This window comes from Thalassospira sp. B30-1 (assembly GCF_015767575.1).
GTDB lineage: Bacteria > Pseudomonadota > Alphaproteobacteria > Rhodospirillales > Thalassospiraceae > Thalassospira > Thalassospira xiamenensis.
Map to the genome: position 1 here is coordinate 1354657 of NZ_CP065232.1, position 115343 is coordinate 1469999.

Below are 115343 nucleotides of genomic sequence, written 5' to 3' on the forward strand. Positions count from 1 at the left end.
ACCCATCCCGATCCGCGTGTCTGCACCGATCTTGTCCGCGCCCTTGCCCGTGCGGCCGGGCCTTACGGCATGGTCGGCGGTCAGATGATCGATCTGGCGGGCGAGGGGCAAAGCCTTGATCAGGCACAGGTCACCCATTTGCATCTGCTGAAAACCGGCCGGATGTTTGCCTTTGCCTGCGAAGCCGGGGCGATTCTGGGCAAGGCCCCCAAAAGCATGCGCATGGCCTTGCGATCCTACGCCCATGACATGGGGCTGGCCTTCCAGATCAAGGACGACCTTCTCGATGTGGAATCCAGCAGTGCGGAACTGGGCAAAACGGCCGGCAAGGATATCGATCAGGATAAATCGACCTATGTGAAGCTGCTGGGCCTTGAACAGGCCCGCGAGCAGGCAACCATGCTGTGCAATCAGGCGATCAATCACCTGAACTGCTTTGACGGCGAAGCCGAACCGCTGCGCGAAATGGCGCGTTTCGTGATCGAACGCGGGCGTTAAGGCCGGTCCCCCTGACATGAGCCAGCAAACCAGATACACAGCCGGTTTTCGTGACCGGCTGTTTGACAAGGACCCGTTCCCGCTGGCGATCTGGTATCCGTCGCATGCTGCCGAAGGCCCGGTGCGTCATATGGGTGTCACGTCAACCGCGGCCCGCGATGCGGATTTCGCCGATGGCGGACCCTATCCGCTGGTGCTGTTTTCGCACGGCTCGGAAGGGCACCGCTTCAATCAGTTCTGGCTGGCGGAATATCTTGCACGGCGCGGTTATATCGTTGCCGCCCCGCAGCATCATGGCGACAATTATCTTGATCCGTCCGATGCGCGGCAATTGACGATCATCGAACGCCGTCCGCGCGAAATGCGTTTGGCTCTTGATCTGTTGCTGGATCATGACAGCATTGCTGCTCACATTGATACGGATCGTATTTATGCGCTCGGCCATTCGGCGGGCGGGGCGACGGTGCTTAAAATGGCGGGATGGCGGTTTGATGCCTCCGCCTGGCAAAGCTATTGCGCGCTCAACGCCGATCAGGACCGCGTGATTTGCCAGCATGTACCGGGTGATGACATTGTCGATGAGTTGCATGATCGTTATGGCGGCCCGGTTGTTTCCGCACGCGATGACCGGATTGCAGGCGTGATTGCCGTGACCCCGGCCTTTGGCGTTGCGGCGACCGATGCGGGCTTTGCCGATGTCACGGTGCCGATGCTGTTTATCGAGGCCGATACCGATGAAATCCTGCCCGAAACCGCCAATGCCGCGCATTTTCGCACCCTTTTGCGCGGGCGGGCGAAGTTTGTTAAGGTCAAGGGGGCCGGGCATTATTCATTTCTGCCGCCCTGCACGCCCTATATCGCGGAAAATTTCGGCTATTTATGCCGGGATTTCGGGCGCGAACGTGTTGATATTCACCGCACTGTTGAACAGGTGGTGCTGAAGTTCCTAAGTGACATCAAATCAGGTGATTTTCAGGGTCGCTAATTACAGCGAAGCTGTTTATTTTACGCTGCTTGCAATAGGGCTTAGGAAACGTCACCCTGTTGGTTTGACGACTATATAAAAAACGCCACACAAAACTGAAAATCGAGATCGGTATGAGCACGACCTCCAAGACCCCGCTTCTGGACACGATTAAAATCCCGGCTGACTTGCGTAGCCTTCAGCCCGCACAGATGAAGCAGGTCGCAGATGAATTGCGCGCCGAGGTGATTGATGCCGTGTCGGTCACCGGCGGGCATCTGGGGGCCGGGCTTGGCGTGGTCGAGTTGACCGTGGCGATCCATTACCTGTTTGATACCCCCGATGACCGGCTGATCTGGGATGTCGGGCATCAATGCTATCCGCATAAAATTCTGACCGGGCGGCGTGATCGTATCCGCACGCTTCGTCAGGGCGGCGGGCTTTCGGGCTTTACCAAGCGGTCCGAGTCCGAATATGACCCGTTCGGTGCCGGGCACAGCTCGACCTCGATCTCGGCCGGGCTTGGCATGGCGGTTGCCAATCAGCTTTCCGATGATAAACGCAAAAACGTCATTGCCGTGATCGGCGATGGCTCCATGAGTGCCGGCATGGCCTACGAGGCGATGAACAATGCCGCCGCCGCCGATCAGCGCATGATCGTGATCTTGAATGATAACGACATGTCGATTGCCCCGCCGGTGGGCTCCATGTCGGGCTATCTGTCGCGCCTGATTTCGGGCAAGGGCTATCAGGGCCTTCGCAATGCGGCCAAGGGCCTGACCAAACACCTGCCGCGCCAGATCGAAGAAGCCGCCCGCAAGATCGAAGAATATACCCGCGGTATGGTGACCGGCGGGACCCTGTTTGAAGAAATGGGTTTCTTCTATGTCGGGCCGATTGATGGTCATAATCTGGATCATCTTCTGCCGGTGCTTAAAAACGTCCGCGATGCGGATGTCGATGGCCCGATCCTTGTTCATGTCGTGACCCAGAAGGGCAAGGGCTATGGCCCGGCCGAAAATGCCGCCGACAAATATCACGGTGTCGCCAAATTCGATGTCGTCACCGGCAAGCAGGCCAAGGCCACACCCAATGCACCATCCTACACCAAGGTTTACGGCGAAACGCTGACCAAGCTTGCCGAAACCGATGACAGGATCACTGCGATCACGGCCGCCATGCCATCGGGCACCGGGGTTAATATCTTTGCCAAACGGTTCCCCGATCGTGCCTTTGACGTCGGCATCGCCGAACAGCATGCCGTGACCTTTGCCGCCGGGATGGCGTGCGAGGGATACAAACCTTTTTGCACGCTCTATTCGACCTTCCTGCAACGCGCCTATGATCAGGTGGTGCATGATGTCGTGATCCAGAACCTGCCGGTCCGTTTCGCCATGGATCGTGCCGGGCTTGTCGGGGCGGATGGCGCAACCCATGCCGGGGCCTATGACATTGCCTATCTTGGCTGTTTGCCCAATATCGTTCTGATGGCGGCGGCGGACGAGGCCGAACTGGTCCATATGACCACAACCGCATGGGCGATTGATGACCGCCCCAGTGCCTTCCGCTATCCGAGGGGCGAGGGTGTCGGCGTTGAAATGCCGGCCGAGGGCAAGGTTCTTGAAATCGGTAAGGGCCGCATCCTGCGCGAAGGCGGCAAAATCGCCATCCTGTCCTACGGCACCCGTTTGGCAGAGGCGATGCTGGCCGCCGAAGACCTTGCCGCACGCGGCCTTCCGGCAACGGTTGCCGATGCCCGCTTTGCCAAGCCGCTTGATCATGCCCTGATCGCCGATCTGGCCCGCAACCACGAAGTCCTGATCACGATTGAAGAAGGCTCCATCGGCGGCTTTGGCGCAATGGTGTTGCAGCATATGGCAGGGCAGGGATTGCTCGATCACGGGCTCAAAGTCCGCACCATGGCCTTGCCCGACGCCCTGATCGATCACGACAAGCCCGACATTCAATATGCCAAGGCGGGATTGGATGCGCAAAGCATCGTCAAAACCGCCCTTGGCGCGCTGGGTCTTTCCGAGGCCAAAGTACGCGCCTGATAGGTCAGGCAAGACCGGTTAACGTAAAAACGCCGCCCTGAAAAAGGCGGCGTTTTCTTTGGTCCATCCATCTGCCGGGATCAGAAATCCGCGGTCAGAGACAGCTTTGCCGTCAACGGTGCCCCCATCGTCAGGTAACCGCCATTCGCCGACGCCCAGTAATCGCTATCCGTGACGTTTTCGATATTGGCACGGATGGTGACGGGATATTCGTGCACCTCGGTCGTGTACCGCGCACCAAGGTCAAGGCGTGTCCATGACGGGATCGAAAGGGTATTGGTCGCATTGACATATTGCGATGCCGTGTGAACCGCACGCGCATTGACCGTCGCACCTTTAAGGAACGGCAGGTCATATTCGATGCCAAGCTTGGCAACGTAATCGGGAATGCCAATCGGCGTGTTGCCGTCATTGGTGCCGTTCTGGGTATCGGTTAGTTCCGCGTCATAAACCGTGATACCGCCCAGAATGCGGGTGCCGGTCACAGGCTCGCCAAAGATCTGGAATTCAACGCCGCGGTTCTGCTGCTCGCCGTCTGCGGCAAAGGTGTTGCTGGCATTTTTATAAGAAAACGGCTTGGAAATCTGAAACAGGGCGACACTACCGCCAAAGCTGCCGAAATCCGCCTTTGCCCCGATTTCATATTGCTCGGACGTGTATGGGGCCAACTGTTCGCTCGGGTTGGTCAGGGTGGCGTCACTTGCCGCACTGGCGGCTGTTTCGCCGGGCGACAGGGATTCCATATAGTTGGCATAAACCGACACCTGATCGGTCACATTGCCGACGATGCCGACCATCGGCGTATATTCGTCCGCGTCATAGTTGCTTGATTGTGCACCGCTGGTCAGATCGAACTGCTTGGTATTGACCGACTGACGGCGAATGCCAGCCGTGACGCTGACGCGGTCATCAAGGAAGCTGACGGTATCAGCCAGAAAATAGCTGGTCAGTTCGTTGATATTACGAAGCCCCGGATCGCTCAGATTGCCTGATGGCGCTGCCAGCGCCGGATAGCCCGTGGGGGTTGGCCCGTAAATATTGCCGGTAAACGCCGACGCACCGGGCGAAAACGCCCATGCCTGATGGCTTTTGTTCTGAAGGTAGGAAACCCCGGCATTCAGTTCATGCTTTACCACGCCGGTTTCAAATTTAACGCGCGCACCGGTCAGCGCACTATTGGTCGTATCTTCGCGAATGATGGTCGAACCGCCATAGGTCATGGTGCCATCAGTACCGGTAATGCGCGGGGTTGAATAAATCCCGGATTCTTCCATGTGGCGGGTGCCTGCGGCGGCATAGGCCATAAGATAGTCGTTCACATCATGCTCGATCCGTCCCTGGACAAAGCTGTCCTCAAGGTCGGCCCATGTCCCATCCGCATTGTAATTGTGGCTGGCATCCGGGGCATCGGGGATGTTCGTAAGCGTGCCGAGCAGATTTACCGATGTCCGCCCATGATCAATATTCTTTTCATTATGCCCGGCATCGACCGTGATGCGGGTATCATCGCCGCGATAATCGAATGACAGCGACCCGATCTGGCTGTTGCGGTCTTCGTCATCGATGGCGGTTTCACCGTCGGCATATTTCAGATTGGCACGAATGCCGAACTGGTTATCTTTGCCAAAACGCCGTCCGAAATCGACATGCCCGCCGGTCTGGCTGTTCATTTCATAGAATGTCGTGACACTGGTGATCGGATCATCTGTCGCGCGTTTGGGGATAAGGTTAATGCCGCCGCCAATGCCGCTGCCGCCCGGTGACATGCCGTTGATGAATGCCGATGCGCCTTTGACAACTTCGACCCGCTCATACATCGACATGTCGATCAACTGGCGCGGTGCCGTGCCATAAAGGCCATCCAGCATCACATCATCACCGTCAAGAACGAAGCCGCGGATCATGAAGCGGTCACCCGATCCGCCATAGCTGTAGGATGTCAGAACGCCCGGATCGTTATCAACCACATCGGCAAGTGTATCGGCCTGCTGGTTTTTGATCACTTCGCTGGTATAGCTGGTGATGCTGACCGGGATATCCAGATTGTCCTTGTTGCCCAATATACCGGCCCGGCCACCGGTCGCGACCTGGCCACCGGCATAGACCGGCGGGGTGGGATCGCCTGCCTGTGATGTGGCGTTGTCCTCGACCCGGATCGGGTCGAGCTTGATGGTATCGTCGGTTTCGGTCTGTGTGCTGTTTGTGCTGCTCTCCGTCGCGTCCTGCGCATGGGCGGGAAGGGCAACAACAGCAGACATACTGACAGACGCCAGCAATAGCGTACTGAATGTATGACGTTTGAAAATTGGTGTGATCGGCATGAAAAACCCCAAGGTCGAATTTCCCCGCCCCCCGGCGGGATCGATATGGGGTGCTGATTATCACTATTGATAATCAATCTCAATATAAATGATTATTATTATCAATATCGATGTAATTGTTCAGTTATTCAATCGCGGGGTGGATTGGCGCTGTTTGGCAAGCCGGGCATGGCCCGCTTAATCGGCATAAATCATTTTATGCGTCATGCCGCCGTCAATGCGGGTGGTTTCGCCGGTCATGAAACCGGATTGTTCATGATCAAGCAGGAAGGCGACCATCTTTGCGATATCATCCGGCGTACCGATGCGGCCCGCCGGGTGTTGCTGGCGGTCGATGTCACGGTGTTGCGGTTCTTCACGGGCGGATGATTTCTGCCAGTCACCAACTTCGATCCAGCCCGGCGCAATGCCATTGACCCGCACCGCCCCCGAAAGGCTGACCGCCATGGCATGGGTCAAGGCAACCATGCCGCCCTTTGACGCGGCATAGGCTTCGGTATTGGGTTCGGACTGAAACGCACGGGTCGATGCGATATTGACAATCGCCCCACGGGTTTTGCGCAAATGCTGTGTCGCATGTTTGGCTGCCAGAAACGCCCCACCCAGATTGACATTGATCACCCGTTGCCAGCTTTCCCAATCCAGATGTTCGAACGATCCCGAATGCGGGTCGGCAATCCCGGCATTGTTAACCAGTCCGTCAATACGCCCGAACCGGTCGACGGTCTGCTGAACCGCAATGGCAACATCGCGTTCATCGGAAACATCGCCCTTGAAAAACAGGGCGCGTTCGCGCTGTTCTTCGGAAAGGGCGGTGATGGCTTCATCCCCGGCATCCGCATCCAGATCAAACAGCATGACCTTCCATCCCGTCGACAGAAGATGCTGCGTAATCCCCAGCCCCAAACCCTGCGCAGCACCGGTGACGAAGGCGACCTTGGGATCAGGGAAGTTGTTCATGTGCTGCTTTGCCCGTATCAAGATGGAAGGAATTGGTGAATTTTATCAACGCATTGAAAATGGACCTGTTCCGGCCCGATGCAACGCATCAGCCGAAATTTAACCTTGTATCTCGTCTTCCGCCGTTTCCAGTTGATCAAGCAGCGCATGAACGAACCCCATTTGCCGCCCGTCAAGCCCGCGGGCTTTGGCGGCATCCTGAAGGGCTTCGGTCGCTTCAAGATGCAGGCGGTAATGCCCGGAATTCTGATCAATCCGATCCATGCGTTGCCGTTCATCACCAAAAACCATGCTTTGGCAACGCGGCGCACTCGATGATGTAAAGGCCCGGCAGGTCAGGGGGCGAACGTCATAGATCGTGCATCTTTCATCTGCGCCTAGAAGCGGGCAGCGTGCGCGCACTTCGGATGTGGTCTTTGCCTGTTCAATGATCCGTGCTGCCTGGGTCAGACGTTCACGCAATGCCTGCTGTTCGTCTGGCGTAAACGCCTTGCGGATATGCTCGGCAATCAGGCTGGTGACACCGGGCGGCACCGCAACAAACAGGTGGCAGCACGCACTGCATCCATCCCGGCAGTCGCAATGGGGCTGATGCGGAAAACTATCCCGAAGGCTTCGCGACGCCGCATCGACCAGTATCATGGCCGCTTTCGCGGCGTCAGTGATGGTCGGGGCCTGTTCAAGCACACGGGCCAGTTCGGCGCGAAAGCCCGGAAACATCTCCTCGTATCGGCGCGATGCTTCCGCGGTCAGGGCACCGGTTCGGGAAATATCCCCCGTGATCCGGTCGATTGCGTCGTCAAGTTTTACCATGACCATGCGATTGCCTTTATCCCGATCCCTGTCCGCACACCGGACAGGCTGATACGAAACAGCCTGCTAGCCTTGTCCCATCATGATGGCTTTAGCACCATTTTCCAAGTACGCGGTTACAACCGGCGGTTCCCAAAAAAACTCTGCCAGAATTCCCAACCGGCAGGGTAGTCTGGTGATCCGTAAACCCGCCAAAAGATACGCTCCATCGGAACCGGTTCCGGGCCTTGGGCGGGTTTCGGTTCTCCGAACGGTGCGATTGGCTCCTCGCCATAGGTTCCTCGCCGAACTGCTTCTCACCCCTCTGGTCGTTCTGCCACTTCCCGCCACCCGATGAAACTCAACCTGCCGTGATCCTCCCATGCTGCCTCCGACGCGTGGTTCCGCCAAACTTTGCCGCGCTGGCTCCCTCGGCGGATGTCCCCCGTTTGACGAACACGGAAATCCAAACAGCCGACGGACTCCGGCCCGTCGCACCAGCCGCACCGGACCATTTGCTCCAACAGACCCACCTCCCGCCGCTGTTTGCCACCTGCTGCCCAATTCTGCCAGTCGCGGCAAGCGCTGCCGATCACAATTTCGCCGACTGCCTCACCAACAAGGCGCACCTCTCCCGTTCTGACCTATCACCAGCGGACCCATCACCAGCCGCTGCTTGCCAAATGCTGCCCGACGCAGCCTAGCCGCTACCAGATCGCAATCTCGCCATTACTTTGCTAACAAGACGCACCTCTCCCGTCATGACTCATCTCAGCCACCGCTTGCCAGATGCTACCCGGCGCAGCCCAGCCGCTGCCGATCACAATTTTACCGGTTGCCTTGCCAACAAGGCGCACTTCTCCCGTCTTGACCTTTGGGTGACCTTGGGGTGGGTTAGGACACGGGCGCAAAACCGCCGTAATGGCTTTTCCACCCGCCGGTCATCATCCGGCGATGTTGCCACCGGATCGGTCTGTCTTTGTGCTGCTGCATCATCATCACTTTCATCTGGCCCCAAACGAAAAAACCCGCAAAGCGAATCACGCTTTGCGGGTTTTGGTCCGGGCGCTTTTATCCCGTTGACTTTTCTTTTCTACCACAACAAAAAGAACAAATCAAGAACTTTCTTTGGGCTGCTCAAAAAAACACCGGCCAGAATTTCCGACCGGTGAGAGAGTTTGGCTGTCTGCAAGACAGCAGGGAGACACGGGAAAACGAAACAGAGTACGCAGTTACCCGTTGGCGGATTTGCCGGACGGGGTGGCAAAGGTATCGGCATAATCCTTGCGCAGCTGCGCCTTTTGAATTTTACCCATCGTGTTGCGCGGCAATTCGTCAAGCATCCAGATGCGTTTGGGCACCTTGAATTTTGCAAGCTTGTCCTGGGTGCGTTTGATGATCGCGTCTGCATCGGGCTTGGTGCCCTTGGCCGGGACGATCACCCCGGCAACCGCTTCGCCGAAGTCGGGATGCGGGAGGCCAAAGATCGCGACTTCCTCGACCTCGTCATATTCGGCGATGATTTCCTCGACCTCCTTGGGATAGACGTTGAAACCACCCGAAATGATCAGGTCCTTGTCGCGCCCGACGATGGTGACATAACCGTCTGCGCCGATGGTCGCGAGATCGCCGGTGATAAAGAACCCGTCCGTGCGGAATTCGGATGCGGTTTTTTCCGGCATCTGCCAGTAACCCTTGAAAACGTTGGGTCCGCGAACTTCAAGCACACCGATTTCACCGACCGGCAAAACATTGCCATCCTTGTCGCAAACCCGCGCCTCGATCCCCGGAAGGGTCGGGCCAACCGCCCCCGGACGGCGTTCGCCATCCAGCGGGTTTGACGTGTTCATGCAGGTTTCCGTCATGCCATAACGTTCAAGGATCTTGTGCCCGGTCCGCTCAAAGAACGCATCGTGGGTTTCCGCCAGAAGCGGTGCCGAACCCGACACGAACAGGCGCATATTGGCCACCAGATCCTTGTCAAACTTCGGGTGGGCCAGAAGGCGGGTATAGAAGGTCGGAACCCCCATCATAACGGTCGCATTCGGCAGGCGTTCCACCACATCATCGGCATCGAATTTCGGAAGCAGGATCACCTTGCCGCCATTGACCAGCATGATGTTGATCGCAACAAACAGGCCATGCGTATGGAACAGCGGCAGGGCATGCAAAAGCGTATCACCCGGCCTGAAACCCCATGCCTTGTGCAGGGTCAGCGCGTTGGAGCCGAGGTTGCCATGCGTCAGCATCGCGCCTTTGGAACGGCCGGTGGTGCCCGATGTATACAGAATGGCGGCAATGTCATCCTTGGTCACATCTGCGACGTCGCCATGCGGTTTGGCATTGGCGGCCAGATCATTAAGGCTGCCATCGCCCTTGTCGCCAAGCGACAGGACCGCACCGACATTGTTCTGTGCGCCAAGGGTTTTGGCGGCATCAATATGGGCCGGGCGGCAGACAAAAACGCGCGGGGCGGCATCGCCAAGGAAATAGGCGATTTCATCGCCGGTATAGGCGGTATTGAGCGGCAGGTGAATGGCACCAAGCTGAAGGCAGGCCAGATAAAGCGCGATCACATCCGATGATTTATCGATCTGGGCGGCAACACGGTCGCCCTTGACCACCCCATGATCGGCAAGAACCGTGGCATAACGCCCGGTGCGATCCAGCAACCAGGCAAAGCTGCGTTCAGTGCCGTCGCGTTCGATCAGAAAGGTGCGCGAACGGTCCGCCGGGAAACGTTTGGTAAATTCGTTGAAAAGATTATCCGACATGGTTCTGTCCTAGTTTCCCGTAAGCTGCATGACCGATTTCGAAACGGCGATTTTGCCGTCATTCATCAGCGCTTCGTGGTTTCGTTCAATATCATCAAGGTGATAGGCGTAATTGACCATCATCCCGCCTGCCTGACGCAAGCCTTTGGACGACGTATCGCCCAGCCAGTTGAGGCGTTCAAGCTGTGCCCCATTGCCAAGATGGAAGCGCGCGGTGGGATCAAGCGGCGATTTGCCGCGCTTGCAGGTCGCAAGATAGCGCGCACACAGCATCATCGCCGGTTTTTTCAGTTCGGCGGTTTTTTCCGCATCCTCGATCCAGCTGTCGTCTTCCATCGCGGCAAGGACGATGGCGGCGATATCGGCGTCGTCAGACTTGCTTTTCTGGCGGGTGCGCAGCCATCCCATGAAGCCCGGAATCGGCGACAGGGTGGCGAATTGTCTGAGTTTCGGGAACTCGCGTTTAAGCTCCTCGACCACCTGTTTAATCAGGAAATTGCCAAACGAAATGCCCTTAAGGCCCGATTGGCAGTTGCTGATTGAATAGAAAATCGCGGTATTGGCCTTTTGCGGGGCTGTTTCATCGATTTCCGGTGCCAGAAGCGCCTGAACGCTGTCAGCAAGGCCATGCACAAGGGCAACTTCGACGAAAATCAGCGGATCATCGGGGATCGCCGGATGGAAAAAGGCAAAGCACTTGCGATCCGTTGCCAGACGACGGCGCAGATCATCCCAGCCCTGGATTTCATGAACCGCTTCGTAGCGGATCAGTTTTTCAAGGATGGAGGCCGACGTATCCCAATCGATATGACGCAGTTCAAGGAAGCCCCGGTTAAACCAGCTTGTCAGCAGGTGCTGCATATCGGCATCAAGCGGTTCAAGATGGCGGTTTTCCTTGATCAGGCCCAGAAGCGTTTCACGCATGTCGACAATCGCGCGCGTGCCGCCCGGTGCCATGTTGATCCGGCGCAGAAGCTCCTGCCGGGCGGGTTCCGACGCATGGGTCAGAACCGCCAGATTGGCTTCGGACGGATCCTTGGCAAAGGCTTCGGCGGCCTTTCTGACTTCGGTGCGGTTGGCGCTGAAATCGTTCTGCATCATTTCAAAAAAGCGCAGATGATCCTCTTCGGGCAGGGTTTCCCAAAGGCGCACCACTTCGCGCGCAACGGCGGTGCCGCGGGCTTCGCCCTTTTGCGACACAAGGTCCTTGCACATTGCCTTTAGCTGGGCAAACGGGTCCTGCGGTGTCGAAAGCGGCAGGTCGAGAAGCTCCCGGCCGCGATCGGCAATACTGGAAATCCAGCTTCTGACGGAAATTCCGGACATTTTAACTTCCTCCTATGACCGTTTCGGGAAGCCATGTGGCAATTTGCGGGAAGAAGCACAGGATCACGATGGCAACCACCATGCACAGCACATAGGGCATCGCACCTTTCAGGATGGTTTGCAGGCGGATGTCAGGTGCAATCCCGTTAATGACATAAAGGTTCAGGCCAACCGGCGGCGTGATCAGGCCGATTTCCATGTTGATCGTCAGGATTACCGCAAACCAGTAGGGATCAAAACCGGCATTGACGATCACCGGCAAAAGGATCGGGGCCGACATCAGGATCACGGCAACCGGCGGCAGGAAGAAACCGCTGATCAGCAGGAACACGTTGATGAATCCCATCAGAACCCAGCGGTTGACGTCAAGGGCGGAAATCCACTGTGCGATGGATTGAGTGATGAACAGCGACGACAGCATGTAACTGAACAGACCGGCAGCTCCGATGATCAGAAGGATCATCACCGATTCACGGGTCGTGTCGCGCATGATGTTCCAAAGCTTGCCCGGCTGCCACATGCGATAGATGATCATCGCGACAATCAGGCAGAACAGCGCGCCAACACCTGCCGTTTCGGACGGCGTTGCCACCCCGCCATACAGCGCGAACAGAACCGCACAGATGATGACGATGAACGGCAGAACACGCGGAAGGATTTCAAACTTTTCCTTCCAGCTATAGGTCACCGATGCCAGTGCAACCGATGCATTGCCCTGACGCCAGGTCGAATAAAGCGACCAGGCCATGAACAGCGCGGTCAGCATTAGACCCGGCAGAAGACCGGCAAGGAACAGGCGCCCGATCGATGTGTCGGTCGAAATGCCGTAAACAATCATGGTGACGCTGGGCGGGATCAGAATGCCAAGTGTACCACCGGCCGCGATTGACCCGGCGGCAACCGAACTCGGGAAACCGCGTTCACGCATGGCGGGAATGCCCATCTTGCCAATCGCGGCACAGGTCGCCGGTGACGACCCCGACAGGGCGGAAAAGATCGCGCATGCCCCCAGGTTGGAAATGACCAATCCCCCCGGCACACGCGTTAACCAGCGATCCAGCACAGAATACAGATCACCACCCGCACGGGATGATGCGACAACCGCCCCCATCAGGATGAACATGGGGATGGCGAGAACTTCGAAACTTTCGAGTTTGGAAAACAGGATTTCAGGCAGCAGCGGCAGCGCGCTTGCGCCATCGAAAATCCAGATAAACCCGACACCGACCATCAAAAGACCGATACCGACCGGAATACCGGAAAACAGGATCAGGGTGGTGACAATGCCAACGAGCGCGGCAAGAGAAAGCGGATCCATTGCACCGGCTCCTTAAAACGGGTTGTCTTCGATATGGAAGGCTTTCGACCGGTTGGTCAGAAGGCACATCAGATCGGCGAGGAATTGCAGGAACAGCAGGCCAAAACCGACCGGCAGCATCAGATAGGGCTTCCACAATGCAGGGGCCCAGATCGACGGTGATTTCCACCCGCCCTGATAGGCTTCGATCACCAGTTCGATGCCGTAAAAGGCAAACATCGCACTGATGGCAAGGCCGCACAGCAGGGTCGCAACCGCAAGCAGTTTGCGCGCCCCGCGTTTCAGATACATCGGCAGAAGATCGACATTCACATGCCCGCGCAGCAGCTGCACATAAGGCAGACCGATCAGGGTGCCGCCGATCATCAGGTAAATCACGGCTTCTGTCTGCCAGACGGTCGAGGAATTCAGGATATAGCGGATGAAGACCAACTGGCAGATTAGCAGCATGGCAATGAAGAACATCGATGCCGCGACAACACCACAGGTCTTTGACAGGAAGTGAACGACATTGACTGCGTGATCAAGCGGGCCACGCGGCTTCATCGGATCAGGGCGCGTCCCTGTGCCGGTGCTGCCGGTTTTTTCAGGCAGCGGTTCGACATCGGGTGGCGGCGGGAAACTGTTATGGTTCGACCGCGCGCGCGGTGCGGCATCGCCTTCGTCAGGCAGGTCGACCGGAAGGGAATTGGGAAAAACTGCGTTCGCCACGCTGGGACTCCTGAAGATCAAGCTCGTCGCAAAAAAGCGGAAAAGAAGTGGCGCCGGCATGCATCCGGCGCCACGAGACCATTATTCTACGGCAAGAGCCATATCGAGCAGTTCCTGACCGCCCGGGGTTTCTTCAACAAACTTCGCATAGGACGTCTGTTTGGCAAGTTCCTGCCATGCCTTGAAGTCGGCGTCGGTCAGATCAGCGATTTCAACACCGGCATCCTTGAAAACCTTGACGCTGTTGGCATCTTCGTTACGGGCTTCTTCGGAATAGAACGCCTCGGCCTTTTTGGCCGCCGCGGCAAGGGCATCTTTCTGGGCGTCGTTCAGACCGTCATAGGTTTTCTTCGACATCAGAACCGGCTGATACATGAACCACAGCGCGTTGGCAGCCGCCGGGGTGTAGCATTTGACCTGTTCATAAATGCGGTATGAAACGAAGCTGGCAGAACTGGTGTTGGTGGCATCAAGAACGCCGGTCTGCATGGCCGGATATATTTCCGAGCTCGGCATTGCGGCGATGGATGCACCGGCACCCTGAAGCATCTGTTCGAACGATTTGCCAGCGGCACGGATCTGCAGGCCTTTGACGTCATCCGGAACCCGGATGCAGCCCTTGGTCGAGGCAAAGCCACCGGCCAGCCAACCCTTGGCAATGGTAACAACCCCGTTTTCATTCAGGAGTTCTTCCATTTTTGCCATGAAAGGCGAGTTGTTCAGGCGTTCGGCGTGGTCATGGTTTTTAACCAGTGCCGGCATCAGCGTCAGGTTGGTTGCCGGAATACGGCCACCGGCATATGCCAGCGGATAGACGATCATGTCAAGCTGACCGCGTTCCATCGGCGTCCACTGTTCGTTCGCCTTGAACAGCGAGCCGGACGGGAAAATCTGGATTTCGAGATCGACATTGGCCGCTTTGACTTCGTCGGCAATGATCTGGGCGACTTTATGGCGAACATCGCCGGTCGACCACTGGTGCGACAGCTTGAGCGTTTCCGCATCAGCGTTCGAGGACATGCCAAAAGCAGCGATGGACAGGGTAATAGCGGCGACGGACGCCGTAAGAGTACGTTTGAAAATCTTCATCTTTTCCTCCCGGATGAAGCATGCGTTTCTGGATGCATTTGTGACGTGTTGACACGTCTTTTTATTGGTGCGGATTTCGCAATATCAAAAAGCGTTACAGATTTCTGGCATCCTGTCTATGGATTTTTGTATACCAGAAATGTGTATTGCAGTGCCACAGATGTGCGCTCAAGGATTGCAGCCATTTTAGCCGTTTTTTGCCAGGTAACTTTTGCGATGCAGCAGAGTTTCGGTGCAAAGCAGCACGTAAAAGGCTTTGCGCGGTACCATTTTCTATGTTCTGGTATACCACGATTGCAGCGCAAGGATGAGGCTTCTCATGTCACGGAACGGCAAGCTCGCCACCGATCTGGTTCAGAAACTTGAACGCGATATTGTCACCGGTGTTCTTAAACCCGGCGACAAGCTGGACGAGCGCAGCCTGTCGGAACGGTTTGGTGTTTCACGTACTCCGGTCCGCGAAGCGTTACAAACGCTGGCGGGGTCGGGACTGGTGGCGACCATGCCTCGGCGCGGCACCATCGTTGCCTCGATCACCGTGGCCGATCTGATTGAAATGTTCGAAGTCATGGCCGAACTGGAAGCCATGTGCGCTCGCCTTGCCGCGCGCCGGATGGCGCGCGCCGACATTGAAAAGCTGATCGCACTTGGGAATGAATGCGGCACGCTTCAGGAACATGCAGACGCCGATGCCTATTACGAGGCCAACGTCAATTTCCACGAAGTGATTTACGCCGGATGCCGCAACAGCTTCCTTGAACGTCAGACCAAGAATGTGCGCAACCGGCTCGCACCCTATCGCCGTTTGCAGTTGCACCGGCCTGGGCGGGTGAAAAAATCCAATGCCGAACATTCCGAAATCCTTGATGCGATTTCGAACGGCGATGCCGAACGGGCGGGCCGGCTGATGCATCAGCATGTCGCGGTTCAGGGCGAGGCGTTAAACGATCTTCTAGCCATTGTGCCGCGTGGTTACCTTGAGCCGCTGGCAAGCTAGATTTCTTCGGAACTTTGAGCTAAAACCCGCGCATGGCAAAGAAACGTTTGGATCAGTTGCTTGTTGAACGCGGATTGGTGGAAACCCGGTCCAAGGCACAGGCTTTCATCATGGCAGGCAATGTCTTTAGTGGCGAGCAACGACTCGATAAGCCGGGGCTGCAATGCAAGGAAGACATTTCGCTGACCCTGCGCGGGCAACCCCATCCATGGGTGTCGCGCGGCGGGCTCAAGCTTGAAAAGGGTCTGGCCGAGTTTGGCGTCGATGTCACCGGTTTTACCGGCATTGATGTCGGATCCTCGACCGGCGGTTTTACCGATGTGCTTTTGCAAAACGGTGCGGCCAAGGTCTTTGCCGTTGATGTCGGGCAGGGGCAGCTTGACTGGAAACTGCGCAATGACGACCGGGTTGTCGTGATGGAAAAGACCAATGCGCGTCACATCACGTCCGAACAAATTCCCGACCCCATTGATATCGTCGTCTGCGACGCCAGCTTTATCGGCCTTCGCACCGTGTTGCCCGCAAGCCTCGATCTGGTCAAACCGGGCGGTTGGCTGATTGCATTGATCAAGCCGCAATTTGAAGTCGGCAAGGAACGCGTCGGGAAAAAGGGCGTGGTCCGTGAACCGGAACTGCATCAGGAAGTCTGCGACACCATTTCCGACTGGCTGGCAAATCTGCCGGGCTGGGAGGTGCTTGGCATCGCGACAAGCCCGATCACCGGGCCCGAAGGCAATGTCGAATTTCTGATCGGCGGGCGGAAATCGGCGTAATCATTACCGATTCCCGCCAATAGTGATGGGCTTATTTACCGATCACTTTCATGAAATGATCAATCCCGGCCTGGGCGCAGTCCTGATCCTGCGGCGGAGTGCCTGAACTGACGCCGATTCCGCCGACAACATCGCCATCAACCGATACCGGCAATCCACCGGCGACAATCGAAAGACGACCGCCGACTTCGGAATCGATACCGAATGCTGGCATGCCCGGCTGGGCTGCAGCGGCATATTCATGGGTCGCCTTGCGCGCACCCGCGGCGGTGAATGCCTTATCCTGGGCAATCGTGGTGCTGGTGACCTTGCCGCCATCCATGCGTTCAAAGGCAATCAAAACACCGGATTCATCGGTGATGGCAATGCACATCGGAACGCCGATTTCAGTTGCACGGTTGCGTGCACCTTCGATCAGGATTTCGGCATCATCGATCGACAGGCGTTTGATGGTCAGCATCGGGCTTCTCCGGCAGGTTTATCGTTAAAATCACGCATTATGCCGGGGCATCTTATTGTTTGCCGTCTTCTTCGATCAACCCGATAAAACGTCTTTTCACATGGTGGAAGCATGCGCAATCACGGGGTCGGTTTAGACCCGCTCGCTGGTGGTGCTTCGGGCTGGCGCAAGGGCGGCAATTGCGCCAAGTGCCAGTTCCCGAACCGCCGGATTGGCCTGTTCGCGGACCAGAAGGGCGATATCGACCTTGGGCAAGCCGGGCAATGATGGATCATCGATAATCTGCATTCCGGCATATTCCGCGGTGCATCTGGGCATTGCGCCGATGGCGTGGCCGCCGTCAACTGCGGTGATGATCATGGAATTGGAGTCGCTGCTGTGGCTGATCCGAAACGCGATATCCTGGCGCGACAGGGCATCGGTCACGTAATGGCGAATGACGCAGCCATCGTGGAACAGCGACAGCCGTAACGGCCGCGCCTGATGATCAAAACCGGCATCGGCCACCCAGACCAAGGGTTCGGATGTGACATGCAGGCTAGGCGTGTCGGGATCGGCGGTCAGAATGGCCAGATCCAGATCGCCATTGGCAACCCGTTTGCCAAGATTTCGGCTGATATCGGCGTGGCAGCTGATTTCCGTGTCCGGCAGGCGGATCGCCGCAATCCGCAAGATTTCCGGCAGGTAAATCGCGGCATAATCATCCGGAAGGCCGATGCGCAAAATCGAGGGGGCAGCATCCAGAAGATCGGCCAGCATCTTGTCATTCAGGCCGATGATCCCTTCGGCATAGGATTTGACGACAAGGCCGGTCGTGGTCGGGGTAATGGCATTGCGATCACGCGTGATCAGCGGCGCACCAACGGTATCTTCAAGCTTTTTGATCTGCTGGCTGATGGCTGGTTGCGTGCGGAAAAGTCGTTCGGCTGTGCGTGTGAAACTTTGGGTATCCAGCACGGTCAGAAACGTTCTGAGCAGATCAATATCGACATTGAGAAGGGCCATAAGCGCAATTTATCCCGACGATAAGGCGAAGCAATTTCACATCGATATAGCACCGCTGCAAGATAAGCGCTATCAGCCAAGGCGCATTTTGCACAACCTGCACATCGCCCCCGTTCCGAAAGACCAGACCATGCCCCATGTCTTGCCCGACATCCTGCGCAATACCGGAAACGCATCTGCTATTCCCTCCGCCACCACGGAAATTGCACCGGGAACCGAAAGGGTCACGCCGATGGTCCAGTCATCACTCTGGGCCATTTTAACCCTCGTAGTTGCGGCAATCCTTATGGGGCTGGGGCCGATTTTTGTGCGGTTCAGCGGTGTGTCACCCGATGCCTCGGCTTTCTGGCGTGTTGCGCTTGCTGCTCCTTTGCTGGGCGCGACCGTCTTCTTTATGCCGGCAGGATCATCAAAACCAGCGGTCGGAAATGGTGTTTCCGTGCGCAAGCGTGATACGGGTTTGATGATCCTTGCCGGTCTTTTATTTGCCGCCGATCTGGTCGCCTGTCATATGGCGATCGAAATGACGACGGTCGGTAATGCGATTTTGCTTAACAACCTTGCACCGGTGATTATCGGGTTTCTTGGTCTGTTTGGCATCGCGCGCAAACCCGGCGTGATGTTCTGGTGCGGGGTGCCGTTTGCGATTATCGGCGGTTATTTCCTGTTTCGGGCCAGTGAAACCGGCGCAGGATCGATGCAGGGTGATGCCTTTGCCGTTCTGGCGGCCTTTTTCTATGCCGGATATCTGATTGTCATCAGCCGGTTGCGCCGCAATCACAGTGCTGCATCAATCATGTTTTGGAGCACCCTGACCACCATGATTGCCTTGGGCGTGATGATGGTGATCAAAGGCAATTTCGTCCTGCCGCCGCATATGACAGGCTGGCTGGCGCTGATCGGTCTTGCGATGCTGGTGCATGTTTTGGGGCAGGGGATGGTGTCGGTCGGGCTGAAGCGCGTGGACGAGGCGACCGGATCAATGATCCTGCTGTTGCAGCCCTTTGTCGCCTCGATCCTTGGGGCTGTCATCCTGGGCGAGCTGCTCAATCAGTGGCACATCATGGGCAGTGCGGCGGTGGTTGTGGCCCTTCTGATCGCGACGCGTCGCCGCCGTACGCTCTGAGGACTATCTGGCAATCATGAACCAAAGGGTGCCAACCGGCATCAGGGTTGCTGCAATGCCGAGCATCGTCCAAAGCCTTACACATTTATCATAGGCATCTGGCATGATGGTTTCACCCGCCGCCACCGTCTTGGCGGCAATCCGCGACATATATAGTTGCAAGGGCAAAAGCCCGACCAGCCAAAGGGTTGCCGCCATGGCAAACAGACTGATGCCAATCGTCAGATGCGGGCTATCGGAAAGCGAAATGCCCCCGGCATGAAAAAGACCAACCCCACCAATCACGACCAGAGCCGCGCCAAAGGCGGTAAAGGCCAGATCGGTAACATTCACCAACCGGCAGGCAAAGGCGATGATCACCGGGTTTCTGGTGCGGTCGGCCAGGCTTTTCCATACCGCCGTAACGATGATATTGCCCAGAAACAGTACGGCACCCAGAAGGTGAATGAATTTAACGGTGGTATATTCCATCGCGGACAGCCTTCGAATTTTGGGATATCGGAATCGGAAATTTCAGATCAGGTATTGTCCGGTGCGGTCAGGTCCTCGGCAAGCAGGCCCAGAACAAAATCGTCCAGTTCCTGATCGGCAGGCGGGACAATCATGCCGTCAATCACCAGCATGGCGATACCGTGTGCGCGGCTCCATGCGGCCAGCGCGCGGTTATAGGCGGTGGCCGCCTCGTTCAGGGTCATGTCGGCACGGCGATCAACCGATGTAACGGCGCGCTGCAACACATCAAACGCATTATCGGCTGCTTCGCGAAGTTCGGGATATTGATCCAATGGCGGGCGTTCCCGGCCAAAGATCAGGCGGAAATGTTGCGGGAAATCGACTGCGAAATGCACATAGGCCGCACCAAGCGCCATGATGCGCTCTTCGTGTTTTTTGATATTTGCAGCAACATTTTCAAGCCGTTCGGCAAAGCGTTCAAATGCATCAATCGCTACTGCCGCCAAAATGCCATCCTTACCGTCAAAATGGCGATAGGGCGCTGCTTCCGAAACACCGGTAAGCCGCGCCAGACGTCGCAACGACAGGCCACTTGGGCCTTCTTCGGTCAGGATGTTTTCAGCTTGCTGTAGAAGGACATTACGGACGTCGCCGTGGTGGTATTTCCCCATAAACTCGTATCTCGATTTTCTTATGTTAACTTTGTTAACTTTAACAATCGATAGGCCATGACACAAGCAAAAAAGGACCGTCAATGTGACGGTCCAGTTTGGCGCTGTCGGGGATTGTGGAATCGTCGAGCCGGGCTTAAAGCACCGGTAAAATCCTGAACGCTAGGTTGCCGGAGGCGGCGATGATGTGGATTCATCATCTTCATTCTGGGCCCCAGATATTGAGGATGCGTCATCGTTAACGGTTGCCGTTGAAGTTGTGGCAGGGTCCTGGCTGTTATCGTCGGCTTTGCTGTCATCGGTTGCAGCGTCATTTTTGGGCGCAGTTATCGCTGTGGCTGCGGCTTCTGTTCCGTTTTCGGTTGGCGCTGGCGCATTACTGCCCGTTGGAGACTCTGCCGCCGTGGTATCGGCAAGTGTGCCAGTGGTGGCGTCGGGCTTAGAAGATGCCGTTGTGTCATCTGTTGGTATCGAACCTGCTGCAGATGAGACGGACGTGCTTCCTGCGTCCGCACCGGTTTGACCGGCAGGCTGTGTGGCCGAACTGTTGGTGCCGCTATCCGTTACCGTATTGGTGCTGTCGCCTGTTGCAGAAGGTGCAGGGGCTTTTGGGCGGGCATCGGCTGCGGTTGGTGTCGCATTGCCAGTATCGGTCGTGCTCGACGGCATGTCTGGCGTGGTTGCAGCGGATTGTTGGTTGCTGGTGCCTGTATCTGATGCCAATGGCGCAGAAGACGCCGTTTCGGCAGGTTTGTCCTCGGGCGTCGGGGCAAGCGTTGCCGAGGGTGAGGGTGGGTTTGATGATGTCTTATCGTGATCCGGGCGGATCAGGAAGCGATTGGACAGAATATCGCGTCCGACCAGAAGCGGCTGGGTGATGCCCGCCATTTCAAGCAGGCCAAGCTCGACATCACAGACGACGTCGCGCAGGACCAGTTTCGTTCTGATTACAGGCGCACGCACCGGTGTGCTGTTGGCGTTGGTGGTAACCTGTCGGAAGGCGGTCACCGGCATCGCCAATCGCCAGGTGATCTGGCGTTGAGTGATTTTGGCGGTTGGATCAGGGGCACTGTCGACCGTGAGCGAGAAGGAAACGCTGCCCACGCTTTCGTCTTTTTCGTCATCAGAGGAACCGGCGTTGCTATCGCCGTCGCCTTCGGGTTGCTCGATGGTCAGATCGCTGACGAAAAGGCAGCTTTGCGGCGCCGCGCCAAGGATCATGGCGGGCAGGGCCGCAATGCCCCAATCGGGCAGATCGACCGGCTCATCAGGATAAAGAACTGTTCTATTGCCCAAGCCAGCATCCCGACCGGCTGCCTTGGAGGCCGGGGCCGGTTTGTTCGCGGATGCAAGCAGAATCAGGGCTTTGTACAATGTCGGGTTCATACACCGATGACGGTGCAACAGGCTGCTTGTGACAGACTATTTGTGCGATTTCACGCAGGAATTAGTTGTTGATTACTTGTTGCTGTTCCAGCCATCACACTGGCCGCGATGGCGCAACAGATGATCAGCCAGAACGATGGCTGCCATGGCCTCGCCAACCGGAACGGCACGAATGCCAACACACGGATCATGGCGGCCCTTGGTGACGACATCGACATCCTTGCCGTAAATATCAACACTTTTGCGCGGTGTCAGGATCGAGCTGGTCGGTTTGACGGCAAAGCGCAAAACAACATCCTGCCCGGATGAAATCCCGCCCAGAATGCCGCCTGCATGGTTGGAGCCAAAGACCGGCTTGCCATCTTCGCCCATGCGCATTTCATCGGCATTTTCGATGCCGGTCAGTTCGGCGGCCTCAAACCCGTTGCCAATTTCAACACCCTTGACTGCGTTGATTGTCATCATCGCTTTGGCCAGATCAGCATCAAGTTTGTCATAGACCGGGTCACCCAGCCCGACCGGAACGCCCGAACAGACAACTTCTATTACTGCACCGACCGATGATCCGTCCTTGCGCAGACCATCAAGATATTCCTCGAACACCGGAACAGCGGCTGCATCGGGGCAGAAGAACGGATTGTTATCAACCTCGTCCCAGTTCCAGTTGTCGCGATTGATTTCCTTGGTGCCCATCTTGATCAGGGCCCCACGGATTTTGATATCATCGCCAAGGACTTTGCGCGCAATCGCCCCGGCGGCAACCCGCATCGCGGTTTCGCGCGCCGATGATCGTCCGCCACCGCGGTAATCACGGATACCGTATTTTTCCCAATAGGTGTAATCGGCATGGCCCGGGCGGAACTGGTTTTTAATCTCGCCGTAATCCTTGGAGCGCTGATCAACGTTTTCGATCAGAAGGCCAATCGGGGTGCCGGTGGTTTTGCCGTCGAAAACGCCGGACAGGATTTTGACCTGATCGGGTTCGCGGCGCTGGGTGGTAAAGCGTGACTGGCCCGGTTTGCGTTTTTCAAGAAACTGCTGGATGTCTTCTTCGGTCAGGTCAAGAAGCGGCGGCACACCGTCAACGACGCAGCCAATCGCCGGGCCGTGGCTTTCGCCAAAGGTGGTGAAGCGAAACAGGGAGCCAAAACTGTTGCCAGCCATTTCCGATATCCAGAATTCAGGTGTTTGAAGACAATACGGGCTGCCAGTAAGGCAGCCCGCAAGATCATATCATGTTCGGATCAGGATTTCTGAACATTGATATCCGGTGCGTCTGCCTGCTTCATGCCGACGGTATGATATCCGCAATCGACATGATGGGTTTCGCCGGTAACACCGGTCGAAAGGTCCGACAGGAAGTAAAGGCCCGATCCGCCAACATCATCAAGGGTGACGTTGCGGCGCATCGGCGAATTATATTCATTCCATTTCAGGATATAGCGGAAATCGCCAATCCCTGACGCGGCAAGGGTCTTCATCGGACCGGCCGATATGGCGTTGACACGAATACGATCTGGGCCAAGGTCATTGGCAAGGTATTTCACGCTGGCCTCCAGTGCTGCCTTGGCAACGCCCATGACGTTGTAATGCGGCATCACCTTTTCCGCCCCGTAATAGGACAGGGTCAGAAGCGAACCACCATCGGTCATCAGTTTTTCCGCGCGCTGTGCAATCGCGGTAAAGGAGTAGACCGAAATGTTCATCGACATCGCAAAATTTTCCGGCGAGGTATCGACATAGCGCCCGCGCAGTTCGTTTTTGTCAGAAAAACCGATGGCATGCACGACGAAGTCCAGCTTGCCCCATTTTTCTTTCAATGTTTCAAAAACGGCGTCCATACTGGCCGCGTCGGTCACGTCGCAGGGCAGAACGGTGTCGCTGCCAACAGACTCCGCCAATGGGCGGACGCGCTTTTCAAGGGCTTCACCCTGATAGGTAAAAGCAACCTCGGCGCCAGCGGCGGCCACGGTACGCGCAATCCCCCAGGCAATCGATTTATCGTTCGCGACGCCCATGATCAGGCCACGCTTGCCAGCCATCAGGCCAGAAATGTTTTCGGCGGAAAAGCTCATTTTCCCTCTCGTTCCCACGATCTCTCTCTGGTGCGGGGCAGCGCGGAACAAAGCTGTGGCCCACACAGGAGGCATTTGACATTGGGCGCATCCTACACAAAGCGAAGCCAAGGTCAATCTGGCCTGTTTTATCTTGTGCGGTCACGTTATCCTGTTGATCAGTTACACTATAACCAGAAATCGTGCAGGGATAAGTGTTTAATGGTTCCAATCGGCCAATTACTTAAGGACCGCACTGGATTTTGGCGCTACGCCATTATGCGATTTGTGCATGACAAATCCGTCGAACGCGCAGCGGGGCTTTCTTATACAACCCTTCTTGCCATGGTTCCGTTCCTTGCTGTTGCGCTTACGGTATTGTCGGCCTTCCCGGTTTTTGAACAGTGGAAGGACCAGATCATGGGCGTGGTCCTGAACAATTTTCTGCCCGAAACTGGCGAACAGGTGACAGGTTACCTCAGCAATTTCCTTCAGAATACCGGCCAGATGACAGCGGTGGGCACGATTGTGCTGGCCTTGACCGCGGTCATGCTGCTTGCTGCGATCGAAGGTGCGATGAACGATGTGTTTCGCGTTACCACTCCGCGCAAACTTTTGGCGAAACTCGTCGTTTTCTGGACCTTGCTGACGGTCGGGCCGATGTTGCTGGGGCTGAGCCTTTCGGTGGCATCCTATATTTTTGCCATGCGCTATATGGTCGGGGGCGACGGGCTGGGTGAACATATCGGGCAATTGACGTTTTTGGCCCCTTTCCTGCTATCCTCGATTGCCTTCTCGCTTTTGTTTATCGGCATGCCGAACCGTTCTGTCGTGATCATTGACGGTATTTTGGGCGGCTTGGTGGCGGCTGGATTGTTCGAGGCGCTTAAAAAAGGGTTCGGGTATTACGTTATTAATTTCCCGACCTATCAGACGATCTATGGCGCCGTGGCGATTGTACCGATCTTCCTGTTATGGATGTATCTGACCTGGATTGTTGTGCTGCTGGGCGCACAGGTTGCTGCCGCGCGATCCGAATGGCGTGCGGCACGTGCCGCTGGGCTGATCCCCGATCCGCGGGGTGCCGTGCCCGGCCATATGGAACGCATTATCGCGGTGTTACGCGTTCTGGAATATTTGCAACATGGTTTCCGCGAAGCAACCAAACCGCCGACCTATCGCCGCATGTTGCGCGAAACCAAGCTGGGCGGGCGGGATCTTAACTGGGCCTTGGCGGCCCTTCGGCGTGAAAAGCTGATTGAACGGTCCGAAAGCCACCGCTGGCTTTTATCAGGCGATCTGTCGCGGATCACGCTGGTGGATCTGATGTCCAGACTGGGGCTGTTTCTGGATTATGACCGGTTGCTTCTGGTTAATGCCGATGGCGGTTGGCCAGGAGCCATGCGCGAACGTCTGGTGGAACTGGAAAAAACGCGAAAATCCGTTCTGGATGTTGAAATTGCTGCCCTGCTTGATTTGCCAAAACCCGATGATACAGCCCCCAAGCAGGTTGAAACCAAGCCCGAAGACGGAAAGAAAGACGAAATCGGCCCAAAAGACATGACCGAAATCGTCGATTAAAGTGTTCCGAAGGCATCAAAATACAAGGCTGGGTTTGTGTTCCCCGGCCTTGTTTCGTTTGGGGAATTGTGCTGTTCGTCAAGGTTAGTTTTTGGAAACTTCCTGCGCGATTTCATTTAGTGCCTTGGCTATTTCCGCCCGACGTCCGGCATCCGCCGATGCGCGGCCGGGGCGCTCGGGTGCGTTCAATGCTTTTTCCAGATAAACCTTGGCTTCGGTGTAATGATTATTCTGAAGCAGGAAATCGCCATAGAAATAGTTAGGGTCAATCCCGTCAGGATTAAGTTCCAAAGCCTTTTTCAGGAATTCTTCGGCCTTGCTGTCACTGCCAAAGGCAAGCGGCCATGGGGGCACCTGATAATAAAGCGATCCCAGTGACGTATAGGCCGATCCATCAAGTGCTGTTGGATCGAGGGTAATCGACTTTTCAAACAAATCGCGCGCGTCGTTTACTTTGCCAAGGGCGGAAATGCCGCGCACGATACCGGCATCGGTCGACAGGACAATACCCTGCCAGATCATGACTTCGGGACTATCCGGATAGAGGTTCAGCAGACTTTCGCCCTCGGTTTCAAGTTGGTGAATGGCATCAAGCTGCTGTTTTTCATCCGTCATCTGGTACTTGATGCGGGCCCATTCTTCCTGCAGATGGGCAACGCCATTCATGGCCTCGTTATTGGCCGTGTCGGCATTGGCAGACAAAGGCAGGCCAAGCGCAAAGGCGCATATCATGGCAAAACAGGTGATTTTCATGCCGGGTGGCTCCTTGGGTTGGCGTCCTGTTTGTTGGCGATCAGGGGGATTGGTGCAACTACCTGCTCGGCCGTGAGGATTTCTTCGCCGATGGTGGTGTTTTTACGAAGTCCCCTGTCGACGATGCTCGGTATGACGGCATTGATCAGGGCAAAAAGCCGTTCCGGCCAGCCGATCCGAACATCGGTTTTGTCTTGTTCAATCGCATTGACGATCTGACGGGCAACGTCACGTGGATCGTCTTCGGTGACATTTGTGCGACGGTTAAGCAGCCCTGCCTTGCCGCTGTTCATGGTGGTACGAACCGCACGCGGGGCGATGTGACTTATGGTGATGCCCGTGCCGGACAGTTCACGACGCAGCGCATCGCTATATCCCTTAAGCCCGGATTTGGCTGCGACATAGCCGGTCATATGGGGCAACGGGATCAATCCGGTCATTGATCCGATATTGACGATCTGACCGCTACCGCGTTTGCGCATGGCCGGAAGAACGGCCTGGCACAGGCGCATTGGCACCAAAAGGTTCAGCGTCACAAGCGCGTCGTAATCCTGATCTTCGGCATGATTGAAATCATTGATCCCAGCCAGATTGATCAGGATGTCGGGTGTGTGTTCACGCAATGCCTTGCAGGTCGTATCGATGCTTTCCATCAGGTTGCCCTGCGTCGTGCGGTCATAGGCAACGACATTTGACCCGCGTTCGATCAGCAGGTTGACCAGTGGCATGCCAATGCCGCCAGTCGCGCCCGTCAGGAAAACGGATTTTCCATCAAGCAACATTTTTACGTTGTCCTTCATGCGGGATCGCCGCAAACAGATTGGCAAACAGCCGGAAGGTGTTTTGCGCGACTTCGATGATGGCGGCCTGATCAGCCGGATCGGTGACCTGATTGACGGTCTTTTCGAAGAATTTCATGTGTTCAAGATCAAGGGTGCCGTGCGAAAACAGATAGCTGAATGCTGATTTCGGCAAATCAAGGCCGGTCATGACGGCATCCGCACCCTGACTGGCGATTTGGGTGGATGTGCTTTCAAGCATGAAGACCATACCAAGGAAACCGACCGGGTTCTTACGGCTGATATAGTCGTAGTTATAGGCAACCATCACCTGGGTTTCGAGGTTCGGTATCGCTTGGCGGGCGGCTTCGCGGTTACCACCGGCGGCTTCGATATCATTGAGAATCCATTCTTCGTGGCCTTCTTCTTCTTCGAGATATTCAATGATCGCCTTGTGCAGCCAGCGTTTTTCATCTGGCATACGCGATCCCATTGCCATCAGGAAGGGAACGGTGTGTTTGACATGGTGATATGCCTCCGTCAGGTAGGCGACATAGGTTGACCGTGAAATGCGACCTTGCAGGCCATCAACAAGCTGGGGAACGTGATAAAGGGACGCGCGGGCTTCGGCGGTTTCGGCAACAAGGCGATCATAAAAATTCATGGTTTTCTCCGGGACGGACAAGGGGGATGTGTAAAGTTTGGCAATCGCCTCGCGGCGCGGGCGTCCGGTGCCTGTCAGGCAGCCGTTTTCGACCGTAAAGGGGGCAACGATGCGGGTATGTTTGATGTGTGCGTAATCGGGCAGGCCAGCATTGGCCGCGGCAACCGCGGCACTGACATCGGCGGTCGGACCGGTCGGAACGATCAGGGCGCTTAGTTCCGGTTCCCCATCGCCAAAGACCATGGCCTGATAGATGCCTGGCTGGGCCAAAATGGCGGCTTCGGGCCATTCGGGGGAAATGTTGCGCCCAAACGATGTGATCAGGACATTTTTGCATCGACCAGTCACACAGACGAAACCATCGTCATCAATCTGCCCCAGATCGCCGGTTGCAAGAAAGGCCGGTGCTGCTTCGCCGACATAGCCAAGGAAACCGGGATTTTCGATGATGATTTCATCGTTGGAAATCTCGGCCTTTACATGGGGCAAAAGCGTTCCGGTGGTGCCGGGCTTATCTTTGCCCGGTACATTCATTGAAACGACCGATGCGCATTCCGAAAGACCATATCCTTCGTAAACCGGAAGCCCGATATGGCGGGCCTTGGCAATCAGGGCAGGATCAACACGCGATCCACCAACCGCAATGAATTTAAGGTCAGGAAGGCGACCCTTGCGGATGACCAGCATCATCAGCGCACGCAGGATTTCAGGCACCAGAATGACCGATGTCGCGCGGGTATCCTTAAGGATTTCGTGCAGGCCCTGATATTGCGGCCCGAACTGGCCAAGCGGTGTCAGGGTAATGGTACACCCGGCCAGAAGACCGGCATAAACCCCCGCGACATTTTCCAGAAGTACTGCAAGTGGCAGCACACAGGCATGGGTGCCAGCAAAATCATCGCCCAGCATCGCGTGGATCGAAGACGCAACAGTGATCATCGCCGATGCGGGCAGGCAAACGCCCTTTGGCGTACCGGTGGTGCCGGATGTGAAGGTGATTTTTGCCGTGCCATCGGGGATGTCGGGCGAACGCGACTGCCCTGTTTCCGCCATTCCATTAGCCGTCAGCATGTGGGTGATGCCCGCGGTCACAATTGTGTGATTGATCTGATCGCGGGTGAAAAATGGCGGGATCGGGACGCATACAATACCGGCCGATAGGGCGGCAAGGTCCCAGACCAGCCAGTCGATCCCGTTATCAAGTGCTATACCCAGTACATCGACATCTGCAAGTTCAAGACAACGTGCGTCGATCAGGTCGGAGAGGTCGCCATAGGTTACTCTATCATCGCCTTCGCGGAGCGCGACTTGATCGGCGTTATGGGTGCGGATGCATTCGAACAGCATGATTATTTCTGGCCGTTATGTTGCAGATGGGGATAAAGGCGCGGGCGCATGTGGGTGTATTCTGCACCCAGCAATGTCTGAAGGCGGCGATAACCATGTTCGACCGAACCAGACAGAACATGCGGGCACGTGTCGTAATACCGGCCCCAGTCGATTTCGTTTTCCGTCAGGCATGATGGATCGGCATGGGCGTGGCGAACGGGCTTGAGGCCCATTTTACGCAGGCGTTTTTCGATACTGTCGGTGCCGGTCACAACCGCCTGTTTAAAGCCGTTATGGTGCAGATAGGCAGACAGTGCCGCAAACAGGAAGGACGACGCCCCACCACCCGAGGACGCCAGATTGCCGATCTCGACAATCTGATGGCGCGGTACACCAAGGATCACTTCGATTGGCGCGGGCAGATATTGTTCAAGAAACAGCGGCCCATGCCCGGCTGACCGGAAACCAAGGGCGGCGACGATCCGTCCGGCATCGTCGCGGACACTCATCAGGCTGCCATATTGCACGCGCATCGCGGCGTCATAGGCATCGGCATAGATATTGGCGATGAATGTTTCGACTTCGGGGCGTTCTGTCGCCAGAAGTGTCAGCACCGAAATGGCACAGGCACGCATCTGCAGATGATCCAGAAAACCGCGTTTCTGGAAGCTGAGCTTGGCGGCGGGGAAACCATTTTCATTATAATTCAGGTGAAGCATGCCATTGGGCCTTCGACTGCGTTGATAGCGCATTCTTGGCCCGGAACCTGACAGCAACCTGAATGAGGGGTTGTTAAAGCAAAAACCTTGGAAATATTACTTTAGCGGGCAGTGTTTTCTGTGGCATTTCCGGGGATTTCGATATTTACCGTACCATCGGAACTGCGCAGATGAAGGTCGCGCTGCGGGAACGGAATTTCGATCTCGTTTTCCTTGAAGCTATCCCAGACATTGAGCAATACCTCGCTGATGATATTACCACGTCCGTTTTGTGGATCCGTGATCCAGAAGCGGATTTCAAGATCGACCGAATTATCGCCAAAGCCGCGTAGCAGTGTGTTCGGGCCGGGATTATCCAGAACGCGCGCACATTTTGCTGCGGCTTCATTGCACAATTTGATCGCGAAATGCGGATCGCAACGATAGGCAATACCGACCGGAACCTTCAGGCGCAATTTGACGTCCGAGTGGCTCCAGTTTTCCACCTGATTGGTGATAAGGTCTTCGTTGGGGATCAGGAATTCGGTACCGTCGCGGGTGCGAACGGCGGTGTAACGCGCGCCAAGCGACTGAATCCAGCCAAATGTATCGCCAATCGCAATCACGTCGCCCGGCTTGATCGACCGGTCCAGCAACAGGATCACGCCGCTGATCAGATTGGCGACAATCCGTTGCAGACCAAACCCGATGCCGACACCGATGGCACCACCAAAGACAGCAAGCGCGGTCAGATCGACACCGATGGTCGAAAGCGCAAACAAAACCGCAATCGACAGCAGCACAAGTTTCAGAAGCTTGGACATAAGCACCTGAACCGATGGCGTCAGGCGGTGAACCTTCTGGATGCGTTGTTCGAAAATGCGCGAGGCAAATGACGCGACCCAAAGCAGGATCGCCAAAGACAGCATTGCCTTGAGGATACCAAACACCGATATCCGAAACTGCCCGATATGAAGGGCAAGGCTGTCCAGCAGATCAATTGCCGGATCAAGCCAGCCGACAATGTTAAGGGCGGCCAGCCCCCATGCGATGATGGCGATACTTCGGGCCCAGACGGGATCATTCACCACCGCTGTGCCCAGACGGATGAAAATCCACGCATTCAGAAGGCTTGCGACAAGGCGCAGGATATTGTGCCGCAGCCCCGCCTGTATCGCGACCGCATCAATAAACCAGATCAGCAGAACCAGAATGATCGGAAACGCCAGATCGGGTAAAACCGCCAGCAACCGACGGAACCCGGCATAGTGCAAAAGCGCCCGCCAGTTTTGCAAGCGCGCCAGTTGGCGCGAAAGCGGCCTGCGCAGCAACAGGGCAGGGATCACCGACAGCAAACATGCCCCGATCTGTAACAGGATCGGAACCAGCAAGATATTGTTGTCCACCCATGCGGCTGCCTGTTCAAGCCAGATCACGAGCTGGTCGGGATTCCAGAATTGCTCCATACGTCCCCTGATTTTGCCCTGTATTATGATTAGTGAATGGAAAGCATTATATTTCATATGGTAACGCGAAACCGCCCGCGGGAGATAGGGGGCTGATTCTTCGTGTTCTGGTTGGTTCTGCGAAAGATGCGTCTTTTGGCTTTGGTTTCCTTGACGTTAGATAGCTATCTATCTAAAAGTTTAGGATCAAAAACCTCCTGCAGGTATCTCCCCCCATGACAATTTCCAAAGATAGCAATGCATCGCGTGAACAGTTCGGTTTCTGGCTGGGCATGCTTGCCCGGCAATGGCGTGCGGAAGTCGACCGGCGTTTATCGCCCTTTATCCTGACCGAGGCGCGCTGGATCATCCTGTTTCGGCTCAGCACGACCGATCATGACCTGACGCAAAAGGAACTGGCGCGTATTGCCGGGGTGCAGGGACCGACATTGGTGCGGACATTGGACTGGCTGGAGGAAAAGGGATTGATCGAAAGGCGCGAAGTCCCCGATGACCGGCGGGCAAAAACGGTTCACCTGACCGAAAAGGCCGAACCGGCGCTTCGACAGATTCAGGCGGTCATACAAGGTGTCCGCGCCCAGATTTTTGCCGATGTTACCGATGAAGAACTTGAACATTGTCTGACCGTGTTCAAAAAGATCGGCCGACAGTTCGATGCTTTTGCCGGAAGTGAACAGGACAAGGACATCATCATGGTTGGACGGGGGAAAACCTAAAACCGTTTCCACCGTTTTATATCTAGCTGTGAGGCAGTGCTGGGTCGGGTGATCGGTTCCGCAGGGTTTCGCGCTCCCATCGTTCGGTCAGAACTGCGGCCCCAAAGCCGAGCCCGCCAAAGATCGCAAGGCTGATCGCAAGTGCGGGTAGCAAACTGTTTGCGGGCATGAATGTCGGCGAGCCGCCGGGCAATGACAACCAGACCATTGCAGCACTGCCCCATAAAATGCCAACCGCAACCATTCCGATCCCGGTAAAGGCAAGCCGCAAGCGCGAAAGATATTTCATTATTCTGACCTGCGCCGCTCGACTGATCCATCATAATGGATCGCTACGGTTTCCTGTGCCGGGCCATCAAGGGCAAGCGCGATAACATCCGCCGGTTTGCGCCGCAAAAGTGTAACGATATCGCCAGACGGGACCTCGCCGATCACGCTATAACCCGCAACCCGACCGATCTTGCAATCGCGCATCGCGGCAGGGGTGATCATCATTGCCTGTTGTTCTGAAAGGGACAGGTTGCTGACCTGTGCGGCGCGAACGTCAAAACCTTCGGCCTCAAGGCGGTTTTGCCAATCGATGCTGTCTTGGCAATCATTCGTGTATGAAAGTTCAAGCGTCGGGCGCGATGTGCCGACAAATGCGGTCAACCCGATCAGGGCGATACCGGCCAGAATCGTAGAAAGAGCAATGGGTTTCATGACTTCTGCCTTTGTCAGATAAAACTGCAAAGGCAGAATGCCTGTTAGAGCAGGTGCGAGTCTTGAGCCCGGTCAAGCCGCAATCGGGCGTGGCCGGGCTACCCGTGTTAACGTGCCTTGTAAGGATGTTTTTCCGACCATTCTCGTACGAAATCGATCAGTTCATCGTCGCGATCTTCGGGCAGCTTGACGGTCAGATGTACATATTGATCGCCGCGTTTGTCACCCCGGTCATATGCCGCACCCTTGCCACGTAGCCGCAATTTCGTGCCGCTATTGGCGTTGGCGGGCAGTTTCATGCTGACCTTGCCATTGATCGTCGGGACTTCGATAGACCCGCCAAGGATTGCTTCGGCCAGACTGATCGCAAGATCGCAATGCAGGTCATTGCCTTCGCGACGGAAAACCTTGTCCGGGTGGACATGCAGCTTGATCAGCGCGTCACCCGCTTCCCCGCCATTCATGCCGGTCATTCCCTGGCCTTTCAGGCGAAGGGTCTGGCCATCTTCGCTTCCGGCTGGGATGCGGACTTCAAGGCTTTTGCCGCTGGCAAGATTGATGCGCTTGGTCGTGCCGATAATGGCTTCGGCCAGATCAAGGCTAAGCTCATAGGAAATATTGGGTCCTTTGACCTTTTCGGCCTGTCTGCGCCCACCAAAACCACCGAAGCCGCCCCCGCCCCCGCCGCCGCGGCCAGCCTTGCCGAAAATCTCGTCAAAGATATCCTCGGCATTGGCACCGGAAAAACCAAACGGATCACCGCCAGCCTGGCCGCTATAACGCGCACCGCCACCACGGCCAAACGGGCCGGTTTCACGGCCATCGGCATCAATTTCGCCCGCGTCATATTTTTTGCGACGTTCGGCATCCCCCAAAAGATGATAGGCGGCCGAAACTTTCTTAAACCGCTCTTCGATCTTGGTGTCACCGGGATTGACGTCCGGGTGCAATTCGCGCGCAAGTTTGCGATAGGCTTTTTTGATTTCGTCCTGGGTGGCGTTTTTGGCAACGCCCAAAGTCTTGTAGGGATCCTGCATCGCCTGACCGGTTGGAAAATGGGAAACGCTATAAATGTATTATAGGCCTGTATTGGCTGTTGCAAGGAAGGCATTTGTTTTTATTGCTGTCCTTGACATGGCTCAGATATGAAAAAGCGGCGCTGTTAGCAAGGAACGCGCCGCTTTTTTAATGTCGTTTCGCGCAGGTCAGTTTACAACTTCCCAGCTTCCATCCGGCTTGCGGCATGCGGTGCCGTACGCTTCTTCCTGCTTGCCGCCGATGGTGACGGTCTGCTGGTATTCACGGCAATATTCCTGGGTTTTCGGTTCCTGATAGGTCCGGGTCGGGGTTACCGTGCCACGAACCCCGGTATCGGGGTTATTCCAGGTCGATGTCTGGCCCGTCGGCGCGCTTTCAAGGGTGCGCTGCGTGCTTTGTGCCATGATCGCGCGGTCGGCATTGTCCAGTGACTTGCCGACTTCACTGCCGATAAAGGCGCCTGCCAGTGTACCAAGTGCCACACCGACAAGCTGTCCCGAGCCTTTGCCGAACTGCGCACCGGCAACCGCACCACCAACCGCGCCCAAAAGGGTGCCTGCGGTTTGTTTCTGACCTTGATCCTGTGCACAACCGGCAATGAATGCGGTCATCATGACGGGGATTACGATATGACGAAATTTCATATTTTTTTGCCTACCTTGTCTTTCCTGTCCCAACCGATATGTTCTGTATCTACGGAACGATCTTGATTGCGTCGTTTCACGTATATCCAAAACCCGTATCTTTCGAATTTGGTGCGGATTTTGAACTATCAAAGGAATCCTGACCCCAATGGACGAAAAAAATACGCCAAAAATGGGGCATGAAGATCATGCCGTACCGTTCGATCTTTTTGACGTGTGGTTTAAAGAGGCGAAAAACAAGGAGAAACCGTATCCGGATGCGATGACGCTGGCGACAGCAGATGCGCGCGGGCGGCCTTCGGCGCGTATTGTACTGCTTAAGGACTTTGATCAGCGCGGTTTTGTTTTTTACACCAACTATGAAAGCCGCAAGGGCGATCAACTTGCCGAAAACAGCTTTGCCGCATTGTGCTTTCACTGGAAGTCGCTTGAAAAATGCGTTCGCATCGAGGGGGCGGTGACCAAGGTCGACAGTGTGGAGTCCGACGAGTATTTCGCATCCCGACCGCGCGGCAGCCAGCTTGGCGCGTGGGCGTCAACCCAGTCCCGCCCGATGAGTGGCCGGTTCGATCTGGAAAAACGGGTTGCCGAATTCACCGCCAAATTCGGGCTGGGCAAAGTCCCTCGCCCGGAGCATTGGGGCGGCTTCCGCCTGATCCCTGATCGCATCGAATTCTGGTCCGAAGGCAAGTTCCGCCTGCATGATCGCCAGCTTTACACCCGCGATGCCGAGGATAAGGGCTGGAACCTGCAAAAGCTTTTCCCGTGATGTGGAAGGCTGTTCTGAAAATGCAAAACGCGCGAATGTCGGTTCGCGCGTTTTTGTTTGGCAGGTTTGATCAGTATTCTTCTGACGGGCAGAAGACTTCCTGTAACACGACGATGATTTTCATGATCTCGGGATTGGCCAGCGAATAATAGATGGTTTGCGATTCCCGGCGTGTCTTGACCAGTCCCTCGCGGCGCAAACGGGCAAGATGTTGCGACAGTGCAGATTGTTTAATACCCAGTTCACCTTCAAGCGTGCTGACTGATTTTTCTGTTGTTCCAAGCGAACATAAAACCATCAGACGCCACTCGTTTCCCAATGTTTTCAGGAACTCGGCAGCCTCGCGAGCGTTTTCATGCAAGTTTTTATAGGGCATCGCAGGCAGTATCCATTCTCGAAGTCAGTCCGGCTATTTTCTGGCACGTTAAAACCGATAAGCCATATAGGATGATTAATCTTCGGCATTCGGCAATGCATTGGTTTGATGTTACACTGGTTTCTTTTTCCGCCTAAGCATTTCGTAGGGGAAAGCCCCTTTTCAATGCATGGACGGGATCTTTTATAAAAGTTTTGATCTTGAACAAGGAAAGATGCGTTTTCTGGTTGCAGACTGTCCCTTTCTGACGTCTTGACGCATTGTAGTGATCGCAACAAGGCACACGTGTCGGAAGACACATCAATTCTCGGGAGTGAGTGCGATGGCAGTAAGAACAATTCTGGCCCCGGTGGCAGGTTCGAACATTGATCAGCGTGTACTGGATCTGGCGTTCCGGACGGCCAAAAGATTTGATGCACATCTTGAGGCATTGTTTGTTGCCGCCGAACCACAAGATGCGATCCCGATTGTCGGGGAAGGCATGTCGGGCCTGATCATCGAAGAAATGATGCGGGCTGCTGAAAACGAAACCCAGCGCCGTGAAACCCGCGGGCGTGCTGCCTATGATGCGGCGCGTGACGACGCCGCCGTTGCCGAGGCCGCCGTTCCGATGGCCGATCTTCAGGCGACCTGTGCATGGCGGCGCGACAATGGCCGCGAAGACGAAACCGTTGCCCGACGTGGTCGTCTGTTTGATCTTGTGGTCATTGGCCGCGAACCGCGCGAAGCTGCCGCGTCGCTTACTTTTGATGCCGCCCTGATGGAAACCGGTCGTCCGTTGCTGGTTGCGCCGGAAAAAACACCCGAAACCGTTGGCGAAAAAGTCGTGATTGCCTGGAATGGCGGAGTGGAAGCCGCCCGTGCCGTGACATCGGCCATGCCACTTTTGCGTACGGCCAAGGAAGTCACCATCGTCAGTGTCGGCGAAGTCCCCCATGGCCGTGCCTGTGCCAAAGCATTGGCCGAACAGTTCCTTTGGCACGGAGTCGAGGCACGGGTGTCCGAATTGCCCGAACAGTCGCACGTTGCTAATGCCTTGATATCCGAGGCAGAAAAGGTCGGTGCCGATAGCATCGTGCTGGGCGCTTACAGCCATTCGCGGTTCAAGGAAATGATCCTTGGCGGTGTTACACAGGATATGCTGGCAAAATGCACTTTGCCGCTTTGGATAATGCATTGACCCATAGGTCACGTAACATCCTGAAATCCGGATGATTATTTGTATGATCATTGGTATATGACAAAAAAGGCGCAGTCTTTTGCGCCTTTTTTGTTGCGTCTGCGAACAAAACCCGCCACCGTTACTGAAATCTTACAAAGACGACGGCCCGATCAACGAGGCCTTCGCCCGATAAAAGAACAGTGGAAGAAACGTCTGGCAGGGGAAAATCCCATGTTATCACTTCGCGATGTCATTGATTTCGCATCCATGTCCGAAGATCTGAGCCGGGAACTTACCCGTCAGAATGTCGGCTTGCCCGATCTTGGCGCTTTGGTTGCAAGCTATTCCGGTGTTGCTGCTGGCCCTGTTAGCAATTGCAATGAAGCACCATGTGCCGCCAACGATGTGGATGGCGAATAACTTACAAAGTCTCTGATGTCCCGATCAGAACAGGTTGATCTGGTCTTTTCGCTTTCGCGAATTCGTTTTTTCAGGGACATCTTCTTCGCACCAATCCAGAACATGATTGGGCACCGGGCCCAGCATGTGACGCACGGCGTCAAATCCGTTGACCGGATCAAGCCATCCGGCGATATGGTTTGGCCCGATCACGGCGGGCATGCGGTCATGGATATGTGAAATTGCCTGTGCGGGGGCGCAGGTGATGATGACCGCCTCGCGTCCGTTTTCAAGCCCGGCAAACAGCACTGGCTGATGATCTGGCAGGGTGATGCGGGTCTTGTGCTTTACCCTGCCGTCCTTGCGCCATTCAAACCAGCTTGTCGCTGGTATCAGGCAACGCCGATCCAGCAAGGGACGAAAGGTCGGTTTCTGATCAAGGGTTTCGGCTCGGGCATTGATCAGTGGCGCATTCAGCGTTGAAACGCTTAACCCCCAACGGCGCGAGGCAGCCTTTTGACCCGGCAGGATCACAATCACCGGATCGGTCGGGCGTCGAATGCCAGACAGGCTTTCAAATGCGGCTTGGTCTGCGTCCTCCAACGGCTTTTCGGTATCTCGTCGATCTGCATCCCGCCCGTCTACATCGCGGTCGGCTGCAAAATCCGATGCTTCCTTGCGAATGATATCGCTAAGGTCGATGGCCAGTTGTGCCTGAAACGCGTTCATGTCGTTGATAAGCTGGTATTGGCTGCACATCGGATTGTCTGTTCGTTCCTTAATTGACAATGATCATAGCCGTTTGACTGGTTTTGATACAACCTTCGTCCTATATAGGAACGCGTGATGCGATGCGTGCTTGCGACGGATCGCAATGCTATAAGAAGATGACGATACGATATAATGTGCCACTTCGGCGCGCGGGATTTGAAAGAGCCACCCAATGAATGCCACTGCCCCGAAAACCGTTGTCCTGACTGGCGCAAGCCGGGGGATCGGCCATGTTACGGTCGGTTATTTTGCCGCGCGCGGCTGGCGGGTGATTTGCTGTTCACGTGAAGCTCCGCCGCCCAGTTGCCCGCGTGATCCGGCTCAGGGCATTCATATTGCCGCCGATCTTTCCAAACCCGACGATGTCGAGCTTTTCATCAAGCAGGCCAACGAAGTTCTTGGCGATGATCCGCTGCATGCATTGGTCAATAATGCCGGGGTATCGCCCAAGACGCCGTATAAAGAACGGCTCGGTTGCCTGAATGGCGATATCGAGGCATGGCGTGATGTCTTCGAACTGAACTTCTTTACTCCGTTGACTTTGTCGCGCGGCTTTGCCGCAGCCCTGCATCGCGGCAAGGGGGCGATTTGTAATATCACCTCGATCGCGGGCCACTATGTTCATCCGTTTGCCGGATCGGCTTATTCCACGTCCAAGGCTGCCCTTTCGGGGCTGACACGTGAAATGGCGGTGGAGTTTGCCGAACTGGGCGTGCGGGTCAATGCCGTTGCACCCGGCGAGATCAAAACCGCAATGATTTCCCCGGAATACGAGGCACTGGTGCCGCGTATTCCGATGAACCGAATGGGCACCCCCGAAGACGTCGCCGCCGCCGTTCATTATCTGGTGGGGGAGGACAGCAGCTATGTCACCGGTACGGAAATTTTCGTAACCGGTGGGCAGCATCTGTACTGATTTTGCAAGTCTGTAGGGCTTTGATCGAAAAAAAACAGCCAGGAACTTACGGCTGTTTTTTATCGGTGGTGGTTCGAGGAAATGTAAAATGCCGAATCATATTCAGCCTTGCCCGCCGGAATATCATCAATCAACGGACGTGCCATGAAATACTGTTCCGGGACGCCGTCCAGTTTCAGGTCGGGCAGGGGAGCAAAGCCGAACCGGCTGTAATAATCAGGTTCGCCCAGAACCACGCACCCCGCCGCATCATTGACCCGCAAGCGTGCAATGCCAGCCTGAATCAGTTCCGATCCGATGCCAAAACCCTGTCGGTCGGGACACACCGCAACCGGCCCAAGGCCGAACCAGTCGATATTTTTACCATCGATGGTAATCGGCGAGAAGGCTACGCAGCCGACAAGTTCGTTATCTTCAATCGCGACAAGCGAAATGCTGAGCTTGCCCTTTTTGCGCAAGGCATCGACGATCAGATGTTCAGTTTGCTGACTATGAGGGGCTGTTGCGAATGCGCTGGCCAGCAATGCATGGATTGCCGGAATATCGGACTTTGTCTCATCGCGTATAAGCATGATCGTCCCGTCCCATCCTGTGACTTCACGCCTGCTACCTGCAGGTCTGTCACACGACTATAACGGGAAAATCAATTAGACCAACAGGCTTTTAAGCCAGTCGCGCTTTTGCTCCAGCCGACGGGCTTCCATATCAAGCCATCCGGTGAACGGGGCGGCTTCGTTTGCGTGGTCTTCACGCAGTGCCAGAACGCGATCAAGTTCCAGTTCGCAAACGTCATGCAGGATTTCGATCTGGTCGCGACGGGTTTCATCATCAAGCAGATGCAAGAACCGCATTTTAAGCGCCATGACAAGCCGCGAAAGTTCGCCCGACGTATCTCGAAGCGTGCCCTGCATCAGTTCCTGAAATTTATCGTGCCCGGCCTTGGTCAGCGACAATTGTGCATCTGAATAGGACCCGCTATTGCAATCCTCGCGCACCAGCCCTTCAAGCTTCAGAAGCTGAAGCGAGCTTCCCATCATATCAAGCGATGGCCCCATGATATGGGCGGTAAAATGACGCACTGAATTGGCCAGATCGGCATAACTGATCGGTTTGTCCGAAAGGGCAAGGGTACCAAGTGCGCAGAGGCGCAGACATTCTTTGGGCAGCAATGTTCTATCCGAATACATAAACGGTCCCTGTCATGTTGCAGGTACCTATGTTAACGCGAACGGTTCTTAATTGCAAGGTGTCGATGCCGGAGAAACCCCGGCACCGGTGAATATAGATCACAATCATGATTCCGCAAACAGACTGTCAAAGACATATCGCTCCCGTTCAGGGGGCAACGACGTCATGAACGGTCAGTTCCCGGACTTCACCATCGGGCGTTTGCCACCAGATGGTTTCACCCTTTCTGATACCGATCAGGGCTGCTCCAACCGGTGTCATGACCGAAATCCGCTGGGTGGATATGTCTGCTTCGGTGGGCATGACAAGAATTATGGTTTGCATGCCACCGGTCGCATTGTCGCGGAATGTGACTTCCGATCCGATGGTGATGGCATCAGGGGGCAGTTCGGATCGTGTGGCGATCACAGCCCTGTCTATTTCGTCAAGCAGGCGGTTGGCGACAATCGGGTTCCGGCCAATATTGGCCCGTGCAAGGTTTTCAAGCTGATCGGCGATGGTCTGATCGATGAAAACGGCTGGATCATGGGACTGGGTTTCAGTGAAGGTTTTGGTAGTGGTTTGCATATCGAAAAGTCCTTTGGATGGGATGTGATGTTGCGACACATAAGGTCGCAAACAGGATTCAGTTGAACGGGACCAAAAGCTCACCCCCCTGAAGGGGGAGCCTTCTGACTGTGGTGTCGGCCAAAAGAAGCGGGCTGCGTTGTCGTGGTTTCATGCCGATAACGGTCAGGCCGATAAAACTTCGCAAATCAACGACACTCGGATCGCGACTGTTGCCACCAGAGTTGGCTGAGTGATCATTGATATTGCCAATCATGGCTTTGAGGCTTGGTTAGGTTCAGGCTTAGGAACGATGTCTGTGGCGGCTGATCATTAATCGAAAAGCAGATAAAATCGCCCGGGCAAAGCCTGCTTGTCAGAGGGCGCAAAGTTTCAAGTCGTTTGAATTTCTGGGGGCGACCGATAGGGCGCGTGCGCACATCGTGTGTTTGCGTGCATGTGATGCTGTTTGGGGGAATGCCACCCAAAGCACGGCATTTCAAAGCTGTCATTGTAATCCTGCCTGTCAAACGATCCGGTTGGATGCTCATCGAAGGTCATTGAAGGTTTGACTTCAAAACCCCGAGTGCAGGTATAGGAATACGTTCCTCACCCCACTCGGGGTAAGGCTCCTGCGAGAAGGGAACCCGCATTGATTACAAAACGAATGTTTAATTGCTGCTTCAACATGACTGGATCAGTCTAGCATAACGGTCTTGAAATTGAATGATCTTATTGGTGCATAAAAAGCAAGACCGGCACATGGTCATGTCTGTGCCGGTCTTATGTGTTCCGTCGCGGATCGCGTGATTTTCCGCTTTATGCCGCTTTTGCGATGCCCAACTGGCCCCAGACGGTCAGAAGTGAATCGATCAGGTGATCGATCAGTTCATCATTGTGAAGCGGGCCGGGGGTAAAGCGCAGCCGTTCTGTGCCGCGCGGTACGGTCGGATAGTTGATCGGCTGGACATAGATGTCGTGATCAAACAGCAACCGGTCGCTGGCTTCCTTGCACATGCTGGCGTCGCCCACCATCAGTGGCACGATATGACTTGGCGCATCCATGACCGGAAGACCGGCGGCACGCATACGTTCACGCAGCGTTTCGGCACGTTCTTTCTGCGCTTCGCGTTCGACATTGCTGTCTTTGAGGTGGCGAACCGATGCCAAGGCACCAGCCGCGATGCTGGGTGGATGGGAGCTGGTAAAGATAAAGCCGTTGCCAAAGCTGCGCACGAAATCGACGATTTCGGTTTTACCGGCGATATAGCCGCCAATAACGCCAAAGGCCTTGGCAAGCGTGCCTTGGACGATATCAACGCGGTCCATCACGCCGTCGCGTTCGGCGACGCCGCCGCCGCGCGGGCCATACATGCCAACCGCATGGACTTCGTCGAGATACGAAATCGCGTTGTATTTTTCGCACAGATCAAGGATTTCGGCGATCGGTGCGATGTCGCCATCCATTGAATAGACGGACTCGAACGCAACGATCTTGGCGCGGTTCGGCCCCAGATCGCGCAGGATTTCTTCAAGATGTTCGACGTCGTTATGTTTCCAGATCCGGCGTTCCGCCTTTGAATGGCGCATGCCTTCGATCATGGAATTGTGATTGAACGAGTCGGAAATGATCACACAATCCGGCAGCTTCGAGCCAAGGGTCGAAAGCGTCGTCCAGTTGGCGACATAGCCCGATGTCATCAGAAGGGCTGCTTCCTTGCCATGCAGATCGGCGAGTTCATTCTCGAGCGCGACATGCAGATGGTTGGAGCCGGAAATATTTCGTGTGCCACCCGCCCCGCCGCCCTGACCGGTGACGGCGTTTTGCATGGCTTCAAGAACCGTGGGATGTTGCCCCATGCCGAGATAGTCGTTTGAGCACCAGACCGTAATTTTGCGCGGTGTATCACCGTTATCGGGGTGATACATGGCCTTGGGAAATTCACCGACAATACGTTCAAGATTGGCGAATACGCGGTAACGGCCTTCAGCCTTGAGGCCGGACAACGCGTCTTTAAAGAAGGTGTTATAATTCATCTTTTGTGTCTTTCGCCTGTCTCTTTACCGCGGGTACGGGCTTGTGTCTCATCCCGTTCTCTCTCCCTTGGTAAAGCTCTGGTCCTGGCCGGATATGCGTACATCTCCGGATCAGCATGGTCCCGTCTGACCGGGTCTTGATAACTTCCTTATCGGACATGGCTTCCGACTTGGCATTGACCCTTGTCAAAAATTTTAAAGCGATTCCAGTTTCAGCTAAAACTTTTCAGCAAAGCTTCACTGCGAACCACGCTGTCAAAGAAGGCGTCCATTCATTGTGTGTCGATCACGCCATCTCGTGGCGTTGGGCGGTTCCCCATTCACTTTCCAATTTGGCGCTATTGATCGCATTTGGCAAGGTTTTGAAAGGACTTCCGACCCACAATTAAATCAATTTAAACAAGCGGCAAAATCTATCGATTGTTTTATTTCGGAAGTTTAAGGCTATTCGCCTGCCGCCGTATTCATTGGAGTGCGGCGGCAGGTGTTTGTTTTTAATGTGTTTTCTGGAGTGTTAAGGATTTAGCCGAGGCTTTCATGCCAGTCCACAAGGGCCGCTTCGACCTTGTCGAACATGTCATGAACCTGTTCTTCGGTAATGATCAGTGGTGGGCAAAAGGCAACGCTGTCACCAAGTGCACGCAGGATCACACCGTAGTCCATACATTTTGCAACAACCGCCTTACCGGCAGCACCGACAGGCTGCATTGGTGTTTTCAGACATTTGTCAGCGACCAGTTCAAATGCGCCAATCAGCCCGCGTCCGCGGGTTTCGCCGATATGTTCAAATTTGTTCAGGTCCTTAAGGCGTTTCTGGAACGGCGACATGACATTGCGGACATGTTCGACAATACCGTCCTCTTCGTAAATGCGCAGTGTTTCAAGGGCGACTGCGGCCGCGACCGGATGGCCGGAATAGGTAAAGCCATGGCCAAAGGTACCAATTTCATCGGATGCCTTTTTCGCCGCCTGATAAATCTTGTCATTGATGAACAGGGCCGAAATCGGCTGATAGGCCGATGAAAGCTGCTTGGCGACCGTGATCATGTCGGGTTTGAGCCGGAAGGTTTCGGTGGCAAACATCCGCCCGGTTCGCCCAAAACCGCAAATGACCTCGTCGGCAATGAACAGGATATTGTAACGATCCAGAACTTCCTGCACCTTTTCGAAATAGGTGCGCGGCGGCACGATGACGCCACCGGCCCCCATGATCGGTTCTGCAATAAATGCGCCGACGGTTTCCGGGCCTTCGGCCTGGATCAGGTCTTCAAGCTGTTCGGCCAGACGGGTCGCGAAATCTTCTTCTTCCTCGCCGGACTGGGCTTCGCGCCAGTAATGCGGGGTTTCGGTATGAATGATGCGGTCAATCGGCAGATCAAACATTTTGTGATTGCCCTGAAGCCCCGTCATCGAGGCCGCAGCCACCGTCACCCCGTGATAACCCTTCTTGCGCGAGATGATCTTTTTCTTTTCCGGCTGGCCGATGGCATTGTGATAATACCAGACCATCTTCACCGCAGAATCAGTTGCCTCTGAACCGCTATTGGCAAAGAACACCTTGGACATCGGGACGGGTACAAGTTCAAGAAGCTTCTCGGCCAGATCAATCGCCGGGTTGGTGCTGCGCGATGCGAATGTGTGATAATAGGGCAGGGTTTCAAGCTGCTTTGTTGCGGCTTCAACAAGGCGCCTTTCGCCAAAACCAAGCGATGCACACCAAAGACCGGCCATGCCTTCGATAAAATCGCGGCCATTGTCGTCGGTCACGTAAATCCCGTGGCCCTTTGAAATGACATGTGGCCCGGTTTTTTCATGCGCGGCCAGGTTGGTATAGGGATGCAGATAGCTTGCGATATCGCGGCTGGCCGCGGAATTGCCTTTGGCCGATGGGGCAGTTGGGGCGATGATGGCGTCTGTGGTCATGATAACCTCTGTTTCGTGCAGGAAAGTTCCTGATGCTTTCAGGCACTTTAGTCAGCATTCTGCGGGTTGGAAATCATTAGTTGGGCCCTGTTCCGGCGAAGATCCTTTGGCGGTTCGTCAAAACAGAAATCACCAAAACAGAAGCCCAAAAGCAAAACCGGCCGGGCAAGGGGCACCGGCCGGATTGGTAAAGATGTTGTCGGTCGTAACCTAGTGCGACATCAGAACCGGAACCGTCATGTGACGCAGAAGATGTTGGGTCACACCCCCCAACATCAGTTCGCGCAGGCGCGGACGGCCATAGGCGCCGCAAAGGATCAAATCGATGCTTTCATCCGCCGCACGCGACAACAGAAGATCGCCAACACTGATGCCACTGGCATTCATGCTTTCCTTGCGGACATTGACACCGTGGCGTTCAAGCCGCGATCCGATATCGACACCCGGCACCGGAATGGAATCACGTGCCCCCTTGTTCGGATCGGCACACAGAACGAGGGCCGATTTGGCATTTTCAAGAAACGCCATGCCGTCATTCACCGCACGGACAGCTTCGCGATAGGGTTTCCATGCAACCATGACGCGTTCGCCAATCGTTTCGAACCGACCGGCATAAGGTACGACCAGAACCGGGGTGCCAGCAGTCAGAATGGCCTTGTCGGGCATTTCCGAGGTCGAGGACGGGTCGGCACTGTCCGGATCATACTGGCCCAGAACCGTCAGGTCGTGATGGCGCGCATACATGGCAACCGTGTCGGCAATCTCGGCGGCAGAGCATGGTGTTTCCTGCCAACTGAAGGTTACACCGGCATCTTCGCAGGCTTTGGCGAAGTCGCGCTTGGCTTCCTTGGCGGTTTCGGCCATTGCAGCACGCTGCTGATTGATGATTTCCTGGGAAATCTGAACTTCCATGAAACGCGGAATTTCCGCATAGGGCAGAAGAAACAGCCCGGTCAGGTGGGCTTTGTGCGCTTTGGCAACTTTCAGGGCAACCGAAAGCCGTTGGGCGCAAGGGGCCGAATTGTCGATATGAACAAGGATATCCCGATACATCTGCCAGTCTCCTTTTCCGGGCAGCCCCGCCTTCGATCAAGGCGGCTAGCGTGGTTATGAGAAGCAGTCTAATGCGATCAGTGCTGGCGTTCTTTGTTCTATCTCAAATTACACTTACCGCCTGTACTGAGTATCGCGTAACCCTGTGGCGAGAAAATGACTGTCCGTGAATTGGCTCAGCCGTCGGCAGGACGTGACATCATCGGAATGGACTTTTCCATGGTCGGGGCACTGTCATCGGGCATCGTGACCGGACCAGATGTTGACGTTCCCGCGGTTGGATCGGCCATCATTGGTGCGCCGGCAGACGGCATTGTTCCCATGCTGTTACCCGAAATGATCGCAAGGCTTTTGCGCAATTGCTGTGACAGGGTTGACCAGTTGGTCTGTAGCGTGTTGCAGGCTGCCGGGTCATTTTGCTGAACACAGCGTTGCGCCATGCGATCAAGTATACCAAGGGCGATACGCGCCTCGTCGATTTGCTGGCGCTGCATATCGGTGATTGCGGCTTTTTTCGGATCTGGCGCCATGACAAATTTGTCATTTGCAGTATTGGCTGGCGCATTTGCGGATGTTGACGTGGTCGGGCCACCCCACGGGGTTACGATTTCCGCCGTGGTATTGGTGGGGGAATTGCTTTGTGCGGTGGGCTGCACGCAGCCCGACAGCAGTGCCGCAGAAACAACAAGACCGGACAGGAGGCCCGCGCTTCTGATCTTCATGACTTGCTCCTTTGGCCGCAAGGCGATGTCCGCCGGGCCGTTCCCTTTACTTTACAGTGCCATTTATTGTACGGCCTTGCTTTTGCTTGTGAATATATTGGACCCAGTTACGCGTGATGTCCAGAAAAGGGCGCGTGACAGCTTATTGACCCGGGCTTTGTTACCGAGCTGGCGGTATCAAGCGGGGTTCGTTCTTAAGCGCATTTCCGAGCCATTGCAGAACCAGCTTGATGCGTTCAATGCGTTTGAGTTCTGGATGTGTAAGCACCCAAAGCCTGTTTGGTACGAATTGATGCAGAGACGTAACGCGTTCAAGATCTGGGATCGCCAGATCAGCAGGCAGGCAAGCATATCCAATTCCGGCGCGAGCAAGGCCTGCCATTGCAACAAAATCATCGCTACGATGGATGATCCGGTCAGCGTGGTTTTCGTCGAGCCATTTAAATACCGGATGATTTCTTAGGGCTCCGCTGGCACCGATAAACCCACCGGGCAAGCGATCCGGAAATTTCATGGCATTGAAATTCTGCTCGGTTTTTTCCGCCATATCATGATTTGCGTAAAGTCCCCAATCTATCTTGCGAACTTCGCGGCCGACAAGATATTCGGGCGGGAGTTCCGCGACCCGTATCGCGATATCAGCATGGCGTTCTGCCATGTTGAATTCCTGATTACTTGCCAGAAGTTCAAGGCTGATATCTGGGTAGGCCGTCTGTAAGCGGGCAAAATAATCAGGCAGAATGAAATAGGCAAAGCTTGTCGGTGCGGTAATTCGGACCGTCCCAGCAGCGGCAATATCGCGCCCGGAAACACTTAGATTGATAGCTTCGAAATTGTTCAGGATTTGCCGGGCGGGACCAAGCATCTCTTCACCTGCTTCGGTCAGGCTGTAACGGCCTTTGATCCGTTCGAATAGGCGTGTTCCGGTTTCTTTTTCCAATGCATGGATATGGCGAAATACCGTTGTATTGCTGACATTCAGACGTTCGGCTGCTTTTTCAAGTGACCCGGCGTCGACAACGGCAAGAAACGATTTCACATAATTCCAGTCCATTTTGGCCTTTCAAATTTGCAATGAATTTATTCAAAATTGCCTATTTATTGTAAATTTGCAAATTCATACGATGGAGCCGATAAAGCCAGACAACCAAGAGAGAGCAAAATGATTGGTTATACATCGATTGGGACGAACAACCTTGCTACGTCCGGGGCATTTTACGACGCCATTCTTGGCATGATGGGGGCCAAGCGGGTGATGGAGATGGAGGATTTCATTGTCTGGGCACGCGCGGAAGGAGAGGCCAATTTTTCGGTTCATTTGCCTTTTGACGGCAGGCGGGCAACCGTTGGGAATGGTGTAATGATCGCCTTGCAGGGAAAATCAAAGGACGAGGTCGACGCCGTATACAGCAAGGCGATCAGCGTCGGGGCAGTATCGGAAGGGGAACCGGGCGCGCGCGGCGGTGATGATAGCGGTTTTTACGCAGCCTATTTTCGCGATCCGGATGGCAATAAAATCAACATTCATTACATGTCGTGATTTGCCTGAAACTTGGCGGTTTTTGGGAGAAAACGGCTAAAAGGAGGTGGGGGTGGAACATCCGCATTTTAAGCTGATAGGCCACCGGCTGTGCCCGTATGTGCAACGGGTTGCAATGGTTATGGGGCACTACGCGATTGATCATGAAAGGGAAGATATTCGTCTGGAAGACAAGCCAGCCTGGCTTGAAAAGTTCAGTTCGGAAAGGCAAGTGCCGGTCTTGCTTCTTGACCAAACGCGACCGCTAACCGAGGCTGCGGTTATTTGCGATTATCTCGACAGGATTAATGGTCGTGCGCTTTATCCGGTCGATCTGATTGAGAGTGCCGAACACAGTATCTGGATTTTACGAGCAGAGCGGATATTGTCGCTAACTGCAGATCTTGTGTATCGGGCTCATAATGAGCATGACTGCGATCTGACATTGCACAGGATCGGCCTGATCTTGGCCATACTCAACAAGAAGTTTGAAGCCGCCGGACCCTTTCGCGAGGTTGGGCTATGCATGGTCGATATGGCCTATGCGACCGCGTTTCGGGCATTTCCGGTATTGGTATACGGGCTTAACCGGGATTTGTTTGCGGGGTTTGAACATGTTCGTGGCTGGAGCGAACGATTGTTAAAAAACGATATCGTGCGGACGGTAGTCCCCCAAACGTATCATGGGGAACTTCATCATTTTATCGCATCAAGACAAAGCTATCTGGCCAAAAGGCTATCGATGCTTCCGGTGCCACAAAAGCCCGCCTTATCTGCCTCCCAATAGCTTTGTCAGATTACAATTAACGGACTGAAAAGCCATCAATAGTGTATGTCGACTGTTGATGGCTTTTTTCTTTATGCTTTGTCTCGCGACACCATGGCGATGATGGTTTCAAAAAGTTCCTGCTTTGCCTGATCGGCGGTGATTTCGCCGGTTGCCGCTGCGTAAGAAAGGGATTCGGCTGCGCCCAAAAAGCCCCAAAGGCGGGGTATTGGTATTTTACCTGTCGGGCTGAAAGGGGACAGGATATCGCGGCATTTATCAATGAACAGAATGTGATAGTCGCGTTTGACCTGTTCCAGCTCCGGCGATCCGGCAAGTGATGCAATGACACCCGAAATTTCGCGCCCCTGTGACAGCACGCAATCAATATAGGCCGATGCGATCACCGATGCCTTGTCGCGCAGGGTATGGCTGCTTTGCGCAAGGGTAGAGTCCATCAATGCTGTCTGACGTCGATCGTAATCCTGATACAGCGCGATCAGCAAACCCGATCGTGTTCCGAAATGATCATAGACCACCGGCTTGGTGACTCCGGCCTGTTCGGCAAGACTGCCAAGGCTGAGTGCCTCGGTCCCGTCGTCATGGATCATCTTCCATGCAACGTCGAGAAGTTGCCGATTGCGATCTTCGCGCGCCATCCGTTTGCGTGGGGTATGTGACGGGGACTTTTTTGCGTCGCTGCTTGACATCTTTATACACCAAACGTAACTTACAGATAGTAACTTACTTATAGTATATAGTGATTGCCGTTGAGTGGCAATTGCCTAGCAAGGAGGTATGTCATGCGCGCGCTTGTTGTTGTCGCCCATCCAAATTCCGGTTCGTTCAGTCATGCGGTTGCCAATTATATTGGTAAGGGCATTGAGGATGCCGGACCTGAACACAGTTTCGAGTTTGCTGATCTGTCGGCCGAAGAGTTTGATCCGCGTTTCAGCCAGGATGATATCGCGGCGTTCGAGATGAGGGCCCCGTTCCCCGACGATGTGCTTGCCGAACAGAAACGGATTGATGCCGCCGATACGCTCGTTCTGGTTTTTCCGATTTATTGGTGGTCAATGCCCGCGATCCTGAAAGGCTGGATTGATCGGGTGTTTTCAAATGGCTGGGCTTATGAGGATATTGACGGTGAAAAGGTGATCAAAAAGCTGAACCATCTGAAGGTTCATCTTGTTGCAATTGGCGGTGCAGGGCTTGGCACATTTGCCCGGCATGGATATTTCGGGGCAATGAAATTGCAAATCCATCATGGCATTTTTGATTATTGCGGAGTGGAAGTTGCAACTTCGGAATTGATGTTGCTGGCCGACGGCAATGACCCTGCGGAGCTCTTGAAAAAAGCACGCGAGGTTGGGGCGGCGATCCCGGCAAAGGTAACAAAGCCGGAATTGGATATGGCAGGATAAATCTTGGCAGAACGGCCATCAAAAGCAAAACGCCCGCAGGGTAAATCTGCGGGCGTTTGTATTGGCAATGTGCTACTAGCTTAGTCGTGCTTGCCGCCATGGGCCTTGGACCAGCCGATCGGGTCGGCAAGGAAGGCGCGAACGCCTTCGATGGCTTTTTTGGGGAAGTATTTGCCTTCTTCGGCAACCGCCAGAATATCGGCCCAGGTTGCCAGGTAATGCAGTTCGATATCGTCTTTTTTCAGTTCTTCAAGCGCATTGGGGAACACACCATAGAAGAACACGACAAATGCATGTCTGCATTCGGCACCGGCTTCGCGGATGGCATTGACGAAGTTGACTTTCGATGCACCGTCGGTGGCAAGGTCTTCGACCAGAAGGACGCGCTGGCCTTCGTGGATGTCGCCCTCGATCCGTGCCTTGCGGCCAAATCCCTTCGGCTTTTTGCGGACATACTGCATCGGCAGGTCCAGAACATCGGCCAGCCACGCGGAATAGGGGATGCCCGCGGTTTCACCACCGGCGACCGCATCAAATGCCTCGTAACCGGCCTTGTCGGAAACCTGACGGGCGGCAAGTTCCATGACCTTGCGGCGTGCGCGCGGGAAGGAAATCAGTTTGCGGCAATCAATATAGACCGGGCTCGCCCAGCCCGATGTCAGGATATAGGCCTCTTCCGGGCGGAAATTCACAGCCCCGATATCAAGCAAAATCTTTGCGACGGTTTTGGCAGCATACGAGCAATGCGCGGTCGAAGTTTCGTTGGTCATGGCGGCTATACCCTTTTCCGGATCGAATATTTGCGCACGTCTTAGCGTTTTTGGACGCAAAGCGCAAAGAAAAGCCGCTGTCCGGCTGGTCAGGATCAGGTGCCCGGCGATGTCGGGGGCAAATTTGCGGGCGGCAGGACCGGATGCGAATAAGGCAATGCCGATTTGAAATGGCATTATTGATATCTGAAATATCATAATTGCAGTTTTAAATGCGTTTTGTTAGGCTTCGATCATGTGTGAATAAAGGATGCGCCCTATGATTACCGCGGGACAAATGCGTGCGGCGCGTGCGTTGCTGGGCATTGATCAGAAAACGCTGGCCGAAATGGCCGGGATTTCGGTGCCAACCATCCAGCGGATGGAGTCCAGCAAGGGTAATGTGCGTGGTGTGGTTGATACGTTGACCAAGGTCGTCGAAGCACTTGACCGTGCCGGGATCGAATTGATCGGGGATAACGTGCTCAGCATGGCAACCGGGCGCGGTGTGCGTCTGAAAGAACCGGAAATAAAACCGACACTGCCAGACGAGCAGGGCGAACAATAACGACCGCAACAATTTTGCGACGGCGACCGCCGACTTATGCCGACGATCCCGCCGCCTTTTGCAAGGCTGCCGGAGACTATGGAAACCAGAACCTCGAAAACCAATCAGGCATCCGAACCCGGATATGCCGAACTGTTTACCCCAAAACTTGTAACCGTCCTTCGCGAAGGTTACGGGTTTGCGCAGTTGCGGGCCGATGCGATTGCCGGTTTGACGGTGGCGATTGTCGCCTTGCCGTTATCGATGGCGATTGCGATTGCATCGGGCGTTTCTCCCGCACAGGGGCTTTATACCGCGATTGTCGGGGGGATTCTGGTATCGCTCCTGGGGGGCAGTCGCTTTCAGATTGGCGGACCAGCGGGGGCTTTCATCGTTCTGGTCGCAGGTACGGTTCAGACGCATGGCCTTGATGGCTTGATCATTGCCACTATCCTGTCGGGATTGATGTTGCTCGCCATCGGGGCGCTGAAGCTTGGTACCTATATCAAATTCATTCCCTATCCGGTGACGGTTGGCTTTACTGCCGGGATTGCGGTGATCATTTTCGCAAGCCAGATAAAGGATTTGCTGGGACTGACTTTGTCAGGCAAAGAACCGGGGCCGCTTTTGGAAAAGCTCCCGGTGATCTGGGCGGCATTGCCGGGGATCGATCCGGTGACGGTTGCGTTGTCCGGCGCGACGATCCTTGTGATCATCGGCACCAAACGGGCGCGCCCGCATTGGCCGGGCATGCTGATTGCGGTGGCCGGGGCCGCATTGGCGACCGCGTTGTTCAATCTGCCGGTATCGACCATCGGCAGCGTCTTTGGCGGTATTCCCGGTGATTTCCCCATGCCCGTCTTGCCGGAATTCACCCTTGCCAAGGTGCAGGCGGTTTTGCCCAATGCAATTGCCTTTGCGCTTTTGGGGGCGATTGAGTCGCTTTTATCAGCCGTGGTGGCCGATGGCATGACTGGCCGACATCACAGATCGAACTGTGAGCTGGTGGCCCAGGGGGTGGCAAATATGGCGTCGGGTCTGTTTGGGGGCATTTGCGTGACCGGCACGATTGCAAGAACGGCCACCAATATCCGGGCCGGTGCGCATGGGCCGGTTTCGGGCGTTTTGCACGCGCTGTTTTTGTTGTTGTTCATATTGGTTGCTGCGCCGCTAGCCAGTTTCATTCCGTTGGCAAGCTTGGCCGGGGTGCTGGCGATTGTGGCATGGAACATGATCGAAAAGCACGCGATAGCGACCTTGCTGCGCGCATCGCGTGGCGATGCTGCGGTGTTGCTGGTAACATTTTTACTGACGATTTTCCGCGATCTTCTCGAAGCAATCGTTGTTGGATTTGCCCTTGGCTCGGTTCTGTTCATTCAACGCATGTCGAAAACAACCGCAATTGCCACCCACAGCCCGTTCGTATCCGAAGACCGGGCCGACGGTACGACCGGCGGCGGGGCATCGGATATTTCATCGACAACCGACCCCGACATCATGATTTACCGGATTACCGGCGTGTTCTTTTTCGGGGCGGCGGCATCCATTGGATCGGTTCTGGACCGGATTGGCGATACGCACCGGGCATTGATCATTGATTTTGCCGCTGTACCGTTTCTCGATTCAACCGCGGCCAATACGATTGCGGGACTTGCCCACAAAACACGCGGGCGCGGGATCGAGGTGATCCTGACCGGCACATCGCATGACCTTCGACGGGAACTGTTTGCACATGGTATCAAGCCGCCGCTGGTTCATTATGAAACCGATATCGAGAAGGCGGTCGGGCGCCTTCGCGCGCATGGATTGCGTAACGTCACGGCATCCTGAGTTGCGACCGCAAAGACAGTGATAATGACCCAAGCCCTTGTCAGGCATTGGCAAAATCCGGTTTTGGGTTTATTTGGTATAGCTTTACCGAATTAAGCTGAAAGGCACTGCCATGTCGCAGGAAACCGGACTTGCCGTCGATATCAATGACGGCGGCATTGCAACCATCACCATTTCGCAGCCGGAGCGCAAAAACGCGCTGACCAAACCGATGTGGGGGGAGCTTGCCCGGATTGCCGACGATCTTGGCGGGGACAGCAACCTGCGTTGCATCGTTATTCGCGGCGGCAGCGGGGCCGGGTTTGGGGCCGGGGCGGATATCCATGAATTTGTCCGCGAACGCGACGGGTTCGAAAAGGCACGTGATTATGGAATGCTTCATGCCGAGGCCTTGCAGGCGCTTCGGGTTTGTCAGCATCCGGTCATTGCCGCGATTGACGGGCCGTGCATCGGGGCATCATTTGTGTTGGCTGCTGCCTGCGATTTGCGGATTGCGGCCGATAACGCCAAATTCGCCGTGCCGCCGATGAAGCTTGGCGCGACACTGGGCTATCCGGAATTGCAGATCATGCTCGATCTGCTGGGCGAGGCGGCGTTGTTTGAAATCCTGCTTGAAGGGCAGGTGTTTGATGCCGAACGCGCACGTGAAATCGGCTTTGTCGCCCGCCATGTGGCGATTGAGGCGTTCGATGCGGAAATCGCATCAACCGCCGCCCGTATCGCAAGTGGCGCACCCATCACCCAACGCCTGCACAAGAAAATGATCAATCGCCTCAAAGAAGGTGGTGCCATCGGTGCCAAGGAATTTGACGAAGGATACCGCGCCTTTGACAGTGCGGATTTTAAGGAAGGCTACACCGCCTTTCTGGAAAAAAGAAAAGCGGTGTTCGAAGGCCGGTAACGGTCAGATCACAACGGCAAATCCGGCGTCAGCGGAACATCGGTAATGCCGTAATCAAGGCCCATCTTGTGCAGCTCGCTTGTGATTTGCGATCTGTGATGGGTTTGGTGGTTGAAAAGCTGCATCAGGAAAAGCTGGCGCGGTAATTTGCGGGTTACACCATCCAGCCCCATCAATTCGCGAATGTCATCCTGCCAACCATGATCACTGGAATCGACGAATTCGGCGATTGCCGCGTCGGTTTCAACGCGCATTTTGCGAAGCGTTTCGAAATCATCGGCCATTATGGTGCGGGCATCAAACGGTTCGGCCTGTCCGGTTTTCAGGATGCCGAGGATGCGGTGATCAATATACAGCAGATGGTTCAGCGTTGCATGGATGGAGCCAAAAAACATGCCGCGGTCACGACGGCGTTCCGCGTCGCCGATCTGTTCGCAAAGTTCGTACAGAACGCCATTCTGCCAGATATTGTATTTGGCCATGGCGCGGCCATAATCGTTGAAATTCATCTTTGCCATTTTGGTGGGGCTCCTGTCTGGCGTTAATTGACTGTGTTTAGTCGGCGGCAACGACAACAGTATCGTCGCTTTGTGCCGGGGCGGGTTGTTCGATCTGTTTTGCCTCGGCCACGAAATGCACCATGACATTGGCGAAAATGCCAAAGGCCAGCATTGATGCGGTCGCGGGCAGGAGGCTGCCGTCATGAACCTGTCCGATGATGGTGCCTGCCAAGGCGCCAGTGGCAAACTGGATGGTGCCCATCAAGGCGGTTGCCGTACCGCCGATATGCGGGAAATACTGCATGAAGGCCGCAGTTGCATTTGGCGCTGTCAGCCCGATCATGCCAACGGCGACCATCACAAGTGGCACAACCGCATAAAGGGATGGTTCGAACACATTCACCGCAATGAACAATCCGATCACAGCAGCCAGTTGAAGGCCGGTGCCGATCGCCAGTATCTGATGGCATTCAAGCCGTTTAAGCAACGGATTGTTCAGCCGGTTGCAGATCACGATGACAATGACATTCGCCCCGAACAGATAAGGGAACTGGCTGGGTGATACGCCAAAATAATCAATATACATGAACGGGCTGTCGGTCAGGAAACTGAACATCACCGCGCTGGCGCCGGTATGGGCCAGCATGAAACCAACCGCCTTGCGGGTACGCAGAACTTCCAGATATGTCCACAAGACCCGTCGCGCCGGACCGGCATAACGCGGGCGCAGTTTGGTGGTTTCAGGCAGCTTGAACCAGACAACCACCAGCATGATGCTACCATAGATCACCAACAGAACGAAAATTGCCTGCCACTGGAAATAAACCAACAGGGCCGAGCCGACCGTGGGCGCGACCAGCGGTGCAATCATCATGATTACCGCGATCAGGGCAAACATACGCGCCGCATCTTTGCCGTCAAACAGGTCGCGGACCGACGCACCGACGATGACAAGGGCAAATCCACCGCCAATCGCCTGGATAAAGCGCATGACGTTGAGCGAGAAAGAACTGTCGACAAAGATGATCATCGCACTGGTGATGATGTAAATCACCAGTCCGACAAGGGCGACCGGACGGCGACCTACGCGATCCGAAAGTGGCCCGCCAATCAGTTGCCCCAGTGCAAAGCCGATCAGGAACATGCTGATCGATACTTCGACATTGTGGGTCGGCGCACCAAAATCGACCGCCATAGCCGGGATGGCCGGCAGGTAGGTATCAATCGCAAAGGGCGCAGTCGCGATCAGGGCGGCAAGCAGGATCGCAAGGCGCTTGGTATTGATCGGGGCGCTGGCATCTTTATTCGCCATGACTTCCGTATCCGTTTCTTATGGTGGCAGGTGGGGTGCGATCCGTCCGGTTTCTGGTGTAGATATTTAACGGACTTCCTTAATGCTGGCCACAATGACAGGTAATGGGGCAAATTCGCCGACCCCCGGATAACGGGAGGTGCGAAAATTCCGGTCAGATAGGGCCGTGGCGTTAGGAAGGCTGCGCCGTTACGAGTGACGGGGCCGGGTGGATCGCAACCTGAAACGATTCAAGTTATGCTATTATCCACGTAAATTCTGTTTTTTCCAGCCCGGCGATTTTTGCGGGCTGAATATCAGCTATGCATATAACCGTTTGAGGCGGTGGAAGAATATAGGCGGCACAAGAAAACGGCACCCGCGATGGGGTGCCGTTTGCAAGGTTTTCGGTTTTCACCGGCCCTAATAATTCATGACCTTTTCCGGGCCCATCAACATGGTCGGAAGCCATGTCGAAATTGCCGGGATGTATGTCACGATGATCAGGAAGACCAGAAGGATCATCAACCACGGCAAAGCGGCGCGAACCACTTGAACCAGCGACATTCCGGTAATGCCCGACGTCACGAACAGGTTAAGTCCGACCGGCGGCGTGATCAGGCCGATTTCCATGTTCACAACCATGATGATACCAAGATGGATCGGATCGATGCCGAGCTTTATCGCGATCGGGAAGAGGATCGGCGCCATGATCAGAAGGATCGCCGACGGCTCCATGAAGTTCCCGGCAATCAGCAGGATGATGTTGACCACGATCAGGAAGGCCCAGGGCTCCAGACCCCAGTTGATGATGGTTTCAGCAATGGTGTGCGGAATGCGTTCGGATGTCAGCACATGAGCAAACAGCATGGCGTTGGCAATGATGAACATCAGCATGATGGTCACTTTGCCGGCCTCAAGCAGCACGTGGCGGATATCCTTGTCGAACGGGATCATGGCAATGGCCTTGCCGATTTTCGGCAGGTTGTGGCCAATAATGGCAGCAAAGCTCATGCCTTTTTCCGGAACCCATGCAACGCCTTTTATCGGCCCCATATCGCGATAGAACACGATGGCGACCAGCATGGCATAAACGGATGCAACTGCCGCGGCCTCGGTCGGGGTAAATATCCCGCCATAAATGCCGCCCATGATCACAACAACCAGAAGCAGGCCACCCGATGCTGAAAACAGGCCTTCAAGCCATTCGGTAACGCTTGGACGATCCTGTTTTGGCAGTTTCTTGATCCGGGCCACGATATAGATCACGGTCATCAGCATGATGCCGGCAATCAGACCGGGAATAACACCAGCCAGGAACATGCGACCAACGGAAACCTGGGTTGCCGCGGCATAAACCACCATCACGATCGACGGCGGGATCAGAATGCCCAGCGTCCCGGCGTTACAAATCACACCGGCGGCGAAATTGCGCGGATAACCCGATTTGATCATACCGGCAATCACGACGGAACCGATGGCAACAACCGTGGCCGGGCTTGAACCCGAAACGGCGGCAAACAGCATACAGGCCAGAACCGACGCCATGGCAAGACCGCCATGGAACCAGCCCACCGTATCGACGGCAAATCGGATCAGGCGGCGTGCCACCCCGCCAGTCGACAGGAAGGTCGAGGCAAGGATAAAGAACGGAATGGCCAGAAGGGTGTAATGTTCCATCCCGTTGAACAGCTTTTCGATCAGGGTCGCAAGCGAGTCTGATCCGAAAAACAGGATGGTGGTGATGGATGACAGGCCCAGCGCCACGCCGATCGGGGTGCCAAGCGCCATCAACGCAAACAACGTGATGAACAGATATGCGATTGTCATTTAAGGCGTTCCCCCGCGATCATTTATCGTTGTCGCGACGGACGATGCCGTCGGCCATGACGTCGGCTTTGTCGCCTTCGCCAATGGTTTCGATCGCCTCGCGTGCTTCATCGGCAAGCGAGAATCCGTTTTGCTGACCCGAAAGAATACGCCACAGGACCTGTCCGAGACGGAACAGCAGCAACGCACCGCCAAGTGGCAGGATCAGATAGACGACCCACATCGGGATCGGGGAATCTTCGGCCTCGATACCGATCATGTGATAGAAGGTCATGCTTTCCCAGCCGCCATAAAGAATAAGCGCGGCATAGGACATGCAGACCAAAGCAACAAAGATACCGGTGATGCGCTGGGCGGGTTTTGCAAACAGTTGAACAAGGGCATCAACCCCGATATGGGATCCGACCTTGACACCATAAGACATGCCGAAAAGCACAAGCCAGGCAAACAGAAATTCGGTGATTTCCATCGACCAGGTCATGCCGGAATTGAAGCCGTAACGAAGGACGACATTGACGAAGGTCAGCATCGTCATGGCGGCGAGAAGGAGGGCAATAATGCCCTCCTCCAGCCGGTCAACGACCGTTTTAATCATAGCGGTAACGGTCCTCTAGGTTCGAGGAATTACTTGTTGCAGGCGGCAGCGGCTTCGATCAGATCGGCACCGATATCACCTTCGAACTGCGCCCAGACAGGCTTCATGGCTTCGCGCCATGCTTTGACATCGTCAGCAGACGGTTTGACGAGTTCGGTTTCACCCGAATCAACGATCAGCTGGCGCTGTTCGTCGGCCAGTTTGCCCGACAGGCCGTTGGCATATTCGGTTGCCTCGTCCATGGCCTGTTTCAGGCCAGCCTGGATTTCCGGATCAAGACCGTCCCACCATTTGGTCGAGGTCACGACGAGATAGTCGAGAAGACCGTGGTTGGATTCAGTGATGTAATCCTGAACTTCAAAGAACTTCTGGGAATAGATGTTCGACCAGGTGTTTTCCTGACCGTCAACAACGCCGGTCTGAAGTGCCGAATAGGTCTCGGCGAATGCCATTTTCTGAGGAACGGCATCAACAGCTTCGAACTGTGCAGCAAGTACGTCCGAGCTCTGAATACGGAATTTCAGGCCCGCAGCATCGGCCGGGGTCAAAAGCGGCTTGTTGGCCGAAAGCTGTTTCAGGCCGTTATGCCAGTAACCCAGACCGGTAAGACCCTTGTCTGCCATCGACAGCAGCAATTCCTGGCCTTTTTCGCCTTTCTGGAAGCATTCAACAGCTTCCATGTCGTTGAACAGGAACGGAAGATCGAACAGGCCGAGCTTCGAGGTCCATTTGCCGAATTTCGCAAGCGACGGTGCTGCAAGCTGGACGTCACCACGCAGCATTGCCGGCAGAACCTTGTCGTCATCGAACAGCTGCGAGTTCGGGTAAATTTCGACTTTGACCTTGTCACCAAGGATTTCTTCGGCGCGCTTTTTGAAGAATTCAGCGCCCTGGCCCTTCGGGGTGTTCGGGGCAACCACATGGGCGTATTTGACAACAACCTGTGCGGATGCCGCGCTGGTCATGCCAAGAACGGCTGCCATTGCAACGCTGGTTGCGAGAAGTTTTTTGGTAATCGGACGCATCAATAGTCTCCCTATAAGCTTTGTGCGTTTTCCCAGTAGCGCGCCAATTATCGGCGTCGTTCAGGTCGCCGTTTGGCGCTGGGGTGCAACACTGCAATTGCCGGGCCAGTTCTGCATATCTGTCATTACGATAAGTAATATCAGCGGTTTGCAGCGTGTTTCGCAATGGTGCGGTGCAGCGTAAGTTCTTCTTTTTGTTGTCTTTCCCGCACATCCCTTCTTCGCAATGTGCGGTCTTCCGCACAATATCTCAAGTTGAAAATGCAAAATTTTTATCGATTGCAGGATTTTTGACGCAGGCGGGGCGGGTGGTTGGTAGGACCAATTGCAAAAGGTGCGGCAAAGGCTTATCCCGCCAGTCGCTTTGTCAGATTACGGGCAGTATTGCGGGGCGATTTGCCCTGATCGTTCCTAACCGTCTGATTTATTGCGAAACTCTGCCGGGACGATGCCGTATTTGGCAAGTTTGTCATAGAAGGTTTTGCGCGGAACGCCCAGTGCATTGACCGTTGCCGTTACATGGCCGCCATGCTGACGGAGTGCCTCACAGATCACGCCTTTTTCAAATGCTTCGACTTGCTGGGGCAGTGACAGGACATTTTCGGTTGCCTGTGCGCTGTCACCGGCAAACGGATCAAGGCCCAGAACCCGGCGTTCGGCAGCGTTGCGCAATTCGCGGACATTCCCCGGCCAGTCATGGGCAGTCAGGCGGGCGATTTCCGTGCCGTTCAACGGGGCAAATTCCCGGCCAAACCTTCCTTGCGCCTCTTTCATGAAATGCTGGAAAAGAAGGGGGATGTCATCCTTTCGATCACGCAATGGCGGGATGTGCAGTTGCACGACATTCAGCCGGTAATACAAATCCTCGCGGAATGCCCCGCGTGATGATGCCTCGCGCAGATCAATCTTGGTTGCGGCCACCACGCGCAAATCAATAGGTTGCAACTTGTTCGAGCCCAGCCGTTCCAGCGCGCGTTCCTGCAAAACCCGCAGCAGTTTGACCTGAAGCGATAACGGCATGCTTTCGATTTCATCAAGGAACATGGTGCCCTTGTCGGCAAATTCGAATTTGCCGATACGCTTGTTCTCCGCCCCGGTGAATGCGCCCGCTTCGTGGCCGAACAGTTCCGATTCAATAAGGTTTTCAGGCATTGCACCGCAATTGACTGCCACAAACTGGCCGGGGCGGCCTGATGCCTCGTGCAGGGTGCGTGCAACGACTTCCTTGCCCGCACCGGTTTCACCATTGATCAGGACATGGGCATCGGTCGCGGCGATATTGCCAATCAGCGTGCGTAGCTTTTCCATGGCAGGCGTGCGACCGATCAGGCCCGATACTTCCTTGCTGTGGCGGGCCAGTTCGGCCTTGAGCGTCCTGTTTTCAAGAACCAGCTGCCGATGGGCCATGGCCCGGCGCGCGATATCGATGAAATGATCCGGGTCGAACGGTTTTTCGATGAAATCAAACGCGCCTTCGCGCATCGCACGCACCGCGGTGGCAACGTCACCATGTCCGGTGACAAGGATCACCGGCATTTCCGGCTCAATCTTGCGCACCTGAGACAGCAATTCCATGCCGTCCATGCGCGGCATGCGGATATCAGTAATCAGGATTCCAGGCCAGCCGCGGCGAACACGTTCCAGCGCCGAACCGGCGTCGCTGTGGCATTCGACAAGGATGTCGGCAAGCTCCAGCGTTTGCTGTGCGGCTTCCCGCACATCTTCGTCGTCATCGACAAACAGAACGCAATGGGCCGAGTTATTCAAATGCCTTCCCCTTTTAATCCGTTCCGGATCACGGGGCGATCATACGATGTACCAGCAGATCCGTTTCCGCGCCTTCTGTTTCGGCGGTTTGGCCGGATGTTGTATCAGGCATCGGCGATGACGTCGAGGTTGATGTGCCGTCATGCCCGGACACCTGTTCTATGCATCGCAATTCAATCGTGAAACAGGCCCCGCCCATCGGGCGGTTTTCCGCACGTATCGTGCCGCCAAAGCTGCGCATGATGCCATAACAGATCGAAAGCCCCAGCCCCAGCCCGTCACCAAACGGTTTGGTGGTGAAGAACGGGTCGAACAGTTTGGGCAAATTTTCGGGCAGGATACCGGGGCCGTTATCGGTAATCGCGACCAGAACGCGACCATCCTTTTCCTCAAGCATGATACCGATTTCGGGGAATTCCTCATCCCGGCAGGCATCGGCGGCGTTGCTCAGGATATTGAGGAATACCTGTTCAAGCTGGTTTTCCTCGGCGGTGACTTTTGGCAGGTTTTCCAACGCCTGATAACGTATGTCGGCCAATCCGGCCCGGCCGGTTTCGCGCAGCAGATCAATCGCCTTTTCCAGCGGTTCGGCCAATTGCACCGGATGGGTGTCATGTTTTGGGCGGCGGGCAAAGGTTTTCAGATGGTTGGTGATCCGACCCATGCGTTCGGTCAGTTCAGAAATCCGGCCCAGATTACGGCTGGCGGTTTCGTCATTGCCGCGCGCAATGAATTTAAGCGCGTTTTCGGCGTAACTTCGAATGGCGGTCAGTGGTTGATTGATTTCGTGTGCAATGCCAGCTGACATCTGGCCAAGGGCGGCAAGTTTGCCAGCCTGCACCAGTTCGGCCTGTGCCGTGCGCAGGGCGTCTTCGGTGCGGCGGCGTTCACTGATTTCCTCGGCAAGGCGGAGGTTTGTGCTCATGAGGTCGGCGGTGCGAAGCCGCACCTGACGTTCCAGTTCACGTTGCGACCAGTCGCGGATTTCTATTTGTTCGAGCATCGCGCGACGGCGTTGCAGCAGCACAAAAATCGTCCCCATGATGATGATATGCATGGCCCCGCCGATGAAGCCCGCGGTCAGGATCGACTGATCAAGAACCGCCTTGTCGGTCAGCAGATAAATATTCCAGCCCTGTTTGGGCAGGGGGCTTCGGATCACAAGATATGGTTTGGCATCATTTTTGGCTTTTCCGCTGGCTTCGGCGTCTGATTTTGCCGTTGCAGCTTGCCCTGATTGAAGGGTTTCCGGGGTGATGACCTGTGCTGGTGCAAGCGACAGAATGCTGATCCCGTCATCGCCGGGCCATTCGCCCTGATGAACGGGCATCGGATCGAGCGGATATTCACCATATTTGCGCGAAAGCATCAGTTCAGGCCGGTCTTCGGGCGGAATGCCGGTCAGGGCGCGAAACCGCCATTCGGGCCGTGATGTAATGATGACGATGCCGTTTTCATCGGTTACCAGAACATTCTCGTTCCCGCGTGCCCAGCGTTGGACAAGGGTTTCAAGGTGGGTCTTGACCACCATCACGCCTTCGAATGCCGCCCCGTTCGGGCGGACCGGATGCGAGATATAATAACCTGGGACATTCGACGTGATGCCAAAGGCAAAGTAATGCCCGGTCAGTCCGGCTTCGGCCTGTTTGAAATAGGGCCGGAACGCAAAATTTCGCCCGACAAAGGATGCATCGCTGTTCCAGTTGCTGGCCGCAATTGTTGTCCCGTTGCGATCCATGAAATAGATGTCGGATGCGCCACTGTCAGCGGCGAGTTTTTCCAGATAGAGATTGACCTCGGCCGCGTCCGACGGGCTGGAATGCAGGGCAAGGTCAAGGATACGTTTGTCACTGGCAAGCGTGATCGGAAGGTATTCGTGTTCCTTGATCGCTCCCTGAAGGTTGGAACGATAAAGTTCCAGCTTGTTGCGGCCGTCCTCGGTGATTTCGACAAGACGGGTTTCGCGCCACAGTTCCGTGGTCAGCCAGACGGTAACCGGCAGCAATATCAGCATTCCGGCCAAAACCAGCCGTGCACTTCGCTTTGCGGATATTGATGTCTTGAGCATTTCCCGCCAGACCGTTTCAAGAATTATGCCGGGGTATTATGATGACATATTGGTAACAATGCATAGCCGAAAAAGGCTTCGCGTGTCAGGCGCTTGATAAAAGTGCGCACTGTCTGTACCAATCAGGAAACGATCTGGCCTGATCGTGGCCCCACGTTTCCTGCCTGGACGGGAAATCCATATTCCGACAAGGATGTGACCCTGAATGACCGATGATGATGCACGCCTGATCTGGGTTCTGGCCGATGACCGTGCAGGAAACGTCAATCAGGCCATCGGTGTCGCAGAAGCACTGGCACAGCCCTTCAAGCGGGTCGATATCGGTTATACCAATATGGCACGATTGCCCAATGTTATCCGCCGGGCCAGCCTTTTGGGGGTGGATACCGGATCACGGGCGCGCCTTGTCGCACCCTGGCCCGATCTGGTGATTGCCGCAGGACGGCGGACCGCACCGATTGCCCGCTGGATCAAAAAGCAAAGCAACGGCCATACTCGCATATGCCAGATCATGCGTCCGGATGGGGGCGAGGGGGCGTTTGACCTGATTGCGGTCCCGGCCCATGACCGGATGTCAGCGCGTGACAATGTTGTTGAAATCCCCGGTGCCCCGCATCGGGTAACCGAAACGCGGCTGCTGATCGAAGCCGATCTATGGCGGCCGCATTTCAAGGGGCTGCCAAGCCCGCGCGTGGCACTGATCATCGGCGGCAGCACCAAAAGTACGGTCTTTACCGCGGATATGGCCCGGGAACTGGTTGGTCGGGCGATTGAGGCGACCGGGGCCATTGATGGTAGCCTGCTGGTCACGACCAGCCGTCGCACAGGCCCGGAGAACGAGGAGATCATTGCCGAAATGCTCGGCAATTCCGGGCTTGCCTATCATCTGCATGATTGGAGCTCGAAGGCGGAAAATCCGTATTTCGGGTATCTGGCGCTGGCCGATATCATCCTTGTTACCGGAGATTCGGTTTCGATGTGTTGCGAAGCGGCTGCCGCACCGGGCGGGGTTTATATCTATGCCCCCGATGGCATCGCAGGCCCGCGCCATCAACGTCTGCATCAGTCACTTTATGACGGTGGATATGCGCGGCCATTGCTTCCCAACACGGAAATCGTGCCGTTCAGGCATCCATCCCTGCAACCGGCCCGAACGGTAGCGCAGCGGTGCCTTGAACTTCTAAGTGCACCTGTTTCCTGATCTGCCAGAATCCGCGATTTTATTTTTATCGTGATAGTGATCGTTACGGAAGTCGGATACCGTTTCCGTGCGAATCAATATGATTGACCAGAAAATCGATGAAGGCCCGGATGCGCGCGGCAAGATGTTCATGCCCGGCAAAGATCGCATGGATCAGCTGTTCGTCATTCGGGTTCCAGTTCGGCAGGATTTCAACCAGTGTTCCGGCCTTCAGATCGCCCTGAACATGGAACCGTCCCAACCGCGCCATGCCGAGCCCTGAAAGGCAAAGGCGGCGCATGGCCGGGCCGCTGTCGCAGAGGAAATTGCCCGATACCGTCCGGCCGAAACGTTCGCCGGTGTCGGGATTGATGAATGGCCATTCATTCATCGGGATCGGGAAGTTGAATCGCAGGCAATTGTGACTGTCCAGTTCGTCCGGATGGCCGGGCAGGCCGCGTTTGGCAATATATTCCGGTGATGCGACGATGGTGCGGCTGCTTTCGATCAGTTTGCGGGCCTTTAACGATGAGTCGGGCAATGATCCGGATCGGATGGCAATATCGGCCCGTTCCTCAAGCAGATCAATGATCCCGTCGGTCAGGGAAAAGTCCAGCTCGACCTCGGGATAGCGTTCGAGAAATGCCGGGATCAGCGGCTGAACATACATCACGCCAAACGCGATGGAGGCATTGACGCGCAACCGGCCACGCGGGGCGGCCTTGCCGCCGCTTGCGACCGCACGTTCGGCATCGTCGATTTCATCAAGAACGCGCTGGGCGCGGACCAGATACATTTCGCCTTCGGGCGTCAGTTGCAAACCACGCGTGGACCTTACCAGAAGACGGGTTGCCAGCCGGTCTTCGATCCGTGTGACAAGCTTGCTGACAGCAGATGGCGACAGATGCAGCTTGCGCCCGGCTTCGGAAAAGCTTCTGAGTTCCGCGACCCGGATGAAGACTTCCATTTCCCCTGCGCGATTGTCCAACTGATCCTCCGGCTTTGAATTCAATTCAAAAGCATTTGTCGCGCAATCCGGATTATCGTGCAAGCATTCCATCGGCATAGTGGGCGGCAATGAACGGGGCAGGATGCCCCACCAACCATTTGTGCCCGCAGACGCATGGCGCGCGGGCCGGAGAATTGAAATGCCGCTTGCTTTATTTGCGTTGACGATCGCGGCCTATGCGATCGGCACGACGGAGTTTGTTGTCGTCGGCCTTTTGCCGACCGTGGCAAACGATCTTTCGGTGACCCTGCCGATGGCCGGGTTGATTGTCAGTGTCTATGCCCTTGGCGTCACATTCGGTGCGCCGGTTTTAACCGCCCTGACCGGGCGCATGCACCGCAAGACCCTGATGCTTGGGCTGATGGGGGTGTTTGTGGTTGGCAACAGTGCCGCCGCCCTTAGCCCGAGTTATGAAATGCTTCTGGTTGCGCGGGTGATTTCGGCCTTTGCGCATGGTGTGTTTTTCTCCATCGGGGCGACGATTGCCGCCGATCTGGTGCCGGAAAACCGCCGGGCATCGGCGATTGCGATGATGTTCATGGGGTTGACGGTTGCGATTGTGACCGGTGTGCCGCTTGGCACCTATATCGGTCAGATGTTTGGCTGGCGGGCGACTTTCTGGGGTGTTTCGCTTCTTGGCGTGATTGCCTTTGTCGGGATTGCGGCTTTGCTGCCCTCGAACCTCAGCCGGGCAGAGCCCGCACGCCTGCTTGATCAGGTGCGCGTGCTTGGCAGTGGCCGGTTGCTTCTGGTGTTTGGCATGACGGCGTTTGGTTATGGCGGAACGTTTGTCACCTTTACCTATCTGTCTGCCGTGCTTCAGGATATTACGGGTTTCAGTGAATCCAGTGTCAGCCTTATCCTCGTTGCTTATGGGCTTGCGATTGCGGTTGGCAACCTTGCCGGGGGACGCATTGCGGATCGGAACCCGGTCCGGGCGCTGACCATCCTGTTTGCCTTGCAGGCCGTCACACTTGTGATCTTTACCTTTACTGCCGTGTCGCCGATCCTTGCGGTTATTACGCTGGCCGCACTTGGTTTCCTGCAATTTGCCAATGTGCCGGGGCTTCAGCTTTATGTCGTGCAACTGGCAAAGCTGCACCGGCCGGGCGGGGTGGATGTTGCATCGGCGCTGAACATTGCGGCCTTTAACCTTGGCATTGCGATTGGGGCGTGGGTTGGCGGGATTGTTGTTTCCTCCTCGCTTGGCCTGTCGGCAACGCCTTGGGTCGCGGCCCTTCTGGTCGCGTTTGCTGTCGGCCTGACCATGATCAGCGGCGCGCTGGACCGCCGGTCCGATAACGCCCTTCAGACCGCATAACCGATATCGGGTTGCCGCATCCTGTTCACCGGATGTGGCACCCTTTGCCGGAAAGACTTGTTTTAAGGGGCTTTCTGGCGTTTTCTGATTGTTCGCCCCACAAAACCGGTTTTGATATGTCCATTTCGACTGCCCTGCCTGCTGCCGTCCCTCAACATTTCCCGCGCCAGATTGCGGTTCTGATCCTTGTTGTTGTTGCCTGTTCCTTTGCCGGGAACCATGTGGCGGCAAGGCTGGCATTTGAAAACGGCACGGGGTTGCTTCTGGCGATCCTGTGCCGGTCGGGGGTGGCTTTGGCCATCCTGATCACGCTTGTGATCTGGCAACGCCAGACGGTCCGGCTTCCGGCCGGAAGCTGGAAATGGCAGATATTGCTGGGGCTTCTGGTCACCATTCAAAGCCTGTGCCTGTATTCGGCGGTGGCCCGCATTCCGGTCGCGTTGGCCCTTTTGACGGCCAACAGTTTCCCGATTATTCTGGCGTTGCTGACCTGGGCGTTGGGTGGGGCGCGACCGACATTGAAATCGGCGGCCTTGATGCTGTTCATCCTGTCGGGGCTTGTTTTAGCACTTGATGTGCCCGGCGTTCTGGCGATGGAGGGTGATGTCGGTGCGAACTGGTGGCAGGGGATTGTCTTTGCGCTGGGGGCGGCAACGTCCTTTGCCGTGGCCCTTTGGGTGACCGATCACAAATTGTCGGCTTTGCGCGGATCGGTGCGCAGCATGTTCACCATGCTGATTGTGTTTGCATCGATGATCGTGGCCGGTTTCGCCGAACTGGTGCCGGGCGGGATGAATTTGCCCGCGGCAACGCCTGGCTGGCTTGGTCTTGGTGCCTTGGTATTGCTTTATGGTGGTGCCTTTTCCGTCCTGTTTATTTCGGTGCCGCGGCTGAATATGGCGCGCAATGCGCCGGTGATGAATATGGAACCGATTGCCACCCTGCTGTTTGGCTGGGTGGTGCTGGAACAGATGATCAGTCCGGCCCAGATGCTGGGCGGGTTGGTCGTGATTACCGGGATTGTCATCCTGACGCTGCGCAAATCGGCCTGAATGCCGTGAGGATCGGAACCTTCGGGTTTGGCAGCCGTTGCGAAGACAGTCGCGACATTTCCAAAGAGGAATTCAGATGTTTGATGTATCTGCAAATGGTGCGGTGATTCCCGCCCTTGGCTTTGGCACTTTTCGCATGCCCGAAGCCGACGTTCTGCGTATCGTGCCACAGGCGATCAAAACCGGCTTTCGCCATATCGATACGGCCCAGATTTACGACAACGAAGCCGCGGTCGGGCAGGCGATCCTTGATAGCGGCGTCCCGCGCAAGGACATCTTCCTGACCACCAAGGTCTGGGTCAGCAATTACAGGCATGATGCCTTTATCAAGTCGGTCGATGAAAGCCTTGAAAAGCTTGAAACCGATTATGTCGATCTGCTGCTTTTGCATTGGCCGAACAATGATGTGTCGCTTGCCGATCAGATCGGGGCGTTAAACGAGGTCAAGCAGGCCGGCAAGGTGCGCCATATCGGGGTTAGCAATTTCAACATTGCCCTGATGGACGAGGCCGCCGCGCTATCGGATGCGCCGCTTGTGACCAATCAGGTCGAATATCATCCATTCATTGATCAGACCAAGGTCATGGACGGGGCGCGCAAGCATGGCATGGCCCTGACCGCCTATTATGCGATGGCCGATGGCAAGGTGCTGGAGAATGAGCAGCTTGGCGAGATTGCCAAATCGCATGACAGGTCGGTCGCACAGGTTGTCCTGCGCTGGCTGTTGCAGCAGAATGATGTGATTGCCCTGTCGAAAACCGCAACCGAAAGCCGGGTCGCGGAAAATTTCGACATCTTTGATTTCGAACTGAGCGGCGAGGAAATGCAGGCCATTCATGGGCTGGCCGATGAAAACGGCCGGATCGTCAGCCCCGACGGGCTGGCACCCGATTGGGACTGATGCTGCTTTCAGGAAGCGACAAGGCCGGGGAAACAGATTTTCCCGGCTAAGATATTGAGAAATATATCTTTTATGTCGTAATGAGTTTTGATTGGGAACTTTTTCCGGTTTTCTGGAAGAAAGTTCTTGATTTGTTCTTTTCGTTGTGGCATAAAGATAAAGTCAACAGGACAAATGGGTCCGGAGACAAAACCCGCAAAGCGTGATTCGCTTTTGCGGGTTTTTTGCGTTTCGGGCGGCAAAAACGGGAATGAGACGATGACAGGGCAGCGATCTGAAAGGCCGCAATGGCGGGGGTGGCATCGCCAAAGGAGCATCATTGGCGCATGGAAAAGTCATTACGGTGGTGGTGCGTCCGGGCCGTGAGGCCGCGGGAAATTTGCGAAAAACGGGTGTTTATCATGACGGGAGAGATGTGTCCTTAGGGCAAGGGCGTTTGTTCGAGGCAGGGATAGCCGGAGCCAAGTTGATTCGGTCCGGTTCAGTCCGGTTCAGTTCGGGGCCAGTCCGGTCGGTGAAGCGTGACAATGCCGAGAATCAGCGGGCCCGAATTGCGCCCGGATTGGATCGGCACGGGATCGGCTGGTGGGGATTGGCTGGCAGGATCGGTTGTCAGCGGGCTGGTGGACCGTTTGGCGATGCCGAAAGGGCGGTGATCGATGGCGGGAGTTGTGTGTCTGCCATGCGGCAACGTGTGGCCCTTGGGGTGAGGTGCGTTTCGGGTCAACCGAGGGCGGTGGGTGCTTGTTCAGGGCAGCGTGGTCCGTCCGAGCGGTGGCGTTTGGCGATGCCGGGGGCGGCGGGGTGGCTGGATTGGCGTGTCGATGGATCAAAATCGTCATTTCGGGCGAAGCGGAGCGCAGACCCGGAAACCGTGCCCCTTTGAAAGAGCTGGATTCCCGCCTTCGCGGGAATGACGGTCAGGTTGGGAATGACGATCAGGTTGGGAATGACAATCGGATTGGGAGGGCTGTGTCAGCGGTCTGAGGGCCGGGTTATCCGGCCCTGTTGACAGCCACATCTAGACCGCCTGTGAATGCCGTCCGTGGGCGTGATCAAGATAGGTGTCAAACGCCGCACACACCGCACGGACAAGCGGGCGGCCGCTTTCGGTAAGGTGGATGTGTGTGCCGTTAACTTCGACGATGCCGTCCTGTGTCATGGCGCGGACCCGGTCGATTTCGCATGTGAAGCGGTCGACGGATGTGCCGTGATCGGCGCAGATGGCGGCGACATCAACCGTCAGGTTGCACATCAGTTCGTTGATGATGTCACGCCGGATGCGATCCTCGTTGCTAATCGCGATACCCTTTTCAATCGCACATTTTCCGGCCTCTACCGCGCGTTGCCAGCGGGCAAGGGCCGGGTCGTTCTGGGCATAGCCCTGTGGCAGGGACGAAATCGCAGACGGGCCAAAACCGATCAATGCTTCGGCGCGGTCGGTGGTGTAACCCTGAAAATTACGATGCAAAAGGCCGCTTTTCTGCGCGATGGCCATCGCGTCGTCATCGCGGGCGAAATGGTCAAGGCCGATGGCGCTGTAACCATGCGAGGTCAGCTGGGTCTGGATGGCTTCGTACTGGGCCCAGCGGGCTGCTGTATCCGGCAGGGCTTCGGTCGGGATCAGGTTCTGATGCTTTTTCATCCATGGCACATGGGCATAACCGAATACCGACAGGCGGTCGGGGTTGAGCGTGACCGTCTGATCAACGGTTTCGATGATGCTGTCGACCGTCTGGAACGGCAGGCCATACATCAGATCGACATTGATGCCCGAAATTTTGTGCGCACGCAGACGGGCAATGACATCTTCGACCAGCTCAAACGATTGCACGCGGTTGACCGCACGTTGCACAAACGGGTTGAAATCCTGAATGCCGATGCTGGCGCGGGTAAAGCCGCAATCGGCCATGGCATCGATAAATTCCGGTGTGGCCGTGCGCGGGTCCATTTCAAGGGCGACTTCGGCATCGTCAAGGATATCGATGCGATCGGTCAGGTCGGCCATGATCGCGCGCAGGTCTTCCGGTTTAAGTGCCGTCGGGCTGCCGCCGCCAAAATGAATGTGCGACACCTTGAAACGGTGGGCGGGGTCAAGCTTTGACAGCAGGCTTGCGATTTCAGCCCGAAGGGCGACAACAAAATTGCCGACCGGGTCATATTGCTTGGTGATTTTGGTATTGCAGCCGCAGAACCAGCACATTTCCCGGCACCACGGAATATGCAGATAAAGCGATAAGGGTTGTGCGGGATCGAGGTCACCCAGCCAGCTTTCGAAAACCTTGCCATTCACCGACGCGCTGAAATGCGGTGCGGTCGGATAGCTGGTATAGCGCGGCAGACGCAGGTCGTATTTTTCGTAAAGGGCGAGTTGCATGACGGACATCCCGAAAATTCGTTCTGTCCGTCTTTTGCATTATTCCAAATTCATCTTCCTTGATATGCGTCAAGGAGCGGCAAAGCGGGAAATTACAGATGCTTGAAAGCCGAAATCAGATCAGCCCGCAGGATGGCCAGCCGTTCATTGCCGGTTTCCTCCTCATAAGGTTCGGCCTTGCCGACACCCCAGATCGGGCCGGGCCATGCGGCATCATTTTTGAACCGGGCGACAACGTGGCAATGCAGTTGCGGAACCATGTTGCCCAGCATCGCGACATTGGTTTTATCGGCGTTGAAACGGCGTTTCAGCGTTGCCGAGGCAATCGCGCATTCATCGCCCAGCAATTTGCGTTCATCCGCGCTCAGATCATCGTAATCAACCAGATTAGCGCGTTTTGGCACAAGGATCAGCCACGGATAGCGGGCGTCATTCATCAACAGGACATGGGATAGCGGGCCATCGGTGACGAGATCGGTGTCGGCGGCAAGTTGCGGATGAAGGGCGAAATCGTTGATCATGGGGGCCTCTTTTGGGGCTTGGGGGGCTTGGGGCGGATGAATGTAAAATCTTATAATCGGAACGCATCAGCTTGTCTTGCGTTCCAGCAGAGGGGAACAAAATTGTCCATCCAATTGTTCTTTTTGAATAACTTGCAAAAATCCTTGGTTCTGACTAGCTAGAGCCGGGGTCGGACAAATGCGATACAGGAGCATGACCGGCATGACGGACAGAAAGCGGGTGGTAATCGTTGGCGCAGGGTTTGGCGGCATGAGTGCCGCCAGGAAACTTGCAGGCAGGGATGATGTTGATGTCATCCTGATCGACAAGCGCAATCATCATCTGTTTCAGCCGCTGCTTTATCAGGTGGCGACCGCCGACCTGTCGCCCGCCGAAATCGCCTGGCCGATCCGCAGTATTTTCAGCCGCTATCCCAATGTTTCCGTTTTCATGGGCGAGGTCACCGGGCTTGATTTGCCGGGCAAGCGGATCATCGCGGGGGATCGCGATCTTTCGTACGATTATCTGGTGATCGCGACCGGGGCGGTGACGTCCTATTTCGGCAATGATCACTGGGCGATGGTAGCACCGGGCCTTAAAAACATTACCGAGGCGACCGATATCCGCAAAAGCCTGCTTTTGGCGTTTGAGCGCGCGGAAAACAGCGAAGATCCTGAAGAACGTCGGCGGTTGCTGAACTTTGTCGTGGTCGGCGGCGGGCCGACCGGGGTTGAGATGGCCGGGGCGATTGCCGAGCTTGCCAAGCAGGCATTATCCCATGATTTTCGCCGGATTGACCCGCGTGATGCGCGTATCATCCTTGCCGAAGGTGGCCCCAGATTGCTGGGCGCGTTCCCCGAGGATCTATCGGACTATACCCGCAAGTCGCTTGAAAAAATCGGGGTCGAGGTCCGGGTCAATCAGCAGGTTTCCGACATTACCGCGATGGGTGCGCAGATCGGTGATGAATTCATTCCAAGTGCCAATGTGATCTGGGGCGCGGGTGTTCGGGTTGATCATCTGGCCGACTGGACCGGGCGGGAATGTGATCGGGGTGGCCGGGTGATGGTCAATGCCGATCTGTCGGTGCCGGGCTATGAGGATGTTTTTGTCATCGGTGATGCGGCGCATGTGCCGTGGCGCGATGGTATGACGGTGCCGGGGATTGCGCCAGCAGCCAAGCAGCAGGGCAAGTATGTTGGCGGGCGGATTATCGATCATATGAGAAGCCGCGAAACACCGCCATTTGCCTATCGCCATGCCGGAAATCTGGCGACGATTGGCCGTCATCGGGCGGTGATTGACCTGAACGGGTTCAAGCTGCGCGGCTGGTTGGCGTGGTGGTTCTGGGGGCTTGCGCATATCTATTTCCTGATCGGTTTGCGTGCGCCCGCGCTTGTGATGGTGCAGTGGGTGTGGAGCTATCTGTTTCGTAAAAAGGGTGCGCGCCTGATCACCGGATTGATGGCGGGCGAGGTATCGGAACAAATAAACCCGGCACAAAAACCGGCAAAAACACCACCGGGAGAATGAGGGGGCGTTCGTCCCCCGGTGATGGTGCCGTCATGTTGTTCAGGCCGTCATGGCGACATCTGAATCCTGCGTGTGACGTGCCTGCAATTCCACGACGATATCGGTAACCTTTGCCTCGGCATCGGCGATGGATTTTTGGGTGCGGTCGTCACCGAATTCGTCATATTCGATGGCGGCACTATGTTGATCGGTGATGCCGATATATTCGAGCGGGGCAAAGACGCCGCCTTCGACATGGTTAAGATGGGCCACACGTCCACCCGGATCATATCCGAAATCGCCGCGCGAGGATAAAACCACCAGTGATTTGCCACCGGTCAGCATTGGCCAGTAGGGGACGCCATCACGCGACCGGTCAAAGCCGAAGGTGACGCCGACGCGGACGATGTTTTCGATCCATGCCTTCATCTGGGCGGGCATGCCGAAATTATACATCGGCACCCCGGCAACAATCACATCGGCACGCAGCAATTCGGCAAGCAGTTCGTCGCTTTCGGCCAGAACCTGATGCATCCAGTCTTCGCGCTGTTCGGGTTTGGTGAAGGCCGCGTGAACCCAGTCACCGGTTACCGGGCTGGGCGGATTGGCACCGACATCGCGATAGATGATTTCGTCATCCGGGCGGGCGGCGCGCCATTGTTCGATGAATTTGGCGGTAAGGCGGCGCGAGTGGGAGCCGTGGGCGCGGGTGTCGGATCGGCCGGGGCGGGCGCTGCTGTCGATATGAAGGATGGTTGTCATGGGGCACCTTTGATCGTTAATGATGATCTGTGATAATCTGTGTTCATCTGTTTCGATTTGCGTTGCCCCATATTTGACTTGGATATAGGCTTTGATCAAAATCGAATATCTCAGCCAATAGATGAATTGAGTTCATCCATATGCCCTTACCCCCGCTTGCGACGCTGCGTGCTTTTGAGGCCGCCGCCCGACACCTTAGTTTCAAGCGGGCGGCGTCCGAACTTGCCGTGACGCCAACCGCGATCAGCCATCAGGTGCGATTGCTTGAAGAAACCCTTGGTGTGCGGTTGTTTGATCGCAAGCCAAGGCAGGTGACACTGACCGCCGCCGGGCAGGAGCTTTATCCGACGTTGCGCGATGGTTTTGCCGGTTTTGCCGCCGCCATTGACCGGGTCAAGGCGCGCAAACCCCAACGCGGGCTGACGGTATCTGTGCTGGCATCGTTTGCCGCCAAGTGGCTGTTGCCACGCCTTGGCGGGTTTCAGGCAGCACATCCCGATATTCATTTGCGGCTGCATACTTCGGCCGAGGTGGTTGACCTTCATTCGGGGATGGCCGATGCGGCGGTGCGATATGGCAGGGGGCCATTTCCGGGCATGGTGGTGCAGACCCTGTTTGCCGACCGGTTCGCGCCGGTTTGCAGCCCGATGTTAAACATCCAACAGCCCAACGACCTGCGCGGGCAGACCTTTTTGCATCTGGAATGGTTGCGCCGGGACGAGGCAACGCCGACCTGGGCGCGGTGGTGCAAGCGGGCCGGGTTGGATGATGTCGATTTATCAAGCGGGCTTAGTTTCAGCGACGATACCCATGCCATTCAGGCCGCGATTGCGGGGCAGGGTGTCGTTCTGGCCAGTTCGGAAATGGTGCGTTCGGAAATCGCCGCCGGGCTTCTGGTGCAGCCGTTCGGCCCGGTGATGGAAGGGCATCATTATCACCTGATCCATACCGGCAGGAGTGCCAATATCAGGGAAGTCGAGGCATTTGGCGCGTGGATGGCGGACGAAATTGCCAAAGATGGTGCCGTGTGATGAAGGTGTCCGGAGTGCCGTCCTGCTTTGGCATTGACGCGGCGGCGGTGATGCGAAACCATGACATCCCGAAATCATCCCCCAAGCAGGTGCCCAATGCCCCGTTTTAGTGCCAATCTTTCATTCCTGTTTGCCGATCTGCCGTTTGAAAAACGGTTTGCCGCGGCGGCGGCGGCCGGGTTTGGCGGGGTCGAATATGTCGGCGCCTATGACATGCCGATGGCCAGTGTCAAATCGCTGCTGAGCGATAATGGCCTTGAACAGGTTTTGTTCAATATGCCGACCGGGGATTGGGAAAAGGGCGAGCGCGGGCTTGCCTGCCGACCGGGGCGGGAGGATGCGTTTCGCGATTCCGTGGTCAAGGCGCTTGATTACGCAGCCGCGACCGGATGCAGGATGGTGCATTGCATGGCGGGTGTGATGGGCAAGGGCGAAGATGCCGGGGAACTGGCGCGGCTTTATTGCGACAATCTGCTTTATGCCGCCGATCTGGCCGAACAGGCCGGGGTCAAAATCCTGATCGAGCCGATCAATCCGCTTGATATGCCGGGTTATTTGTTAAATTCCGTTGAACAGGCTGCCGTGATCCTTGATCAGCTTGATCATCCCCATCTGGCGCTGCAATTCGATATTTATCATGCGCAGATTGTCGGCGGGAATATTGCCGCGCGTCTGGACAGGCATCTGGACAAAACCGCCCATATCCAGATTGCCGGTGTGCCGGGCCGCCGTGAACCCGATAGTGGCGAGCTTAATTATCCGTTCCTGTTTTATATGCTGGATCGGGTCGGGTATGACGGCTGGATCGGCTGCGAATACAAGCCGCATGGCGATACTGTGGCGGGGCTGGAGTGGATCCGCCCGTGGATGCCTGCGGCTAAGTGAGGGGGATGGAATGTTCAGTTTTTGGATGGGAAGAAAATTTGCAAATAGCATTGCTTCATATTTGGATATAAACGCCTCGCTTCTGAGTTCTGCATTGTTAGAAGTAGGAATAACTTGGTATCAGCTGAAGTTAATGAAAAAGTCTGGAATGACTATCCGCGAGGCAGCGGAGAAGCTTCTTCCTGCTATTACTTCCGGAATTGACGTGATCGAAAGGAAGTTTGGACAGCAGGGGCTAATTGTTGATGCCAGAAAAAAGCTTAACGATTTTGAAGTTCTTATTTCTAAGGGAGAGATGCGAGAAAATACGCAAAATCGTTACGTTCTTAGATTTTATGTTGAAGATGATTTCCAGAGAATCAGAGGTAAACCAGTTTTGACCCAGTTGGGTGATGATATCTTTGGAGATGATTTGCAGGCATTAACTTTGTTTGCAACTCCCCCCTTTGATTTTAAGGGGAAGCGTATTTGTCAAATTCGAGAGATTGAGAGTAATCAAATAGTTTTCTCTACTCCGAATGAATAAAAATTTTATTCGATCAGGATGGCGCGGAAGTCGTTTACGTTGGTAAGCGTCGGGCCGGTGATCAGGAGATCGTCGATTTTGGCGAATGCGCTATAGGCGTCGTTATTGGCCAGATATTCCCGCAGATCGATCCCGGCCGAAATTGCCTTTTGCCAGCTTGTCGGGTCGATGATGGCACCGGCGTTATCTTCGCTGCCATCAATGCCGTCGGTATCGATTGCCAGCGCGCTGAACCCTTCGTGATCGCGGAACTGGATCAGGAGGGAAAGCAGAAATTCGCTGTTGCGACCGCCGCGTCCACCCTTGGCGCGGACTGTGACGGTTGTTTCACCGCCCGATAGCAGCACGCAGGGTTTGGTGGCGGGTTGGCCGTGATTGGCGACCTGATGGGCGATCCCGGCATGGACGATGGCGACCTCGCGGGCTTCGCCTTCGATGGCGTCGCCCAGAATGACCGGATTGATGCCAAGGTCGCGGGCGACTTTGGCCGCGGCCTCCAGACTATCCTGCGGGCGTGACAGCATGATCACTTCATGCCCGTCGAAGCATTTGTCGCCCGGTTTGACGGTTTCATGGATGTCGTTATTCAAGAGTTCGGTCGCGGCAAGCGGGATTTCGATCCGGTAACGGCGGATGATATCAAGCGCGTCCTGCCCGGTTGTCGGATCGGCAACCGTGGGGCCCGATGCAATGATTGCCGGATCGTCGCCCGGCACATCGGACACCAGATAGGTCACCATGCGTGCGGGCGCGCAGGCGGCGGCAAGCCTGCCGCCCTTTATCGCCGACAGGTGTTTGCGCACACAGTTCATTTCGGAAATCGTCGCGCCGCTATGAAGCAGGGATTTGCTGATGGCCTGTTTGTCTTCGAGTGTCAGGCCCGGACCGGGCAGGGCCAGCAGGGCCGACCCGCCGCCGGAAATCATGCAGACCACCAGATCATCGGGACCAGCGGATTTGACGATATCAAGAATACGCTGGGCAGCCTTTTGCCCGGCGGCATCGGGGACCGGGTGGGAGGCTTCGACAATTTCGATTTTTTCGCACGGGACGGCATGACCATAGCGGGTGACGACCAGGCCGGTCATATCGCCATCCCATGCCTGCTCGAAGGCACGCGCCATATTGGCCGATGCCTTGCCCGCCCCGATGACGATGGTTTTGCCCTTGGGCTTTGTCGGCAGGTTGCGCGGGATCTGGACCGCAGGATCGGCGGCCTTAAGGGCGGCATCCATCAACTGCAAAAGTTTTTCGCGCGAGGGTGTCATGTCTGGTTTCCCTGATTGGTCGTGTTTTTATCGTTCTTGTCATTGTCTTTGTATTTGCGGCTCAGTTCGGTTTGTTCACCGCGGCCAGTTTGAAATATTCGATGACCGCCTGCAAATGTTCCGACATGGCTTTTTCCGAGGCGTCCGGGTCACGGGCGGCGATGGCTTCGACAATCGCATAATGATGTTCCTGCACCATCCGGTCAAAGGATGGGCCGGACAGATTGTTAAAGCGGATTTCGGTCAGGGCCGCCTGCAGGACATCGTGAAGCATTTTCATGACGTGATAATAGATGATCGATCCGCTGGCGCGGCCGATCATCATATGCAGGCGATGGTCATCATCGGCACGGTATTTGGGCGCGCGACGCGGATCGTGGGCCTGCCGGTAGGCGATGCGCAGCAGTTCGATATCCTCGTCACTGGCATTGATGGCAGCCCGCCGTGCCGCCCACGTTTCCAGCGTGCAGCGGATTTCCTGCAGGTCGCGCAGATTGTTAAGCGAATCCCGGACAAGATCGGTCATCGCGGTGTCCATTTCGACCCCGGTGGATGACAGGACTTCGGTGCCGCCGCCCTGAACCGCGCGCAGGTAGCCACGGGTTTTAAGTTTTTGCAGGGCGGCACGGACCGAAACGCGGCTGACTTTCATGTCTTCGGCAAGCTGGCGTTCGCCCGGCAGACGGTCACCGGGCAGGAACATGCCCGCAGTGATCATGTCGAGAAGCTTGTCGGCAACCTGATCGGCAATCCTTTTGGGCCGGTTGGCATCAACCGTGTCGGAAGATTGTGCAGGTTTGACAGGCGGCATGTTTTGAACACTCCAGCAGCGACCGAGACCAGCCGACAATGCGTTTCGTTTTATTGGTCATACCACTTTACGGGATGTTTGGCGTTGCTGCAAAGTGTCCGTTGAACTGCTGTAAAGGGGACGTGCGGGCGAGCTTGTCAGTCCTGCAATAAATTGATAGTTCAACGGGGTCCGATTGCCGGTCTGTGACGGTTCCGGACCCGAAAATTTCAAGCTGCCCCAATTTCAGGAGAATTCGCGTGAGCCACCATACCGGGTCGCTGCTGGGCCATGATGATCCAGCACCGTTTGAGGTTTTGAACGAGAACGGCAAGGGGCATTCGCTTTTTGTCTGTGACCATGCGTCGCGCGAAATCCCCAAAAGCCTTGGTACGCTGGGCCTGCCGGAAGAAGAACGCAAACGCCATATCGGGTGGGATATCGGGGCACGCAAGGTGACCGAAATTCTGGTGGAGCGGTTTGATTGCCCGGCGGTTCTGGGCGGTTATTCGCGGCTGGTGATTGATTGCAACCGGCAGCTTTGGGACCCGACCGGGATGCCCGAAATCGCCGATCAGACGGTGGTGCCGGGCAATAAAAACGTTTCCCCGACGGAGCATATGAAACGCATCCGCGAGATTTTCCTGCCCTATCATGGCGCGATTGAAGAGCGGATTGCCAATTTCCATGCCCATAAAATCGTCCCGGCCCTGATCGCCATTCACAGCTTTACCCCGGTTTTCCAAGGGTTTGAACGCCCGTGGGAAATCGGCATTCTTTGGGATCGCGATGATCGTATTCCGGTGCCGTTGCTGGCGAAATTGCGCGAACAGAATCCCGATTTGACGATTGGCGATAACGAACCCTATTCCGGGCAGCATATGGCCGATTACACCATCGATCATCACGGCGAAGCCGGTGGGTTGCCCTGTGTGTCGATTGAAATCCGGCAGGATCTGATTGATACTGATGCGGGATGTGAAAAATGGGCCAAAATCCTTGGCGATGCCTTTGTCGACATCCTGGCCGACCCGAACCTTTATAAAATCAGGAGAGACTGATTTGGCGGTGTCCCATTCGCGAGAGCCGGGCTTTTCCATCGGGATCGAGGAAGAATTCTGGCTGGTGGACCGCGAAAGTCGCGATCTGGCGACGGACCCGGCAGCGGGGTTTCTGAAAGACTGCAAGGATGCGCTGGGCGATCAGGTTTCAAGCGAATTCATGCGCTGCCAGGTCGAAACCGGCACCAAGGTTTGCAATAGTGCGGCAGAGGCGCGTGACCAGCTGACGCATATGCGCAGCACGGTTGCCGATATAGCCGCACGTTATGACATGGCGTTGCTGGCGGCATCGACCCACCCCTTTGCGCAATGGGACAGCCAGAAACACACCGAGGGCGAGCGGTATAGCACGATTGCGCGTGACCTTCGCACGGTTGTTGACCGGCTTCTGATTTGCGGGATGCATGTGCATGTCGGGATCGAGGATGATGATCTGCGGATCGAATTGATGGCGCAGGCGAGTTATTTTCTGCCGCATCTTCTGGCACTCACGACCAGTTCGCCATTCTGGCGGGGGCGTGATACCGGGCTTCAGACCTTCCGTCTTTCGGTGTTTGATAACCTGCCGCGTACCGGATTGCCCGAAGTGTTCGGATCATGGGCGGAATATCGCCGCCATGTCGATATGCTGATCCAGGCCGGGGTGATCGAGGATGGCACCAAGCTTTGGTGGGATTTGCGACCCAGCGACCGTTGGCCGACGCTTGAGATGCGGATTGCCGATGTCTGTACCGATCTGGAAGATGCGATCTGTGTTGCGTCGATCACGCGATGCCTGATGCGGATGCTGTATCGTTTGCGGCGCAATAACCAGCGGTGGCGGATTTATTCGAACATGCTGGTGCGTGAAAACCGCTGGCGGGCGTGCCGGTATGGAAGCGATGCCGGGGATAAAACCGGGCTGATTGATTTTGGCCGGGCGGAGATCGTGCCCTATGCCGATCTGCTTGAGGAAATCATCGAACTGATCCGCCCGGATGCCGAACATTTTGGCTGTGTCGCCGAGGTCGAGCATGCGCGCACCATTATTGCACGCGGCACAAGCGCACGCCGCCAGCGCGAGATTTATACCGATGCGGTGGAAAAGGGTGCCAGCCCGCGCGATGCGTTGCTTGCGGTGGCCGATCACCTGATTGCGCATACGGTGCCCGGCGAAAAATCGGCGGTATGACAGCCGTTTGGAAGCCGTTTGGAAGTTGCCGGGCGAACGGGTCTTGTCATGGCAAAGCGCATTGAGTATCGTCGCGCCGCATTAAAATTCAGCGCACCGGTTTCCGCTGCGCAATCATGATCGGAGAATATCAGGAATGACCGAAGTCGGTGGAATCGCAGCCGATCAGCTTGCGAGCTATGTCGAACGTATCGAACGCCTTGAAGAAGAAAAGGCCAACCTGATGGCCGATATCAAGGAAGTTTACGGTGAAGCCAAGGCGCTTGGTTATGACGTGAAAATCCTGCGCCAGATCATCCGTCTGCGCAAAATGGAAGACCACGAACGCACCGAACAGGAAGAAATCCTTGAGGTTTACAAACGTGCGCTTGGCATGAGCTGATCTGCTGTGTCAGGAGTGTCGCGCCAAGATGCAAAGCCCGCTTTCGAGCGGGCTTTGGTTTTTGTATCCTGTGGCAATGAATGACCGCAATCGCCCCCAAATCACAAGCGAAGTCACAGAAGGCGTTTGCCGTCTTTTGTATCATCATCGCATGGCGTGCCTGACCGAACTTAGGCTTGGTAATGGACGCAGGCTTGATGTGCTCGCCCTTGGGGAGAAGGGTGATCTTTGGGCCGTTGAGGTCAAATCATCGGTCGAGGATTTTCGCGTTGATCAGAAGTGGGAAAGCTATCTTGATTATTGCGACAGGTTTTTCTTTGCCGTGCCGATGGAATTCCCGCGCGACCTGATCCCGGTTGATGTCGGATTGATCGTTGCGGATCGGTTTGAGGCGGCCATTGTGCGCGCGGCACCTGAGCCGGACCGGAAACTGTCGGCGGCACGACGAAAGAAATTACTGATTTCATTCGGAAGGACGGCAGCAGGCCGGATGACTCCGGAAGCGGATAGTGAAATCTTCGTTCTGTAAAGTATGAAAAACTAAATTAGAAAACAGTATAAATCTGTGAATGTATAAGTCTTTGTTATGTAATACTTATACGATACCCCGATAGGAAACGGATACCTTAGGGTAGTATTTCTTGTCTCATTTTTGAACTAATATCCTAACAAACATGTCACTTGGTTGCGCTAGTGGTCGCTGACTACACTCTGCCGCGCGGTCAGGTGATAGAAGAAAATATCCCTGGAAACGATCAAGATCGGTTCATGCCGCGGAAACCTGTATGACGGGGTGCATTTTTGCGCGCCTGTCGGATCGTGGGGGTACGATGGCGGGGATGGGACGGGCTGCGAAAGCGGTAGCAGGCCACGGGCTTGTATCGGGGGACGGCATCGGGACGCGGGGGCGTCATATCCGGTATGCCGGTCCGAACCTTATCCGGCGCGGGGCTGCACATATATCCGTGCCCGGCCATGCCCGGCACATCACCACATTTTCAATAAAAACAAACGGTCGGCATTTGCCGCGCACGTATTTCGCAGCCTGCGAAATGGTGCGGGCGGATGATCGCTGTGTCGCCAATGACGTGGTTAAGGGACATCGCAAAAACAAGGGTGACGCCATAGTCACCACCTTCCGGGAAGCTGTTGGGGCAGCAGCCTGATATCCTTGTAGTTACAATTGGTTAGAACGTTACAGAATGAAAACTTTCGTCAATCTGAATATCGGTACCAAGTTGGCGGTTCTGCCGCTGATCGGGGTTATCGCCATTGCCATTGTGGGCGTCATCGGGGGACGCGCGATTGTATCACTTAGCAACGGTCTGGAATTTGCCGTTTCGGAGGCCTATCCGGAGGTCCGCGATATCGGCAATATCGACCGCAATGTCACAAAGGTTCATCAGACGGTCTATCGTCTGCTGTCATGGTCGGCGGCAGGTGTTGACGAAGACCGTATGAGCAGCGTGAATGCGGAATTGCAGTCGCAGATTACGGCGGCCCGCGATGCCTTTACCCAGATGCTGGGTGATCGGAACATGCAGGGGCCGGAACGCGAAATCGCGGAAGGAGCGGCCAAGCTTTACGAAGATTACCTTGCCAAGATCGATCAGGTTCTGGGGATGCTTGATATCGAGTATACCGGGGCGCTGAGTTTTTCGTGGTCGGCACAGTCGGATTACGAAAGCCTGATGGCAACCTTGGCCGAGCTTCGTGAAACGGCGGAAAGCCGCATGGATGTTGCCAGTTCGGATGCGATGGCAGCCGGCATGGCAGCCCAGAATCAGACAATCATTGCATCGGTTGTCGCCGTCCTTGCGATGGTGTTGATCAGTTTTGCCATCACGCGCGTGATCGGCGTGCCGGTCAAACGGTTGACGGCGGTGATGCGCGAACTTGCCGATGGTCGGGCGGATATCGATGTGCCCTTTACCGGGCGGACCGATGAAATGGGCAGCATGGCAGGGGCGGTTGAAGTGTTCCGCCAGAATGCCGAAAGTTTGCAGGAAGCCGAGCGCAAACGCATAGAGGACGAAGCCAAGGCGGCCGAGGAAAAACGCCGGATCATGCAGGAACTTGCCGCCGAGATCGAAACATCGGTCAAGGGTACGGCAACAGCGGTCAGTGCTGCGATTGAGGAAATCGGGGCATCGGCCAGTGCCATGCTGACCAATGCCGAACGCACCGATCAGCAAAGCGAGAATGCCTATGATGCGTCGGGCAAATCCAGCCGCAACATGGGCGAGATTTCAGAGGCCGCCAACAGCCTTGCGGCCGCCATTTCCCAGATCAGCAACGAAATCCAGGAAAGCAGCCGACGCGCACAGGCCGCAAGCGAGCAGGCACTGGATGCGGATGCCAAAATCCGCAAGCTTGAAGAAGCCAGTGTCAGGATCGAGGATGTTGCGGCATTGATCGGCAATATTGCCGAACAGACCAACCTTTTAGCGCTTAACGCGACGATTGAATCGGCCCGTGCCGGGGATGCCGGAAAGGGCTTTGCCGTTGTGGCCAATGAGGTCAAGAACCTTGCCAGCCAGACGGCACGTTCGACCGAGGAAATTGCGACGGAAATCGCCAATGTCCGCACGGAAACCGTTCTTGCGGTCGAGGCGATCCAGACGATTGTTGCCAGTGTCAATGACGTCAACGCTATCCTTAAAGCCATTGCCGATGCGGTGCTGGAGCAGGGGACGGCCACCGGCCAGATCAGCAACAGCATTTCCGAGGCCGCCGGTTACGCCGAAACCGTTTCGGGCGGGATTGGCGATGTACGTGAAATTGCCCGTGCCACACGCGATTCAGCGGATTCCGTCGGGCAGGCAACCGGCGAGCTTGGCCGCCAGATGACCGGTTTGAGTTCATCTGTGGACGGGCTTGTTGCCCGTTTGCGGGCGGTCTGATCCATTTTCCATTTTTCTTCCAACAGGTTCATCAAAGGGGATTACCTGATGACAACATTTATGCGTCTTTTTGTTTCTGCCATGACCGCACTTTGCCTGACCACCGGCCTTGCACAGGCCCAGGACAAGGCGGCAACCGCACAGGAACTGGTCGATAAGGCCATCGCACTTTACGATCAGGTCGGACAGGACAAGTCCTTTGCCACCTTCAACGACAAGGACGGTGAATATGTCTTTGACGAATTTTATGTGATTGTCGCCGATGGTGAAAAGGGCACGTTCCTGACGCATGCGATCAATCCGAAGCTGATCAACAATCCGAAAATCTGGGATCTTCAGGATGTGAACAGCAATTTCATCATTCGCGACATGGTGGAAACCGGCAAGACGAACCCGGATGGCGGCTGGTCCAACTATACCTGGACCCACCCGGAAACCAAGAAACTTGCCGAAAAGAAAACCTGGGTAAAACCCCATGACGGCAAAATCTTTATGGTCGGTTATTACGAATAACGGATTGCCGAATCGTGGAATTACAGAAGGTCGCCCAAGTGGCGGCCTTCTTTATTTATGATATTGGCGATCATGGAAGTATATTTCTGCCTGTGACGACCGTCACATCAATAGTGAAATAAAAGTTACGAAGCATTTTACTGGTATAGTCATTTGCGATTTCACACTATTCGATAGTCTATATTTGTTCCAAACTTTCATAAGATTGATGTCGAATGGTAAATTATCTTAAATATTGAATAGGTTATAATCGTTCTTAGCTTCATAGGCCCGCGCAAGACGGGCCGATATCTCCTGGGTGGAAGCGCTGGCAACTGCGGCGTTATTCCAACGCAGCGTTCGGGTGTTCAGCCGTTTAACGGCAAATGAGTGGGAGATAGCTGTGAGAAAAGTCAAACGGGCAATCTTTTTGTCCGGCGGTGGACCTGCCGTCGGGCTCAGTATCGGGGTTCTGAAACGACTTCAGCAGGAACCCGATATCACGTTCGATATCTGGTCTTCTGCCTGCATCGGTGCGTGGTTATCTGTGGCCTGGCATCAGGCGGACGAGGGACAGGAACTTGATCAGACCATCGGGTTTTTCCGCAAGATATTCCGCCCGGCAAGCGTTTATGACCGCTTTCCGATTGCATCGGCCTTTGCGCCGGATTTCTTTTCCGATTTCGCCAACCGGCTTTCCTATTTCTTTAACCCGGACAGTTATCAGGGGCTGATCGTGCCAGAAGCGATGGCCGAAGCCGCCGAGCATGTCCGCCATTTCATGGGCAATCCGAAATACTGGACGCCCCATAACCTTAACGATGTGCTGTTGAATGGTATTCTGGCGGTCAATCCGCTGTCGCGCTTTATGGTGGGCGCGATGTACCAGACCAAAACCAAGGGATTGGCGAAAATCTATTCGCCAGACAGCATGTTCCTGGATCGGCTTGATTTTGACCGGTTGTATCAGCCCGATAAACCGGCCCTTTTCCATAATGCCTATAACCTGACACAGCAGCGGCTGGAGCTGTTCACCAACAAGCCCGATCATTACAATCTGCCGCAGATGAATGCGCAGACGCTTTGTGCCTGTTCGGCCCTGCCGTTTATCGAGGAACCGGTTGAAATAAACGGCGATACCTATTGCGAGGGGGCGACGGTTGATACGGTCAATTTCTTTGATTTCCTGCATCATCATCCCGATGTCGAGGAAGTCTGGGTCAGCCGTATTCTGGACCTTAAGCAGGTGCGTCAGCCGGAAAATCTTTATGACGCGCTTAACAACTTGATCATGCTGTTTGCCGCATCGGCAAGCGAGGATGCCGTCAAGGCCTTCAAGCGTGAAGTCGCCGAAAGCGGGCGGAAGATCGACATCATCGAAATCCCGGTTTCACCCCATATCAATTACGACTGGACGTGGGAGAACCTTGATCGCGGGATTGACGATGGCTATCAGGCGACCGATGACATGATCGCCAGTTACCGCAGCCGACAGCTTCGCGAACATCCGGTGCGTGATCTGCGCCGTCGTGCGGCACGGGTTCTGCCCGATCTGCATTTCCCGTTTGGCGGGCCACGGCCAAGACTGGCGTAAGTAACATCATCAAACAAAGGGGCCGCTGATCTGATCATGCGGCCCCTTTGATTTTGGAAGGCCGATTATTCGGCGGCTTTCAGATGTTCCGGCGGGTTGCGGAACTGTTCAAGCAGTTCGGCCTTGCGGGTTTTGATCTTGTCGATATTGCGATCCTTGATATGGCCGTAACCCCGGATCTGTTCGGGCAGGGCCAGAAGGGCGTTGGCAATGCGGGCATTGTCATGGTTAAGACCGTTGATGACCTCGTCCACCAGTGCCTCGTAATCGGCAATCAATTGACGTTCCATTTTGCGTTCATGGGTACGACCGAACGGGTCGATTGCCGTGCCGCGCAGGAACTTGAATTTGGCAAGAATGCCAAAGGCGCTCATCATCCAGGGGCCAAAGGCCTGCTTTTTCAGATGGCCGGTCTCCGGGTCCTTGTCGGCGAAGGCCGGTGGGGCGAGATGGAAACGTATTTTGTAATCGCCGGTGAAGTTTTTGGCGAGTTTGGCCCTGAAGGCCGGATCGGTATAAAGGCGGGCGACTTCATATTCGTCCTTGTAGGCGAGCAGTTTGAAGTAATATTTCGCCACCGTCCGGGCGAGATCATCGCCATCATCAAGGCGTTTTTCAGCCGCCGCAACCCTGTCGACCAGTGCGACGAACCGGTTGGCATAGGCCGCGTTCTGATAATCGGTCAGGAAGGCCTTGCGTTTGGCGACAATTTCCGAAAGCGTGGTGGCAATCGGATGTGCTTCTGCCTCGTTCGGGCCGATGACATCAAGCACGCGTTTCGGATCATGGGCAAACAGGCGGCCCCAATAGAAGGACTGCTTGTTCATATCAATCGCGACACCGTTGAGATCAATCGCCTGCATCAGGGCTTCTTCGGTGATCGGGATCAGGCCGCGCTGCCATGCAACGCCCAGCATGAACAGGTTGGTCGCAATCGAATTGCCCATCAGGCGGGTGGCGATATCGCTACCTTCGACGAAGTTCACCGCATCAGCACCGCACGCATCGGAAATGACCTTCATATGCTCGTTCGATTTCAGTTGGAAATCGGGGTTGCGGGTAAAGGCACCGGTGACGGTTTCGTGGGTGTTGATGACCGCCTGGGTAAAGTTGCGGCGCATCTTGGCAAGGCCTTCGAAGCTTGCCGCGACCAGAAGATCACAACCCAGCACCACATTGGCCTCGCCCGCCGGAATGCGGGCGGCATGGAGTTTTTCCTGCGTATCGGCAAAGCGGATGTGGCTTACGACCGCACCGCCTTTTTGCGCCAGTCCCGCCATATCAAGGCCGACAATACCCTTGCCCTCGATATGGGCGGCCATGCCAAGTAGGGCACCGATGGTGACGACACCCGTGCCGCCAACCCCGGTGATCAGAACCGACCAAGGGTCGGTGATATCGGGCAGGGCCGGGCGCGGCAGGCTGGCGAAGACAGCATCGCCCGCATTACCGCTTTTGGCGGCGGCTTCGGGTCTGCGCAGTGATCCACCTTCGATGGTGACAAAGCTTGGGCAGAAGCCATTCAGGCAGGAGAAATCCTTGTTACAGGCCGATTGGTCAATGGCGCGTTTGCGGCCAAATTCGGTTTCGACCGGCACAACCGCAAGACAGTTGGATTTTTCACCGCAATCGCCGCAGCCCTCGCACACCAGATCGTTGATGAAGACCCGTTTGGGCGGATCGACCATCAGTTTGCGTTTGCGACGACGACGTTTTTCAGCCGCACAGGTCTGATCAAAGATCAGGATGGTGACACCTTCGATTTCGCGCAGTTCTTTCTGGGTATTGTCCAGTTCGTCGCGGTGGCGGATATCAACACCATCGGCGAAATGCGACGGAACCGGGTATTTATCGGGCTCGTCGGAAAGAACGATGATGCGTTTCACGCCTTCATCGGCCATCTGGCGGGTGATTTGCGGCACGGTCAGCGGGCCGTCAACCGGTTGTCCGCCGGTCATGGCGACCGCATCGTTAAACAGGATTTTATAGGTGATGTTGACACCGGCCGCGACGGCGGCGCGCACCGCAAGCGACCCGGAATGGTAATAGGTGCCGTCGCCCAGATTCTGGAAGACGTGCTTGGTATTGGTAAAGGGGGCCTGCCCGATCCAGGTGACACCTTCGCCGCCCATATGGGTAAAGGTTTCGGTCGAACGGTCCATCCAGTTGACCATGTAATGGCACCCGATCCCGGCCATGGCACGGCTGCCTTCGGGCACCTTGGTCGAGCTGTTATGCGGGCAACCCGGGCAGAACCACGGAATACGCGCGACATCAGGGCGCGGTTCGGCGATTTCGCGTTCCTTCTGTTCCAGCCAGTCGATGCGTTCGTGGATTTTCGGGCTGTCATAGAAACGCTTGATGCGCTGTGCCAGAACAACCGCGATGCGCGCCGGGGTCAGTTCATCCATCGAGGGCAGAATCCATTCGCCCTTTTCATCGAATTTGCCGATCACGGTCGGGCGGACATCTTCGCGCCAGTTATAAAGCTGTTCCTTGACCTGGTTTTCCATCACCGCGCGTTTTTCCTCGACGACGATGATTTCCTCAAGCCCCATGGCAAATTCGCGCACATCGTCGCGGTTGAGTGGCCAGCTCATGCCGACCTTCAGCACGCGGATGCCGATTTTTGCGGCATCGGCTTCGGATATGCCAAGGTCATCGAATGCCTGCATGACATCAAGATAGGCCTTGCCGGTCGTGATGATGCCAAGCCGTGCATTCGGGCTGTCGATGACGGTTTTGTTCAGCTTGTTGGCGCGCGCATAGGCAAGGGCGGCATAGAGTTTATATTTCATCAGGCGATGTTCCTGATCCTTTGGCGTGTCGGGCCAACGGATATGGAGCCCGCCTTCGGGCATGGCAAAATTATCGGGGATGATCGGCGTGATGCGATCCGGCGCGACATCGACCGCGGCCGAACTTTCAACCGTTTCGGCGATGGTTTTCATCGCGACCCAGCAACCGGAATAGCGGCTCATGGCCCAGCCGTGAATACCGAAATCAAGGATATCCTGCACGCCAGACGGGTTCAGAACCGGGATTTGCGCATCGATAAAGGCATATTCGGTCTGATGGGGCAGGGTGGATGATTTGCAGGAATGGTCATCACCGGCCAGAACCAGAACACCGCCATGTTTGGATGTACCGGCATAATTGGCATGTTTGAAAACATCGCCCGACCGGTCAACGCCCGGCCCCTTGCCGTACCACATGCCAAAGACGCCATCATATTTGGCGTCCTTGTACATATTGACCTGCTGGCTGCCCCAGACGACGGTGGCGGCGAGGTCTTCGTTCACACCGGCCTGAAATTCGATCTGCTGTCTGGTCAGGAATTTTTTGGCGCGCCAAAGCTGCTGATCAAGGCCCCCCAGTGGTGACCCGCGATAACCGGAAATACATCCGGCAGTGTTCAGTCCTGCGCGCGCGTCAAGCTGGCGCTGCATCAGGGGCAATCGAACCAACGCCTGGATACCGGTCAAATAGACCCGGCCTTCTTCAAGCGTATATTTGTCATCAAGGCTAATTGCCGCCAATTGTGCCATGACCAGTCTCCCTCGGGATCTCTCTCTGATTGCGGGGTCGTGCGGGCCAGTTGCGCTGCTTTTATTGATATAAGTTTACGCGCAGCTTTTTGGTATGGCCCGTAAAATTCTCTTTTGCGTCATTGGCGTTCCGGCTTTGGCGTTTGGTCGGGACGGATCGCTGTCTGACGGAATAATGGTAATGAATGCTGACCTTTTTTCAAATCAACTCGCATTGCAATGTGCAAAACGCCTGATTGCACTGGTTGACGTTGGGTCAACTTGATATTTACTTATTCCGGTACCGATTTGCGCGCAATTTTATTGCGGTCGTGCTGCGGTGCGAAATTGCCGATGTGATCGAGTCTATCCTCGGCAACATCAAAGTCGGGTGTTAAGGTCGGCGCGGGTTTTGACCCTGAGAGTTGGAGCATGAAATGGATCAACGTGTATCGCTGATTACGCTTGGCGTGGCCGACCTTGACCGGTCGCGGCGTTTTTACGAGGACGGACTTGGTTGGAAAGTCAGCGAGATGGTCGAGGGACAGGTGGTTTTCTATCAATTGTCCAACGGGCTGGCGCTTGGCCTGTTTGGCCGGGAAGATTTGATCAAGGACGGGCAGTTTGATGATGATACCGGTGCCCGTTTTGCCGGTCTGACGATTGCCTATAACACCCGTGACGAGGCCGAGGTTGATGCGGTGATGGCAGAGGCAAAGAAAGCCGGTGCCGTCATTCAGAAACCGGCGGAAAAGGTGTTCTGGGGCGGGTATTCGGGATATTTCCGCGATCCGGACGGCCATGCTTGGGAAGTGGCGTATAACCCGTTCTGGGAACTGGATGCCAATGGCAATCTGACGATCCCGGAGCCAGTTTGATTTTTGACTGCGCCAATAAAAGAGGCCCTGCTGATTATCAGCAGGGCCTTTTGTTTTAGCTGGCTTTAGCTTTGCGCAGATGGGTCAGGAAATAGATCAGCCCGCCGGCCAGCAATCCCCAGAACGCCCCGGCAACCCCGAAAAAGGATAGACCGGCGGCCGTGACAAGGAAGGTCACGGCGGCAGATTCGCGGGCGTCATCATCCTTGAAGGCGGCAACCACAGACCCGGAAAACGCCCCGATCAGGGCGAGGCCTGCGACCGCTTCGATCAGGATCGAGGGGGCGAGACTGACAAAGGCGGTGACAAGCCCGGCCAGCAATCCGAACAGGATGTAAAACACCCCGCCAAAGGCCGCCGCCCAATACCGTTTTTTCGGATCGGGATGGGCATCTTCGCCCGCACACAGGGCGGCAATGATCGCGGCAAGGTTGACGGCGTGCCCGCCAAAGGGGGCGGCCAGCAACGAGAAAAAGCCGGTGGTGGCAAAAAGCGGGCCGGGCGGGGTATCGTAGTTATTGGCGCGCAAAACGGCCGTGCCGGGAATGTTTTGCGATGCCATGGTGACGATAAACAAAGGCAGGGCAATGCCGACCAGACCGGCCAATGTGAATTCCGGTATGACGAATTCGACCGGCGGCACGATGGCACCGCCAAGACTGCCAAGCGTGTTTTCGGGGAAGTCCACGCCGATCACCATGACAATGATGAAGGCCAGCAAGGCGGCAGGCACGGCAAACAGGCGGTTGATTCGCCCGACCACCAGCCAGGCAATGACAATCGGCAGGCCCAGAAGCGGATTGAACGCAACCGCCTTGATCGGTGCCAGACACAGGCCCAGCAACACACCGGCCAGCATGGCATTGGCAAGCGGGGCGGGAATGGCGGCAACCGCACGGCCCAACGGCTTCCAGATGCCGCAGATGATGATCAGGATCGCGCAAATGATAAACGCCCCGACGGCCACGGCAAAACCGCCGTCAATCGCGCCCGATGTTGCCAGCAATGCCGCACCGGGGGTGGACCATGCGATGCTGATCGGCATGCGGGTGCGCAGTGACAGATAGATCGAACACAGCCCCATCGCGACCGATAGCGCCATCAGGCCCGATGCTGCCTGATCGGGCGTTGCACCAACGGCACCAAGCCCCTGAAGGACGACGGCAAAGGAACTGGCCGAGCCGACAAAGGCGGCAAGAATGCCCATGAACAGATTTTGGGGCGAGATATCGCGCAGCATGGTGGCTCCGTCAAACAGGTAAAACGGATGGATGGGAAATGCGGTGGCAGAGCGGGTGAATTTAGTGGGATCGTGCGATACAGACCAGAAAAAAAGAAAGCCCCACAGGCCTTTGCCGGGGGCTTCTTTTGTAGACGGTTATTCAGAGCAGGTGATCAAAGCATATCGCGTTTGGTGTGCGGATCAGCCACCTCGTGGGTGCCGATCAGTTTGGCCTGATGGCGGGCAAGGATATCTTTGGCGCGGTTTTCCTTTGTTTCGTCGGGGGTCTGAACCCATAGCAACAACCCGTTGTCATCAAGCTCGTCCTGCAATTCGCCGGAATATTTTTTGCCGATCATGGCGGCCACCACACCGCCGGCCGCAGCACCGATGCCACCGGCACCGACGATGGCGGCAATGGTTGGTGCAATCGGGCCACCCGCGGCGATCATGACGCCTGCGGCACCAAAGGCGGCGGCATACATGGGGGCACCGACCAGGACGCCCTCCGCATTGCCAATCGGGGTGGGGGCGGTATAGGCAAGCGGGGGCATGTCGGGATCGTTATCGATATCTTCGACCTTGCGATAGACATGGCCCAGTTTGTCTTCGATGGTGCGTTCGGTCGCAAGCAGGCTGAGGTCGGAATGCTTGAAGCCGGCTTCTTCCAGATCCTCTGCGGTTTTTTGCAGGGCGGGAAGGTCATGAAAAACGCCAACGGTTTCGTTTCGGGTCCTGAGGATGGACATTGTGGCCTCCTTTTACTGAAAGGCTCCCTGTCTAACCAACGTGCCGATGCGCTGATTGGTTCCGCAAATTTTTCAATATGTTGGAATGATGCCAGAACAAAAACGGCACCCGCATGGGGTGCCGTTGGTGATCTTTATGGTGCCGGTCTTACCGTTCGGTGATCTTGAATTCGATACGGCGGTTGCGGCGATAGGCGATTTCGTCGTCGCGGTTATCAAGCGGCTGATATTCGCCAAAGCCCGCAGCAACCAACCGGTTTGGCGGCACACCGCGTTCGATCAGGAATTTGACCACCGAAATGGCACGTGCCGCCGACAGTTCCCAGTTTGACGCGAATTTCAGGTTACGGATCGGTACTTTATCCGTGTGACCATCAACGCGCATGACCCAATCGATATCGTCGGGGATTTCGGCCGAAATGGTTTTCAGGGTATCGCCAAGTTTTGCCAGTTGTTCCTGACCGTCTTCGCCCAGATCGGCGGAGCCGGATGTGAACAGGACTTCGGACTGGAAGACAAAGCGGTCACCCACCACGCGGATATCCTGACGGTCGCCCAGAACTTCGCGCAGGCGGCCAAAGAATTCCGAACGATAACGCTGCAATTCGGCGACCTTGGTGGCAAGGGCGGCATTCAGGCGCTGCCCGAGATTGACGATCTGGGCCTGGGCTTCTTCGTTCTCGCGCTCGGACGCTTCGAGGGCGGCTTCGATGCGGGCAAGCTGCTGACGCAGGGCCAGCATCTGCTGGTTCAGGGCGGCGACCTGTGCCTGTGCCTCGGTGCTGAGCTTTTTCTCGTCTTCGAGTTCGGCGGCGCGCGAGGCCAGCAGGGCGGAAAGCTCTTCGATGCGGGTTTCCTGATCGGCAAGCTGTTCGTCGGCTTTTTCGCGTGCGGTGCTGAGCTCGGCCTCTTTTTCCTCAAGATTGGCAAGGGCGGCGAGAAGTTTCTTTTCCATCTCGTCCGCAGACAGTTCGGCGGCGGAAAGCTGGCTTGCGAGGGCGGCGGCACGGTCACGCAAATCGTCGCGCTGGTCGCTGGTGTTGGAAAGCTCGGTCGTGAGCTGTGTCAGTTCGAGTTCCATGCGCTGATTGTTGGTGCGTTCGAGCGACAAAAGATTGGTCAGCTCGTTCACCTGTGCGGTCAGGTCATTCAATGCCTGATCACGTCCCGAAAGGGCAGCACCCAGATAGACCTGGGCGACGACGAAAATCATCAGCAGGAAAATGATCACCATCAACAGCGTGGCCAGGGCATCAACAAAGCCAGGCCAGGTGTTGACGTCGCGATTTCGGCGGCGTGACAACCCGGTCATGCGATCAGCCCTCCTCGGCGATCGCGGCGATGGTGCGGGCCAGAAGCTTGATCTCGCTTCTGATTTCCTGGGTCGATTGCTGACGGCCCATGGTCAGTTCCTCGCCAACGCGGGCAAGGGTGTTATCGAGCGAGCGGATATGGGCGCGGGTATTGTCATCAATGCCGAAGCTGCCGATTTTCATGGAATCGGAAAGCTGATCAAGCACGGGTTTCAGATGCATCTGGTTTTCCGCCAGCTTGACCATAAGCTGCTGTTCGGCCTTCATCTGATCGGTCAGGGTCGAAAGTTTGTCGGCTAGGTCGATCAGGGTGTTGTGCGATTTGATCTGCGAGCTTTCGGACCGCTGGATCGAGTTTTGCAACCCTTCCATATTATCGGCCATCTGTTCGATCAGGGCCGAAAGATAGGCCGGAACCGACTGTTCCCCGTCTGACACCGGACCGCCCGAAGACAGACGGGTAAAGCCCGAAAGCCATTCTTCAAGTTCGTTAAAGAAGCGGTTCTGGGCCTGACCGGCCTGCATGTCGATCAGTCCAAGCGCCAGCGAACCGGCCAGACCGAAGAGCGAGGACGAGAACGCCGTTCCCATGCCGCCAAGCGGCTCGGCAAGGCCCTGTTTCAGTTCGTTGAACCACAGATCGATATTCTGGCCCGAACCAACATTGACATCACCGATGACATTGGCAACCGAGTTGACGGTCTGAAGCAGGCCCCAGAAGGTGCCAAGCAGGCCAAGGAAGACCAGAAGGCCGACAACATAGCGCGACAGTTCGCGGCTTTCATCCAGACGCGAGCGGATCGAGTCCAGAATGGTGCGGGTCGCCATGGTCGAAAGTTGCGGACGGTCGCGGCGCTGTTCGGCCATCATGCGGGCCATCGGCAGCAACAGTTTCGGCGGGACCTGAGACGTCAGGCCCGGACGGTTGCGACGGAAATCTTCGATCCAGGTGACTTCGGCCGACAGGCCAGCAACCATGCGGAAGGTATAGATCACACCGACAACAAACACGCCAAGGATCAGTCCGTTCAGAACGGCGTTGGCCATGAACGCATCGGAAAGTGCCGGAAACAGCAAGGCACCGACGGCGGCGATGATGGCGATGAAAATCCCCATCCGCGTCAGGTAGCTTCCCGGTTTGGTCACGACAGGAAGGGTTGCCATGCCGTTGGCCGAATTATTGCTCATGACGGATCAATCCTAGCGTTGAACGGTTTTGATATCGACACGATCAGCCGGACCGGACGGCACATTGGCGCCCAGCGCACGGACATCGATGCGCGTGGACCGCACACCTTTGTCGATCAGGTAGGAACGGACCTGCAGGGCACGCGAAAGCGACAGACGGCGTGCCTTGCTGGCGTTGTTGGAATCACCTTCGGCATAGGCCTGAAGCTGGATACGCATGTTTTCATCGCTGCCCATGTTCTTGACGATGCTGTCAAGCTGGGCGCGGGCGGCGTTGTTCAGCTCGAAACTGCCGGAACCGAAGGCAAGGCTGTATTCACCGGCACCAGATGGTGCGGATGCAACCGGGTCCTTGGCCGCAGGCGGAACAGCGGCGGTTTCCGCGGCCGGTTTCGGTGCGGGTGCAGGTTCAGGTGTGCTCGGCGCGGTTGCAACCGGTGCCGGTGCAGCGGGTGCCGACGGTTGGCTGTCGGAACGCTGTTCCAGCATTTCCTGCGGCGAGGTCGTGGTGTCAGGTGCCGGGCTTGGTGCGTCTGGCACGTTTGATTTGTTCGGTACAACCGGCTCAGGTGCGGGCGGCGGTGGTGCCTGTTTGGTGTCCTCGGCCGGAAGCGGCGGGGCTTTGGGTGGTTCGACCTCGGCCGGTTTGGTTTCGACTTTCGGGGCCGGTTCGGCCTTGGGGGCCTCGGCCATTTCCGCAGCTGGCGCGGGGGCCGGTTTTGGTGCCGGGGTCGGTTTGCTTAGCGGGACCGGTGCGCTGCCGCTGGCTGCCTGTGCGGCGGCCGGGCTGGCCGGTTTGGCGCGTGGTGCGGCGGTGGGTTGGGGCCGGTTAAGGGCGATCACCTGATTTGCGCCATCATCGTAGGATGGGCTGGTGGTGACACCGGGAACGCCGTAAAACTGCGATTGTGTCGGAACGTCGTTGCTGCCCGAACCGTCGATGACAACGGTTTCAAATCCGTCGCCATAGGTTGCGCCACCGGTATCCTGCGCAAAGCGGTCGGCGGCAAGGAATTCTGAATGCGGGCGGGTTTCAGGATAGATCAGGTCGCTGCCGGCAATCGAAATATGGTCACGCGGAACCGAGGGTGAAAGATAGTTCGGTACGGTCGGTTGTCCGCCAAACCCGTCGGCAACATCCCAGTTTACCTGTACGTTGCTGTCAACGGATACGGGGGTGTATTGCTGTGCGGATGCGCCGCCACTGACAACCACGTTACCGCCCAGTGCGGCCATGAATGCCAGCACCGAAATCTTGGAATACCCCATCATCAAATCGCAGGCCCCTTGTTACCCTGTGTTTGAACACGTTTTTTTATAACGCACAGTTTTGTGTCGATCTTTTGGCACATCGTTTTGTTTGGCGTGCCACCCCGGTCTGCTCACGCGGATAAATCCATGATCAGACGGCAAGTACCATAGCTTAGAGCTTGATGATGAACAACCGCTTTGACCGGCACATGTACGTGAATGAAAAAAAGGGCATCCGTGCGAAAGCAGGGATGCCCTTTCAAAAAACGGTAATAAAAGCTGATACTTATTCGGTAACGGCTTTTTTAAGCGTCTTGGCCAGCACGGGCTGGATATAGTCGTTGGCGGCAACGACGCTGCCGGTGCCAAGCATGTTGGTGCCACCTTTGGCATCGCGGACATATCCGCCTGCTTCGGTGATCATCAGAAGGCCTGCGGCGATATCCCACGCGTTAAGATGAGATTCCCAGTAACCGTCAAAGCGACCGGCGGCGACATAGGCCAGATCAAGCGATGCGGCACCCATGCGGCGCACACCGGCACAACGATCCATGACCGAATGCAGCTGCTTTTCAAACGCGGCGTGATCGCCATGCCCGATATGGGGAACGCCACATGCCAGAACGCATTCGTTCAGACGACGGCGGCCCGAAACACGCAGGCGACGGTTATCAAGATAGGCGCCAACGCCTTTTTCGGCCCAGAAGAATTCATCCTTGGCGACATCGTAAATGATGCCAGCAATGATTTCGTCACCCTTTTGCAGGGCCACGGAAATCGCAAAATGCGGAATGCCGTGCAGGAAGTTGGTGGTGCCATCAAGCGGATCGATGATCCAGCGGTGCTCCGGATCGGAGCCCTTGATTTCGCCGCCTTCTTCCATAAGGAAACCATAGCCCGGACGGGAACGTTCAAGTTCTTCGCGCAGACGTTTTTCGGCACGGTGATCGGCCGCAGAGACGAAATCTGCCGGGCCCTTCATCGATACCTGAAGGTTTTCGACTTCACCGAAGTCGCGTTTAAGTCCATAGGCCGCCTTTTCGACGGCCTTGAACATGACATTGATATTAGCTGAACGACGGGCGGCGCCACGCACGGCTCATCTCCCGGTGTTTGAAAGTAAAAAAGGAAGGCCTAAGGACGAATGTCCTTAGTCTTTTGCACGCTCGAGATAGGTGCATTCGGTCGTGTTCACGACAACGCGCGTACCGGATTCAATATGCGGCGGAACGAGAATGCGAACGCCATTATCAAGAACGGCCGGCTTGAAGGAAGAAGACTGGGTCTGCCCTTTGACAACCGCGTCGGCTTCGACGATCTGGCAGACAACATGTTCGGGCAGGGTCACGGCAAGCGGTTCGCCTTCGAAGGATTCGATGGTGACAACCATGCCATCCTGAAGGAATACAGCCGGTTCGCCGACGAGTTCTGCATTGACTGTGATCTGTTCGAAAGTTTCGCTGTCCATGAAGGTGATCATGTCACCATCGGCAAACAGATAGGTATATTCATTCTGTTCCAGACGAACACGTTCGACGGTTTCCGACGCACGGAAACGTTCGTTCAGCTTGGTGCCGGTACGAATGTCTTTGAGTTCAACCTGGTTAAACGCACCGCCTTTACCCGGCTTCACAGCCTGGCATTTTACCGCACGCCACAGGGCACCTTTATGTTCGATAAGGTTACCCGGACGGATTTCGTTGCCGTTGATTTTCATGGCACCAACCGTTCTTTCAGATCACAGATTCACGATGTAAGCGGGACACCCGTCCCATTAAAGTCGGGCTTAACTACCAGTTTGGCGAATTTGCTGCAAGCAGATTGATCAGGGTTTGCGTGCATGGCAAACCGTCATTCGCGCATGGCTGTCGCCAAATGGCGCAGGTCAAAAGGGCATTGAACCGCGTCGGGTTTCAGTCCGAAGCTGCGGCAATCGCGGCCTTTATTGCCTTTGCCCCGGCCTCGGGACCGTCCGGATGGTTCCAGACTCCGCCCGTGACGGCAATGAAATCGGCACCGGCTTCGACAATCGGGCCAAGGTTATCGGCCGTGATGCCGCCAATCGCGACACAGGGCACCGTGGTAAAGGTCGTCCAGATTTCGATGATTTCGGGGGTGACGCTGGTTTTGGCTTCTTTGGTCTGGGTCGGATAGAACGCGCCAAACGCCACGTAATCGGCCCCTTTTTCGCCAAGCTCCATGGCGCGATGGCGGCTGTCATAGCAGGACACGCCGACAATGTGTTCTTCGCCCATGATGGCACGCGCCTCGTCGTAGCTGGCGTCTTCTTCGCCGACATGCACACCGTCAACGCCCGATTTTTTGGCAATATCAGGGCGGTCATTAAGGATCAGGGGAATGTCGCGGTCCGAGCATAACGGCAGGATCGCATCAATTGCCTTGCGGATTTCATCATCGGAAACGTCTTTGAGACGAAGCTGCAAACAATCAATCGTACCGGTATCAAGCACGGATTTCAGGCGGTCCGGAAATACGGCCAGATCGATTTTGGGCGGTGTCAGAAGATAAAGGCCGGTTTGGTCGTCTGCGTTCACAATGGTCATTCCTGATCAAAAACTGCGTATCATGTAACGTTTCATCACCCTTTTGGCAATCACCCAGCCAAAAACGCCGCAAGCCGACGGTCAAGTTCCGCATCGGGCAGATGATCGTCACCGGTTTCGTAAATCCGGTCCGGGTCGGGCAGGGTGGTGATGACCCGGCATCCTGATTTCGAGCCGAGATTTTCAAGCCGGGTTTTCAAGTCATCGGGCAGATCGTCATCGAGCAGGACCGCATCAATTCCGGCCTCCATCGCGGCCAAGGCCGATGCGCGACGTCCGCGACAATCAAGGATGCCGTGGATGAGGGCATCGGGAAAGTCGGTTCGTAATCTGGCGATCAGGGTGGCAAACCATTGTGCACCAAGCGACGCCCCGGCATTTTCCGGCGACAGAAGATTGATCCGCGCACGCCCTGCAACGCGGCAGGCCGATTGCCCGCCTGCCATGCCATGAATGCGAATGAAAAGGTTTGTGCTGTCTTTCATCGGGGCAAAATATCACCGGGTCGGGATTTGCCAAACAGAAAGGGCGACCCGAAGGCCGCCCTTGATCCGGATAGATACCTTCAAGTTCCGATTAAAGGAACTTTGCCATAGCAACGGCGGTATCAGACATACGGTTCGAGAAGCCCCATTCGTTGTCGTACCAGGACAGGATACGGACGAAGTTGCCGCCGATAACCTGGGTCTGGGTGACGTCAAAGGTCGAGCTGTTCGGATTGTGGTTGAAGTCAATCGAGACCAGCGGAGCTTCGCAAACGCCAAGAACGCCTTTGAGCGGGCCGTTTGCGGCGTCCTTGATCGCGGCATTGATTTCATCAGCCGTGGTGTCGCGACCGGCAACGAAGGTCAGGTCAACCATCGAAACGTTCGGGGTCGGGACACGGATGGCGGTGCCGTCAAGCTTGCCTTTGAGTTCCGGCAGAACCAGACCGACGGCCTTGGCCGCACCGGTCGAGGTCGGGATCATCGAAAGCGATGCGGCACGGGCGCGGCGCAGATCCTTGTGCAGGCTGTCGACGGTGTTCTGGTCGCCGGTGAAGGCGTGAACGGTGGTCATGAAGCCCTTGGTGATGCCAACGGTCTTGTTCAGAACGTCTGCAACCGGTGCCAGGCAGTTGGTGGTGCAGGACGCGTTCGAAACGATGATGTCGGATGCGGTCAGGCTGTCGCTGTTGACACCGTAAACGACGGTTTTGATGTCACCCTTTGCCGGGGCGGAAATCAGAACGCGTTTGGCGCCGGCGGTCAGGTGTTTGCCTGCACCCGCTTCGTCAAGGAAGATGCCGGTGCATTCGAATGCGATATCGACATTCAGAGCGCCCCACGGCAGGTTCGCCGGGTCGCGTTCCGAGCAGACCTTGATCGCCTTGCCGTCGATGACAAGGTCGTTGCCTTCGGCTTTGACGTCATTGGCAAGAACGCCATGAACGGAATCGTATTTCAGAAGATGTGCGTTGGTGGCGACGTCACCCAGGTCGTTGATGGCCACGACTTCAACATCGGTACGGCCGCTTTCAACGATGGCACGCAGAACCAGACGGCCAATACGACCAAAACCATTAATCGCTACGCGAATAGCCATTCATCCCTCCAAAATTATGATGATTGGTACCTGGGGAGTATCAATCACGGCTTGGGGTTCAACCCCATAGAAAAAAGGCCGGATCGGCATATTACCGATCCGGCCCCTTGAATTAAACGAGTTCTTTGGCCGCCTTGACCAGCGCCTCGGCGGTGATGCCGAAATGCTCGTAAAGGACTTCGGCCGGTGCCGAGGCACCAAAGCCGTGCATGCCAATGACTTTGCCGTTGTCGCCAACGTATTTTTCCCAGCCGAAGACCGACAGGGCTTCGATGGCGATACGCGGTTTGTCGCCAAGGACTTCCTTGCGGTATTCCGGTGACTGTGCGTCGAACAGTTCCCAGCTTGGCAGGGAGACGACGGCGGCATTGATGCCGTCGGCCTTGAGTTTCGCCTGTGCGTTCACGGCAATTTCGACTTCGGAGCCGGTCGCGATCAGGGTGACCTGACGATCACCGTCGCAATCGGAAATCACGTAGCCGCCGCGCGCGACAAGGTTGTCTTCGCGGTATTCGGTGCGCAAGGTCGGCAGGTTCTGACGGGTCAGCGCCATGACGGTCGGGCCGGTTTCATTGGTGATCGCCATTGCCCATGCTTCGGCGGTTTCAACCGCATCGGCCGGACGGATGACGGTCACATTCGGCATTGCACGCAGGGACGCGACATGTTCGACCGGCTGGTGGGTCGGGCCGTCTTCACCAAGACCGATGGAATCATGGGTCATGACATAGACAACGCGCTGGTTCATCAGGGCCGACAGACGGATTGCCGGGCGGCAATAGTCGGTGAAGACCAGGAAGGTGCCGCCATAAGGCAGAACGCCACCATGGAGCGCGAGACCATTCATGGCCGCCGCCATACCGTGTTCACGGATACCGTAATAGATATAGCCGCCATGATAGCCGCCATCAGCGGTGATCGGGGCCTGAACGCCGGTTTTGGTGTTGTTCGAACCGGTCAGGTCGGCAGAACCGCCGATCATTTCCGGGATTGCCTTGGTCAGAACTTCAAGAACGTTCTGGGACGATTTGCGGGTTGCGACTTTCGGCAGTTCGGCTGTGATCTGCTTTTTGTAGTCGTTGAATGCATCAATCCAGTTTTCCGGCAGTTTGCCTTCGACGCGGCGTTCGAATTCGTCCTTGAGGGAGGCTTCGAGATTTTCGAAACGCGCACCCCATGCATCGAAATCGGCCTTGCCACGCGTACCGGCATTGCGCCATGCGTCGAGAATGTCGGCGGGAATGTCGAACGGCTCAGACGTCCAGCCAAGTTTTTCACGCGCACCGGCAAGTTCGGTCGCGCCAAGCGGCGAACCATGCGTTGCCGAGGTGCCACCCTTGGTCGGGGCGCCAAAACCGATAACGGTTTTGCAGGCGATCATCGACGGGGTATTGGTGGTTTTTGCCTTGGCAATCGCGGCTTCGATGGCGACCGGATCGTGGCCGTCAATCTGCTGCACGTCCCAGCCTGCGGCTTCGAAACGCTTTTTGTGATCTTCGGACGTCGAAAGCGAGGTCGGGCCATCAATCGAAATGCCGTTATCGTCAAACAGGACGATCAGTTTCGACAGTTTCAGGTGACCGGCCATCGAAATGGCTTCCTGCGAGATGCCTTCCATCAGGCAACCGTCACCGGCAATCACATAGGTGAAGTGATCGACAACATCATTGCCAAAGCGCGCATTCATGATGCGTTCGCCAAGCGCGAAACCAACCGAGGTCGCAATGCCCTGACCCAGCGGGCCGGTGGTGGTTTCGATACCGGCACCATGGCCGAATTCCGGGTGACCGGCAGTACGCGAACCCATCTGACGGAAATTCTTGATCTGATCCAGATCGAAATCTTCGTAACCCGTAAGGTGCAGAAGCGAATAAAGCAGCATTGAGCCGTGACCAGCGGACAGGATGAAACGGTCGCGGTCGGGCCAGTGCGGGTGCTTTGGATCGAATTTCAGGAATTTGGTATAAAGAACAGTCGCGACGTCTGCCATGCCCATCGGCATGCCGGGATGTCCGGAATTGGCTTTTTCGACTGCGTCGGCCGAAAGAAAGCGGATGGCATTGGCCATGCGGTTGTGTTCTGTTTGCGTCGTCATTGGATGCGGTTCCTGGGGGTTTCGCGGTCGGGCGATGAAAACATTTTTGATACATGTATTCCATGTTAACGGAATTCGCGCGGAACATGCCCGTACGGGGGGCATCCGTCAACCGCTTCTGTCGAAAAACTGCGCCAATTGTCCTAATTGTGGTTAACGAAAATGACAAACATGCCGGGTTGCCAAGGTGCATGTTGACGCGTCCTGATCCTGCCCCCTATGTTGCCGTTTGGCCCGGCGTTCCCTGTATCCTTTCGGTTCGGTGAACGGAGCGGGTAACGTTGCGCATGTCATGACGGGCTTTTCCATACGGTTTCCGGGCATTATTCCGTGGGGCAGATATTTGATGCCACGGGTTTGTTCGGCAACAAATCAGCCTTTTTCATGACAAAGTCGGTTGGCAGGGTGGCCAATCTTGCGATTGGGTACGGGTTTTGCCTGTGCCGACCGGGTAGTTTAACAAAGCTGGATATTGAATATGTCGCGTTTGCTAGAAGCGAGTATCCGACTTAAAGCGGCCATCGACAGTCTTGATGCTGCCGTGGAGTCGCGTATGGCCAAGGATATCGGAAATCAATCCGATGCTGCCGGTGAAGTCGAAACCCTGAAAAGCCAGCTGGCAGCCGTGCGTCAGGATTATGACAAGCTCGCAACAGCAACCCAGACCGTCTCGGCCCGTCTTGACGGTGCAGTGGGGCAGTTGCGTCTGGTCCTTGATGATGATCGCGAACAAAGGCAGGCATAAAATTCATGGCACAGGTTTCAGTACGAATTAACGGGCGCAGCTATGATGTTGCCTGCGACGATGGTCAGGAAGAACGCCTGATGAACCTTGCGCAATATGTCGATGAGCGGGTTCGAGAGATTGCCGGAGCGGTTGGCCAGATTGGCGAACAGCGCCTTTTGGTGATGACCAGTCTTCTGATTGCCGACGAGCTGGGCGACATGCATGAAAAATTGCGCAAGGGCCAGACAAGTGTCGAACCGGAACCCGGCAGCGTAAGTGCGGCCGAAGGTGACGCGATTGCGGAAAACATGGAAAGCATGGCTGTTCGCATCGAAGCTATTGCGCAAAAGCTTTCGCAGGACTAAGTTCCGGACGCTGACTGTTTTCGATGCGCCGTTCGCGGTGATCGAGTGCAGCGGCAAATCGGGGGCTGCCCTGTTCGTCAGGTTCGCTAATTCCCGGGGCCGATGCTCATTTCTCTAGGGAGCTGTCCCTGTCGAGGCCGTGGTCTCGTTATACGGCGCCCACCTGCACACGCAGGTCACGAGGAATTACCACATGGCCAACGGCAGCGGTGGCTCCCACTTAATTCATATCCCCAATTTATCTATGTTGTGCATCAATCGGTGCGTCTGACAGGGGCATCGGTTACAGGCATGTCCGGATTTCGGGCGTGCGACGAAACGGGAAATACAATGCGTTTACTCCATCTTGGCGACGTTCTTGGCCAATCCGGTCGTACTGCAGCACTTGAAGCGTTACCGATGCTGCGGGACCGTCTTTCGGTCGATATCGCGGTGGTAAACGTGGAAAATTCGGCGCATGGTTTTGGTGTGACGGCGAAAATCTGCAAGGAATTCTATGATGCCGGTGCGGATGTCCTGACGACGGGCAACCATGTCTGGGACCAGCGCGAAATCATTGCCTATATCGATGAAGATGAAAAACTGCTGCGCCCGTGGAACTTCCCCGACGGGACACCGGGCAAGGGCGATTACGTTTTCAAAACCCGTTCGGGCAAAAAGGTTTGCGTTGTTAACATGATGGGGCGGTTGTTCATGGACCCGCTTTCGTGCCCGTTCCAGGGCGCGAACAAACTTTTTGCCAAACACAGGCTTGGCAAGAATGTTGATGCGATCATCATCGATTTCCATGCCGAAACCACGTCGGAAAAAATGGCGTTTGGCCATCATTGCGACGGGCGGGCATCGCTTGTTCTGGGGACGCACACCCATGTGCCGACGGCGGATGCCCAGATATTGCCGGGTGGAACGGCCTATCAGACCGATGTCGGCATGTGCGGCGATTTTGATTCCGTGATCGGGATGAAAAAGGAAAATTCGGTCCGCAAATTCATCACCAAAATGCCGACCGGCCGGTTCGAACCGGCAGACGGCCCGGCAACGGTGTGTGGTGTTTATGTCGAAACCGACGATGCCACCGGCCTTGCCAAACGGATCGAGCCGGTCCGGATCGGCGGGCGGCTTAAGGGCAGCTGGCCCAGCGCGTAAAATCCAAACATTTTCAATATGTTGAAACCCTGCCTGTATGGGCGGGGACGATCATGCCAAAGCGACAAAAAAATGAAAGGCCCGCCGGATGGCGGGCCTTTGCATGATAGGAAGTTTGGCAGATCAGGCGGCGCGACTGCGGGCCTGCTCGCGAAGGTCTTCGAGGATGCCGTTGATGCGGGCACGCAAGGCTTCGACCTTGTGTGAGGCATCCTGTGCTGTGGTCAGAACTTCGCCCGACAGTTGGCCGGTTTTGCCGGTTTCACTTGCCACATCATTGATCGAGGACGAAACGGTTCGGGTGCGGTCGGCTGCACTGCGGACGTTACGCGTGATCTCGTCGGTTGCCGCACCCTGTTCTTCGACCGCGGCCGAAATGGTGGTGGCAATCTCGTTGATGTTTTCGATGATGCGACCGATATCCTCGATGGCGGTAACGGATTCCCCGGTCGCCTTCTGGATGCCGGAAATCTGACCGGCAATTTCCTCGGTCGCCTTTTCGGTCTGGTTGGCGAGGTTTTTGACCTCGGCGGCGACAACCGCAAAGCCCTTGCCCGCATCGCCAGCACGGGCCGCTTCGATGGTGGCGTTAAGGGCCAGCAGGTTGGTCTGTTCGGCGATGTCGGTGATCAGTGCGATGACCTCACCGATGCGGTTTGCCGATTGCGACAGGCTGACCACCAGCTGGTTGGTTTCCTGTGCACGGTCGGCGGCATTGTTGGAAATGCGGGTCGATTCCGCCATCTGGCGGTTGATTTCCGCGTTTGAGGCCGAAAGCTGTTCGGTGGCGGCGGCAACGGTTTCGACGTTGCCGGTGGCTTCCTGGGCCGAAGAGGCGACATCTTCGGTCTGGCCGGAAACCAGTTCGGCGCTCTGGCTCATTTGGCCCGACACACCCTGAAGCTGTTCGGCGAGGGCGGCGATTTCACCGACCGCACTTTCGACTTCGTTTTGCAGGGTATCGGCAAGGCCAAGCAGTTCATCACGGAGCGCCTCGTTGCGTTCACGGTTCAGGCGTTCTTCTTCGGCCTGAAGTTCACGCACCTTAAGGGCGTTGTCCTTGAACACCTCGACCGCGCGGCCCATGGCGGTGATTTCGTCATTGCCCTTGACCGGGACGTCGATATCGAGATTGCCATCGGCCAGTGTCACCATGGTGGTTTGCAGACCAGCCAGACGGCGCAGAAGGTTGCCACGGACATAGACCACATAAATGATCAGCGAGATCAGGATTGCCGCACCGGCAACGCCATACATGATCTGCGAGCTTTGCGCATTCAGGGTCTGGGCCGATCCGGCGGCCGCGTCGACATCCGATTGCAGGCTTTCGACCAGTGCCTTGACGCTGTTTTCCATGTCGGCGGCGTATTGGGTGCTTTGATCGACGATCTGCTGCTGGGTTGCGGCGGCTTCAAGATACTTGATCCGCAAGGCGGGAAGGCTGCCATCGCCAATAGAGAGTTCAAGCATGTCACTGACGATGTTGGTGTAGAACTTTTTGAGTTTTTCGTTGTCGAGACCTTCGATCAATTTTTGCAGCGATGCGAAGCTGCCGCGGACCTGCACGCTGATGACCGAAAGCCGGGTCGGGTCGTCGAGCGAGCTTGATGTCAGGATCGTGTTGACGATGTCGCTGCCCATCCGGCTGAGTTCAAGAACCGGTCCACGCGATGCAACGGCATCGTCAAGGTCGTAAAGCAGTTTGGTGGTGCGGACCTGATCTTCGTAGGGCAGGGGATCGCCTGATTTGCGCAGATCTTCGACGGAGGCATTGATCCCGGCGATGGTTGTCTGGGTGAAAGACAGGAGCGGGGTGATCATGCTGCTGTAACGCCCGCTTAGCTGCTGAAACTTGTTCAGTTTTCCGGCAATGTCATCGGCGATGGCAAACCGGTTCAGGGTCATTGCATGCAGATTTTCCAGCGCTTCGCGCAGATTGGCACTGTTGGTATCAATACCATCGAGAATTTCGGCTTGAAGATTTGTTTCGCGCAATTGCGCGACATTTTCGTCAAGCCCGGCCAGCAGCGTATCAAGTTCTGCTTTGACAGCCTGTTCTTCGTCGGGGGTTTTCGATGCGATGATCCGCGGCGCGATGGCCACGATCTTTGCACTGTCGGTCGCGAGTTGTTGTGCCGAAAACATCGGCGGCAGTTTCGAATGCGTGATGTCCGCAAGTTCGGTGCCGAACTTGTCGAAGGATATGACGGCGACGGTGGCCGCCACGACGGCCATCAGGCCGACAAGTGCAAATGATGCCGCCAGTTTCCCCTGAACGCCGAAGCCTTTTGTGGTCTTGTTGACCGGCTTCTGGCGATCATCAGATTTGATAGTCTTTCCCATTACTCACCTAACCCCGATTACGCATAAGCAGCGCACCGGCATCTGTCATGCCGGTAACACGCGTCTGTTTGATTTTCCTGGATGAAACCTTCCTGTGGTTTCCGCATTCGGGGAGTCCCGCGATATCGGTTAGGAACGATAAGAATGCGCGACAATTGAAGGCGGAAGTTCTTGTTTTTCTTATGTTGAAAATTTCTATAGCACAGGCGCCGGTGCAGAATAACCCAAATGTTTCTCTAATGTGGCAGCCCTGTCCATCTGGATAAGTCCTTTGTACAAAAGCTTGTAGCCATTCTGACCAATAGAAAAGGCCCGCCGGGTGGCGGGCCTTGCACAGAAGAAGGTTTGGCAGATTTCGGCAGGTCAGGAGGCGCGATCACGTGCCTGCTGACGGAGGTCTTCGAGGATGCCGTTGATCCGCGAGCGCAGATTTTCGACCTTTTCGGATGCGGTCTGTGCCGTTGCCAGAACCTGACCGGAAAGTTCGCCGGTTTTGCCGGTTTCACTTGCCACATCATTGATCGAGGACGAAACGGTTCGGGTGCGGTCGGCTGCACTACGCACGTTACGCGTGATCTCGTCGGTTGCCGCACCCTGTTCTTCGACCGCGGCCGAAATGGTGGTGGCAATCTCGTTGATGTTTTCGATGATGCGACCGATATCCTCGATGGCGGTAACGGATTCCCCGGTCGCCTTCTGGATGCCGGAAATCTGACCGGCAATTTCCTCGGTCGCCTTTTCGGTCTGGTTGGCGAGGTTCTTGACCTCGGCGGCGACAACCGCAAAGCCCTTGCCCGCATCGCCGGCACGGGCCGCTTCGATGGTGGCGTTAAGGGCCAGAAGGTTGGTCTGTTCGGCAATGTCGGTGATCAGTGCGATGACCTCGCCGATGCGGTTTGCCGATTGCGACAGGCTGACCACCAGCTGGTTGGTTTCCTGTGCGCGGTCGGCGGCATTGTTGGAAATGCGGGTCGATTCCGCCATCTGACGGTTGATTTCCGCGTTAGAGGCCGAAAGCTGTTCGGTGGCGGCGGCAACGGTTTCGACGTTGCCGGTGGCTTCCTGGGCCGAAGATGCGACATCTTCGGTCTGGCCGGAAACCAGTTCGGCGCTCTGGCTCATCTGGCCCGATACACCCTGAAGCTGTTCGGCGAGGGCGGCGATTTCACCGACCGCACTTTCGACTTCGTTTTGCAGGGTGTCGGCAAGGCCAAGCAGCTCGTCACGGAGTGCTTCGTTGCGTTCACGGTTCAGGCGTTCTTCTTCGGCCTGAAGTTCGCGCACCTTAAGGGCGTTGTCCTTGAACACCTCGACCGCGCGGCCCATGGCGGTGATTTCGTCATTGCCCTTGACCGGGACGTCGATATCAAGATTGCCATCGGCCAGTGTCACCATGGTGGTTTGCAGACCGGCAAGACGGCGCAGAAGGTTGCCACGCACATAGACCACATAAATGATCAGCGAGATCAGGATGGCGGCGATGGCGACAACGGCCAGTGCCGTCAGGCTTTGTTTTTCGACGACTTTTGCCTGTGTGGCGGCGTCATCGACTTCGGAGTTCAGGGCGGCGACCAGTTCGGAAACGCCGCTGCGCATTGCGTTGGCGTATTCACCGCTCTGGATGACCAGACGCTGGCTTTCCTCGGCGGCGGCAAGTTCGCGTTTGCGAAGCTCCGGCAGGCTGTCATCCCCGACCGAGAGCTTCTGCATCTTGTCTATCAGTTCGACATAGAAGTTCTTCAGTCGCTCGTTCCCGATGGAATCAAGGGCGGCCAGTGCATCGGCATAGGTGCCGCGAATACGCACCGGAATGATCGACAGACGCACGGCCTGCGTTTCGGTGGTTGACGCGATGATCATGTTGGCAGCAGACGAACCAAGACGTTCGATTTCCAGAACCGGTGAACGTGCGCTGATGGCCTCGTTCATCTTGATGAAGTTTTCAACGACTTCTTCGGTGCTTGCCGTGTATTTGGCGGACGGGTCGTCCTTTAATGACTGCGCATAGGCGTTGCCCTGCGCGATGTCATTCTGGGTATAGGACAGAACCGGTTTCAGGGTATCGCCATAGCGTTTTGCAAGGTCCTGGAACTCGCTTAGTTTTTCGGCCTTTTCGGTCGAAATGGCAAAACGTTCCTGGGTGACTGTGTGCAACTGACCAAGGGTGTCCTGCAACTGAATGCGGTTGTCATTGATCGTGGCAATCACGTCGGGCATGAAGCCGGTTGATTCGATTTCGTTGATCTTGTTGACCAGTTCCAGCAGGCGGAAATCAAGTTCTTCCTTGATGGCCAGTTCTTCATCTGTGGAATTGGATGCGACGATGCGCGGCGCAATTGCGACGATTTCCGCGCTTTCGGTCGCCAGTTGCTGTGCCGCGGCGATCGGCGGCAGTTTTTCTTCTGTAATGGTGGTCAGAGCTTCGCCGAACTTGTTGAAAGACACGGCACCCACAACGGCAGAAACCACCGCCATCAATCCGACCAATGCAAACGATATCAGAAGTTTGCTTTGGACCCCGAACTTAATTCCCATTCTGTCCTACCTTCTTGTGCTGTTTTCCCCGAGCGGCTTCTGTGTCCGTCCGGGTTTCTTGGATCAGGCAACGGGTGTTTTGTTCTTTTCGTCGCCCAGTTCGTAACCCCCGAAGAGTTATACTTTAGAGTTATTTTTTCTTATTAAGGGACATTATTGAAATATTATTCACAGAACTGCAAGGCGTAAGCCGTTCTGCGACGAAAAATCACGGTTAAATCCATAAGTTGTATAAATCGGAGGTGATGCGCCCGCGGTTTCGGTGCGCGCCGGTTGATGAATGCGAGCAGATGACGGATAGCTGGACCTTGAAGCGCAAACAGGATATAGGAGCGGTCGAAATTTCTGCCTGTCAGTTTGTCCGGTCCGGTTCGGTCCGCCGGACTGGCGCGCAATCATCGCGAGACCGGTCTGCCCGGGAAGATCCCGCAGTTACCGGCCGGTGCCCGATTTGCACTGATCGACAACACGAAAAGAATACAGGTTTCAGGTTATGGCCGGCCATTCCCAATTTAAGAACATCATGCACCGCAAAGGCGCGCAGGATAAAAAGCGCGCCAAAATCTTCACCAAACTCGCCCGTGAAATCACGGTTTCGGCGAAAATCAGTGATGATATCAACAGCAACCCGCGTCTGCGTGCAGCGATTGCCGCCGCGCGTGTTCAGAACATGCCCAAAGACAACATTGATCGCGCGATTAAAAAGGCGACCGGTGCAGGCGAGGGCGACAATTATGAAGAGGTCCGTTACGAGGGTTACGGGACGGCCGGTGTTGCCGTGATCGTCGAGGCGCTTACGGATAACCGCAACCGTACCGCATCCGAAGTGCGTGCCGCATTCGCCAAAAGCGGTGGCAACCTTGGTGAAACCGGTTCGGTCGGCTTCATGTTCAACCGTCTTGGCGAAATCGTTTATCCGGCCGACAAGGCCGGTGCGGATGAAATGTTTGAGGCCGCCCTTGAAGCGGGGGCTGCAAACGTGGAATCGGATGATGAGAGCCACGTCATCGAAACCGAGATCGAAGAGCTTAACAATGTGCGTGAAGCGCTGACCGAGAAGTTCGGGGACCCGGAAAGTGCGAAGCTTGTCTTCCGCGCGGTGACCGAAGCCGACATCAGCATTGATCAGGCACAGAGCATCATGAAGCTTGTTGATGCGCTTGAAGATAACGATGATGTCCAGAATGTCTGGACCAACGTTAACTGGACCGACGAGATCGCTGCTGCGCTTGATAACTGATTACGCTTGCTTACGCCCGTCATTCCCTTTTGAATGACGGGCGTATTTTATTTTGCTTATGATAATAAGGTGAGGCGACGTGGTCAGGGTTCTAGGTATCGATCCCGGTCTTCAACGCACGGGCTGGGGGGTGATCGACCTTACAGACAACCGGATGCGTCATGTTGCCAATGGTGTCGTGACCTCGACACAGTCGCTATCGCTGGCGGAACGGCTTGATCAGCTTCATAGCGGGCTTATGGACGTGATTGCGGCCTGGACGCCCGATGAGGCCGCGGTCGAGGAAACCTTCGTTAACAAAAACCCTGTTTCGACGCTTAAACTGGGGCAGGCGCGCGGTGTTGCGCTGCTTGCGCCGGCACGTTGTGGCATTCCGGTAACGGAATATACACCCAATGCCGTCAAAAAGACGGTGGTGGGTGCGGGTCATGCGGCCAAGCAGCAGGTTGAAATGATGGTATCCACCCTGCTGCCGGGATGTCAGATCCATGGCGCAGATGCGGCCGATGCACTGGCGGTTGCGATTTGTCATGCACAACATGCCGGAACCCGCGCGCTTGCGGGGATAACAGCCGGACCGGGGAGAAAATACAGGTGATCGCAAAACTTCGCGGAATTGTCGATTTCATTGGCGAGGACAGTGTCATCATCGATGTGAACGGGGTCGGATACCTTGTTTTTGCATCGCGCAGAACATTGACCATGCTGCCGCCAAAAGGCGGCGAGGCGGGCTTGATGATCGAAACCCATGTCCGCGAAGATCACATTCATCTTTATGGTTTTGCCGATAACGCCGAAAAGCAGTGGTTTGCCCTTTTGACGACGGTTCAGGGGGTGGGGGCCAAGGTTGCGCTAGCCCTTTTGTCGGTTTTAAGCCCGACCGATCTTTTGCGTGCGATTGCCGCGCAGGATACCACGGCCCTTTGCCGGGCACCGGGGATTGGCCCGAAGGTGGCGACCCGTGTTGTGGGTGAGCTTAAAGACAAGGCGTCGCGCCTTAACCTTGGCCCGGTCGCGGCCCCGGCGGCACCTGTGGCACCGCCCGCCGCAACTTCGTCAAAAAAATCTGCAAAATCGGCCAAACCGGCGGCTGATGTGAGTATCGACACAGGCGATGCCGCGCCGGTTGTGGATGATGGCGCGGTTCTGGCCGATGCGGTTTCTGCACTGGTTAATCTGGGCTATGGCCGGTCCGAGGCATTTGGTGCGGTTGGCAAGGCCGCCCAGCAGGCCGGTGAGGACAAGACACTTGATACCCTGATCCGTCTGGGATTGAAGGAGCTTAGCGCGTGAGCGAGGAAGAAGACCGTTTGCTTAGCGGGGAACGCCGCGAAGAGGATTATCAGGACGGCTCTTTGCGCCCGCGTCGGCTGGACGATTTTACCGGCCAGAAGGAAGTGCGCGAAAATCTTGATGTGTTCATTCAGGCTGCGCGAGGCCGCGAAGAGGCCATGGACCATGTGCTGTTTTTCGGGCCTCCGGGCTTGGGGAAAACGACACTGTCGCAGATTGTTGCCAGCGAGCTTGGCGTCGGTTTCCGGGCGACGTCAGGTCCGGTGATCGCCAAGGCCGGTGATCTTGCCGCCCTTCTGACCAATCTTCAGCCGCGCGATGTTCTGTTCATTGATGAAATCCATCGCCTGAACCCGGCGGTCGAGGAAATCCTGTATCCGGCGATGGAGGATTTCCAGCTTGATCTGATCATCGGCGAGGGACCGGCTGCACGTTCGGTGCGGATTGATCTGCCGCCCTTTACGCTTGTCGGGGCAACGACACGGTCGGGGCTTCTGACCACGCCGCTTCGTGACCGGTTTGGTATTCCGTTGCGGTTGCGATTCTATGAGCCCGAAGAGCTGGTCGAGATCGTGGCGCGCGGTGCGCGGTTGCTGAGTTTCGATATGACGCGTGAAGGGGCGATGGAAATTGCCCGCCGGTCACGGGGAACACCACGTATTGCCGGGCGATTGTTGCGCCGTGTGCGTGATTTTGCGGTGGTTGCCGGAAAATCGCCGGTTGATAAATTCATCGCCGATGCGGCGCTAACGCGGCTTGAGGTCGATAACCTTGGCCTTGATAGCCAGGACCGTCGTTATCTGAACTGTATTGCCGGGAATTACGGCGGCGGGCCGGTTGGTGTCGATACGCTGGCAGCCGCCCTGTCGGAAGAACGTGACACGATTGAAGACGTGATCGAGCCGTATCTGTTGCAGCAGGGATTGATACAGCGCACCCCGCGGGGCCGGATGCTGGGCATCAAGGGATACAAGCATCTTGGGCTGGTGCCACCGCGCGAAGGCAATGGTGTGCCGTTGGCGGACCTGTTTGATCAGCGCGCGACCAAGGCCGCAGACGGGACAGAGGAATGACGAATACGCGTGAAAACAGCCTGCTCGGTCATATCGAGGGCAAGCGACATATTTTCCCGTTAATGGTGTTTTACGAGGATACCGACGCAGGTGGAATTGTATATCACGCCAACTATCTCGCCTTTGCCGAGCGGGCACGTTCAGCGATGCTTAACCTGTTGGGCTTTAGCAATAGTAGCGTTGCAGAGCGCCACAAAGTTGCCATAGCCGTTCGACACTGTACGCTCGATTTTCGCCGGGCGGCCCGGTTGGAAGACAGGCTGATTGTGGATACTCGCCTGATCAAACTGGGGGGCGCGTCGCTGGGATTCGAACAGAAGATCATGCGGGACGACGAGGTACTCGTGGTTATCGAGATATATCTCGCCTGCATGTCGCTGCAAGAGTTACGGGCGCAACGGCTGCCCGATGAATTGAGAACGGCTTACGCAACCTATCTGGATGTGAACGAGGACTGAAGAGAATATGGAAAATCAGGTGGTCGACGCGGTAACGCTGGGGCAGTCGGTCATGGCCCATGACATGTCCATGTGGGGTCTGTTCATGCAGGCCGGCATTGTCGTCAAAACGGTGATGATCGGGCTGATGCTGGCATCGGTTTGGGTCTGGGCAATTGTCATTGAAAAGCTGATCCGGTTGCGCAAATTGCGCGCCCAGGCAAACACATTTGAAGAAGCCTTCTGGTCGGGCGGGTCGCTTGAAGACCTATATGACCGAATTGCTGATCAGCCGCGCGATCCGATGTCGGCAATTTTCGTTTCGGCCATGCGCGAATGGCGTCGTTCGAACGCGCGCGGGGTCAAGGGCGAAACAATGCGCGCCCGCCTTCAGCAGCGTCTGGAACGGTCGATGGAAATCACGCTGGGCCGTGAAATGGACCGGGTTGAACGTTATATGACCTTCCTTGCGTCTGTTGGCTCGACCGCACCGTTTGTCGGCCTGTTCGGGACGGTGTGGGGGATCATGGTTTCCTTCCAGGCGATTGCGGCGTCGAAAAACACGTCGCTTGCGGTTGTCGCACCGGGGATTGCCGAGGCACTGCTTGCAACGGCGATGGGCCTTGTCGCGGCAATTCCGGCAGTGGTGGCCTATAACAAGATTTCCAGTGACCTGAACCGGTATGGCAACCGCCTTGAAGCGTTTGTTGACGAGTTCACGTCGATCCTGTCACGCCAGCTTGACGACGCGAGAGACTGATATGGGCGCTCAACTCGCATCCGGATCCGGCGGAGGACGCCGCCGCGGTCGCCGCAGCAACCGCCGCCGCGCCATGAGCGACATCAACGTCACCCCGATGGTTGACGTGATGCTTGTTCTGCTGGTGATTTTCATGGTGGCGGCACCTTTGATGACGGTCGGTGTCGAAGTGGACCTGCCGGAAACATCGGCCGCCCCGATGACCGGCCAGGACGAACCGCTTGTCGTATCGGTCACGGGGGATGGCACTCTTTATATCATGGACAGTGAAGTCGCCCAGGACACGCTGGTCGAAAAGCTTTCGGCCATTACCGAGAATAAACGCGATACCCGTATTTTCGTGCGCGGTGACCGGGCAATTGATTATGGCCGTGTAATGGAAGTCATGGGCCTGATCAACGAGGCCGGGTTTAGCAAAGTTGCGCTGATCGCGGAGCTGCCCGCAAAGGGCAAGTAAACCGACATGTTTCGCAGTGTTCTGATTTCTCTGGCAGCCCACTTGGTGATCTTTCTGATTGCCTGGTTAGGCTTGCCGGAACTGTTCGAGGAAACGCCGCTGGAACTGCAATCGATTTCGGTCGAGGTGGTGACAGTCGATGAATTCTCGGCTGCTCCGACCAAGGCGCTGCCAAAGCCGAAAGCCGAAGAAAAGCCGAAACCGAAACCGGTTGCAAAGCCAGAGCCAAAGCCGGTTCCGAAGCCGGAACCCAAACCTACCCCGAAACCGGAACCCAAGCCTGCGCCAAAGCCTGAGCCCAAACCGGAACCGAAGCCTGAGCCGAAACCGGAGCCGAAGGTCGAGCCCAAACCACAGCCGAAACCGGAACCCAAACCCGTTCCGAAGCCGGAGGTGAAGAAGGACCCGACCCCGACCCCGGAAAAGCCGAAACCAAAGCCGGTTGAGGCCAAAAAGCCAGAGCCAAAGCCGGAGCCGAAGCCCGAACCGAAGAAGCAGCCCGACCCGGAGCCGAAGCGGACACTTGCCGATATTCTGAAGGATGTGCGCAAAACCGAACCGAGCGCACAGCCGACACCACAGGATACACCGGAAGATACGCCCGAAGACAATGCAAGCGAGGTGGTTGCGACCCGTCTGGACGCGCGTTTGACTATGAGCGAGCTTGACGCCGTCAAAAGACAGATCGAACGCTGCTGGAGCCCACCGGCCGGAGCCAAGGAAGCCGGGAACTTTGCGGTCGAAATACATGTCAGTGCCAATCCGGACGGCACCGTCCGGCAGGCACGAATTAGCAACTCTGGCGAGATCGGCGGAGATCCTTCACGCCGTACGATTGCGGAAAGTGCTCTTCGAGCTGTGCTAAATCCGCAATGCAGTCCCCTGAAACTGCCGCTGGATAAATACGAAATGTGGCGCACATTCACGTTCAATTTTGACATGCGTGAAATGCTGGGCCTGTAATGAATAAAATCATAAGTCCCTCAAAACGCGTGGAAAATAGCGAGGCAGGATGACCATCAAGACCAACGCATCAAAACGAGATTGGGTTACACGCAGTCTGGCCGGACTGTGTGCCCTTGCCGTTGTCGCTGGCCTGGCC

General features: G+C 55.9%; 111 protein-coding genes and 1 other RNA gene (2 of these 112 only partly in view). 49 read left to right on the forward strand and 63 right to left on the reverse strand.

Annotated elements, in window-relative coordinates; genetic code table 11:
* From IT971_RS06380 to dxs, 3 genes are all read left to right on the forward strand, one after another.
* Positions 1-498 carry the 3' portion of a polyprenyl synthetase family protein gene (locus IT971_RS06380; protein WP_007090870.1) on the forward strand. It extends 399 nt beyond the left edge of the window, so 498 of the gene's 897 nt are visible here — the last part of the coding sequence; the start codon falls outside the window, past its left edge; its stop codon occupies positions 496-498.
* A 16-nt stretch (positions 499-514) separates the two neighbouring features.
* Complete coding sequence (locus tag IT971_RS06385) at positions 515-1483, forward strand: alpha/beta fold hydrolase (protein ID WP_063093845.1); 969 nt, start codon at positions 515-517, stop codon at positions 1481-1483.
* Between the two features lie 113 nt (positions 1484-1596).
* The gene (gene dxs / locus IT971_RS06390) at positions 1597-3516 is read left to right on the forward strand and encodes a 1-deoxy-D-xylulose-5-phosphate synthase (protein ID WP_063093847.1); all 1920 of its coding nucleotides are present in this window, start codon (positions 1597-1599) and stop codon (positions 3514-3516) included.
* 80 nt (positions 3517-3596) lie between these two features.
* Here the strand turns inward: dxs and IT971_RS06395 are convergent, their stop codons facing one another.
* The 8 genes from IT971_RS06395 to dctP form a co-directional block, all read right to left on the reverse strand.
* The gene (locus tag IT971_RS06395; RefSeq protein ID WP_063093849.1) at positions 3597-5837 is read right to left on the reverse strand and encodes a TonB-dependent siderophore receptor; all 2241 of its coding nucleotides are present in this window, start codon (positions 5835-5837) and stop codon (positions 3597-3599) included.
* A 177-nt stretch (positions 5838-6014) separates the two neighbouring features.
* Positions 6015-6797: a glucose 1-dehydrogenase gene (locus tag IT971_RS06400; RefSeq protein WP_063093851.1), complete on the reverse strand. Its 783-nt coding sequence runs from the start codon at positions 6795-6797 to the stop codon at positions 6015-6017.
* Between the two features lie 99 nt (positions 6798-6896).
* Positions 6897-7616 carry a YkgJ family cysteine cluster protein gene (locus IT971_RS06405; RefSeq protein WP_063093853.1) on the reverse strand — a complete coding sequence of 240 codons (720 nt, stop codon included), beginning with the start codon at positions 7614-7616 and terminating at the stop codon, positions 6897-6899.
* 1205 nt (positions 7617-8821) lie between these two features.
* Positions 8822-10363, reverse strand: a complete 1542-nt coding sequence (locus tag IT971_RS06410; protein ID WP_063093857.1) for a malonyl-CoA synthase — start codon at positions 10361-10363, stop codon at positions 8822-8824.
* Positions 10364-10372: 9 nt separating this feature from the next.
* Positions 10373-11689 (reverse strand): malonyl-CoA decarboxylase, encoded by a 1317-nt coding sequence (locus IT971_RS06415; protein ID WP_063093859.1) that lies wholly within the window; start codon positions 11687-11689, stop codon positions 10373-10375.
* Position 11690: 1 nt separating this feature from the next.
* The gene (locus tag IT971_RS06420) at positions 11691-13007 is read right to left on the reverse strand and encodes a TRAP transporter large permease (protein WP_007090879.1); all 1317 of its coding nucleotides are present in this window, start codon (positions 13005-13007) and stop codon (positions 11691-11693) included.
* Between the two features lie 12 nt (positions 13008-13019).
* Positions 13020-13718 (reverse strand): TRAP transporter small permease, encoded by a 699-nt coding sequence (locus tag IT971_RS06425; protein ID WP_007090880.1) that lies wholly within the window; start codon positions 13716-13718, stop codon positions 13020-13022.
* 81 nt (positions 13719-13799) lie between these two features.
* Positions 13800-14807 carry a TRAP transporter substrate-binding protein DctP gene (gene dctP, locus IT971_RS06430; RefSeq protein WP_063093860.1) on the reverse strand — a complete coding sequence of 336 codons (1008 nt, stop codon included), beginning with the start codon at positions 14805-14807 and terminating at the stop codon, positions 13800-13802.
* Positions 14808-15126: 319 nt separating this feature from the next.
* On the opposite strand from dctP, the gene IT971_RS06435 reads away from it, so the two are divergent.
* Both IT971_RS06435 and IT971_RS06440 read left to right on the forward strand, forming a co-directional pair.
* Entirely contained in the window at positions 15127-15804 is a 678-nt protein-coding gene (locus IT971_RS06435) for a GntR family transcriptional regulator (protein ID WP_063093861.1), read from the forward strand.
* A 32-nt stretch (positions 15805-15836) separates the two neighbouring features.
* Positions 15837-16577 (forward strand): TlyA family RNA methyltransferase, encoded by a 741-nt coding sequence (locus tag IT971_RS06440; RefSeq protein ID WP_063093862.1) that lies wholly within the window; start codon positions 15837-15839, stop codon positions 16575-16577.
* A gap of 31 nt (positions 16578-16608) precedes the next feature.
* Here IT971_RS06440 and IT971_RS06445 read toward each other — a convergent pair whose 3' ends face one another.
* Complete coding sequence (locus IT971_RS06445) at positions 16609-17037, reverse strand: heme-binding protein (RefSeq protein WP_063095451.1); 429 nt, start codon at positions 17035-17037, stop codon at positions 16609-16611.
* A 132-nt stretch (positions 17038-17169) separates the two neighbouring features.
* Positions 17170-18042 (reverse strand): LysR family transcriptional regulator, encoded by an 873-nt coding sequence (locus IT971_RS06450; protein WP_037989999.1) that lies wholly within the window; start codon positions 18040-18042, stop codon positions 17170-17172.
* Positions 18043-18172: 130 nt separating this feature from the next.
* Here IT971_RS06450 and IT971_RS06455 point away from each other — a divergent pair, with 130 nt between their 5' ends.
* On the forward strand, positions 18173-19168 hold the full coding sequence (locus IT971_RS06455; RefSeq protein WP_065701933.1) for a DMT family transporter: 996 nt from the start codon (positions 18173-18175) through the stop codon (positions 19166-19168).
* A 3-nt stretch (positions 19169-19171) separates the two neighbouring features.
* Here the strand turns inward: IT971_RS06455 and IT971_RS06460 are convergent, their stop codons facing one another.
* From IT971_RS06460 to fabI, 5 genes are all read right to left on the reverse strand, one after another.
* Complete coding sequence (locus IT971_RS06460; RefSeq protein WP_063095447.1) at positions 19172-19639, reverse strand: DUF2269 family protein; 468 nt, start codon at positions 19637-19639, stop codon at positions 19172-19174.
* 47 nt (positions 19640-19686) lie between these two features.
* Entirely contained in the window at positions 19687-20292 is a 606-nt protein-coding gene (locus IT971_RS06465) for a TetR/AcrR family transcriptional regulator (RefSeq protein WP_007090888.1), read from the reverse strand.
* A 162-nt stretch (positions 20293-20454) separates the two neighbouring features.
* The gene (locus IT971_RS06470; protein ID WP_139190009.1) at positions 20455-21588 is read right to left on the reverse strand and encodes a hypothetical protein; all 1134 of its coding nucleotides are present in this window, start codon (positions 21586-21588) and stop codon (positions 20455-20457) included.
* 162 nt (positions 21589-21750) lie between these two features.
* Positions 21751-22842, reverse strand: a complete 1092-nt coding sequence (gene aroC / locus IT971_RS06475) for a chorismate synthase (RefSeq protein WP_063095443.1) — start codon at positions 22840-22842, stop codon at positions 21751-21753.
* 80 nt (positions 22843-22922) lie between these two features.
* Positions 22923-23753 carry an enoyl-ACP reductase FabI gene (gene fabI, locus IT971_RS06480; protein ID WP_007090890.1) on the reverse strand — a complete coding sequence of 277 codons (831 nt, stop codon included), beginning with the start codon at positions 23751-23753 and terminating at the stop codon, positions 22923-22925.
* 258 nt (positions 23754-24011) lie between these two features.
* On the opposite strand from fabI, the gene IT971_RS06485 reads away from it, so the two are divergent.
* On the forward strand, positions 24012-25313 hold the full coding sequence (locus IT971_RS06485) for a YihY family inner membrane protein (RefSeq protein ID WP_223305044.1): 1302 nt from the start codon (positions 24012-24014) through the stop codon (positions 25311-25313).
* A gap of 84 nt (positions 25314-25397) precedes the next feature.
* Here the strand turns inward: IT971_RS06485 and IT971_RS06490 are convergent, their stop codons facing one another.
* From IT971_RS06490 to IT971_RS06510, 5 genes are all read right to left on the reverse strand, one after another.
* Positions 25398-26066 carry a tetratricopeptide repeat protein gene (locus IT971_RS06490; RefSeq protein WP_063095439.1) on the reverse strand — a complete coding sequence of 223 codons (669 nt, stop codon included), beginning with the start codon at positions 26064-26066 and terminating at the stop codon, positions 25398-25400.
* The gene (locus IT971_RS06495; protein ID WP_223305045.1) at positions 26063-26866 is read right to left on the reverse strand and encodes an SDR family NAD(P)-dependent oxidoreductase; all 804 of its coding nucleotides are present in this window, start codon (positions 26864-26866) and stop codon (positions 26063-26065) included. Before IT971_RS06495 ends, IT971_RS06490 begins: the two co-directional genes overlap by 4 nt.
* On the reverse strand, positions 26838-28856 hold the full coding sequence (locus IT971_RS06500) for an AMP-binding protein (RefSeq protein WP_063095436.1): 2019 nt from the start codon (positions 28854-28856) through the stop codon (positions 26838-26840). The genes IT971_RS06495 and IT971_RS06500 overlap by 29 nt, the downstream gene beginning before the upstream one ends.
* A 2-nt stretch (positions 28857-28858) precedes the next feature.
* Entirely contained in the window at positions 28859-29557 is a 699-nt protein-coding gene (locus IT971_RS06505) for a thermostable hemolysin (protein WP_063095435.1), read from the reverse strand.
* 101 nt (positions 29558-29658) lie between these two features.
* Positions 29659-31002, reverse strand: coding sequence for a mechanosensitive ion channel family protein (locus IT971_RS06510; RefSeq protein ID WP_063095434.1), 1344 nt, complete (start codon positions 31000-31002; stop codon positions 29659-29661).
* A 215-nt stretch (positions 31003-31217) separates the two neighbouring features.
* On the opposite strand from IT971_RS06510, the gene slyA reads away from it, so the two are divergent.
* Complete coding sequence (slyA, locus tag IT971_RS06515; RefSeq protein ID WP_007090897.1) at positions 31218-31718, forward strand: transcriptional regulator SlyA; 501 nt, start codon at positions 31218-31220, stop codon at positions 31716-31718.
* 22 nt (positions 31719-31740) lie between these two features.
* Here the strand turns inward: slyA and IT971_RS06520 are convergent, their stop codons facing one another.
* The 4 genes from IT971_RS06520 to IT971_RS06535 all read right to left on the reverse strand — a co-directional run bounded on the left by IT971_RS06520 (position 31741) and on the right by IT971_RS06535 (position 34102).
* Complete coding sequence (locus tag IT971_RS06520) at positions 31741-32007, reverse strand: hypothetical protein (protein WP_063095431.1); 267 nt, start codon at positions 32005-32007, stop codon at positions 31741-31743.
* Positions 32007-32420: a DUF411 domain-containing protein gene (locus tag IT971_RS06525; protein ID WP_139190010.1), complete on the reverse strand. Its 414-nt coding sequence runs from the start codon at positions 32418-32420 to the stop codon at positions 32007-32009. The genes IT971_RS06520 and IT971_RS06525 overlap by 1 nt, the downstream gene beginning before the upstream one ends.
* Before the next feature lie 107 nt (positions 32421-32527).
* Positions 32528-33457 carry a DnaJ C-terminal domain-containing protein gene (locus IT971_RS06530; RefSeq protein ID WP_063095427.1) on the reverse strand — a complete coding sequence of 310 codons (930 nt, stop codon included), beginning with the start codon at positions 33455-33457 and terminating at the stop codon, positions 32528-32530.
* Positions 33458-33625: 168 nt separating this feature from the next.
* Complete coding sequence (locus tag IT971_RS06535) at positions 33626-34102, reverse strand: RT0821/Lpp0805 family surface protein (protein WP_007090901.1); 477 nt, start codon at positions 34100-34102, stop codon at positions 33626-33628.
* A gap of 148 nt (positions 34103-34250) precedes the next feature.
* Between IT971_RS06535 and pdxH the strand changes: the two genes are divergently transcribed.
* Positions 34251-34871 (forward strand): pyridoxamine 5'-phosphate oxidase, encoded by a 621-nt coding sequence (pdxH, locus tag IT971_RS06540; protein ID WP_007090902.1) that lies wholly within the window; start codon positions 34251-34253, stop codon positions 34869-34871.
* 70 nt (positions 34872-34941) lie between these two features.
* Here pdxH and IT971_RS06545 read toward each other — a convergent pair whose 3' ends face one another.
* Positions 34942-35247, reverse strand: a complete 306-nt coding sequence (locus tag IT971_RS06545) for a helix-turn-helix transcriptional regulator (protein WP_007090903.1) — start codon at positions 35245-35247, stop codon at positions 34942-34944.
* Positions 35248-35569: 322 nt separating this feature from the next.
* On the opposite strand from IT971_RS06545, the gene IT971_RS06550 reads away from it, so the two are divergent.
* Together IT971_RS06550 and IT971_RS06555 are read left to right on the forward strand one after the other, a co-directional pair.
* On the forward strand, positions 35570-36427 hold the full coding sequence (locus IT971_RS06550; protein WP_063095425.1) for a universal stress protein: 858 nt from the start codon (positions 35570-35572) through the stop codon (positions 36425-36427).
* A gap of 213 nt (positions 36428-36640) precedes the next feature.
* Complete coding sequence (locus tag IT971_RS06555) at positions 36641-36829, forward strand: hypothetical protein (RefSeq protein WP_063095421.1); 189 nt, start codon at positions 36641-36643, stop codon at positions 36827-36829.
* 24 nt (positions 36830-36853) lie between these two features.
* On the opposite strand, the gene IT971_RS06560 is transcribed toward IT971_RS06555, so the two are convergent.
* Entirely contained in the window at positions 36854-37567 is a 714-nt protein-coding gene (locus tag IT971_RS06560; RefSeq protein ID WP_063095418.1) for an SOS response-associated peptidase, read from the reverse strand.
* Positions 37568-37751: 184 nt separating this feature from the next.
* On the opposite strand from IT971_RS06560, the gene IT971_RS06565 reads away from it, so the two are divergent.
* Positions 37752-38495: an SDR family NAD(P)-dependent oxidoreductase gene (locus tag IT971_RS06565; RefSeq protein ID WP_063095416.1), complete on the forward strand. Its 744-nt coding sequence runs from the start codon at positions 37752-37754 to the stop codon at positions 38493-38495.
* 59 nt (positions 38496-38554) lie between these two features.
* On the opposite strand, the gene IT971_RS06570 is transcribed toward IT971_RS06565, so the two are convergent.
* From IT971_RS06570 to IT971_RS06605, 8 genes are all read right to left on the reverse strand, one after another.
* The gene (locus tag IT971_RS06570; protein ID WP_037989965.1) at positions 38555-39067 is read right to left on the reverse strand and encodes a GNAT family N-acetyltransferase; all 513 of its coding nucleotides are present in this window, start codon (positions 39065-39067) and stop codon (positions 38555-38557) included.
* A gap of 75 nt (positions 39068-39142) precedes the next feature.
* Positions 39143-39682, reverse strand: coding sequence for a hypothetical protein (locus IT971_RS06575; RefSeq protein ID WP_007090909.1), 540 nt, complete (start codon positions 39680-39682; stop codon positions 39143-39145).
* 148 nt (positions 39683-39830) lie between these two features.
* Positions 39831-40250: a nucleoside diphosphate kinase regulator gene (gene rnk / locus IT971_RS06580; protein WP_037989959.1), complete on the reverse strand. Its 420-nt coding sequence runs from the start codon at positions 40248-40250 to the stop codon at positions 39831-39833.
* 798 nt (positions 40251-41048) lie between these two features.
* Entirely contained in the window at positions 41049-42266 is a 1218-nt protein-coding gene (gene hemA, locus IT971_RS06585; protein ID WP_007090912.1) for a 5-aminolevulinate synthase, read from the reverse strand.
* A 522-nt stretch (positions 42267-42788) separates the two neighbouring features.
* A complete protein-coding gene (locus tag IT971_RS06590) occupies positions 42789-44189 on the reverse strand; it encodes an aspartate aminotransferase family protein (protein WP_063095412.1) in 1401 nt (466 codons plus the stop codon).
* Positions 44190-44399: 210 nt separating this feature from the next.
* Positions 44400-45242 carry a universal stress protein gene (locus tag IT971_RS06595; RefSeq protein WP_007090914.1) on the reverse strand — a complete coding sequence of 281 codons (843 nt, stop codon included), beginning with the start codon at positions 45240-45242 and terminating at the stop codon, positions 44400-44402.
* Positions 45243-45418: 176 nt separating this feature from the next.
* A complete protein-coding gene (locus IT971_RS06600; RefSeq protein WP_063095410.1) occupies positions 45419-45964 on the reverse strand; it encodes a hypothetical protein in 546 nt (181 codons plus the stop codon).
* A 160-nt stretch (positions 45965-46124) separates the two neighbouring features.
* A complete protein-coding gene (locus IT971_RS06605) occupies positions 46125-47018 on the reverse strand; it encodes a LysR family transcriptional regulator (protein WP_037989949.1) in 894 nt (297 codons plus the stop codon).
* Positions 47019-47126: 108 nt separating this feature from the next.
* Between IT971_RS06605 and IT971_RS06610 the strand changes: the two genes are divergently transcribed.
* Together IT971_RS06610 and IT971_RS06615 are read left to right on the forward strand one after the other, a co-directional pair.
* Entirely contained in the window at positions 47127-47504 is a 378-nt protein-coding gene (locus tag IT971_RS06610; protein WP_037989946.1) for a VOC family protein, read from the forward strand.
* Between the two features lie 52 nt (positions 47505-47556).
* Entirely contained in the window at positions 47557-48270 is a 714-nt protein-coding gene (locus IT971_RS06615; protein WP_063095407.1) for a glutathione S-transferase family protein, read from the forward strand.
* Between the two features lie 71 nt (positions 48271-48341).
* On the opposite strand, the gene IT971_RS06620 is transcribed toward IT971_RS06615, so the two are convergent.
* Positions 48342-48959: a TetR/AcrR family transcriptional regulator gene (locus IT971_RS06620; protein WP_063095405.1), complete on the reverse strand. Its 618-nt coding sequence runs from the start codon at positions 48957-48959 to the stop codon at positions 48342-48344.
* A gap of 93 nt (positions 48960-49052) precedes the next feature.
* On the opposite strand from IT971_RS06620, the gene IT971_RS06625 reads away from it, so the two are divergent.
* Positions 49053-49673, forward strand: coding sequence for an NAD(P)H-dependent oxidoreductase (locus IT971_RS06625; RefSeq protein ID WP_063095404.1), 621 nt, complete (start codon positions 49053-49055; stop codon positions 49671-49673).
* Positions 49674-49753: 80 nt separating this feature from the next.
* Here the strand turns inward: IT971_RS06625 and IT971_RS06630 are convergent, their stop codons facing one another.
* A complete protein-coding gene (locus IT971_RS06630) occupies positions 49754-50443 on the reverse strand; it encodes an orotate phosphoribosyltransferase (protein WP_063095453.1) in 690 nt (229 codons plus the stop codon).
* A 259-nt stretch (positions 50444-50702) separates the two neighbouring features.
* Here IT971_RS06630 and IT971_RS06635 point away from each other — a divergent pair, with 259 nt between their 5' ends.
* The 3 genes from IT971_RS06635 to IT971_RS06645 all read left to right on the forward strand — a co-directional run bounded on the left by IT971_RS06635 (position 50703) and on the right by IT971_RS06645 (position 53700).
* Positions 50703-50990: a helix-turn-helix domain-containing protein gene (locus tag IT971_RS06635; RefSeq protein WP_063095402.1), complete on the forward strand. Its 288-nt coding sequence runs from the start codon at positions 50703-50705 to the stop codon at positions 50988-50990.
* Between the two features lie 78 nt (positions 50991-51068).
* Positions 51069-52799 (forward strand): SulP family inorganic anion transporter, encoded by a 1731-nt coding sequence (locus IT971_RS06640; RefSeq protein WP_063095400.1) that lies wholly within the window; start codon positions 51069-51071, stop codon positions 52797-52799.
* A gap of 112 nt (positions 52800-52911) precedes the next feature.
* The gene (locus IT971_RS06645; RefSeq protein ID WP_063095398.1) at positions 52912-53700 is read left to right on the forward strand and encodes an enoyl-CoA hydratase/isomerase family protein; all 789 of its coding nucleotides are present in this window, start codon (positions 52912-52914) and stop codon (positions 53698-53700) included.
* Between the two features lie 8 nt (positions 53701-53708).
* Here IT971_RS06645 and IT971_RS06650 read toward each other — a convergent pair whose 3' ends face one another.
* The 7 genes from IT971_RS06650 to IT971_RS06680 form a co-directional block, all read right to left on the reverse strand.
* Complete coding sequence (locus tag IT971_RS06650) at positions 53709-54218, reverse strand: DinB family protein (RefSeq protein ID WP_051682244.1); 510 nt, start codon at positions 54216-54218, stop codon at positions 53709-53711.
* 37 nt (positions 54219-54255) lie between these two features.
* A complete protein-coding gene (locus IT971_RS06655; RefSeq protein ID WP_051682243.1) occupies positions 54256-55512 on the reverse strand; it encodes a multidrug effflux MFS transporter in 1257 nt (418 codons plus the stop codon).
* Between the two features lie 402 nt (positions 55513-55914).
* Entirely contained in the window at positions 55915-57321 is a 1407-nt protein-coding gene (locus IT971_RS06660) for a TRAP transporter large permease (protein ID WP_007090926.1), read from the reverse strand.
* A gap of 19 nt (positions 57322-57340) precedes the next feature.
* On the reverse strand, positions 57341-57916 hold the full coding sequence (locus IT971_RS06665) for a TRAP transporter small permease (protein WP_037989934.1): 576 nt from the start codon (positions 57914-57916) through the stop codon (positions 57341-57343).
* A gap of 29 nt (positions 57917-57945) precedes the next feature.
* On the reverse strand, positions 57946-58941 hold the full coding sequence (locus IT971_RS06670; RefSeq protein ID WP_007090928.1) for a TRAP transporter substrate-binding protein: 996 nt from the start codon (positions 58939-58941) through the stop codon (positions 57946-57948).
* A gap of 411 nt (positions 58942-59352) precedes the next feature.
* Positions 59353-60708 carry a sigma-54 dependent transcriptional regulator gene (locus IT971_RS06675; RefSeq protein ID WP_007090929.1) on the reverse strand — a complete coding sequence of 452 codons (1356 nt, stop codon included), beginning with the start codon at positions 60706-60708 and terminating at the stop codon, positions 59353-59355.
* 28 nt (positions 60709-60736) lie between these two features.
* On the reverse strand, positions 60737-62776 hold the full coding sequence (locus IT971_RS06680; RefSeq protein WP_063094886.1) for an ATP-binding protein: 2040 nt from the start codon (positions 62774-62776) through the stop codon (positions 60737-60739).
* A gap of 205 nt (positions 62777-62981) precedes the next feature.
* Between IT971_RS06680 and IT971_RS06685 the strand changes: the two genes are divergently transcribed.
* Positions 62982-63977, forward strand: coding sequence for a mitochondrial fission ELM1 family protein (locus tag IT971_RS06685; protein WP_063094884.1), 996 nt, complete (start codon positions 62982-62984; stop codon positions 63975-63977).
* Between the two features lie 43 nt (positions 63978-64020).
* On the opposite strand, the gene IT971_RS06690 is transcribed toward IT971_RS06685, so the two are convergent.
* Positions 64021-64944 carry a LysR family transcriptional regulator gene (locus tag IT971_RS06690; protein ID WP_063094890.1) on the reverse strand — a complete coding sequence of 308 codons (924 nt, stop codon included), beginning with the start codon at positions 64942-64944 and terminating at the stop codon, positions 64021-64023.
* A gap of 160 nt (positions 64945-65104) precedes the next feature.
* Here IT971_RS06690 and IT971_RS06695 point away from each other — a divergent pair, with 160 nt between their 5' ends.
* From IT971_RS06695 to IT971_RS22525, 4 genes are all read left to right on the forward strand, one after another.
* The gene (locus IT971_RS06695; protein ID WP_007090933.1) at positions 65105-66286 is read left to right on the forward strand and encodes an MFS transporter; all 1182 of its coding nucleotides are present in this window, start codon (positions 65105-65107) and stop codon (positions 66284-66286) included.
* A 116-nt stretch (positions 66287-66402) separates the two neighbouring features.
* Complete coding sequence (locus IT971_RS06700) at positions 66403-67338, forward strand: DMT family transporter (protein WP_063094888.1); 936 nt, start codon at positions 66403-66405, stop codon at positions 67336-67338.
* Positions 67339-67414: 76 nt separating this feature from the next.
* Positions 67415-68239, forward strand: coding sequence for an aldo/keto reductase (locus tag IT971_RS06705; RefSeq protein ID WP_063094882.1), 825 nt, complete (start codon positions 67415-67417; stop codon positions 68237-68239).
* A 527-nt stretch (positions 68240-68766) separates the two neighbouring features.
* Positions 68767-68895: a hypothetical protein gene (locus IT971_RS22525; RefSeq protein ID WP_255356832.1), complete on the forward strand. Its 129-nt coding sequence runs from the start codon at positions 68767-68769 to the stop codon at positions 68893-68895.
* A 365-nt stretch (positions 68896-69260) separates the two neighbouring features.
* Here IT971_RS22525 and hemN read toward each other — a convergent pair whose 3' ends face one another.
* Both hemN and IT971_RS06715 read right to left on the reverse strand, forming a co-directional pair.
* The gene (gene hemN / locus IT971_RS06710) at positions 69261-70616 is read right to left on the reverse strand and encodes an oxygen-independent coproporphyrinogen III oxidase (protein ID WP_063094429.1); all 1356 of its coding nucleotides are present in this window, start codon (positions 70614-70616) and stop codon (positions 69261-69263) included.
* Positions 70617-70708: 92 nt separating this feature from the next.
* The gene (locus IT971_RS06715) at positions 70709-71137 is read right to left on the reverse strand and encodes an HIT domain-containing protein (protein ID WP_063094426.1); all 429 of its coding nucleotides are present in this window, start codon (positions 71135-71137) and stop codon (positions 70709-70711) included.
* 202 nt (positions 71138-71339) lie between these two features.
* Here IT971_RS06715 and IT971_RS06720 point away from each other — a divergent pair, with 202 nt between their 5' ends.
* The gene (locus tag IT971_RS06720) at positions 71340-72650 is read left to right on the forward strand and encodes an NAD(P)/FAD-dependent oxidoreductase (RefSeq protein WP_223305047.1); all 1311 of its coding nucleotides are present in this window, start codon (positions 71340-71342) and stop codon (positions 72648-72650) included.
* A gap of 39 nt (positions 72651-72689) precedes the next feature.
* Here IT971_RS06720 and IT971_RS06725 read toward each other — a convergent pair whose 3' ends face one another.
* Positions 72690-73391: an FMN-dependent NADH-azoreductase gene (locus tag IT971_RS06725; protein ID WP_063094435.1), complete on the reverse strand. Its 702-nt coding sequence runs from the start codon at positions 73389-73391 to the stop codon at positions 72690-72692.
* A 140-nt stretch (positions 73392-73531) separates the two neighbouring features.
* On the opposite strand from IT971_RS06725, the gene gcvA reads away from it, so the two are divergent.
* The 3 genes from gcvA to IT971_RS06740 all read left to right on the forward strand — a co-directional run bounded on the left by gcvA (position 73532) and on the right by IT971_RS06740 (position 75833).
* Positions 73532-74422 carry a transcriptional regulator GcvA gene (gene gcvA, locus IT971_RS06730; RefSeq protein WP_063094424.1) on the forward strand — a complete coding sequence of 297 codons (891 nt, stop codon included), beginning with the start codon at positions 73532-73534 and terminating at the stop codon, positions 74420-74422.
* A 96-nt stretch (positions 74423-74518) separates the two neighbouring features.
* Positions 74519-75307, forward strand: coding sequence for a 2-oxo-tetronate isomerase (otnI, locus tag IT971_RS06735; RefSeq protein ID WP_063094423.1), 789 nt, complete (start codon positions 74519-74521; stop codon positions 75305-75307).
* A gap of 10 nt (positions 75308-75317) precedes the next feature.
* Complete coding sequence (locus tag IT971_RS06740; protein ID WP_007090945.1) at positions 75318-75833, forward strand: hypothetical protein; 516 nt, start codon at positions 75318-75320, stop codon at positions 75831-75833.
* 5 nt (positions 75834-75838) lie between these two features.
* Here the strand turns inward: IT971_RS06740 and IT971_RS06745 are convergent, their stop codons facing one another.
* Positions 75839-77101: a glycerate kinase gene (locus IT971_RS06745; RefSeq protein WP_063094422.1), complete on the reverse strand. Its 1263-nt coding sequence runs from the start codon at positions 77099-77101 to the stop codon at positions 75839-75841.
* Between the two features lie 61 nt (positions 77102-77162).
* A complete protein-coding gene (locus tag IT971_RS06750) occupies positions 77163-77912 on the reverse strand; it encodes a FadR/GntR family transcriptional regulator (RefSeq protein ID WP_007090947.1) in 750 nt (249 codons plus the stop codon).
* A gap of 239 nt (positions 77913-78151) precedes the next feature.
* Here IT971_RS06750 and IT971_RS06755 point away from each other — a divergent pair, with 239 nt between their 5' ends.
* The 8 genes from IT971_RS06755 (at position 78152) to IT971_RS06790 (ending at position 85494) form a co-directional block, all read left to right on the forward strand.
* Entirely contained in the window at positions 78152-78952 is an 801-nt protein-coding gene (locus IT971_RS06755; protein WP_037990879.1) for an N-formylglutamate amidohydrolase, read from the forward strand.
* Position 78953: 1 nt separating this feature from the next.
* Positions 78954-80123 carry a carboxylate-amine ligase gene (locus IT971_RS06760; RefSeq protein ID WP_063094421.1) on the forward strand — a complete coding sequence of 390 codons (1170 nt, stop codon included), beginning with the start codon at positions 78954-78956 and terminating at the stop codon, positions 80121-80123.
* A gap of 136 nt (positions 80124-80259) precedes the next feature.
* Positions 80260-80505, forward strand: coding sequence for a DUF2312 domain-containing protein (locus IT971_RS06765; protein WP_007090950.1), 246 nt, complete (start codon positions 80260-80262; stop codon positions 80503-80505).
* 28 nt (positions 80506-80533) lie between these two features.
* Positions 80534-81034 (forward strand): MmcB family DNA repair protein, encoded by a 501-nt coding sequence (locus tag IT971_RS06770; protein ID WP_223305049.1) that lies wholly within the window; start codon positions 80534-80536, stop codon positions 81032-81034.
* Between the two features lie 256 nt (positions 81035-81290).
* Entirely contained in the window at positions 81291-81671 is a 381-nt protein-coding gene (locus tag IT971_RS06775; protein ID WP_063094419.1) for a hypothetical protein, read from the forward strand.
* 36 nt (positions 81672-81707) lie between these two features.
* A complete protein-coding gene (locus IT971_RS06780; RefSeq protein WP_063094417.1) occupies positions 81708-83408 on the forward strand; it encodes a methyl-accepting chemotaxis protein in 1701 nt (566 codons plus the stop codon).
* 48 nt (positions 83409-83456) lie between these two features.
* Positions 83457-83921, forward strand: a complete 465-nt coding sequence (locus IT971_RS06785) for a cache domain-containing protein (protein ID WP_007090954.1) — start codon at positions 83457-83459, stop codon at positions 83919-83921.
* A gap of 382 nt (positions 83922-84303) precedes the next feature.
* A complete protein-coding gene (locus IT971_RS06790) occupies positions 84304-85494 on the forward strand; it encodes a patatin-like phospholipase family protein (RefSeq protein ID WP_007090955.1) in 1191 nt (396 codons plus the stop codon).
* A 65-nt stretch (positions 85495-85559) separates the two neighbouring features.
* Here the strand turns inward: IT971_RS06790 and IT971_RS06795 are convergent, their stop codons facing one another.
* Complete coding sequence (locus IT971_RS06795) at positions 85560-89042, reverse strand: indolepyruvate ferredoxin oxidoreductase family protein (protein WP_063094415.1); 3483 nt, start codon at positions 89040-89042, stop codon at positions 85560-85562.
* 416 nt (positions 89043-89458) lie between these two features.
* Here IT971_RS06795 and IT971_RS06800 point away from each other — a divergent pair, with 416 nt between their 5' ends.
* A complete protein-coding gene (locus IT971_RS06800) occupies positions 89459-89899 on the forward strand; it encodes a VOC family protein (RefSeq protein ID WP_063094413.1) in 441 nt (146 codons plus the stop codon).
* Positions 89900-89954: 55 nt separating this feature from the next.
* Here IT971_RS06800 and IT971_RS06805 read toward each other — a convergent pair whose 3' ends face one another.
* The 11 genes from IT971_RS06805 to tkt form a co-directional block, all read right to left on the reverse strand.
* Positions 89955-91139, reverse strand: a complete 1185-nt coding sequence (locus IT971_RS06805; RefSeq protein WP_063094411.1) for a benzoate/H(+) symporter BenE family transporter — start codon at positions 91137-91139, stop codon at positions 89955-89957.
* A 155-nt stretch (positions 91140-91294) separates the two neighbouring features.
* Positions 91295-91870, reverse strand: a complete 576-nt coding sequence (locus tag IT971_RS06810) for a hypothetical protein (protein ID WP_063094409.1) — start codon at positions 91868-91870, stop codon at positions 91295-91297.
* Between the two features lie 148 nt (positions 91871-92018).
* A complete protein-coding gene (locus tag IT971_RS06815) occupies positions 92019-93182 on the reverse strand; it encodes a peptidoglycan -binding protein (RefSeq protein WP_037990863.1) in 1164 nt (387 codons plus the stop codon).
* Between the two features lie 4 nt (positions 93183-93186).
* Positions 93187-94371, reverse strand: coding sequence for a hypothetical protein (locus tag IT971_RS06820; RefSeq protein WP_007092447.1), 1185 nt, complete (start codon positions 94369-94371; stop codon positions 93187-93189).
* 12 nt (positions 94372-94383) lie between these two features.
* Complete coding sequence (locus IT971_RS06825; protein ID WP_063094407.1) at positions 94384-95643, reverse strand: OmpA family protein; 1260 nt, start codon at positions 95641-95643, stop codon at positions 94384-94386.
* Between the two features lie 265 nt (positions 95644-95908).
* Positions 95909-96718, reverse strand: a complete 810-nt coding sequence (locus tag IT971_RS06830; protein WP_007092445.1) for an inositol monophosphatase family protein — start codon at positions 96716-96718, stop codon at positions 95909-95911.
* Positions 96719-96772: 54 nt separating this feature from the next.
* On the reverse strand, positions 96773-97339 hold the full coding sequence (gene efp / locus IT971_RS06835) for an elongation factor P (protein WP_037990860.1): 567 nt from the start codon (positions 97337-97339) through the stop codon (positions 96773-96775).
* 196 nt (positions 97340-97535) lie between these two features.
* Positions 97536-98186: a thiamine phosphate synthase gene (thiE, locus tag IT971_RS06840; protein ID WP_063094405.1), complete on the reverse strand. Its 651-nt coding sequence runs from the start codon at positions 98184-98186 to the stop codon at positions 97536-97538.
* A 50-nt stretch (positions 98187-98236) separates the two neighbouring features.
* Positions 98237-98671 carry a hypothetical protein gene (locus tag IT971_RS06845; protein ID WP_063094403.1) on the reverse strand — a complete coding sequence of 145 codons (435 nt, stop codon included), beginning with the start codon at positions 98669-98671 and terminating at the stop codon, positions 98237-98239.
* Positions 98672-98762: 91 nt separating this feature from the next.
* On the reverse strand, positions 98763-99770 hold the full coding sequence (gene gap / locus IT971_RS06850) for a type I glyceraldehyde-3-phosphate dehydrogenase (RefSeq protein WP_007092441.1): 1008 nt from the start codon (positions 99768-99770) through the stop codon (positions 98763-98765).
* A gap of 112 nt (positions 99771-99882) precedes the next feature.
* Positions 99883-101865 carry a transketolase gene (tkt, locus tag IT971_RS06855; RefSeq protein ID WP_063094401.1) on the reverse strand — a complete coding sequence of 661 codons (1983 nt, stop codon included), beginning with the start codon at positions 101863-101865 and terminating at the stop codon, positions 99883-99885.
* A 478-nt stretch (positions 101866-102343) separates the two neighbouring features.
* Between tkt and IT971_RS06860 the strand changes: the two genes are divergently transcribed.
* From IT971_RS06860 to IT971_RS06875, 4 genes are all read left to right on the forward strand, one after another.
* Positions 102344-102610, forward strand: a complete 267-nt coding sequence (locus IT971_RS06860; protein WP_007092439.1) for a DUF4164 family protein — start codon at positions 102344-102346, stop codon at positions 102608-102610.
* A 5-nt stretch (positions 102611-102615) separates the two neighbouring features.
* Entirely contained in the window at positions 102616-102957 is a 342-nt protein-coding gene (locus tag IT971_RS06865; RefSeq protein ID WP_037990853.1) for a cell division protein ZapA, read from the forward strand.
* A gap of 59 nt (positions 102958-103016) precedes the next feature.
* A non-coding RNA gene (ssrS, locus tag IT971_RS06870) (6S RNA) lies at positions 103017-103177 on the forward strand.
* Between the two features lie 110 nt (positions 103178-103287).
* The gene (locus IT971_RS06875; protein WP_007092437.1) at positions 103288-104103 is read left to right on the forward strand and encodes a TIGR00282 family metallophosphoesterase; all 816 of its coding nucleotides are present in this window, start codon (positions 103288-103290) and stop codon (positions 104101-104103) included.
* Between the two features lie 123 nt (positions 104104-104226).
* On the opposite strand, the gene IT971_RS06880 is transcribed toward IT971_RS06875, so the two are convergent.
* Together IT971_RS06880 and IT971_RS06885 are read right to left on the reverse strand one after the other, a co-directional pair.
* Complete coding sequence (locus IT971_RS06880) at positions 104227-106446, reverse strand: methyl-accepting chemotaxis protein (RefSeq protein WP_065701938.1); 2220 nt, start codon at positions 106444-106446, stop codon at positions 104227-104229.
* A gap of 363 nt (positions 106447-106809) precedes the next feature.
* The gene (locus IT971_RS06885; protein WP_065701939.1) at positions 106810-108981 is read right to left on the reverse strand and encodes a methyl-accepting chemotaxis protein; all 2172 of its coding nucleotides are present in this window, start codon (positions 108979-108981) and stop codon (positions 106810-106812) included.
* 493 nt (positions 108982-109474) lie between these two features.
* Here IT971_RS06885 and IT971_RS06890 point away from each other — a divergent pair, with 493 nt between their 5' ends.
* The 9 genes from IT971_RS06890 to tolB all read left to right on the forward strand — a co-directional run.
* A complete protein-coding gene (locus IT971_RS06890) occupies positions 109475-110221 on the forward strand; it encodes a YebC/PmpR family DNA-binding transcriptional regulator (protein WP_007092141.1) in 747 nt (248 codons plus the stop codon).
* A 79-nt stretch (positions 110222-110300) separates the two neighbouring features.
* Complete coding sequence (ruvC, locus tag IT971_RS06895; RefSeq protein ID WP_037987931.1) at positions 110301-110819, forward strand: crossover junction endodeoxyribonuclease RuvC; 519 nt, start codon at positions 110301-110303, stop codon at positions 110817-110819.
* A complete protein-coding gene (gene ruvA / locus IT971_RS06900) occupies positions 110816-111514 on the forward strand; it encodes a Holliday junction branch migration protein RuvA (RefSeq protein WP_063096144.1) in 699 nt (232 codons plus the stop codon). The genes ruvC and ruvA overlap by 4 nt, the downstream gene beginning before the upstream one ends.
* On the forward strand, positions 111511-112587 hold the full coding sequence (gene ruvB, locus IT971_RS06905; RefSeq protein ID WP_007092138.1) for a Holliday junction branch migration DNA helicase RuvB: 1077 nt from the start codon (positions 111511-111513) through the stop codon (positions 112585-112587). Before ruvA ends, ruvB begins: the two co-directional genes overlap by 4 nt.
* Positions 112584-113045 (forward strand): YbgC/FadM family acyl-CoA thioesterase, encoded by a 462-nt coding sequence (locus IT971_RS06910; protein ID WP_063096142.1) that lies wholly within the window; start codon positions 112584-112586, stop codon positions 113043-113045. Before ruvB ends, IT971_RS06910 begins: the two co-directional genes overlap by 4 nt.
* A 7-nt stretch (positions 113046-113052) precedes the next feature.
* Complete coding sequence (tolQ, locus tag IT971_RS06915) at positions 113053-113784, forward strand: protein TolQ (protein ID WP_007092136.1); 732 nt, start codon at positions 113053-113055, stop codon at positions 113782-113784.
* Between the two features lies 1 nt (position 113785).
* On the forward strand, positions 113786-114241 hold the full coding sequence (gene tolR / locus IT971_RS06920) for a protein TolR (RefSeq protein WP_007092135.1): 456 nt from the start codon (positions 113786-113788) through the stop codon (positions 114239-114241).
* 6 nt (positions 114242-114247) lie between these two features.
* Entirely contained in the window at positions 114248-115204 is a 957-nt protein-coding gene (locus IT971_RS06925) for a hypothetical protein (protein WP_063096140.1), read from the forward strand.
* Between the two features lie 49 nt (positions 115205-115253).
* Positions 115254-115343 carry the 5' end (the start) of a Tol-Pal system beta propeller repeat protein TolB gene (gene tolB, locus IT971_RS06930; RefSeq protein WP_007092133.1) on the forward strand. It continues 1281 nt past the right edge of the window, so only the first 90 of its 1371 coding nucleotides appear in the window; its start codon is at positions 115254-115256; its stop codon lies beyond the right edge, outside the window.

Bases quoted from the DNA above. Each gene is read 5' to 3' on its own strand.
- dxs (WP_063093847.1), top strand. From the start codon at position 1,597: ATGAGCACGACCTCCAAGACCCCGCTTCTGGACACGATTAAAATCCCG.
- IT971_RS06845 (WP_063094403.1), bottom strand. From the start codon at position 98,671: ATGAAAGACAGCACAAACCTTTTCATTCGCATTCATGGCATGGCAGGC.
- IT971_RS06610 (WP_037989946.1), top strand. From the start codon at position 47,127: ATGATTGGTTATACATCGATTGGGACGAACAACCTTGCTACGTCCGGG.
- IT971_RS06865 (WP_037990853.1), top strand. From the start codon at position 102,616: ATGGCACAGGTTTCAGTACGAATTAACGGGCGCAGCTATGATGTTGCC.
- IT971_RS06435 (WP_063093861.1), top strand. From the start codon at position 15,127: ATGTCACGGAACGGCAAGCTCGCCACCGATCTGGTTCAGAAACTTGAA.
- efp (WP_037990860.1), bottom strand. From the start codon at position 97,339: ATGAAAATCAACGGCAACGAAATCCGTCCGGGTAACCTTATCGAACAT.
- IT971_RS06770 (WP_223305049.1), top strand. From the start codon at position 80,534: ATGCAAAGCCCGCTTTCGAGCGGGCTTTGGTTTTTGTATCCTGTGGCA.
- thiE (WP_063094405.1), bottom strand. From the start codon at position 98,186: ATGACCATTGTGAACGCAGACGACCAAACCGGCCTTTATCTTCTGACA.
- IT971_RS06600 (WP_063095410.1), bottom strand. From the start codon at position 45,964: ATGAAGATCAGAAGCGCGGGCCTCCTGTCCGGTCTTGTTGTTTCTGCG.
- IT971_RS06680 (WP_063094886.1), bottom strand. From the start codon at position 62,776: ATGCTCAAGACATCAATATCCGCAAAGCGAAGTGCACGGCTGGTTTTG.
- IT971_RS06620 (WP_063095405.1), bottom strand. From the start codon at position 48,959: ATGTCAAGCAGCGACGCAAAAAAGTCCCCGTCACATACCCCACGCAAA.
- IT971_RS06780 (WP_063094417.1), top strand. From the start codon at position 81,708: ATGAAAACTTTCGTCAATCTGAATATCGGTACCAAGTTGGCGGTTCTG.
- IT971_RS06825 (WP_063094407.1), bottom strand. From the start codon at position 95,643: ATGATGGGGTATTCCAAGATTTCGGTGCTGGCATTCATGGCCGCACTG.
- IT971_RS06440 (WP_063093862.1), top strand. From the start codon at position 15,837: ATGGCAAAGAAACGTTTGGATCAGTTGCTTGTTGAACGCGGATTGGTG.
- pdxH (WP_007090902.1), top strand. From the start codon at position 34,251: ATGGACGAAAAAAATACGCCAAAAATGGGGCATGAAGATCATGCCGTA.
- IT971_RS06650 (WP_051682244.1), bottom strand. From the start codon at position 54,218: ATGGCAAAGATGAATTTCAACGATTATGGCCGCGCCATGGCCAAATAC.
- IT971_RS06715 (WP_063094426.1), bottom strand. From the start codon at position 71,137: ATGATCAACGATTTCGCCCTTCATCCGCAACTTGCCGCCGACACCGAT.
- IT971_RS06490 (WP_063095439.1), bottom strand. From the start codon at position 26,066: ATGAAAATCACCTGTTTTGCCATGATATGCGCCTTTGCGCTTGGCCTG.
- IT971_RS06720 (WP_223305047.1), top strand. From the start codon at position 71,340: ATGACGGACAGAAAGCGGGTGGTAATCGTTGGCGCAGGGTTTGGCGGC.
- IT971_RS06775 (WP_063094419.1), top strand. From the start codon at position 81,291: ATGACGGGGTGCATTTTTGCGCGCCTGTCGGATCGTGGGGGTACGATG.
- IT971_RS06705 (WP_063094882.1), top strand. From the start codon at position 67,415: ATGTTTGATGTATCTGCAAATGGTGCGGTGATTCCCGCCCTTGGCTTT.
- fabI (WP_007090890.1), bottom strand. From the start codon at position 23,753: ATGAGCTTTTCCGCCGAAAACATTTCTGGCCTGATGGCTGGCAAGCGT.
- IT971_RS06860 (WP_007092439.1), top strand. From the start codon at position 102,344: ATGTCGCGTTTGCTAGAAGCGAGTATCCGACTTAAAGCGGCCATCGAC.
- IT971_RS06635 (WP_063095402.1), top strand. From the start codon at position 50,703: ATGATTACCGCGGGACAAATGCGTGCGGCGCGTGCGTTGCTGGGCATT.
- IT971_RS06535 (WP_007090901.1), bottom strand. From the start codon at position 34,102: ATGAAATTTCGTCATATCGTAATCCCCGTCATGATGACCGCATTCATT.
- IT971_RS06910 (WP_063096142.1), top strand. From the start codon at position 112,584: ATGACGAATACGCGTGAAAACAGCCTGCTCGGTCATATCGAGGGCAAG.
- IT971_RS06815 (WP_037990863.1), bottom strand. From the start codon at position 93,182: ATGACCGGGTTGTCACGCCGCCGAAATCGCGACGTCAACACCTGGCCT.
- IT971_RS06400 (WP_063093851.1), bottom strand. From the start codon at position 6,797: ATGAACAACTTCCCTGATCCCAAGGTCGCCTTCGTCACCGGTGCTGCG.
- IT971_RS06450 (WP_037989999.1), bottom strand. From the start codon at position 18,042: ATGGCCCTTCTCAATGTCGATATTGATCTGCTCAGAACGTTTCTGACC.
- IT971_RS06810 (WP_063094409.1), bottom strand. From the start codon at position 91,870: ATGTCCATCCTCAGGACCCGAAACGAAACCGTTGGCGTTTTTCATGAC.
- IT971_RS06395 (WP_063093849.1), bottom strand. From the start codon at position 5,837: ATGCCGATCACACCAATTTTCAAACGTCATACATTCAGTACGCTATTG.
- IT971_RS06485 (WP_223305044.1), top strand. From the start codon at position 24,012: ATGCGATTTGTGCATGACAAATCCGTCGAACGCGCAGCGGGGCTTTCT.
- IT971_RS06415 (WP_063093859.1), bottom strand. From the start codon at position 11,689: ATGTCCGGAATTTCCGTCAGAAGCTGGATTTCCAGTATTGCCGATCGC.
- IT971_RS06665 (WP_037989934.1), bottom strand. From the start codon at position 57,916: ATGATTAAAACGGTCGTTGACCGGCTGGAGGAGGGCATTATTGCCCTC.
- IT971_RS06725 (WP_063094435.1), bottom strand. From the start codon at position 73,391: ATGACAACCATCCTTCATATCGACAGCAGCGCCCGCCCCGGCCGATCC.
- IT971_RS06460 (WP_063095447.1), bottom strand. From the start codon at position 19,639: ATGGAATATACCACCGTTAAATTCATTCACCTTCTGGGTGCCGTACTG.
- IT971_RS06500 (WP_063095436.1), bottom strand. From the start codon at position 28,856: ATGCTGTTCGAATGCATCCGCACCCATAACGCCGATCAAGTCGCGCTC.
- IT971_RS06405 (WP_063093853.1), bottom strand. From the start codon at position 7,616: ATGGTCATGGTAAAACTTGACGACGCAATCGACCGGATCACGGGGGAT.
- IT971_RS06795 (WP_063094415.1), bottom strand. From the start codon at position 89,042: ATGGCACAATTGGCGGCAATTAGCCTTGATGACAAATATACGCTTGAA.
- rnk (WP_037989959.1), bottom strand. From the start codon at position 40,250: ATGCAAACCACTACCAAAACCTTCACTGAAACCCAGTCCCATGATCCA.
- IT971_RS06545 (WP_007090903.1), bottom strand. From the start codon at position 35,247: ATGCCCTATAAAAACTTGCATGAAAACGCTCGCGAGGCTGCCGAGTTC.
- IT971_RS06590 (WP_063095412.1), bottom strand. From the start codon at position 44,189: ATGACCACAGACGCCATCATCGCCCCAACTGCCCCATCGGCCAAAGGC.
- IT971_RS06645 (WP_063095398.1), top strand. From the start codon at position 52,912: ATGTCGCAGGAAACCGGACTTGCCGTCGATATCAATGACGGCGGCATT.
- IT971_RS06510 (WP_063095434.1), bottom strand. From the start codon at position 31,002: ATGGAGCAATTCTGGAATCCCGACCAGCTCGTGATCTGGCTTGAACAG.
- IT971_RS06570 (WP_037989965.1), bottom strand. From the start codon at position 39,067: ATGCTTATACGCGATGAGACAAAGTCCGATATTCCGGCAATCCATGCA.
- IT971_RS06820 (WP_007092447.1), bottom strand. From the start codon at position 94,371: ATGAGCAATAATTCGGCCAACGGCATGGCAACCCTTCCTGTCGTGACC.
- slyA (WP_007090897.1), top strand. From the start codon at position 31,218: ATGACAATTTCCAAAGATAGCAATGCATCGCGTGAACAGTTCGGTTTC.
- IT971_RS06700 (WP_063094888.1), top strand. From the start codon at position 66,403: ATGTCCATTTCGACTGCCCTGCCTGCTGCCGTCCCTCAACATTTCCCG.
- IT971_RS06885 (WP_065701939.1), bottom strand. From the start codon at position 108,981: ATGGGAATTAAGTTCGGGGTCCAAAGCAAACTTCTGATATCGTTTGCA.
- IT971_RS06605 (WP_037989949.1), bottom strand. From the start codon at position 47,018: ATGGACTGGAATTATGTGAAATCGTTTCTTGCCGTTGTCGACGCCGGG.
- dctP (WP_063093860.1), bottom strand. From the start codon at position 14,807: ATGAAGATTTTCAAACGTACTCTTACGGCGTCCGTCGCCGCTATTACC.
- IT971_RS06685 (WP_063094884.1), top strand. From the start codon at position 62,982: ATGACCGATGATGATGCACGCCTGATCTGGGTTCTGGCCGATGACCGT.
- IT971_RS06575 (WP_007090909.1), bottom strand. From the start codon at position 39,682: ATGTATTCGGATAGAACATTGCTGCCCAAAGAATGTCTGCGCCTCTGC.
- IT971_RS06805 (WP_063094411.1), bottom strand. From the start codon at position 91,139: ATGCTGCGCGATATCTCGCCCCAAAATCTGTTCATGGGCATTCTTGCC.
- gap (WP_007092441.1), bottom strand. From the start codon at position 99,770: ATGGCTATTCGCGTAGCGATTAATGGTTTTGGTCGTATTGGCCGTCTG.
- IT971_RS06875 (WP_007092437.1), top strand. From the start codon at position 103,288: ATGCGTTTACTCCATCTTGGCGACGTTCTTGGCCAATCCGGTCGTACT.
- IT971_RS06520 (WP_063095431.1), bottom strand. From the start codon at position 32,007: ATGAAATATCTTTCGCGCTTGCGGCTTGCCTTTACCGGGATCGGAATG.
- gcvA (WP_063094424.1), top strand. From the start codon at position 73,532: ATGCCCTTACCCCCGCTTGCGACGCTGCGTGCTTTTGAGGCCGCCGCC.
- tkt (WP_063094401.1), bottom strand. From the start codon at position 101,865: ATGACGACGCAAACAGAACACAACCGCATGGCCAATGCCATCCGCTTT.
- IT971_RS06655 (WP_051682243.1), bottom strand. From the start codon at position 55,512: ATGGCGAATAAAGATGCCAGCGCCCCGATCAATACCAAGCGCCTTGCG.
- IT971_RS06890 (WP_007092141.1), top strand. From the start codon at position 109,475: ATGGCCGGCCATTCCCAATTTAAGAACATCATGCACCGCAAAGGCGCG.
- IT971_RS06740 (WP_007090945.1), top strand. From the start codon at position 75,318: ATGTTCAGTTTTTGGATGGGAAGAAAATTTGCAAATAGCATTGCTTCA.
- IT971_RS06555 (WP_063095421.1), top strand. From the start codon at position 36,641: ATGTTATCACTTCGCGATGTCATTGATTTCGCATCCATGTCCGAAGAT.
- IT971_RS06455 (WP_065701933.1), top strand. From the start codon at position 18,173: ATGCCCCATGTCTTGCCCGACATCCTGCGCAATACCGGAAACGCATCT.
- hemA (WP_007090912.1), bottom strand. From the start codon at position 42,266: ATGAATTATAACACCTTCTTTAAAGACGCGTTGTCCGGCCTCAAGGCT.
- IT971_RS06800 (WP_063094413.1), top strand. From the start codon at position 89,459: ATGGATCAACGTGTATCGCTGATTACGCTTGGCGTGGCCGACCTTGAC.
- IT971_RS06525 (WP_139190010.1), bottom strand. From the start codon at position 32,420: ATGAAACCCATTGCTCTTTCTACGATTCTGGCCGGTATCGCCCTGATC.
- IT971_RS06565 (WP_063095416.1), top strand. From the start codon at position 37,752: ATGAATGCCACTGCCCCGAAAACCGTTGTCCTGACTGGCGCAAGCCGG.
- IT971_RS06550 (WP_063095425.1), top strand. From the start codon at position 35,570: ATGGCAGTAAGAACAATTCTGGCCCCGGTGGCAGGTTCGAACATTGAT.
- IT971_RS06465 (WP_007090888.1), bottom strand. From the start codon at position 20,292: ATGGGGAAATACCACCACGGCGACGTCCGTAATGTCCTTCTACAGCAA.
- IT971_RS06785 (WP_007090954.1), top strand. From the start codon at position 83,457: ATGACAACATTTATGCGTCTTTTTGTTTCTGCCATGACCGCACTTTGC.
- IT971_RS06880 (WP_065701938.1), bottom strand. From the start codon at position 106,446: ATGGGAAAGACTATCAAATCTGATGATCGCCAGAAGCCGGTCAACAAG.
- IT971_RS06505 (WP_063095435.1), bottom strand. From the start codon at position 29,557: ATGCTTCACCTGAATTATAATGAAAATGGTTTCCCCGCCGCCAAGCTC.
- IT971_RS06495 (WP_223305045.1), bottom strand. From the start codon at position 26,866: ATGAAGGACAACGTAAAAATGTTGCTTGATGGAAAATCCGTTTTCCTG.
- IT971_RS06560 (WP_063095418.1), bottom strand. From the start codon at position 37,567: ATGTGCAGCCAATACCAGCTTATCAACGACATGAACGCGTTTCAGGCA.
- aroC (WP_063095443.1), bottom strand. From the start codon at position 22,842: ATGGCTGGCAACAGTTTTGGCTCCCTGTTTCGCTTCACCACCTTTGGC.
- IT971_RS06625 (WP_063095404.1), top strand. From the start codon at position 49,053: ATGCGCGCGCTTGTTGTTGTCGCCCATCCAAATTCCGGTTCGTTCAGT.
- IT971_RS06660 (WP_007090926.1), bottom strand. From the start codon at position 57,321: ATGACAATCGCATATCTGTTCATCACGTTGTTTGCGTTGATGGCGCTT.
- IT971_RS06670 (WP_007090928.1), bottom strand. From the start codon at position 58,941: ATGCGTCCGATTACCAAAAAACTTCTCGCAACCAGCGTTGCAATGGCA.
- IT971_RS06445 (WP_063095451.1), bottom strand. From the start codon at position 17,037: ATGCTGACCATCAAACGCCTGTCGATCGATGATGCCGAAATCCTGATC.
- IT971_RS06410 (WP_063093857.1), bottom strand. From the start codon at position 10,363: ATGTCGGATAATCTTTTCAACGAATTTACCAAACGTTTCCCGGCGGAC.
- tolR (WP_007092135.1), top strand. From the start codon at position 113,786: ATGGGCGCTCAACTCGCATCCGGATCCGGCGGAGGACGCCGCCGCGGT.
- IT971_RS06530 (WP_063095427.1), bottom strand. From the start codon at position 33,457: ATGCAGGATCCCTACAAGACTTTGGGCGTTGCCAAAAACGCCACCCAG.
- IT971_RS06925 (WP_063096140.1), top strand. From the start codon at position 114,248: ATGTTTCGCAGTGTTCTGATTTCTCTGGCAGCCCACTTGGTGATCTTT.
- IT971_RS06745 (WP_063094422.1), bottom strand. From the start codon at position 77,101: ATGACACCCTCGCGCGAAAAACTTTTGCAGTTGATGGATGCCGCCCTT.
- IT971_RS06750 (WP_007090947.1), bottom strand. From the start codon at position 77,912: ATGCCGCCTGTCAAACCTGCACAATCTTCCGACACGGTTGATGCCAAC.
- IT971_RS06385 (WP_063093845.1), top strand. From the start codon at position 515: ATGAGCCAGCAAACCAGATACACAGCCGGTTTTCGTGACCGGCTGTTT.
- IT971_RS06595 (WP_007090914.1), bottom strand. From the start codon at position 45,242: ATGTATCGGGATATCCTTGTTCATATCGACAATTCGGCCCCTTGCGCC.
- otnI (WP_063094423.1), top strand. From the start codon at position 74,519: ATGCCCCGTTTTAGTGCCAATCTTTCATTCCTGTTTGCCGATCTGCCG.
- IT971_RS06630 (WP_063095453.1), bottom strand. From the start codon at position 50,443: ATGACCAACGAAACTTCGACCGCGCATTGCTCGTATGCTGCCAAAACC.
- IT971_RS06640 (WP_063095400.1), top strand. From the start codon at position 51,069: ATGGAAACCAGAACCTCGAAAACCAATCAGGCATCCGAACCCGGATAT.
- IT971_RS06765 (WP_007090950.1), top strand. From the start codon at position 80,260: ATGACCGAAGTCGGTGGAATCGCAGCCGATCAGCTTGCGAGCTATGTC.
- IT971_RS06420 (WP_007090879.1), bottom strand. From the start codon at position 13,007: ATGGATCCGCTTTCTCTTGCCGCGCTCGTTGGCATTGTCACCACCCTG.
- IT971_RS22525 (WP_255356832.1), top strand. From the start codon at position 68,767: ATGCCGAGAATCAGCGGGCCCGAATTGCGCCCGGATTGGATCGGCACG.
- tolQ (WP_007092136.1), top strand. From the start codon at position 113,053: ATGGAAAATCAGGTGGTCGACGCGGTAACGCTGGGGCAGTCGGTCATG.
- hemN (WP_063094429.1), bottom strand. From the start codon at position 70,616: ATGCAACTCGCCCTTTACGAAAAATACGACCTGCGTCTGCCGCGCTAT.
- IT971_RS06695 (WP_007090933.1), top strand. From the start codon at position 65,105: ATGCCGCTTGCTTTATTTGCGTTGACGATCGCGGCCTATGCGATCGGC.